The sequence below is a fragment of the Rhodoluna sp. genome, assembly GCF_024641065.1.
GTDB lineage: Bacteria > Actinomycetota > Actinomycetes > Actinomycetales > Microbacteriaceae > Rhodoluna.
The window spans coordinates 229,414-344,756 of record NZ_JAHEDV010000001.1; the positions used below are offsets into that span (position 1 = coordinate 229,414).

At 51.2% G+C, this 115,343-nt stretch carries 105 protein-coding genes, 6 tRNA genes, 1 other RNA gene and 1 pseudogene (2 of these 113 only partly in view); 32 read left to right on the forward strand and 81 right to left on the reverse strand.

Annotated features, from left to right (window positions below):
* Both Q0L26_RS01105 and Q0L26_RS01110 read right to left on the reverse strand, forming a co-directional pair.
* On the reverse strand, nucleotides 1-1,085 hold the 5' portion of the coding sequence (locus Q0L26_RS01105) for an RNA polymerase sigma factor (RefSeq protein ID WP_296646252.1). It extends 484 nt beyond the left edge of the window; 1,085 of the gene's 1,569 nt are visible here — the first part of the coding sequence; its start codon is at nucleotides 1,083-1,085; the stop codon falls past the left edge of the window.
* Nucleotides 1,086-1,267: 182 nt separating this feature from the next.
* Complete coding sequence (locus tag Q0L26_RS01110; RefSeq protein ID WP_296646256.1) at nucleotides 1,268-2,539, reverse strand: MFS transporter; 1,272 nt, start codon at nucleotides 2,537-2,539, stop codon at nucleotides 1,268-1,270.
* A gap of 40 nt (nucleotides 2,540-2,579) precedes the next feature.
* On the opposite strand from Q0L26_RS01110, the gene Q0L26_RS01115 reads away from it, so the two are divergent.
* Nucleotides 2,580-3,398: an SDR family NAD(P)-dependent oxidoreductase gene (locus tag Q0L26_RS01115; RefSeq protein WP_296646259.1), complete on the forward strand. Its 819-nt coding sequence runs from the start codon at nucleotides 2,580-2,582 to the stop codon at nucleotides 3,396-3,398.
* On the opposite strand, the gene Q0L26_RS01120 is transcribed toward Q0L26_RS01115, so the two are convergent.
* Nucleotides 3,395-4,315, reverse strand: a complete 921-nt coding sequence (locus tag Q0L26_RS01120) for a PAC2 family protein (protein WP_296646262.1) — start codon at nucleotides 4,313-4,315, stop codon at nucleotides 3,395-3,397. The two genes, Q0L26_RS01115 and Q0L26_RS01120, sit on opposite strands and share 4 nt — an antisense overlap.
* 37 nt (nucleotides 4,316-4,352) lie before the next feature.
* Between Q0L26_RS01120 and Q0L26_RS01125 the strand changes: the two genes are divergently transcribed.
* From Q0L26_RS01125 to sucB, 3 genes are read left to right on the forward strand one after another with little or no spacing between them, the layout of a single operon-like run.
* Nucleotides 4,353-5,843: a leucyl aminopeptidase gene (locus tag Q0L26_RS01125; RefSeq protein WP_296646264.1), complete on the forward strand. Its 1,491-nt coding sequence runs from the start codon at nucleotides 4,353-4,355 to the stop codon at nucleotides 5,841-5,843.
* Nucleotides 5,844-5,893: 50 nt separating this feature from the next.
* Nucleotides 5,894-7,270, forward strand: coding sequence for a dihydrolipoyl dehydrogenase (lpdA, locus tag Q0L26_RS01130; protein ID WP_296646265.1), 1,377 nt, complete (start codon nucleotides 5,894-5,896; stop codon nucleotides 7,268-7,270).
* A gap of 23 nt (nucleotides 7,271-7,293) precedes the next feature.
* Entirely contained in the window at nucleotides 7,294-8,664 is a 1,371-nt protein-coding gene (gene sucB / locus Q0L26_RS01135; RefSeq protein ID WP_296646268.1) for a 2-oxoglutarate dehydrogenase, E2 component, dihydrolipoamide succinyltransferase, read from the forward strand.
* A 3-nt stretch (nucleotides 8,665-8,667) separates the two neighbouring features.
* Here sucB and Q0L26_RS01140 read toward each other — a convergent pair whose 3' ends face one another.
* Nucleotides 8,668-8,994 (reverse strand): hypothetical protein, encoded by a 327-nt coding sequence (locus Q0L26_RS01140; protein ID WP_296646269.1) that lies wholly within the window; start codon nucleotides 8,992-8,994, stop codon nucleotides 8,668-8,670.
* A 389-nt stretch (nucleotides 8,995-9,383) separates the two neighbouring features.
* Between Q0L26_RS01140 and lipB the strand changes: the two genes are divergently transcribed.
* From lipB to Q0L26_RS01155, 3 genes are read left to right on the forward strand one after another with little or no spacing between them, the layout of a single operon-like run.
* Nucleotides 9,384-10,019 carry a lipoyl(octanoyl) transferase LipB gene (gene lipB, locus Q0L26_RS01145; RefSeq protein WP_296646272.1) on the forward strand — a complete coding sequence of 212 codons (636 nt, stop codon included), beginning with the start codon at nucleotides 9,384-9,386 and terminating at the stop codon, nucleotides 10,017-10,019.
* The gene (gene lipA / locus Q0L26_RS01150) at nucleotides 10,016-11,011 is read left to right on the forward strand and encodes a lipoyl synthase (protein WP_296646273.1); all 996 of its coding nucleotides are present in this window, start codon (nucleotides 10,016-10,018) and stop codon (nucleotides 11,009-11,011) included. The genes lipB and lipA overlap by 4 nt, the downstream gene beginning before the upstream one ends.
* A gap of 22 nt (nucleotides 11,012-11,033) precedes the next feature.
* Nucleotides 11,034-11,729 (forward strand): DUF4191 domain-containing protein, encoded by a 696-nt coding sequence (locus tag Q0L26_RS01155; RefSeq protein WP_296646275.1) that lies wholly within the window; start codon nucleotides 11,034-11,036, stop codon nucleotides 11,727-11,729.
* A gap of 38 nt (nucleotides 11,730-11,767) precedes the next feature.
* Here the strand turns inward: Q0L26_RS01155 and Q0L26_RS01160 are convergent, their stop codons facing one another.
* Entirely contained in the window at nucleotides 11,768-12,160 is a 393-nt protein-coding gene (locus Q0L26_RS01160; protein WP_296646276.1) for an RDD family protein, read from the reverse strand.
* 136 nt (nucleotides 12,161-12,296) lie between these two features.
* Between Q0L26_RS01160 and glnA (Q0L26_RS01165) the strand changes: the two genes are divergently transcribed.
* Nucleotides 12,297-13,721 (forward strand): type I glutamate--ammonia ligase, encoded by a 1,425-nt coding sequence (gene glnA, locus Q0L26_RS01165; RefSeq protein WP_296646278.1) that lies wholly within the window; start codon nucleotides 12,297-12,299, stop codon nucleotides 13,719-13,721.
* 60 nt (nucleotides 13,722-13,781) lie between these two features.
* Here glnA (Q0L26_RS01165) and Q0L26_RS01170 read toward each other — a convergent pair whose 3' ends face one another.
* Both Q0L26_RS01170 and glnA (Q0L26_RS01175) read right to left on the reverse strand, forming a co-directional pair.
* Nucleotides 13,782-16,799 carry a bifunctional [glutamine synthetase] adenylyltransferase/[glutamine synthetase]-adenylyl-L-tyrosine phosphorylase gene (locus Q0L26_RS01170; RefSeq protein ID WP_296646280.1) on the reverse strand — a complete coding sequence of 1,006 codons (3,018 nt, stop codon included), beginning with the start codon at nucleotides 16,797-16,799 and terminating at the stop codon, nucleotides 13,782-13,784.
* Nucleotides 16,800-16,810: 11 nt separating this feature from the next.
* Nucleotides 16,811-18,151 (reverse strand): type I glutamate--ammonia ligase, encoded by a 1,341-nt coding sequence (gene glnA, locus Q0L26_RS01175; protein WP_296646282.1) that lies wholly within the window; start codon nucleotides 18,149-18,151, stop codon nucleotides 16,811-16,813.
* A 39-nt stretch (nucleotides 18,152-18,190) separates the two neighbouring features.
* On the opposite strand from glnA (Q0L26_RS01175), the gene Q0L26_RS01180 reads away from it, so the two are divergent.
* From Q0L26_RS01180 to panB, 3 genes are read left to right on the forward strand one after another with little or no spacing between them, the layout of a single operon-like run.
* Entirely contained in the window at nucleotides 18,191-19,855 is a 1,665-nt protein-coding gene (locus Q0L26_RS01180) for an NAD+ synthase (protein ID WP_296646284.1), read from the forward strand.
* Nucleotides 19,855-20,244, forward strand: a complete 390-nt coding sequence (locus tag Q0L26_RS01185) for a RidA family protein (protein WP_296646286.1) — start codon at nucleotides 19,855-19,857, stop codon at nucleotides 20,242-20,244. The genes Q0L26_RS01180 and Q0L26_RS01185 overlap by 1 nt, the downstream gene beginning before the upstream one ends.
* The gene (panB, locus tag Q0L26_RS01190) at nucleotides 20,244-21,056 is read left to right on the forward strand and encodes a 3-methyl-2-oxobutanoate hydroxymethyltransferase (RefSeq protein ID WP_296646287.1); all 813 of its coding nucleotides are present in this window, start codon (nucleotides 20,244-20,246) and stop codon (nucleotides 21,054-21,056) included. The genes Q0L26_RS01185 and panB overlap by 1 nt, the downstream gene beginning before the upstream one ends.
* Here panB and Q0L26_RS01195 read toward each other — a convergent pair.
* Nucleotides 21,053-21,253 (reverse strand): SPOR domain-containing protein, encoded by a 201-nt coding sequence (locus Q0L26_RS01195; RefSeq protein WP_296646289.1) that lies wholly within the window; start codon nucleotides 21,251-21,253, stop codon nucleotides 21,053-21,055. The two genes, panB and Q0L26_RS01195, sit on opposite strands and share 4 nt — an antisense overlap.
* A gap of 48 nt (nucleotides 21,254-21,301) precedes the next feature.
* Here Q0L26_RS01195 and map point away from each other — a divergent pair, with 48 nt between their 5' ends.
* On the forward strand, nucleotides 21,302-22,171 hold the full coding sequence (map, locus tag Q0L26_RS01200; RefSeq protein WP_296646291.1) for a type I methionyl aminopeptidase: 870 nt from the start codon (nucleotides 21,302-21,304) through the stop codon (nucleotides 22,169-22,171).
* A gap of 12 nt (nucleotides 22,172-22,183) precedes the next feature.
* Nucleotides 22,184-22,942 (forward strand): polyphosphate--glucose phosphotransferase, encoded by a 759-nt coding sequence (ppgK, locus tag Q0L26_RS01205; protein ID WP_296646292.1) that lies wholly within the window; start codon nucleotides 22,184-22,186, stop codon nucleotides 22,940-22,942.
* On the opposite strand, the gene rnpB is transcribed toward ppgK, so the two are convergent.
* The 7 genes from rnpB to Q0L26_RS01240 form a co-directional block, all read right to left on the reverse strand.
* An RNA gene (rnpB, locus tag Q0L26_RS01210) (RNase P RNA component class A) lies at nucleotides 22,943-23,286 on the reverse strand. It abuts the gene before it with no gap.
* Between the two features lie 50 nt (nucleotides 23,287-23,336).
* Nucleotides 23,337-24,494: a bifunctional RNase H/acid phosphatase gene (locus Q0L26_RS01215; RefSeq protein ID WP_296646293.1), complete on the reverse strand. Its 1,158-nt coding sequence runs from the start codon at nucleotides 24,492-24,494 to the stop codon at nucleotides 23,337-23,339.
* Nucleotides 24,491-25,204, reverse strand: a complete 714-nt coding sequence (locus Q0L26_RS01220) for a C4-type zinc ribbon domain-containing protein (RefSeq protein WP_296646295.1) — start codon at nucleotides 25,202-25,204, stop codon at nucleotides 24,491-24,493. Before Q0L26_RS01220 ends, Q0L26_RS01215 begins: the two co-directional genes overlap by 4 nt.
* Nucleotides 25,205-25,228: 24 nt before the next feature.
* Nucleotides 25,229-26,047 (reverse strand): Nif3-like dinuclear metal center hexameric protein, encoded by an 819-nt coding sequence (locus Q0L26_RS01225; RefSeq protein ID WP_296646298.1) that lies wholly within the window; start codon nucleotides 26,045-26,047, stop codon nucleotides 25,229-25,231.
* The gene (locus tag Q0L26_RS01230) at nucleotides 26,047-28,122 is read right to left on the reverse strand and encodes a cytosine permease (RefSeq protein ID WP_296646302.1); all 2,076 of its coding nucleotides are present in this window, start codon (nucleotides 28,120-28,122) and stop codon (nucleotides 26,047-26,049) included. Before Q0L26_RS01230 ends, Q0L26_RS01225 begins: the two co-directional genes overlap by 1 nt.
* A gap of 95 nt (nucleotides 28,123-28,217) precedes the next feature.
* Nucleotides 28,218-28,290 (reverse strand) — tRNA-Val (locus tag Q0L26_RS01235).
* A gap of 67 nt (nucleotides 28,291-28,357) precedes the next feature.
* A complete protein-coding gene (locus Q0L26_RS01240) occupies nucleotides 28,358-28,816 on the reverse strand; it encodes a peroxiredoxin (RefSeq protein ID WP_296646304.1) in 459 nt (152 codons plus the stop codon).
* A gap of 147 nt (nucleotides 28,817-28,963) precedes the next feature.
* Between Q0L26_RS01240 and aceE the strand changes: the two genes are divergently transcribed.
* The 6 genes from aceE to fabF are packed head-to-tail and all read left to right on the forward strand — an operon-like array spanning nucleotide 28,964 to nucleotide 36,378.
* Nucleotides 28,964-31,690 carry a pyruvate dehydrogenase (acetyl-transferring), homodimeric type gene (gene aceE / locus Q0L26_RS01245; protein WP_296646307.1) on the forward strand — a complete coding sequence of 909 codons (2,727 nt, stop codon included), beginning with the start codon at nucleotides 28,964-28,966 and terminating at the stop codon, nucleotides 31,688-31,690.
* Nucleotides 31,677-32,846, forward strand: a complete 1,170-nt coding sequence (locus Q0L26_RS01250) for a helix-turn-helix domain-containing protein (RefSeq protein WP_296646310.1) — start codon at nucleotides 31,677-31,679, stop codon at nucleotides 32,844-32,846. Before aceE ends, Q0L26_RS01250 begins: the two co-directional genes overlap by 14 nt.
* 8 nt (nucleotides 32,847-32,854) lie before the next feature.
* A complete protein-coding gene (locus Q0L26_RS01255; protein ID WP_296646312.1) occupies nucleotides 32,855-33,781 on the forward strand; it encodes an ACP S-malonyltransferase in 927 nt (308 codons plus the stop codon).
* Between the two features lie 47 nt (nucleotides 33,782-33,828).
* Nucleotides 33,829-34,833 carry a beta-ketoacyl-ACP synthase III gene (locus tag Q0L26_RS01260; RefSeq protein WP_296646315.1) on the forward strand — a complete coding sequence of 335 codons (1,005 nt, stop codon included), beginning with the start codon at nucleotides 33,829-33,831 and terminating at the stop codon, nucleotides 34,831-34,833.
* Between the two features lie 37 nt (nucleotides 34,834-34,870).
* Nucleotides 34,871-35,116: an acyl carrier protein gene (locus Q0L26_RS01265; protein ID WP_296646317.1), complete on the forward strand. Its 246-nt coding sequence runs from the start codon at nucleotides 34,871-34,873 to the stop codon at nucleotides 35,114-35,116.
* Between the two features lie 20 nt (nucleotides 35,117-35,136).
* Nucleotides 35,137-36,378: a beta-ketoacyl-ACP synthase II gene (gene fabF / locus Q0L26_RS01270; protein WP_296646320.1), complete on the forward strand. Its 1,242-nt coding sequence runs from the start codon at nucleotides 35,137-35,139 to the stop codon at nucleotides 36,376-36,378.
* 59 nt (nucleotides 36,379-36,437) lie between these two features.
* On the opposite strand, the gene menC is transcribed toward fabF, so the two are convergent.
* The 8 genes from menC to Q0L26_RS01310 all read right to left on the reverse strand — a co-directional run bounded on the left by menC (nucleotide 36,438) and on the right by Q0L26_RS01310 (nucleotide 43,655).
* Nucleotides 36,438-37,547: an o-succinylbenzoate synthase gene (gene menC / locus Q0L26_RS01275; protein ID WP_296646322.1), complete on the reverse strand. Its 1,110-nt coding sequence runs from the start codon at nucleotides 37,545-37,547 to the stop codon at nucleotides 36,438-36,440.
* 3 nt (nucleotides 37,548-37,550) lie between these two features.
* A complete protein-coding gene (locus Q0L26_RS01280; protein ID WP_296646325.1) occupies nucleotides 37,551-38,252 on the reverse strand; it encodes a GNAT family N-acetyltransferase in 702 nt (233 codons plus the stop codon).
* A 70-nt stretch (nucleotides 38,253-38,322) separates the two neighbouring features.
* Complete coding sequence (locus Q0L26_RS01285; protein ID WP_296646328.1) at nucleotides 38,323-39,219, reverse strand: ABC transporter substrate-binding protein; 897 nt, start codon at nucleotides 39,217-39,219, stop codon at nucleotides 38,323-38,325.
* A 125-nt stretch (nucleotides 39,220-39,344) separates the two neighbouring features.
* Nucleotides 39,345-40,112: an amino acid ABC transporter ATP-binding protein gene (locus tag Q0L26_RS01290; RefSeq protein ID WP_296646330.1), complete on the reverse strand. Its 768-nt coding sequence runs from the start codon at nucleotides 40,110-40,112 to the stop codon at nucleotides 39,345-39,347.
* Nucleotides 40,109-41,002, reverse strand: a complete 894-nt coding sequence (locus tag Q0L26_RS01295) for an amino acid ABC transporter permease (RefSeq protein ID WP_296646333.1) — start codon at nucleotides 41,000-41,002, stop codon at nucleotides 40,109-40,111. Before Q0L26_RS01295 ends, Q0L26_RS01290 begins: the two co-directional genes overlap by 4 nt.
* A 104-nt stretch (nucleotides 41,003-41,106) precedes the next feature.
* Nucleotides 41,107-41,180, reverse strand: a tRNA-Ile gene (locus Q0L26_RS01300).
* Nucleotides 41,181-41,195: 15 nt separating this feature from the next.
* Nucleotides 41,196-42,668: a glycosyltransferase gene (locus tag Q0L26_RS01305; RefSeq protein WP_296646335.1), complete on the reverse strand. Its 1,473-nt coding sequence runs from the start codon at nucleotides 42,666-42,668 to the stop codon at nucleotides 41,196-41,198.
* A gap of 90 nt (nucleotides 42,669-42,758) precedes the next feature.
* A complete protein-coding gene (locus tag Q0L26_RS01310) occupies nucleotides 42,759-43,655 on the reverse strand; it encodes a DMT family transporter (RefSeq protein WP_296646338.1) in 897 nt (298 codons plus the stop codon).
* A gap of 78 nt (nucleotides 43,656-43,733) precedes the next feature.
* Between Q0L26_RS01310 and def the strand changes: the two genes are divergently transcribed.
* The gene (gene def / locus Q0L26_RS01315; protein WP_296646341.1) at nucleotides 43,734-44,300 is read left to right on the forward strand and encodes a peptide deformylase; all 567 of its coding nucleotides are present in this window, start codon (nucleotides 43,734-43,736) and stop codon (nucleotides 44,298-44,300) included.
* On the opposite strand, the gene Q0L26_RS01320 is transcribed toward def, so the two are convergent.
* The 21 genes from Q0L26_RS01320 to lepA all read right to left on the reverse strand — a co-directional run bounded on the left by Q0L26_RS01320 (nucleotide 44,279) and on the right by lepA (nucleotide 66,378).
* A complete protein-coding gene (locus Q0L26_RS01320; RefSeq protein ID WP_296646344.1) occupies nucleotides 44,279-44,947 on the reverse strand; it encodes a response regulator in 669 nt (222 codons plus the stop codon). The genes def and Q0L26_RS01320 overlap by 22 nt on opposite strands.
* A 1-nt stretch (nucleotide 44,948) precedes the next feature.
* On the reverse strand, nucleotides 44,949-46,220 hold the full coding sequence (locus tag Q0L26_RS01325; protein ID WP_296646346.1) for a histidine kinase: 1,272 nt from the start codon (nucleotides 46,218-46,220) through the stop codon (nucleotides 44,949-44,951).
* A gap of 27 nt (nucleotides 46,221-46,247) precedes the next feature.
* Nucleotides 46,248-46,323: transfer RNA gene (locus Q0L26_RS01330), tRNA-Asn, on the reverse strand.
* Between the two features lie 65 nt (nucleotides 46,324-46,388).
* A complete protein-coding gene (locus tag Q0L26_RS01335; RefSeq protein WP_296646348.1) occupies nucleotides 46,389-47,300 on the reverse strand; it encodes a D-isomer specific 2-hydroxyacid dehydrogenase family protein in 912 nt (303 codons plus the stop codon).
* 1 nt (nucleotide 47,301) lies between these two features.
* Entirely contained in the window at nucleotides 47,302-49,179 is a 1,878-nt protein-coding gene (dnaG, locus tag Q0L26_RS01340) for a DNA primase (RefSeq protein WP_296646350.1), read from the reverse strand.
* A gap of 17 nt (nucleotides 49,180-49,196) precedes the next feature.
* Nucleotides 49,197-50,468 (reverse strand): deoxyguanosinetriphosphate triphosphohydrolase, encoded by a 1,272-nt coding sequence (locus tag Q0L26_RS01345; RefSeq protein WP_296646353.1) that lies wholly within the window; start codon nucleotides 50,466-50,468, stop codon nucleotides 49,197-49,199.
* On the reverse strand, nucleotides 50,468-51,643 hold the full coding sequence (dusB, locus tag Q0L26_RS01350) for a tRNA dihydrouridine synthase DusB (RefSeq protein ID WP_296646356.1): 1,176 nt from the start codon (nucleotides 51,641-51,643) through the stop codon (nucleotides 50,468-50,470). The genes Q0L26_RS01345 and dusB overlap by 1 nt, the downstream gene beginning before the upstream one ends.
* A gap of 4 nt (nucleotides 51,644-51,647) precedes the next feature.
* Entirely contained in the window at nucleotides 51,648-53,027 is a 1,380-nt protein-coding gene (locus Q0L26_RS01355) for a glycine--tRNA ligase (protein WP_296646359.1), read from the reverse strand.
* Nucleotides 53,028-53,078: 51 nt separating this feature from the next.
* A complete protein-coding gene (locus Q0L26_RS01360; RefSeq protein ID WP_296646362.1) occupies nucleotides 53,079-53,864 on the reverse strand; it encodes an isoprenyl transferase in 786 nt (261 codons plus the stop codon).
* The gene (recO, locus tag Q0L26_RS01365; protein WP_296646365.1) at nucleotides 53,861-54,586 is read right to left on the reverse strand and encodes a DNA repair protein RecO; all 726 of its coding nucleotides are present in this window, start codon (nucleotides 54,584-54,586) and stop codon (nucleotides 53,861-53,863) included. The genes Q0L26_RS01360 and recO overlap by 4 nt, the downstream gene beginning before the upstream one ends.
* A gap of 28 nt (nucleotides 54,587-54,614) precedes the next feature.
* On the reverse strand, nucleotides 54,615-56,351 hold the full coding sequence (gene leuA, locus Q0L26_RS01370; protein WP_296646367.1) for a 2-isopropylmalate synthase: 1,737 nt from the start codon (nucleotides 56,349-56,351) through the stop codon (nucleotides 54,615-54,617).
* 157 nt (nucleotides 56,352-56,508) lie between these two features.
* Entirely contained in the window at nucleotides 56,509-57,399 is an 891-nt protein-coding gene (era, locus tag Q0L26_RS01375; protein ID WP_296646371.1) for a GTPase Era, read from the reverse strand.
* Between the two features lie 2 nt (nucleotides 57,400-57,401).
* A complete protein-coding gene (locus Q0L26_RS01380) occupies nucleotides 57,402-58,529 on the reverse strand; it encodes a hemolysin family protein (protein ID WP_296646374.1) in 1,128 nt (375 codons plus the stop codon).
* Nucleotides 58,530-58,991: an rRNA maturation RNase YbeY gene (gene ybeY / locus Q0L26_RS01385; RefSeq protein ID WP_296646377.1), complete on the reverse strand. Its 462-nt coding sequence runs from the start codon at nucleotides 58,989-58,991 to the stop codon at nucleotides 58,530-58,532.
* On the reverse strand, nucleotides 58,991-59,920 hold the full coding sequence (locus Q0L26_RS01390) for a PhoH family protein (RefSeq protein WP_296646721.1): 930 nt from the start codon (nucleotides 59,918-59,920) through the stop codon (nucleotides 58,991-58,993). Before Q0L26_RS01390 ends, ybeY begins: the two co-directional genes overlap by 1 nt.
* A 52-nt stretch (nucleotides 59,921-59,972) precedes the next feature.
* Nucleotides 59,973-60,308 carry an HIT domain-containing protein gene (locus Q0L26_RS01395; protein WP_296646379.1) on the reverse strand — a complete coding sequence of 112 codons (336 nt, stop codon included), beginning with the start codon at nucleotides 60,306-60,308 and terminating at the stop codon, nucleotides 59,973-59,975.
* Between the two features lie 31 nt (nucleotides 60,309-60,339).
* On the reverse strand, nucleotides 60,340-61,074 hold the full coding sequence (locus tag Q0L26_RS01400) for a 16S rRNA (uracil(1498)-N(3))-methyltransferase (RefSeq protein ID WP_296646381.1): 735 nt from the start codon (nucleotides 61,072-61,074) through the stop codon (nucleotides 60,340-60,342).
* 2 nt (nucleotides 61,075-61,076) lie between these two features.
* The gene (gene dnaJ / locus Q0L26_RS01405) at nucleotides 61,077-62,156 is read right to left on the reverse strand and encodes a molecular chaperone DnaJ (RefSeq protein WP_296646384.1); all 1,080 of its coding nucleotides are present in this window, start codon (nucleotides 62,154-62,156) and stop codon (nucleotides 61,077-61,079) included.
* A 7-nt stretch (nucleotides 62,157-62,163) separates the two neighbouring features.
* Nucleotides 62,164-63,183, reverse strand: a complete 1,020-nt coding sequence (hrcA, locus tag Q0L26_RS01410; RefSeq protein WP_296646386.1) for a heat-inducible transcriptional repressor HrcA — start codon at nucleotides 63,181-63,183, stop codon at nucleotides 62,164-62,166.
* Nucleotides 63,184-63,268: 85 nt separating this feature from the next.
* Nucleotides 63,269-64,519: a radical SAM family heme chaperone HemW gene (hemW, locus tag Q0L26_RS01415; protein WP_296646389.1), complete on the reverse strand. Its 1,251-nt coding sequence runs from the start codon at nucleotides 64,517-64,519 to the stop codon at nucleotides 63,269-63,271.
* Nucleotides 64,519-66,378: a translation elongation factor 4 gene (lepA, locus tag Q0L26_RS01420; RefSeq protein WP_296646393.1), complete on the reverse strand. Its 1,860-nt coding sequence runs from the start codon at nucleotides 66,376-66,378 to the stop codon at nucleotides 64,519-64,521. The genes hemW and lepA overlap by 1 nt, the downstream gene beginning before the upstream one ends.
* Nucleotides 66,379-66,594: 216 nt before the next feature.
* On the opposite strand from lepA, the gene rpsT reads away from it, so the two are divergent.
* Nucleotides 66,595-66,855, forward strand: coding sequence for a 30S ribosomal protein S20 (gene rpsT / locus Q0L26_RS01425; protein ID WP_296646396.1), 261 nt, complete (start codon nucleotides 66,595-66,597; stop codon nucleotides 66,853-66,855).
* A gap of 92 nt (nucleotides 66,856-66,947) precedes the next feature.
* Here rpsT and Q0L26_RS01430 read toward each other — a convergent pair whose 3' ends face one another.
* The 6 genes from Q0L26_RS01430 to pabB form a co-directional block, all read right to left on the reverse strand.
* Nucleotides 66,948-68,132, reverse strand: coding sequence for an MFS transporter (locus tag Q0L26_RS01430; RefSeq protein ID WP_296646398.1), 1,185 nt, complete (start codon nucleotides 68,130-68,132; stop codon nucleotides 66,948-66,950).
* Entirely contained in the window at nucleotides 68,129-69,115 is a 987-nt protein-coding gene (gene holA / locus Q0L26_RS01435) for a DNA polymerase III subunit delta (RefSeq protein ID WP_296646401.1), read from the reverse strand. Before holA ends, Q0L26_RS01430 begins: the two co-directional genes overlap by 4 nt.
* Complete coding sequence (locus Q0L26_RS01440) at nucleotides 69,115-71,301, reverse strand: ComEC/Rec2 family competence protein (RefSeq protein ID WP_296646403.1); 2,187 nt, start codon at nucleotides 71,299-71,301, stop codon at nucleotides 69,115-69,117. Before Q0L26_RS01440 ends, holA begins: the two co-directional genes overlap by 1 nt.
* A gap of 72 nt (nucleotides 71,302-71,373) precedes the next feature.
* Nucleotides 71,374-71,934 (reverse strand): ComEA family DNA-binding protein, encoded by a 561-nt coding sequence (locus tag Q0L26_RS01445; RefSeq protein WP_296646408.1) that lies wholly within the window; start codon nucleotides 71,932-71,934, stop codon nucleotides 71,374-71,376.
* 138 nt (nucleotides 71,935-72,072) lie between these two features.
* Complete coding sequence (leuS, locus tag Q0L26_RS01450) at nucleotides 72,073-74,559, reverse strand: leucine--tRNA ligase (RefSeq protein WP_296646414.1); 2,487 nt, start codon at nucleotides 74,557-74,559, stop codon at nucleotides 72,073-72,075.
* A 70-nt stretch (nucleotides 74,560-74,629) separates the two neighbouring features.
* On the reverse strand, nucleotides 74,630-75,964 hold the full coding sequence (gene pabB, locus Q0L26_RS01455; RefSeq protein ID WP_296646417.1) for an aminodeoxychorismate synthase component I: 1,335 nt from the start codon (nucleotides 75,962-75,964) through the stop codon (nucleotides 74,630-74,632).
* An 85-nt stretch (nucleotides 75,965-76,049) separates the two neighbouring features.
* Between pabB and Q0L26_RS01460 the strand changes: the two genes are divergently transcribed.
* Nucleotides 76,050-76,841 carry an aminotransferase class IV gene (locus Q0L26_RS01460; protein ID WP_296646419.1) on the forward strand — a complete coding sequence of 264 codons (792 nt, stop codon included), beginning with the start codon at nucleotides 76,050-76,052 and terminating at the stop codon, nucleotides 76,839-76,841.
* Between the two features lie 14 nt (nucleotides 76,842-76,855).
* Here the strand turns inward: Q0L26_RS01460 and cydC are convergent, their stop codons facing one another.
* The 4 genes from cydC to Q0L26_RS01480 all read right to left on the reverse strand — a co-directional run bounded on the left by cydC (nucleotide 76,856) and on the right by Q0L26_RS01480 (nucleotide 82,476).
* A complete protein-coding gene (gene cydC, locus Q0L26_RS01465; protein ID WP_296646423.1) occupies nucleotides 76,856-78,484 on the reverse strand; it encodes a thiol reductant ABC exporter subunit CydC in 1,629 nt (542 codons plus the stop codon).
* A complete protein-coding gene (locus Q0L26_RS01470) occupies nucleotides 78,477-79,934 on the reverse strand; it encodes an ABC transporter transmembrane domain-containing protein (RefSeq protein WP_296646426.1) in 1,458 nt (485 codons plus the stop codon). Before Q0L26_RS01470 ends, cydC begins: the two co-directional genes overlap by 8 nt.
* 82 nt (nucleotides 79,935-80,016) lie before the next feature.
* Entirely contained in the window at nucleotides 80,017-81,036 is a 1,020-nt protein-coding gene (cydB, locus tag Q0L26_RS01475; RefSeq protein WP_296646429.1) for a cytochrome d ubiquinol oxidase subunit II, read from the reverse strand.
* Between the two features lie 21 nt (nucleotides 81,037-81,057).
* Entirely contained in the window at nucleotides 81,058-82,476 is a 1,419-nt protein-coding gene (locus Q0L26_RS01480; RefSeq protein ID WP_296646430.1) for a cytochrome ubiquinol oxidase subunit I, read from the reverse strand.
* 146 nt (nucleotides 82,477-82,622) lie between these two features.
* Between Q0L26_RS01480 and Q0L26_RS01485 the strand changes: the two genes are divergently transcribed.
* The 5 genes from Q0L26_RS01485 (at nucleotide 82,623) to dnaE (ending at nucleotide 87,962) form a co-directional block, all read left to right on the forward strand.
* On the forward strand, nucleotides 82,623-83,267 hold the full coding sequence (locus Q0L26_RS01485; RefSeq protein ID WP_296646432.1) for a DedA family protein: 645 nt from the start codon (nucleotides 82,623-82,625) through the stop codon (nucleotides 83,265-83,267).
* A 2-nt stretch (nucleotides 83,268-83,269) separates the two neighbouring features.
* A complete protein-coding gene (locus Q0L26_RS01490) occupies nucleotides 83,270-84,007 on the forward strand; it encodes an SOS response-associated peptidase (RefSeq protein ID WP_296646434.1) in 738 nt (245 codons plus the stop codon).
* 11 nt (nucleotides 84,008-84,018) lie between these two features.
* A complete protein-coding gene (locus Q0L26_RS01495) occupies nucleotides 84,019-84,315 on the forward strand; it encodes a YdeI/OmpD-associated family protein (protein ID WP_296646435.1) in 297 nt (98 codons plus the stop codon).
* 89 nt (nucleotides 84,316-84,404) lie between these two features.
* On the forward strand, nucleotides 84,405-84,704 hold the full coding sequence (locus Q0L26_RS01500; RefSeq protein WP_296646438.1) for a DUF6504 family protein: 300 nt from the start codon (nucleotides 84,405-84,407) through the stop codon (nucleotides 84,702-84,704).
* Nucleotides 84,705-84,719: 15 nt separating this feature from the next.
* A complete protein-coding gene (dnaE, locus tag Q0L26_RS01505; protein ID WP_296646441.1) occupies nucleotides 84,720-87,962 on the forward strand; it encodes a DNA polymerase III subunit alpha in 3,243 nt (1,080 codons plus the stop codon).
* A 40-nt stretch (nucleotides 87,963-88,002) separates the two neighbouring features.
* Here dnaE and Q0L26_RS01510 read toward each other — a convergent pair whose 3' ends face one another.
* The 4 genes from Q0L26_RS01510 to deoC are packed head-to-tail and all read right to left on the reverse strand — an operon-like array spanning nucleotide 88,003 to nucleotide 90,951.
* Entirely contained in the window at nucleotides 88,003-88,761 is a 759-nt protein-coding gene (locus Q0L26_RS01510; RefSeq protein ID WP_296646443.1) for a Bax inhibitor-1/YccA family protein, read from the reverse strand.
* Between the two features lie 40 nt (nucleotides 88,762-88,801).
* A complete protein-coding gene (locus tag Q0L26_RS01515) occupies nucleotides 88,802-89,434 on the reverse strand; it encodes an alpha/beta hydrolase (protein ID WP_296646445.1) in 633 nt (210 codons plus the stop codon).
* Between the two features lie 4 nt (nucleotides 89,435-89,438).
* Nucleotides 89,439-90,221, reverse strand: a complete 783-nt coding sequence (locus tag Q0L26_RS01520) for a class III extradiol ring-cleavage dioxygenase (RefSeq protein ID WP_296646447.1) — start codon at nucleotides 90,219-90,221, stop codon at nucleotides 89,439-89,441.
* 28 nt (nucleotides 90,222-90,249) lie between these two features.
* Nucleotides 90,250-90,951 carry a deoxyribose-phosphate aldolase gene (gene deoC, locus Q0L26_RS01525; protein ID WP_296646449.1) on the reverse strand — a complete coding sequence of 234 codons (702 nt, stop codon included), beginning with the start codon at nucleotides 90,949-90,951 and terminating at the stop codon, nucleotides 90,250-90,252.
* A 22-nt stretch (nucleotides 90,952-90,973) separates the two neighbouring features.
* Here deoC and Q0L26_RS01530 point away from each other — a divergent pair, with 22 nt between their 5' ends.
* Both Q0L26_RS01530 and Q0L26_RS01535 read left to right on the forward strand, forming a co-directional pair.
* Entirely contained in the window at nucleotides 90,974-91,198 is a 225-nt protein-coding gene (locus Q0L26_RS01530) for a DUF167 domain-containing protein (RefSeq protein ID WP_296646451.1), read from the forward strand.
* Nucleotides 91,199-91,224: 26 nt separating this feature from the next.
* Nucleotides 91,225-91,692, forward strand: a complete 468-nt coding sequence (locus Q0L26_RS01535) for an RpiB/LacA/LacB family sugar-phosphate isomerase (RefSeq protein WP_296646454.1) — start codon at nucleotides 91,225-91,227, stop codon at nucleotides 91,690-91,692.
* A gap of 46 nt (nucleotides 91,693-91,738) precedes the next feature.
* Here the strand turns inward: Q0L26_RS01535 and Q0L26_RS01540 are convergent.
* The 11 genes from Q0L26_RS01540 to Q0L26_RS01590 form a co-directional block, all read right to left on the reverse strand.
* Nucleotides 91,739-91,811, reverse strand: a tRNA-Ala gene (locus Q0L26_RS01540).
* Between the two features lie 39 nt (nucleotides 91,812-91,850).
* Nucleotides 91,851-92,219 carry a ribosome silencing factor gene (rsfS, locus tag Q0L26_RS01545; protein WP_296646457.1) on the reverse strand — a complete coding sequence of 123 codons (369 nt, stop codon included), beginning with the start codon at nucleotides 92,217-92,219 and terminating at the stop codon, nucleotides 91,851-91,853.
* 13 nt (nucleotides 92,220-92,232) lie between these two features.
* Nucleotides 92,233-92,913, reverse strand: coding sequence for a hypothetical protein (locus Q0L26_RS01550; RefSeq protein WP_296646459.1), 681 nt, complete (start codon nucleotides 92,911-92,913; stop codon nucleotides 92,233-92,235).
* Nucleotides 92,910-93,497, reverse strand: coding sequence for a nicotinate-nucleotide adenylyltransferase (gene nadD, locus Q0L26_RS01555; protein WP_296646461.1), 588 nt, complete (start codon nucleotides 93,495-93,497; stop codon nucleotides 92,910-92,912). The genes Q0L26_RS01550 and nadD overlap by 4 nt, the downstream gene beginning before the upstream one ends.
* A 33-nt stretch (nucleotides 93,498-93,530) precedes the next feature.
* Nucleotides 93,531-93,728 (reverse strand): hypothetical protein, encoded by a 198-nt coding sequence (locus tag Q0L26_RS01560; protein WP_296646464.1) that lies wholly within the window; start codon nucleotides 93,726-93,728, stop codon nucleotides 93,531-93,533.
* A gap of 47 nt (nucleotides 93,729-93,775) precedes the next feature.
* On the reverse strand, nucleotides 93,776-95,023 hold the full coding sequence (locus tag Q0L26_RS01565; RefSeq protein WP_296646466.1) for a glutamate-5-semialdehyde dehydrogenase: 1,248 nt from the start codon (nucleotides 95,021-95,023) through the stop codon (nucleotides 93,776-93,778).
* 19 nt (nucleotides 95,024-95,042) lie between these two features.
* Nucleotides 95,043-95,834: a glutamate 5-kinase gene (proB, locus tag Q0L26_RS01570; protein WP_296646468.1), complete on the reverse strand. Its 792-nt coding sequence runs from the start codon at nucleotides 95,832-95,834 to the stop codon at nucleotides 95,043-95,045.
* Nucleotides 95,835-97,355 carry a GTPase ObgE gene (obgE, locus tag Q0L26_RS01575; protein WP_296646470.1) on the reverse strand — a complete coding sequence of 507 codons (1,521 nt, stop codon included), beginning with the start codon at nucleotides 97,353-97,355 and terminating at the stop codon, nucleotides 95,835-95,837.
* Between the two features lie 90 nt (nucleotides 97,356-97,445).
* On the reverse strand, nucleotides 97,446-97,700 hold the full coding sequence (rpmA, locus tag Q0L26_RS01580) for a 50S ribosomal protein L27 (protein WP_296646471.1): 255 nt from the start codon (nucleotides 97,698-97,700) through the stop codon (nucleotides 97,446-97,448).
* Between the two features lie 14 nt (nucleotides 97,701-97,714).
* Complete coding sequence (gene rplU / locus Q0L26_RS01585; RefSeq protein WP_138275496.1) at nucleotides 97,715-98,023, reverse strand: 50S ribosomal protein L21; 309 nt, start codon at nucleotides 98,021-98,023, stop codon at nucleotides 97,715-97,717.
* A 103-nt stretch (nucleotides 98,024-98,126) separates the two neighbouring features.
* Nucleotides 98,127-100,379: an Rne/Rng family ribonuclease gene (locus Q0L26_RS01590; RefSeq protein WP_296646477.1), complete on the reverse strand. Its 2,253-nt coding sequence runs from the start codon at nucleotides 100,377-100,379 to the stop codon at nucleotides 98,127-98,129.
* Between the two features lie 245 nt (nucleotides 100,380-100,624).
* On the opposite strand from Q0L26_RS01590, the gene Q0L26_RS01595 reads away from it, so the two are divergent.
* Nucleotides 100,625-101,269 (forward strand): vitamin K epoxide reductase family protein, encoded by a 645-nt coding sequence (locus Q0L26_RS01595; protein ID WP_296646480.1) that lies wholly within the window; start codon nucleotides 100,625-100,627, stop codon nucleotides 101,267-101,269.
* 66 nt (nucleotides 101,270-101,335) lie between these two features.
* On the opposite strand, the gene ndk is transcribed toward Q0L26_RS01595, so the two are convergent.
* From ndk to ileS, 4 genes are read right to left on the reverse strand one after another with little or no spacing between them, the layout of a single operon-like run.
* Complete coding sequence (ndk, locus tag Q0L26_RS01600) at nucleotides 101,336-101,746, reverse strand: nucleoside-diphosphate kinase (protein ID WP_296646481.1); 411 nt, start codon at nucleotides 101,744-101,746, stop codon at nucleotides 101,336-101,338.
* Nucleotides 101,747-102,127, reverse strand: coding sequence for a DUF4233 domain-containing protein (locus Q0L26_RS01605; protein WP_296646484.1), 381 nt, complete (start codon nucleotides 102,125-102,127; stop codon nucleotides 101,747-101,749).
* Nucleotides 102,120-103,502, reverse strand: coding sequence for a folylpolyglutamate synthase/dihydrofolate synthase family protein (locus tag Q0L26_RS01610; RefSeq protein WP_296646485.1), 1,383 nt, complete (start codon nucleotides 103,500-103,502; stop codon nucleotides 102,120-102,122). The genes Q0L26_RS01605 and Q0L26_RS01610 overlap by 8 nt, the downstream gene beginning before the upstream one ends.
* Entirely contained in the window at nucleotides 103,499-106,729 is a 3,231-nt protein-coding gene (gene ileS, locus Q0L26_RS01615) for an isoleucine--tRNA ligase (RefSeq protein ID WP_296646488.1), read from the reverse strand. The genes Q0L26_RS01610 and ileS overlap by 4 nt, the downstream gene beginning before the upstream one ends.
* Nucleotides 106,730-106,812: 83 nt before the next feature.
* On the opposite strand from ileS, the gene valS reads away from it, so the two are divergent.
* A complete protein-coding gene (gene valS, locus Q0L26_RS01620) occupies nucleotides 106,813-109,440 on the forward strand; it encodes a valine--tRNA ligase (RefSeq protein WP_296646489.1) in 2,628 nt (875 codons plus the stop codon).
* Between the two features lie 58 nt (nucleotides 109,441-109,498).
* Here valS and clpX read toward each other — a convergent pair whose 3' ends face one another.
* From clpX to Q0L26_RS01645, 5 genes and pseudogenes are all read right to left on the reverse strand, one after another.
* A complete protein-coding gene (gene clpX / locus Q0L26_RS01625; RefSeq protein ID WP_296646492.1) occupies nucleotides 109,499-110,776 on the reverse strand; it encodes an ATP-dependent Clp protease ATP-binding subunit ClpX in 1,278 nt (425 codons plus the stop codon).
* Nucleotides 110,777-110,843: 67 nt separating this feature from the next.
* Nucleotides 110,844-111,476 carry an ATP-dependent Clp protease proteolytic subunit gene (locus Q0L26_RS01630; protein ID WP_296646494.1) on the reverse strand — a complete coding sequence of 211 codons (633 nt, stop codon included), beginning with the start codon at nucleotides 111,474-111,476 and terminating at the stop codon, nucleotides 110,844-110,846.
* A 15-nt stretch (nucleotides 111,477-111,491) separates the two neighbouring features.
* Nucleotides 111,492-112,073, reverse strand: a complete 582-nt coding sequence (locus Q0L26_RS01635) for an ATP-dependent Clp protease proteolytic subunit (protein WP_296646497.1) — start codon at nucleotides 112,071-112,073, stop codon at nucleotides 111,492-111,494.
* Between the two features lie 173 nt (nucleotides 112,074-112,246).
* Nucleotides 112,247-113,530: pseudogene (gene tig / locus Q0L26_RS01640) on the reverse strand (trigger factor); the annotation flags it as partial.
* Between the two features lie 91 nt (nucleotides 113,531-113,621).
* Nucleotides 113,622-113,697: transfer RNA gene (locus tag Q0L26_RS01645), tRNA-Pro, on the reverse strand.
* A 99-nt stretch (nucleotides 113,698-113,796) separates the two neighbouring features.
* Here Q0L26_RS01645 and Q0L26_RS01650 point away from each other — a divergent pair.
* A tRNA-Gly gene (locus Q0L26_RS01650) sits at nucleotides 113,797-113,870 on the forward strand.
* Nucleotides 113,871-113,930: 60 nt separating this feature from the next.
* On the opposite strand, the gene Q0L26_RS01655 is transcribed toward Q0L26_RS01650, so the two are convergent.
* The 3 genes in view from Q0L26_RS01655 to Q0L26_RS01665 are tightly spaced (at most 36 nt apart) and all read right to left on the reverse strand, a layout consistent with a single transcriptional unit that may run on beyond the window.
* Nucleotides 113,931-114,731 (reverse strand): DNA-formamidopyrimidine glycosylase family protein, encoded by an 801-nt coding sequence (locus Q0L26_RS01655; RefSeq protein WP_296646502.1) that lies wholly within the window; start codon nucleotides 114,729-114,731, stop codon nucleotides 113,931-113,933.
* Nucleotides 114,732-114,734: 3 nt separating this feature from the next.
* Complete coding sequence (locus tag Q0L26_RS01660; protein ID WP_296646504.1) at nucleotides 114,735-115,205, reverse strand: ribose-5-phosphate isomerase; 471 nt, start codon at nucleotides 115,203-115,205, stop codon at nucleotides 114,735-114,737.
* A gap of 36 nt (nucleotides 115,206-115,241) precedes the next feature.
* Nucleotides 115,242-115,343, reverse strand: partial view of a cation:proton antiporter gene (locus tag Q0L26_RS01665; protein ID WP_296646507.1) — the final stretch only. The gene runs 1,074 nt beyond the window's last position; the window shows 102 of its 1,176 coding nt (coding positions 1,075-1,176); its start codon lies beyond the right edge, outside the window — the gene reads right to left on this strand; the stop codon is at nucleotides 115,242-115,244.

The window sequence follows — 115,343 nt, forward strand, 5'->3', positions numbered from 1 at the left end:
GGAATACGAATGGTGCGAGCCTGGTCAGCCATTGCTCGAGTGATTGCCTGTCGAATCCACCAGGTTGCATAGGTAGAGAACTTGTAACCCTTGGTGTAGTCAAACTTCTCAACGGCACGAATCAGACCTAGGTTGCCCTCCTGAATGAGGTCAAGAAACTGCATGCCGCGGCCGGTGTAACGCTTTGCCAGTGAAACCACCAAACGCAAGTTAGCCTCTAGAAGGTGGCTCTTAGCACGCTGGCCGTCTTTGATTACCCACTTGTAATCGCGCTCTTGTTCACGAGTAAGTTTCTTAGCGTTGGCTAGCTTCTCTTCAGCAAAAAGGCCGGCTTCAATGCGCTTCGCCAACTCAACCTCGAGCTCGGCATTTAGAAGCGCAACCTTTCCAATCTGCTTTAGGTAGTCCTTCACAGGGTCAGCAGTTGCACCGGTGATTGTTGTTGTCTGAACAGGAATGTCGTCGTCTTCACGGTGTGAGAGAACCAAAGCACCCTCTGGAACAACCAAAGTTTCGACTTCTTCTTGCTCGTCATCGTGGTGGTCATCTTCTAGAGCAACTATGTCAACGGCAATTGCGGCATCGGCAACAATCGCTTCGACTGAGATGTCGTCTAGATCTTCTTCATCTTCATCATCAGACTTAGGCAATTTAGCGGCCTTTGCTGGTTTCGCTTTCGCGCCAGCAGGTTTGGCGGCGGCCTTGGTGGCTGGCTTTGCCTTTACAGTCTTGGTTGCGGTTTGTTCAGCGTCTAGTGGTAACTCAGCTTCAGCCTTCTTGGCTGCAGCCTTGGCCGGCGCCTTGGTAGAAACTTTCTCGGAACTCTTAGCAGGCTTGGCTTCTGTAGCCTTTGCCGGGGCTTTCGCCGCAGTCTTAGCAACTGGCTTCTCGGTCGGAGCTTGAGTTTTTTTGGTTACGGGCTTACTCGCTGCTGTTTTGGTCACTGGAGCACTTTTCTTTGGTTCAACGCTAATGTTCTCGGGTTCCTTAATGTTTGCTACTTCGTCCCCCTGAGATTTTTCATTGCGCTGAAAACGACTAAACCATGACGTTTTGTCAGGCGCACTTTCGTTCTTTTTAGCCAATTTGAACCTCTCCACTCCCCCACCCCAAGACAATCTCGAAGGCGTTTCGGGCATTACGAAGACCCATGTCAAATCGAAATGAATCTTCGACGACTGGGTCCTATAGATAAGTATGCCACGCTAAAGCTAAAACTGAGTGCATTTAGTTGAAGTGCGACCCAGCTGGAAACAGGCAACGGTTACTATTTATTCCCTTGATGGCTTTTCAGAGCTCTGGTCTTGGCCAATTCAATGGCAAGCATCAAGACCCCGAGAGCGAGTGCAAAGAACTCAACAGACATCGCCCAACGGAATCCTTCGAGAGTAAATCTAGAAATGACACCAGTATCATCGCTATTCGCAAGCGCAACCTGATCAAGAATGACGCCTGCGATAAACATCATCGAGAAGGTGGCGACAAACCCACCCACATTGACAAAGCCATTCACAGCACCCAACTGACTTTTATCTACGTGATTTCGAACGAAGTCAAAGGCAACCATCGACATAGGCCCGCTGACACCCAAGACAAAGATGAGCAGAAGAATCATCCAAGTAGGTGCAGACTCCGTTTGAAGCAAAACGAGAATCCATGAACCGCCAATCGACAACGCCGTGCCGATAACCATGAATATTCGAGCGCCTGGATAACGACCACACAACCAACCAATTACCGGTCCAGAAAACAGACCAGTGACCGCGAAAGTCGAGAGTGCGAATGATGCCGCAGATGGTGAAAAGTTTTCAGCCGAAACCAAGAACGGATACCCCCAAAGCAATAGGAACACCGATGGCGCTGATTGCAAGGTGAAGTGAATCCAGAACGAGGCACGCACGCCAGGTTTAGCAACGTTCGAAGCAAGCTGGCGAAATGACGATTTAAGAGACTCAGCCCTGATGATTCCATCACTCGGATTTCGATCTTCTTGAACCACTGCAAGGAGCACAAAAACTAGAGCAACAGTGACGAAAGCAAGGGAAGCAAAAGCCACGGTCCAGCCGTTTAGGTGCAAAACAAGCGCAAACGGTAATGCCGATATCGCTTGGCCAACTTGACCAACATTGGTAAGAAGTTGTTGAATTCTCGTCGCCATTGCCCCGTCGAACCAGCCGTACACCAAGCGAATCATTGAGATGAAAACAAAGGCGTCACCCAAACCAACAAGCATTCGGCCAGCAACTGCGAAACCGAATACCGGGATGAAAGCAACCAGAAGTTGCCCGACTGCCATTGAGCATGCGCCAAAAACCAGAAGGCGTTTTGCACCGAAACGATCAAGCAGGATTCCTACCGGAATTTGCATAGCCGCATAGACAGCCAACTGCGACACTGCAAGAGTCGAGAGCATGGTTGCGGCAACATCAAAACGCTCGGTCGCAGCAAGTGCAGCGACACCCAGACTGCTTCGATTGATTACCGCGACAAGGTATGCCAGCGCACCGGCTGTCATCACGAGTGCGGCTTTGTTTTTCACATTCCCATCTTGCCAATCAAATGGGGCGTATTCTGCCGATATGACTAAAAGGGCAATCGTGACAGGTGGAACCGCAGGAATTGGGTTTGAAAATGTTAAAACGTTGCTGCATCGCGGCTATTCAGTAACCGCACTTGGGCGAAATCCAAGCAAATTAAGCGAAGTAATCGAGGCTCTGCCCAATAAAGAGAAACAATTGGCGTTCTTGAGTTGCGATTTCTCAGACTTGAACCAAGTATCTGAGGCTGCAAACTATTTGAGGCAGCACCAATGGGATGTGCTGATCAATAACGCCGGAGCCAAGGTCGAGTCACCCAAAAAACAAACAGTTCAGGGCTTTGAGTGGCATACCGGGGTAAATCACCTTGCTCACTTCTATCTGACGTCCCAAATCTGGGATGCTGCGGCAGACAGCGCAAGAATGCTGACCGTTTCTTCGATTGTCGCTCGCACTCACGTGATGACCACCTCGAACGAAGCTGCAATGTCGACGGCAGATCACTATGCAAAGTCCAAACGCGAGAACCTGCTATTCGGTCTCACCGTTGCCAGAAAGCTTAAAAACACTAATCAGAGCTCAACGGTTGCACACCCAGGTTTCACTCGAGCAAGTCGTTACGGAGCAAGCTGGGTTAGACCAGTTGAGTATCTTCTAGCGCAACCGGCTCGGCGCGGCTCTGAGACGGTGCTCAGAGGTCTCGACGAATCAAACGGAAGTTACATTGGCCCGGCAGTTCTGGAGCTTTGGGGAAAACCTAAGCCTGCCAAACTGCCGAGCGAGCTCTTGGACGAAACTGAACAGAATAAGTTTTGGAAAGAAACCGAGGAGAAACTCGGAATACGATTCCGCTTGAACTAAATCTCGTCCTCAGCACCATTTTTGTGACGGTTAGCTAGATAACCCTCAAGCTCATCGGCAATTTCTTCTGCCGAAGGCATGTGAGGGGTCGGTCTGACAATCTGGTTTCTGATACCAAGGTTGATTTCACTTGAATAACCGGCCTCAAGAGAGGCAACCATCTTGGCTAGGTCCTCATTTTTAGAGAGCTGCTCATCAATCTTTTTCGAAACTTCAACGGCCTCGGCTCGAAGAGAGTCGGTCGGAAAAACCAAACCTGTCGCGGCACTAACTTGTTCAAGTGCGGTAATTGTTCCCTGGGGAAACTCAGTGTCGCTCAGGTAGTGAGGAATGAGCATTACGAACCCTGCCACCGGAATTTCTATCTGAGTCAGCTTGTACTCGATTAAGTGAAGGATGTTGCCGGGGACTTGAGTTTGAGGTTTCCACTCAGAAACGAGCTCGATGACATCCGAGCGGTTGCCTGAGACGGTTATGCCCACTGGTCGACTGTGCGGTGTTGGAAAAGGAATCGAGTGTACCCAGGTGAAGTCGGCAACCTGCAGCTCCTCAACGATTTCAAGAATCGCATCAGAAAAGGCCTCCCATTTGAAGTCAGGCTCGTAACCATGCAGGAACAGAAAAGGCTCATTGGATTCATCGTGAACCAGATAGATTCCGAGGATCGCGGGTTCATAACTTGCGATATGGTCGCGCTCGAAATACATCACTGGTCGTCTTGATCTGTAATCAAGTAGTTCATCGTTGGCGAATTGAAGAATCAACTCATGCTTGAGGCTGCTGAATATGTGCTGAGCGAATTGCGCGAACACATGGCCCGAGTCGGTGAAGCCTGATAAACCAGCTACGAAATTCAACCCCATAGGCACTGACTGCACACCAGTGCGATACTCGTACAACTCGCTGAAGTGGTTCATAGCCCCATCCTAACTTTTAGCCGTTTAGCATTGGCGTATGTCTTTAATAAAGGTTTCTACTGCCACATCAATTCCCACTCTGAACGCCAACACGCTTCTTGTAATTGGCATTGCCGATAACGAAGGCAAGTTGTCTCTAACTTCAGGCGATCCAAGCGCGCTAGGTATCGATCTCAAGGCCCTTGAAAACGTAGGCGTCAACGCAAAGAAAGAGTCTGTCACGCTGGTTCCCGGATCAGCTGGGTCAACTAGGGCTTTTATAGGGCTTGGCAATGGCGAATTGAACGATCAAATCTTGCGCGAGGTCGGCGGAACTATTGCAAGAAAAGCCCAAAAATTCGAGCGCGTAGTTTTCGATCTAGACACCAAGTCTGAAGCTCAAATGGAGGCCCTGCACCTTGGCTTTTCACTGGGAAGCTACAGCTTCGATGAATACCGTGCCCAGAAGTCGACGAATCGAAACAAATCTCTCGTATTCGTGTCAAAACTGAAATTGGGTCGAGAATCCGTTCAAAAAAACGAAGTTATCTCAACGGCAGTCAAGCACTCGCGAGACCTAGTCAATCGAGCACCTAATGAACTATTCCCTGCTTCGTTTGCAACCGAAGCTGCGGCCGTTGCAAAGTCCGCCGGCCTCAAGATCAAAGTTTGGGATGAAAAGGCCCTGGTCAAAGATGGCCTTGGTGGAATCTCTGCCGTGGGTGCAGGTTCAAGTCGTCCGCCACGACTCGTAAAAATCTCGTACTCCCCCGCTGGAGCAAAGAAACATATTGCATTGGTTGGCAAGGGAATAACTTTTGACTCAGGCGGTCTTAGCCTGAAGCCGGCGGAATCCATGGTTGGCATGAAATACGACATGACTGGCGCCGCAACTGTTCTGAATGCAGTTAGAACCATTGCAGCTCTCAAAATAAACACCAAAGTCACCGCATGGATGTGCCTAGCTGAAAACATGCCTTCTGGTACGGCGGTTCGACCTAATGACGTAATTCGCGCTAGAAATGGAAAGACCATTGAGGTGCTCAACACCGACGCCGAAGGTCGCCTAGTGCTCGCCGACGGCCTCTCGATGGCAAGTGAAGAGTTTCCAGACCTGATTGTCGATGTTGCGACTCTTACTGGAGCCGCGACTATTGCTCTTGGCAACCGTTACGCCGGATTAATGGGCGATCAGATAGCAGTTGAGCTGGTAGAAAAGGCAGCTGCTTCTACGGGTGAGCTGGTCTGGCACATGCCACTAGCTGACGAGCTAAGACCTCTACTCGACTCAGATATCGCCGATATTGCTAACGTCAAAATTGGCAACCGTGCCGGAGGAATGCTGGTAGGTGGACACTTCTTGCAAGAGTTCATTGGCCCACAGAAAACCGACAAATCTAAGAAAATCGCTTGGGCGCACCTAGATATTGCTGGACCTTCGGATAATTCAGGTGCGGCTTATGGCTACACACCAAAGGGAGCAACCGGCACGATGGTGCGCACTTTGGTTCGCCTTGCCGAGAATCAATCAAGTTCGAGTAAACGCTAAAACATAGTAAAGTTTGAAGGTATTGGCGAACCTTTAGAGGGAGTAATTAAGTGGCTGACCACAACTTTGACGTTGTAATCCTTGGTGGAGGAAGCGGTGGCTATGCAGCTGCACTTCGTTCGGCTCAATTGGGCAAAAGCGTTGCGCTAATCGAGAAAGACAAACTTGGTGGCACCTGCCTTCACCGCGGATGTATCCCCACCAAAGCACTTCTTCACTCAGCAGAGGTTGCAGACACTGTAAAGGAGTCAGCAACCTACGGTGTGCAGTCAACTTTCGGTGCAATCGACATGCCAGCGGTCAACGCTTACCGCAACACCATTGTTGATCGTCTATTCAAGGGCCTCACCGGACTAGTCAACTCGAAGAGCATCACCGTTGTATCTGGCGAAGGGCGCCTGGTTGGGCCAAAGACCATTCAGGTAAACGGCGACAACTACACAGGCGAGAACATCGTTTTGGCCTCTGGCTCATACAGCCGCAGCTTGCCTGGTCTAGAAATCGGTGGCCGAGTAATCACCTCAGAGCACGCTTTGCAATTGAATTTTGTTCCGAACAAGGTCATCGTCTTGGGTGGCGGCGTTATCGGCGTTGAGTTCGCTTCTATCTGGAAGTCATTCGGTGCCGAGGTGACCATCGTCGAGGGTCTACCAAGCTTGGTTCCAAATGAAGACGCTGCTGTAAGCAAGGCTCTCGAACGTGCATTCCGCAAGCGCGGCATTGACTTCAAGACCGGTGTGCGTTTCTCTGGCGTCGAGCAGCACGAACACGGTGTCGTAGTAAGCCTTGAAAGCGGCGAAAAGCTAGAGGCCGAGGTGCTTTTGGTTGCCGTCGGTCGCGGCCCAAACACTGCAGGCCTCGGTTACGAAGAGCAGGGTATCCAAATGGACCGTGGCTATGTACTAACCAATGATCGCCTGCAGACCAACATCCCGGGCGTCTACGCTGCTGGCGACATTGTTCCTGGTTTGCAGCTGGCACACCGAGGCTTCCAACAGGGTATTTTCATCGCCGAGGAAATTGCTGGCTTGAAGCCAGCCGTTATTGATGAAAACGGAATTCCGAAGGTTACCTACTGTGAGCCTGAGATTGCCTCAGTTGGTCTAACTGAGGCTAAGGCTGCTGAGACTTTCGGTGCAGAAAACATCTCAACCTACGAGTACAACCTTGGCGGAAACGGCAAGAGCCAGATTCTTGGAACTGCGGGATTCATCAAACTGATTCGCAAGAACGATGGCCCGATCATCGGAGTACACATGATTGGTTCACGTGTTGGCGAGCAGATCGGCGAAGCACAATTGATCGTTAACTGGGAGGCGTACCCAGAGGATGTTGCATCTTTGATTCACGCACACCCAACCATGAACGAAGCCATCGGCGAAGCTCACCTAGCTATCGCCGGCAAACCTCTACACGCACACGCGTAAAAGATTTCACAAGGAGCATCAGAATGAGCGAATCAGTAGTACTGCCGGCACTTGGCGAGAGCGTTACCGAGGGCACTGTAACCCGTTGGCTAAAGAAGGTAGGCGACTCTGTAGCTGTCGACGAACCACTGGTTGAGGTTTCTACCGACAAAGTCGATACCGAAATTCCTTCGCCTGTTGCAGGCGTAATTGAACAAATCTTGGTTCAAGAAGACGAGACCGTTCAGGTCGGCGCTGTCTTGGTCATTATTGGTGATGGTTCAGGTGCAGGTTCAAGTGCTCCAACCCCGACTGTTGAAGCCAACCCGGCTCCTGTTGTTGAGGCTCCTGTTGCTCCGGCGCCAGTGGTAGCTCCTGCTCCCGTTGCCGCACCTGCGGCTCCGGCATACATTCCGCCTGCGGCGGCAGCACCAGCTGTTGCACCCGTTACTCCAGCAGCGGCTACCCCAGTTGCCACCCCCGTTGCAACCACCGGCTCTGTTGATGCTGGCTATGTGACTCCCCTAGTTCGCAAATTGGCTCAAGAGACCGGCATTGATCTGTCACAGATCGCTGGCACCGGCGTTGGTGGCCGAATCCGCAAGGATGACGTAATCGCAGCTTCAAACACTCCTGTAGCAGCGCCTGTTGCAAGCGCACCGGCTCAATCAACCTTCGTTCCGGGAGCCGCATCACCTCTGCGAGGCACCACCGAGCCGATGTCTCGTCTCCGTAAGGTGCTTGCTGAGCGTGCAGTTGCATCGATGGTGTCTACAGCACAACTAACCACTGTTGTTGAAGTAGACGTTACCAAGATCGCTCAGTTGCGCCAGCGCGTGCAGACTCAGTTCGTAGCAAAATCTGGCGGCAAGTTGAACTTCATGCCGTTCTTTGCACTTGCTGCTGCAGAGGCACTGCGTGTTCACCCGAAACTAAACGCAACAATCGATGGCGAGAACATCGTCTACCACGGTACTGAAAACATTTCTTTTGCGGTTGACACTGAAAAGGGTCTGCTCACTCCAGTAATCCGTGACGCTTCAACACTTAACATCATGCAGATTGCTCAGCAGATTGCTGATCTGGCTGGACGCACCCGCGCTAACCAGTTGAAGCCAGATGAGCTTGGTGGCGGCACCTTTACACTGACCAACACTGGTTCACGAGGTGCTTTGTTTGACACCCCAGTTGTATTCCTGCCTCAGGTAGCAATTTTGGGAACCGGTGTTGTAACCAAGCGCGCTGCTGTAGTGACCGACGCAAATGGCCAAGACGCTATATCAATTCGAAGCATGGTTTATTTGGCGCTTTCATACGACCACCGTCTGGTCGATGGCGCCGATGCAAGCCGATTCTTGGTTGACGTAAAGGCTCGACTAGAAGAAGCTAACTTCGATTCAGTACTAGGTCTATAAAAGCTACTTACCAAGGTCCTCCAGTTGTTTATTCGACTGGAGGACCTTTGTTATCTTCCAGGCACCTTCGCGTGACACTCTATAAACCTCGAGGTTCAAGTTCGCCTCGCCGACACATTTGATTTTGAGTAAAACGTGCTGCAAACCACCTATCTCGGCCAGAACCCTGGTTTCAACTTGCTCACCGGCTGCAATTTCAGAGATGCGATCTAGAGAAGCCGATTTTGCCTCATCACAGGGTGAAACCTGATTCACTATTTCACGGGAAGAATGTTCAGTTGACTCGGCTAATTCAGATTGGGACAAAAAGGCTGACAGGATAACTGCCACTAGACCCGCTGCTAGAGCAGAACAAACCAACAGTGCCACTCGCGAACGGACATTGCGACTAGGCCTGGCCTCCGCAATTTTTTGCAATAGGAAGACCCTCCCATCTGTGCTTTGAATCGGACAAATCTCGGGCGCAAAGGCCGACTGAACTTGAAACACCCAATTCGAGCGAATTCGTTTGGGAGTTTGGGCAAACATATCGTCACCCAAGCGCCAACCACCAGGGCGATGACGGACGCATAGTCGCCTTAGGTCTGCTCGTCGAAAACGCGGTTTCTTGATTTTCACTTGTTTATCAAACGCCTATTGCTAGACACTCATCACGGCTTGAACACTTTTGTGTAAAGAACGGGAATTTGTGACATCTGTGGATTGCTTAGACTTGAGTCATGCCAGAATTCCTTATCGCCGGTCTCGATCCAAAATTCATTGGATACGAAGATGCGTGGGAATTCCAAAGGAATATCCACGCAAAAGTGGCTAGCGGCGAGCTTCCTGACACAGTGATTTTGCTTGAACACTCAAGTGTGTTCACCGCGGGTAAGCGCACCGAAGACTCTGAACGCCCAACTGACGGCACACCGGTAATCGATGTTGACCGAGGTGGAAAGATTACCTGGCATGGCCCTGGGCAACTGGTTGGCTACCCCATCATGCAACTACCTCGCCCCATCGACGTAGTCGGTTATGTGAGGTGGCTGGAGCAGGTTCTGATTGACAGCATCCGTGAATTTGGCCTTGAAACCGTGCGTGTTGAAGGGCGAAGCGGCGTCTGGGCGCCGGTTGGCGACACCTTTGTAAAGGTTGCTGCAATTGGAATTAGAGTTGCCGAGCACACCACGATGCACGGCTTTGCCCTAAATTGCAATAACTCGCTTGAACCTTATGACGCCATTGTTGCCTGCGGCATCCGTGACGCTAAAACCAGCACTCTGACCGAGTTGCTTGGCAAAGAGATCACCACCGCAATGGCGGCCGAAGTTATCCAAAAGAACCTAAAAGAGATTGGCAAGGTCGCAAAATGACCGAACTGAAACCAGAGCGCAAGCTCCTTCGCATCGAAGCTAGAAACGCTTCTGTACCTATCGAGAAAAAACCAGAGTGGATCAAAACCACGGCAAACATGGGGCCTGAATACCAGGCTTTGCAAAAATTGGTGAAGGGCGAAAATCTTCACACCGTTTGCCAGGAGGCTGGCTGCCCGAACATCTTCGAGTGCTGGGAAGATCGCGAGGCAACATTCCTAATTGGTGGTTCACAGTGCACCCGCCGCTGCGACTTCTGCCAGATCGACACCGGAAAACCTGATAACTTCGATCCGGACGAACCTCGACGTGTTGGTGATTCTGTGAAGCAAATGGAATTGCGCTACGCAACTGTCACAGGTGTAGCTCGAGATGACCTGCCAGACGAAGGCGCCTGGCTCTATGCCGAAACCATCAGACAAATTCACAAGGCATCGCCGGGCACCGGAGTCGAGATTCTCGTGCCAGATTTCTCTGGCAACCCAGATTTGCTTGGCAAAGTGTTTGACGCCCGGCCAGAAGTTTTTGCTCACAACGTTGAAACAGTGCCACGCATTTTTAAAGAAATTCGCCCAGCCTTTAGATACGACAGATCCTTGGATGTGATCACTCAGGCTAGAAATTATGGTTTGGTCACCAAGTCGAATTTGATTCTTGGAATGGGCGAAACTCGCGAAGAGATTTCTCAGGCTATGCAAGACCTTCACGATGCCGGCACGGATATTCTGACCATCACTCAATATCTGCGCCCTACGCCTAAACACCATCCAGTTTCAAGATGGGTAAAGCCGGTGGAGTTTGCCGAGATGGCTGAAGAGGCGGAAGAAATTGGCTTTTTGGGAGTGCTTTCGGGCCCATTGGTAAGAAGCTCTTACCGCGCCGGGCGCCTCTGGGCACAAACCATGAGCAAAAAGGGCCGAGAAGTACCAGACCACCTGAAACATCTAGCCGAAGCTGCTGCACAAAGTGGATTCGGTCAGGCATCTCACTAGTACCGATTGATAGGCTTTCATAATGGCTAAAAAAGACAAATCAACAAAACAACCGGGTCAATTCGCGCAGATGATGCGTGTTTACAAAATGACTGCGAAGTCTGACAAAACCTCGACCCTTTGGGCAGCATTGGCTTTTGTCGGTGTTGTTGCAGCCTCACTCCTACTTTCAGTTTTGACTGCTCCAGGCAACGTCACAAACTTTGTGCTCTCAAGCATTGCAGCTTTGGTGCTGGGTGTAATGCTCGCAATGGTTGTAATGTCACGCAAGGCAGAACGCATGGCCTACCGCCAAATCGAAGACCAGCAAGGCGCTGTTGGCGCTGTGCTGAGCAATGGCTTGCGTCGCAATTGGCGAGGTGCAGCCATGCCGGTTGCTTTCAACGCTAAGTCTGGTGACGCTGTTTACCGAGCAGTTGGCCCAGGTGGAATTGTTCTCATCGGTGAGGGTTCGCGTCACCGTGCCCAGGCATTGCTTGAGGACGAACGCAAAAAGATCTCTCGAATCGCAACAGGCGCCCCGATTACCGCAGTCTTCGTAGGCAAGGATGAAGGCTCGATTCGCATCTATGAAGTCACTAAGACCCTCTACAAGATGAAGAAAGCCTTGAGCCGCGCTGAAGTCGCTGCGGTAGATAAGCGACTAGCTTCGCTCGGAATGAACATCCCAATTCCAAAGGGAATTGACCCTCGCAAGGTTCGCCAACAACGAGGTTAATTTTTTGAAAGCCCCGGCCACTTGGTCGGGGTTTTTACCTATGCCCGAATGAGAACGGTGCCGGCAGCCTTGTCATGTAGGCCACGGTTGTCGTTATCCCAGATAACGGCCGGCAAAACCAGAAGGATCAAGCCGACTCGGAACGCCGAGGATACAAGCCCAACTCTCGACCCATCAACTTTGCGAACTTTCATCCCAGTGATTCGATGGCCAAAAGATGCGCCCAGAGTCAACACCAAGATGAATTGCATGCCAGCAAAAATCAATAGTGTCGCTGAATTGTCGCTCGCAAAAAACGCCGTTGAGATAAGCAACGCAACCCCCCAGTCAATAACCAGAGCTAACAATCTTCGCGGGAATTTGGCTAGTGACCCGGAGCCATTTTGAGGAAGACCGAGCGCCTTGCCGGCCCAGTTCTGTGCATTAGACATGCCTCGAGCCTAGTCAAAGTTTTACATGGCTGAAACATTGTTTGAGTCAGTATCAAGGGCGCTCTCGGTTAGACTTTTCGGGATGGCTTAATGACGTGCCAGTAACCACCATCCACCTTCTGAAGGGATACCCCCTATGTTCAAGACCGCCTCTGAGGTAGTCAAGTTCATCAAGGATAACGACGTAAAGTTCCTTGACGTACGATTCACCGACCTACCAGGTGTGCAGCAGCACTTCAACCTTCCAGCAGCGATGATCGATGAGCAGTTCTTCATCGACGGTCAGCTGTTCGATGGTTCATCTATCCGTGGCTTTGCATCAATCAACGAATCAGACATGCAGTTGATTCCAGATGTCACCACCGCTTACCTGGACGCATTCCGCGCTCAGAAGACTCTTGTAATGATCTTCGACGTTTACAACCCACGTAACGGCGAGATCTACGGTCGCGACCCACGTCAGACCGCCAAGAAGGCACAGGCTTACCTAGCCACCACTGGCATTGCAGACACCGCATTCTTCGCTCCAGAAGCAGAGTTCTTCATCTTTGATGACGTTCGCTACGAGTACAAGCAGAACGGCTCAATGCACTTCATCGATTCAGATGAGGCTGCTTGGAACTCAGGTCGCGAAGAGGCTGGCGGAAACCTAGCAAACAAGACCCCTTACAAGGGCGGTTACTTCCCTGTAACTCCAACTGACAAGCACGCAGACATGCGCGATGACATCGTGTCAGAGCTACTTGCTGTTGGCCTAGAGGTTGAGCGCAGCCACCACGAAGTTGGTACTGCAGGTCAGGGCGAGATCAACTACAAGTTTGACACCCTACTTTCATCAGCTGACGACATCTTGAAGTTCAAGTACATCGTCAAGAACGTTGCTGAGCGTTGGGGAAAGACCGCTACCTTCATGCCGAAGCCACTATTTGGTGACAACGGTTCAGGTATGCACGTTCACATGTCATTGTGGAAGGAAGGCAAGCCTTTGTTCTACGACGAGTCAGGTTACGGCGGTCTTTCAGACCTAGCACGTTGGTACATCGGTGGTATCTTGAAGCACGCTCCATCGCTTCTTGCTTTCACCAACCCAACTGTGAACAGCTACCACCGTCTAGTTCCAGGCTTCGAGGCTCCAGTAAACCTTGTTTACTCAGCAGGTAACCGTTCGGCTGCCATCCGCATCCCGATGACCGGTACCAACCCGAAGGCAAAGCGCATCGAGTTCCGTGCTCCTGACGCCTCATCGAACCCATACCTAGCGTTCGCAGCAATGCTTATGGCAGGTATCGATGGCATCAAGAACCGCATCGAGCCACACGAGCCAGTTGACAAAGACCTTTACGAATTGCCTGCTGACGAAGCAGCGCTAATCCCACAGGTTCCAGGCAACCTTGAGGATGTTCTAAAGGCCCTAGAGGCCGACCACGACTACCTTCTAGAGGGTGGCGTGTTCACTAAGGACCTAATCGAGAACTGGATCAACTACAAGCGCGAGCACGAGATCAAGCCACTTGCTCTTCGTCCTCACCCTTACGAGTTCGAGCTTTACTTCGGTTGCTAATTTCCGAATTGAAAAGACCCCGTCGAAAGGCGGGGTCTTTTTTTATTTTAAAGAATCTAGTTAGTCGGCATCAGAAATGAACCCGTAGAAGATGCGCTCGAATACTGCACGAGCCCGGCGGGTGTGCGAAAGGTAATCCTGCTCAAGTTGAGCAGCAGAGCCTCTTGGATACTCGAGAATCCGAGCAATGCCATCGAGTTGCTTTCGATCAACTGGCAGTACATCCGTGCGCTTATTGGCCCACAGAACGCTGGCCGAACGCACTCTAGAAGCCAGAATCCAGGCCTCTTCAAGAACTCGGGCGTCGTGATCAGCAATAACTCCAACGCTTACGCAGGCCTTTAGTGCGGCGAGAGTCTGCGGGGTTCGAATAATCGGATGCTCGTTGCCATGTTGCATCTGTAGCAGCTGAACCAACCACTCAACATCACTTAGCGAACCGCGGCCAAGTTTGAGGTGACGCTTAGGGTCGGCACCCTGCGGCAGACGCTCGGTCTCGACTCTGGCCTTGATTCGGCGAATCTCGATGACGGCCTGGTTTGGCAATTCTTTTGGATAACGGTACTCGTTGATGAGAGCAACGAACTCGTCACGAAGCTCATCGCTACCAGCAATCACTCGGGCGCGAAGGAGAGCCTGGGCCTCCCAGGTGTTGGCCCAACGTTTGTAGTAAGCAGCGTACGACTCCAATGAGCGCACCGATGGACCATTCTTACCCTCGGGGCGAAGATCTAGGTCTAATTCAAATTCAAGAAGCGAGTCTTTAACCAAGAGCTTTAGTTCGTTGATTGCGCGGGCAGCAACTCTTTGGGCTGTGTCGACGGCAACGCCATCCTTGGCTTTGTAGACAAACATGACATCGGCGTCAGAGCCGAAACCAAGTTCTTCTCCCCCAAAACGACCCATAGCTATGATTCCCAGATCAAGAACCGCATTGAGGTCATCGGTAGAAATATCTAGCCCCTCAAGCTGGAGCGCCGCATCCAACATTGCCTTCAGGTAAGCGTCGGTCAAATCACTCAGCCCTGTAGAGACCTGATCGATAGTCAAATCGCCCAAGACAGCCCCCATGGCGAGTCGAAGCGTCTCACGGCGTCTAATTCCACGGATAGCCTTGGCGGCCGGCTCTAACAGGCTCTGACGCGAGACAATGGCTTCGAACTCAACGGTTAGTGCGTTCTTGGTAATTGGCAGCAAGTCTTCAGACTTCTCAAACCAAGCCGCAGCCTCGGGTATGCGCTCGAACAAGTTGGTGGCAAGGCGACTGTTAGAAAGCACCTGGGTCATGCGCTCTGCAGCGCCCGTGCTGTCGCGCAACATCTTTAGGTACCAGGGCGAATCACCGAGGTCTTCACTCAAACGCCTAAAAGCCAGAAGTGCGGCATCAGGGTCTGAGCCTTCGGAGAACCACTGGATCAACACAGGCAATAGCTGCTTCTGAATCGCAGCACGACGCGACAAACCTGCTGTCAGAGCTGCGATTTGCTCCAGGGCACCCTTGGGGTCTGAGAATCCAATCGCGTGAAGGCGATCCTGAACCTGAGCATCTGAAAGCGAAAGACTGTCGTTGTCAAGCTTTGAAACAGCCGAAAGCAAAGGCCGGTAGAAAATGCTTTGGTGAAGCGCTCTAACCTCAAGCTTCACCGACTCCCACTTTTGAATGAGATCTTCGGCATGAAACTTTAGATTCAAGGCACGCGCCAAGGCACGTCGCTTAGATTCAGAAGTAGGCATCAAGTGGGTTCGACGCATTTCAGAGAGTTGAATGCGATGCTCAATTAACCTTAGGAATTTATAGTGCTTGGCAAATTGTTGGGCATCTGAGCGACTCACGTAGCCGCCGTTGGCCAATGCATTGATTGCCGAAATTGTGTCTCGCTGACGCACTGATTCATCGGTACGGCCGTGAACCAATTGCAATAACTGAACAGTGAACTCGATGTCGCGAAGACCGCCGGGACCAAGTTTGATTTGCAAATCAATTTCATTCGCAGGAATGTAGTCAGTGACGCGCTCACGCATTTTTTGAACTGATTCGACGAAATTCTCACGCATGGCAGAAGCCCAAACCTTTGGGCTCAAGGCATCGACGTATGCGTGACCTAAATCGAGGTCACCGGCAAGAGGTCTGGCCTTGAGCAAGGCTTGAAACTCCCAAGACTGCGCCCAACGATCGTAATAAGCCACGTGAGATTCAAGTGTGCGCACGAGTGCGCCTGATTTGCCCTCTGGGCGCAGATTTGGGTCAACTTGCCAAAGCATCGGCTCAGTAGCGGTTCCATCCATTGCTCGCATCATGCGAGTTGCCAGTTTGGTCGCTACCTCTACAGCTCGGTGAGATTCCAAATCATCAGATTTAGTGTTGGCAACGTAAATTACGTCTACATCGCTGATGTAGTTGAGTTCGCGCGCTCCGCATTTACCCATCGCAATTACAGCGAAAGCAGTGTTGTCGACCTCGAACTCGCTAAATACGCCAAAGTCGGTGGACGATTTCAATTCGTGTCTAGCAACAACGATTCCGGCTTCAATCGCGGCGGCTGCTACGTCAGCAAGAGCGGCGGCAACAGTCGGTAATCCAGCTTCAACGTCAGATTGGCAAAGGTCAAAAATCGCAATTTTCAACAATTCACGACGATAGGCAATTCGAAGCGCATTCCAAATGGACTGCGTGTCGGCGCCGCTAGAAATTGATGTCGTGACCGAGGTGCAAATCGAATCAAGCATTTGCGCTGCAGTTGTCAGCGAAGGTGCCGGCTTTTCAAATACATCGAGCTGACTTGGGTGCCGCATCAGAAAATCGGTGAATGCCGAGGATGCACCTAAGAGAAGGCAAAGTCTTCTGGCTGAATCATCTTTCTTCAACAAAGCTTTTATCTTTGCTGTGTTCGACTCCGCCAGAAAAAGCAGCGCGTTCAATGCTTGATCTGGGTCGGCGGTTGCTCCAAGCGCAGCCAAGGCGGAACGACCCGGGTCACCAACCAATTTAACCAATTGGTCTAACTTGGCCATAGTAGAACCAAGATCGACAAAGCCGAATCTGGCTAACTCAGATAGCCCCAGGTCGCGATTCGCCACGATGGCTTATCCTAGAGTGTTTCTAGGTTCTGCTTCAGTTCGTATGGAGTGACCTGAGCGCGGTAAGCACTCCACTCACGACGCTTGTTGGCAAGAACGTAGCTAAACACTTCTTCACCCAAAGTCTCGGCAACGAGTTCTGACTCTTCGAGTTTGCGAATGGCGTGATCGAGTGACTGAGGAAGTGGCTGGATACCCATCGCCCTGCGCTCAGCGTCGTTCAGACCCCAAACGTTGTCTTCGGTCTCAGACGGAAGTGCGTATTCTTCTTCGATACCCTTCAGGCCTGCGTTTAGCAGTAGCGCGTAAGCCAAGTACGGGTTCGCCGCTGAATCAATGGCACGATATTCGATTCTTGAGCTGTTGCCTTTGTTTGGCTTATACAGTGGCACGCGAATCAGTGCTGAACGGTTATTGTGACCCCAGCAAACGAAGCTAGGAGCCTCACCGCCGCCCCACAGGCGCTTGTATGAGTTGACGTACTGGTTAGTAACCGCAGTGATCTCAGGCGCATGACGCAACAGACCGGCGATGAAGTGCTTTGCGGTCTTCGAGAGGTGATATTGAGCGCTCGGGTCGAAGAAAGCGTTTGTATCCCCTTCGAAGAGGGACATGTGAGTGTGCATGCCTGAGCCTGGGTGTTGAGTGAAAGGCTTTGGCATAAAGGTCGCGTAGACACCCTGCTCGATTGCCACCTCTTTAATCACTGTTCTAAAGGTCATGATGTTATCGGCCATGGTTAGGGCATCGGCATAGCGAAGATCAATTTCATTTTGGCCAGGCCCGCCTTCGTGGTGGCTGAATTCAACAGAGATACCCAGTTGCTCAAGCATTGAAACAGCACGACGACGGAAATCATGCGCTGTACCGCCTGGAACGTTGTCGAAGTAGCCTGCGTTATCAACCGGAACCGGCTCGCCATTGGCATCAAGTTGAGTTGACTTTAGTAGGTAGAACTCAATCTCCGGGTGAATGTAGAACGAAAATCCGAGGTCTGAGGCTTTAGCCAGTGCTCGTCTCAGAACGTTTCGCGGGTCAGCTGCGGCAGGTTTACCATCCGGGGTTTGAATGTCGCAGAACATGCGAGCAGTCGGATCAATCTCGCCACGCCAAGGGAGAATCTGGAAAGTGCTCGGGTCGGGCTGAGCCAACATGTCAGCCTCATAAGTACGAGCAAGGCCCTCAATAGCAGAGCCATCGAAGCCAAGACCTTCGGCAAAAGCGCCCTCGACCTCAGCAGGTGCGATTGCAACCGACTTCAACGTTCCGGCTACATCGGTAAACCATAGTCGAATGAATTTGACTCCACGCTCTTCAATCGTGCGGAGGACAAAATCGCGTTGCTTATCCATCGGGTTTTCCTATCTCTACCTGCTACTAGGCTAATGGTTATGCCCAAAGTTCGCTTAGCTATGGCGCAGACAAATCCAACTGTCGGCGACATTCACAACAACATCGCCAACTGCCTGCAGGTCGTGAAAGCTGCAGCTGCCAATGGCGCTCAGCTAGTGGTTTTTCCTGAAATGAGCGCAACCGGTTATCCGATCGAAGACTTAGCTAGCCGACGCTCCTTCATTGAGTCTTCTGAAGCTGCTATCGAAACCTTTGCGAGCCAGCTTTCTATCGATGGCTACGGCGAAATTGCAGTCGTAATCGGCCACCCTCGACTAGCCAGGAATTCACGCTGGGCTATCGCTCACAACAGCGCCTCGGTCATCCGCGATGGCAAAATCATCGGAACCTACGACAAACACCACCTTCCAAATTATTCAGTTTTTGACGAATACCGAGTTTTTGTTCCCGGCGACAGCCTGCTCACCTTTGAGCATGCAGGACTTCGATTCTCAACGTTGATCTGCGAAGACATTTGGCAGTCTGGTGGGCCAGTTGCACAACTTTCAACTAACGCAACCGATGTGACGCTCGTTTTGAACGGTTCACCCTTCGAGGTGCACAAGGATGACCGACGCCTTGAACTGGTTCAGAACCTAGCTGGCAGCAGCAAAAGCGCAGTTGCCTATGTCAATCTGGTTGGAGGCCAAGACGACCTAGTCTTCGATGGCGACAGCCTATTCGTCACCAGCGCAGGAAACCTCATTACACGTGCGGCCAAATTCGAAGAATCACTTACTTTCATTGATGTTGATTCGAGCGAGCGGGCCAACGAGGTAAATGCTGCGCCTATTAATTCTGAACTTGAATCCTCAGATGAAGGACAGGTTTGGACCGCTCTAGTGCTTGGGCTTCGCGATTATGTGAGAAAAAATGGATTCAAGTCTGTGGTGTTGGGTCTAAGTGGCGGAATCGACTCAGCGGTTTGCGCGGTAATTGCTGCAGATGCAATTGGTGCCGACAACGTGTTTGGTGTCTCAATGCCATCGATGTATTCGTCTGACCATTCAAAATCAGACGCCGAAGATCTAGCCGAGCGACTCGGGTGCCACTATCGCACCGAAACGATTGAAACCATGGTCGAAGCTTTTGAGGGTCAACTGAACCTTGAAGGTCTGGCTAGCGAAAACCTGCAGGCGCGCATGCGTGGTGTCATTCTGATGGCGCTTTCAAATGCTGAGGGCCACCTAACTCTCACCACTGGTAACAAGACAGAACTTGCCGTTGGCTACTCAACTATTTACGGAGATTCAGTCGGTGGTTTTGCACCGATCAAGGATGTTGAAAAAACTAGAGTATGGCGACTAGCTGAATGGCGAAACAGTTTCGCCGCGGCAAACGGTCAAACTCCCCCGATTCCATCAAATTCGATCTCAAAGCCTCCGTCGGCTGAGCTTCGCCCTGGTCAAGTTGATCAAGACAGTCTGCCTGACTATGCAATCTTGGATGGTCTGCTCGAACTTTATGTTGAACAAGGCGACGGACGCGACGAAATTATCCGCGCTGGCTTCGACGAAGATACCGTTGACCGCATTATTGGCTTGGTTGACAGGGCAGAATGGAAGCGTCGCCAAGGAGCCATCGGACCTAAGATTTCACCAATGGCATTTGGTCGCGACCGAAGACTTCCGATTACAAACCGATTCAAAGAAGGAACCAAATAATGGCAGCAGACAAGTTGATTTCAAGTGGCGGTCCGTGGGAAGCAGTTTTGGGTTACTCACGCGCAGTAGTTGCCGGTGACTACGTTCACGTTTCTGGCACCACAGCCACTGTTGACGGTGAATTGCAGCACGAAGGCGATGCCTACGGTCAAACAAAGGTAGCCCTAGAGGTAATTGCAAAAGCACTGGCTCAGGTCGGTTATGGCGTTGAAGACGTAGTTCGCTCACGTGTTTATTTGGCCAACGGTACCGACATGGATGCAGCAGGTAAAGCTCACGGTGAAGTTTTTGGCCAGATCAAGCCAGCACTGACCATGCTTGCCGGAATTCAGTTCATCAACCCAAACATGTTGGTTGAAATCGAAGTGGACGCCTGGAAGCGTAGTTAATGGAATTCACTCCAAAGAAAATTCGCACCTCGCACCTTAAAGAATTCAAGGATGCCGGGCGAAAATTTTCTTGCCTGACAAGTTACGACCACCTGACCGCGGCTATCTTCGACCAGTCAGGAATAGACGTACTACTTGTTGGAGACTCAGCTGCCGACAATTCACTTGGCTACGCATCCACCTTGCCAATCACCGTTGAAGAGATGGCAACTTTCGGACGAGCTGTAGCGCACGCTGCTAAACGAAGCCTCGTCGTTATTGATCTGCCGTTCGGAAGCTATGAAACTGGCCCAGATGATGCTCTGCGCAACGCCATCAAGCTCATGAAGCCAACCGGTGCTGCGGCCGTGAAATTAGAGGGTGGCGAACGCAGCGCCACACAGATTCAAGCCATTGTGTCAGCAGGAATTCCTGTTATGGGACACATCGGTTTCACCCCGCAGAGCGTAAATTCACTCGGCGGTTTTAAGGTTCAGGGTCGCGGTGACGCCTCCGAGCAACTCATGCGCGATGCACTTGCAGTTGAAGCAGCTGGTGCCTTCGCAGTAGTGCTCGAGATGGTTCCAGCCCCTTTGGCCAAAGAAGTTTCGGCCAAGCTGTCAATTCCAACAATTGGCATAGGCGCGGGCTCTGGAACTGACGGGCAGATTCTGGTTTGGACTGACTTTGCTGGCTTGTCAGATCGCAAGCCAAGCAAATTTGTAAAGCAGTATGCGAACCTGAATCAGATTCTTAGTAGCGCCGCTCAGCAGTACCGAGCAGAAGTCGAATCAGGCGCTTTTCCGGCCGACTCAAATTCATTCACTGACTAATCCTTATCTTCGGAATTCCATTTTTCTGTTCGTGCGCGGATTGTCTGCAGAGCTTGCTCAGCCTTTTCTCTAGAACTAAACGGGCCTAAACGATTAGGCGCAGGAGATTTTTTACCGACTTCAACGGTGAGCGACTTCAGATTGAACCAGAATTCTGGGGTCTCATCTTTTTCTGAGTAAACAGTTTCTCTTGCCAACTTGGCCTCCTCTCGATGAGCATAGCTCGCGTGAAATAGACTTGACCCATGCCACGCGACCCAATGACCGGTTACTTACTGCCTGGAGAACTTTCTCCAGCCAGAGCTGTTCCTAGCAATATTTCAAGACCAAGCTACGTGGGTAAGTCGGCTCCAGCGAAGTGGACTGGCGGCGATGTGCGAACCCCGGATGAAATCGAAAAAATTCGAACGGCCGGAAGAATCGCTGCCCAAGCAATTGAACTCGTCGGCGAACACGCAAAACCCGGTGTCACAACCGATGAACTTGATCGAATCGGGCACGAATTTTTGGTTAAAAACGGGGCGTACCCTTCGACACTCGGTTATCGCGGCTACCCAAAGTCACTCTGCTCTTCGGTAAACGAAGTTATTTGCCACGGAATTCCGGACAACACCGTTTTGCAGGATGGTGACATAGTTAACATCGACATCACCGCATTCAAAAATGGTTTTCACGGTGACAGCAACAAGACTTTCTTGGTTGGCAATGTCGCTGACGAAGTCAAACTTTTAGTCGAGCGCACCCAAGAAGCCATGATGCGCGGTGCGGCTGCTGCACTACCAGGCCGTGAGATCAACATCATCGGCCGAGCCATTGAAACTTATGCAAAGCGGTTCGGATACGGAGTTGTGCGTGACTTTACCGGCCACGGAATCGGCGAAGCTTTTCACTCAGGCTTAATCATCCCCCACTACGATTCAGCACCGCTTTACAACGATGAGATCAAGGTCGGTATGGTCTTCACTATCGAGCCAATGCTCACACTTGGCACTCACCAGTGGGACATGTGGCCCGACAATTGGACAGTCACCACCAAAGACAAGAGCATTACAGCTCAATTCGAGCACACCTTTGCCGTAACCGAAAACGGCCTAGATATTCTCACCCTCCCCTAGTTAGGTTCATCCATGAGTAAAAAAGCAATCGGCATCGACATCGGTGGCACCGGCATCAAAGGGGCCGTGGTTAACGTAAAAACCGGCGAACTAGTCGGCGACCGCGTTAGGTATGAGACCCCAGAGGGTGGAAGACCGCAGGACATCGCTGAGGTGGTTCAAAAGCTCATCGGCGAGCTCAAAAATGCCAAACCGCATCACACTGTCGGAATCTGTTTTCCTGCTGTGGTTCAGCACGGGCGCACAATGTCGGCAGCCAATGTATCCAAGGAATGGATTGGTCTTGATGCCGATGCACTTTTCACACAGGAACTTGGCCGCTCGGTTCACGTTGTAAACGATGCTGATGCTGCTGGATACGCCGAAATCAAATTCGGAGCTGGTAGAAGCAAGCCGGGGCTAGTGATTATGACTACTTTGGGCACTGGCATTGGCACAGCTTTATTCATGGATGGAAAGCTCGTTCCAAACGCTGAACTGGGTCACCTTGAGATTGATGGTGTCGACTACGAAACCAAGGCTTCATTCGCTGCCAAAGAGCGCGAGAATCTAGACTGGCCGGCCTGGATTGAGCGTTTGCACAAGTACTATTCGACCCTCGAAAGACTGTTTAGCCCCGACCTAATCATCATCGGTGGAGGCGTTTCAAAGGAACACGAGAATTTCTTGCCACACTTGGGTTTGAAGGCTACTGTTTTGCCAGCCCTAAAGCGCAACAACGCTGGAATCCTAGGTGCCGCCGCGCTAGCTAAAAAGGAATACAAGGCTTAGTGGATGGGCCGGCTGATACGCCGGGTTCTGTGCCTATTTCTAGGTGACGATCATCTATCTAGTGACACCGTTGCCGATGTCCTCAAGCGGTCTACCCGAAATCCAGAGCGAGCAGCTCTAAAGATTTCTATCTGACCTTGCTCCAGACGAGGTTTACATAGCCGCAAGACTCACATCCTGCGCTGGTAGTCTCTTACACCACCGTTTCACCCTTACCGCAAAGCGGCGGTTTACTTTCTGTTGCACTATCTCGCGGGTTGCCCCGGGTGGCCGTTAGCCACCGTCATGCTCTTTGGAGCCCGGACGTTCCTCGACATTGCTGTCGCGATCGTCTTGCCGACCCATCCAAGATAAGAGCCTAGTTGCAAATCACCTCAGGCGAAAGCGCAGCGGATTAAAGGTGCGAAGTCGAGTTGACCGTAGTTATTTCAGCAGCCTGTCTACCCCAAAAGCGCAGAATAGTTACCGAACAAGGCGAAATCTGAGGACGCCAATAGGCCGAAACGCCAGCATCCATGGCTGCACGAACTAAGCCTCGGATGGGCATCACATGGCTCACAACTGCTACCGTCTTGCCAGCATGCATCGAGAGTATTTCATCAAGACCATCCTGAACGCGTGCATCAAAGTCAGCGAGTGACTCGCCATTCGGCGGAGAATCAGACCAGGAGCCCCTCCATCGGGCGAATTCTGCTGGCCATTTAGCCTCAGCTTCTTCGTTGGTGTGGCCGTCCCAGTCGCCAAAAGAAATTTCAGCTATGTGGTCAACTATGTCAACTCCGAGACCAAGTTCATTAGCCAAGATGTTTGCAGTGTCACGAGTACGCTGAATTGGTGAGGCAACAATTGCCGAAACAGGCGAGATGTGTGCCCATTGGCCAGTTGATCCGATTGAAGCTACGGCTTTAGCAGCTGCGTGTGCGTCACTGCGACCCAGCTCAGAAAGCCCAGGATTCTCACCCCCACTACCCGAAATGCGCTTAGATTCAGTCAGGTGGGTGCGGCCGTGGCGGATAAGCACAAGTGTCGTAAGGGGTTCTGTCACTTCACCTGGAGCTCGAACAGAGCTAGGAAGCTCCTGGTTGAACTCTGCAACGCCGGATCGTGGAGCATTTTGTTCAGACTTCGAAACCGAATCTGCTCGATCATCCATGGCTTTATTGGCAAGCGCATCAGCCCGTGAATTTTCTTCTCTCGGAATCCACATCCAGCGAATGTCTAGGTTCGCAACTAATTTCTGAATTTGGCTTCCAATTTGAATCATGTCTGGGTGCTTAATCTTCCAGCGTCCAGCCATCTGTTCGATTACGAGCTTGGAGTCCATGCGCACCAAGATTTGAGCCTCGCTGTTTAGAGCAAGTGCACCTTCAAGGCCAGCTTTCAATGCGAGGTACTCGGCCACATTATTTGTGGCTATGCCAATGTACTTGGCAATTTCTAGGATTACCTCGCCGGATTCTGCGTCGATAACAACCGCGCCAGAACCAGCCGAACCAGGGTTACCACGCGAACCGCCGTCAGCCTCAATGATTAGCTTGGATGGTTTGGTCATCGTACGAGTAATGCTTGGCACTCAGGGCAGGTTACAAACTCGTCGGCTGGCTTGGCGTGAATCTCTGCTAACGCGGTTGCGCCGAGGCCAATTCGACAGGCTCCACACTCGTTTATGTTGAGTTTGGCCACAGCGGTGCCGCGAGCCAACTTCTTTTCATAGAGAGCCAAAAGCTCGACGTCAGTTTTAGAGGCCTGCTGGGCTCGTTTGGTGACAAGTAGGTCTAGGCCAGAACGAAGTTTGAGTACAGCTGCCTCGTTACTTGATTCAAGCTCAGAAAGTTCGGCATCGTGCGTGTTCTTGGTAGCGAGAACATCATCAAAATTAGCCTGAGCAAGCTCTTTCTTTTCAAGAATTGCTAGTTCGGCATCCTCAAGATCTGATTTACGACGCTGCAAAGACTCCAACTCGCTTTGGATTCCCTGGGCATCCTTGGCTGAATTTGTCGAGTTGAGTCGGACTAAGTCTTTGGCAATGCGCTGTTCAACCAACTCAAGGTCAGCCTCGGCACGAGTTAGCTCAAGGGCAACCGAATCGAGAGCATTACGTGCAGCGATTAAATCGGCCGCCATATCACGCTGGCGCGAACGCAATTCAACGAAAGCGGCCCCATTCGTCGAGGCTCCAAGAGCCGACTTTGAACGACTGATCTCAAGATCAATATCGCCTAGACCCAAAAGGTCCTGCTGTTGTTGCACTGATGCTTTCATTAGTTTGCTCTCTTTAGTTTGAAACTACTGTGTGACTACGAAGTCCCAAGGATCCGTGCGAATCTGGCTGACTACGAATTGAATGCTCGGATGACGCGAAGCCAGTTGTTGCGCTGCAACATCAAGCCACAACCATTCACTTGCCCAATGCGAAACATCAATGAATGCAAGAGGTTTTTGATTAAGACCGGTCTCGCGCGCTTCTTGAACTGGGTGGTGACGCAGATCTGAGGTTACGTAAACATCAGCATTTGAACTCATCGCGACCGGAATGAATGAGTCACCAGCTCCACCGCACAACGCAACTTTAGAAATTTCTGAGTCGTATTCACCCGAAACTCGAATGCCGCTCGCGGTCGACGGCAAAATTCTCGAAATTGCTCGGGCAAAGTCGCCTAGTTTAATCGATGACGGTAGGCGCCCCAAGCGACCGTGACCAACCGAGCCAGACTCGCCTGCAACCAACGGCACTAGATCAACTAAACCGAAAGCGCGTGCAAGCGTGTCAGAAACTCCATTTTCAACAATGTCGGCGTTTGTGTGAGCAGCGTAAATCGCGATGTTGGAACGAATTGCAGACGCCAAGAGAGCGCCCTTTGAGGTTGCTTCATCGAGGCTGGTGACACCCTTCAAAATCAACGGGTGATGCGCCAAAATTAGGTCAAATCCGCCGTCTCGAGCTTCATCGACAATTTCTTTAGTCACATCAACGGTAAGAAGAACGCGAGACACCAACTGCGAGGTTGAACCTGCTACTAAACCTGGTGTGTCCCAAGACTCTGCGCCAGCCAGTGGCCATAGTTGTTCAAAATCTGAGGTGAGAAGTGAAAGTTGGGTTGACATTAATCCATCGCCTCAAACATGTTCTTGAGCTCATCGCGTCTGGCTTCGATTGCCAATACTTCAGCTTCCTGTCGCTTAATTCGCGGAATCCCTAGAGCAACTGGCAAAAGGAGACCCAAGGCTAGAGCGATGATGATTCCAAAGTTGGTTGCAGACCAAAAACCTGCGCTCGGTAGTTGAGCCGTCAGGTAGCCGAGCCAAGTTAGGCCAGGTTGGCTCGAAGAAATAAGCCCCCAACCGACTGCAACTGCCAAAGCCCACCCGAGTAAGGTCGATAGGTTCACGGCTTTGTAGAAACCATAGCCGCGAGTCAGTGAAATCTCGTGATAAGCGATACGGCGAATCAAAACATCCGAGGTATAAATGCCAATCCAGGCAGAAACAGGAATTGCCAACGCAAGCGCGTAGTCAATAAGAATTTTCAGTGCGCTCTCGGCCTCGATAAAAATGCCGATAGAAACAGCGCCACCGACGACCAAGACTGCGATAACAATCTGCCCCAACAGTGGCTTCATTTTGATGCTCAGCGAGTGCAGAACAAGATTCAAAGAATAGTTAGACATCGCCAACATAACCACGCTAGAAATCACCGCGCTTGCAAGCAAGAAGATTGCAACGAACACGTTCGAATTAGTTGCGAGAGCTGAAACAAAGTTGGCTGCGAACTGCTCATCGAAGGTTGGCCCGAAGCCACGCATGCCTCGGATGAGCGCAAATCCATAAATTCCAATTGCTGCCGGAACAATTGCCAAACTCAGAAGCGCCCAACCAACCACTTTGAAGCCAAGTGAGCTCGACGAGAGTTTGCGAGCGAAATCTGCGCCAGAACCTGACCAGGCAACACCAAAAACGCTGAATACGACCCCCATCGCTGCAAAAGTCGATACCCAACTTCCAGAAACTTCGAGCAGCAGATCATTCCAGGCAATACCCGAGGCAGTGAATCCAACGATTGTTGCACCGGCAATCAAACCGATGAGCCCTGAGATTTGCTGAATCTTGAAAAGGACTTTTCCGCCAAGGAAGGCCAGAGTTGCCGCCAAAATGCTGATGGCAATTGGGGCTATGAATGCGATTGGCTCAATAGCTTTTTGATCGGTTGAAACTACTCGAGTAGAAACCTGAAGCACAAACCAAACAATTGCCACTGACCAGAAAACCCTGGTCAGCAACAAGAATGCTGCCGGGGCAATGTTTCCGAAGACACCGAAAGGAGCTCTTGAAAGGAACGCCGTTGCAAGCCCACTTCTCTTTCCCGAAAGCGCGGCGATTGCAATAGCTAATGCCGAAGCAGTTGATCCAGCGGCGATGGCGAACGCGCCCTGAAGGAACGAGATGTCAAACTGGCTAATGGCAACTGCAAGGCCAAGTGGAAGAATTGAGCCGCCAAGGCCCAACCAAGCCCAAAATTGCGAAATCGGCAAGCTTCTGCGGCTGGCTCGTGGTTGAGAATGTAGTGAAACCGGCTCTGCAAGTTCAATCGGCTGGGCAACTTGATCAAGGTCGACACTCTCGTCGCTTGCTTCACTATCTAGAAAAGACTCGACTTCCAACGCCGTTGGTGCTGTCTCTACCTGAGCGACCTCAGCCGCTCCGGCGAGCAAGGATTCAAAATCTTGTGATTGAAGTTGAGCGCGAAGATTTTCGTCAAAAGCCGGTAGTTCTGAATATTCGACCAACGGCTCAGGCTCAGGCTCAGGCTCAACCTCGAGTTGTGGTTCCGATTCAACTTCTGCTTCTGCGACCGGCTTGGCATAAAGTGCGTTCAAGCTGGCAACCACGTCATCAACTGCGGGAGTCGCCGGAATTAGGTAGTCAACTGGCTCGAGCCCCTGTTGAGCTCGCGTAGCGTTCTGAACCGCCAACAAAGCCTCAGGAGACCCGTTAGTTTCAAGATCCATTACCCAGGCAGCGAATTCCATTTTCTCGATGTCTCGCAGCTGGGCCTGAGTTTCGAGGAGCTCCATTGCAGCCATGATTCCGGCTTCGTCTGACTGAGCGGCACCGAGAGCCTCATGCAATTGCGCATCAGTCATTGAACGGCGTTCCGGTGGGGTTAGAGAAAACGGCTGCATAAGCAAATTCTACCTTGCGACTAAAAATGGGCTCCAAAAACCCCATGGATTGAAAAACAGAAAATCCCAAGCCATTGGCTTGGGATTTTGTTCTGTGGGCCCTACCGGGATCGAACCGATGACATCCACGGTGTAAGCGTGGCGCTCTACCAGCTGAGCTAAAGGCCCCTCTTGCGAGGGTTGCAGTCTCCTGCAACTCGTTTGAGCCTACTAACTTTTCGCAGAGAATGCCAAATCAGAGGCTTGCAAGTGCGCGCTTGTATTCATCTAGGCTGCGTGCCTGGCCAGGTGCTGTGACGAACTTAGCAACCAGAACACCGTCTTTGTTGATCACGAAGGTTGCGCGATTTGAAATGCCTGAGTCTTCAAGAAATACTCCGTAGGCCGAAGCAACGGCACCGTGAGGCCAGAAATCAGCTAGCACAGAGAAGTCATAGCCTTCTTGCTCGGCGAACTTCTTTTGCACGAACTTTGAATCGACAGAGATTGCGAGAAGTTCAACATTTGCGTCAGCAAACTGTGCAAAGTTGTCGCGAAGCTCACAGAGTTCACCGGTACAAATTCCCGAGAACGACAGTGGATAAAAGACTAAAACTACTGGCTTGACGCCTCTAAACTCGCTCAGCTTGACGGTTTCTCCGTGTTGATTTACGAGTTCAAAGTCTGGTGCAGCGTCGCCGATGATTAGTGACATGGTTTTCTCCTAAATAAAAATTCTTTTTCTTTCATCCCTGAACTAGCAAAACATACAAAGGATTCCCTTTGTCGTCATAAACTCTTTTAGAGGCTTTACCAAAGCTATTCGAAATTCTTTGTTCATCCCCCACGAAAGGGAACATCAATGTCTATCAACAACAACGATGCGTATGCGGTCAACACCCCTGACCAAGACCCACAAGAGACAGCTGAATGGCTTGAATCCCTCGATGCAGTCGCGCGAGTGCACGGTCGTGGTCGTGCACGCGAAATCATGCTGAACCTGCTCCGCCGCTCTGGCGAGCTCCAGTTGAACGTTCCTATCGTTCCAACCACCGACTACTTGAACACCATCGCACCTGAAAACGAAGCTGAATTTCCTGGTGACGAAAAAATTGAACGCACCTATCGTGCCTGGATGCGCTGGAACGCGGCCATGTTGGTGCACCGCGCTCAGCGCCCGGGTGTTGGCGTTGGCGGACACATCTCAACTTTTGCCTCTTCGGCATCACTTTACGAAGTTGGTTTCAACCACTTCTTCAAAGGCGCTGACCACCCATCGGGCGGCGACCAGATTTTCATCCAAGGGCACGCCTCACCTGGCCCGTATGCCCGCGCATTTCTTGAAGGTCGCCTGAGCGCGAATCAACTAGATGGCTTCCGCCAAGAGAAGTCTCACCAGGGCGGTTCGCTTTCTTCATACCCTCACCCCCGACTGATGCCAGATTTCTGGCAGTTCCCAACCGTTTCGATGGGTCTAGGACCAATCAACGCTATTTACCAGGCACAGTTCAACCGCTACCTCTCGGGACGCGGTTTCAAAGACACATCAGATCAGCACGTTTGGGCATTTTTGGGCGATGGCGAGCTAGACGAGGTTGAGTCACGCGGTGCACTGCAGCTTGCTGCCAATGACAACCTTGACAACCTAACTTTCGTTGTCAACGCCAACCTTCAGCGCCTAGATGGCCCGGTTCGCGGCAACGGAAAGATCATCCAAGAGCTTGAAAGCTTCTTCAGAGGAGCGGGTTGGAATGTAATCAAGGTTGTCTGGGGTCGCGAGTGGGACAGCCTTCTTGCAAACGACCACGAAGGCGCGTTGGTTGATCTCATGAACCGCACACCTGACGGTGACTACCAAACCTACAAAACTGAAGATGGTGCTTTCGTGCGCGAAAACTTCTTCGGTCGCGACCCGCGTGCCCTCAAGCTAGTCGAGCACCTTTCTGACGATGAAATTTGGGGACTCAAGCGTGGTGGCCACGACTACCGCAAGGTTTATGCAGCTTACAAGGCCGCTAAAGAGCACAAGGGGCAGCCAACTGTCATCATCGCGAAGACCATTAAGGGCTTCACCCTGGGCAAGTCTTTCGAGGGCCGCAACGCGACCCACCAGATGAAGAAGCTCACCCTTGATAACCTCAAGAGCTTCCGCGACGAGTTGCACATTCCAATTAGCGATTCTCAGCTCGAAGAGAACCCGTACCAGCCGCCATACTTCCACCCTGGGCAAGACGCCCCAGAAATTCAATACATGCATGAGCGTCGCCGCGAACTTGGAGGCTACCTTCCTGAGCGTCGCAGCAAATACGTTGACTTCAAACTGCCTGACGACAGCGCGTATGCGATTTCAAAGAAGGGCTCTGGCACCCAAGAGGTTGCCACCACCATGGCCTTTGTTCGACTGTTCAAAGACCTTCTTCGTTCACCAGAATTCGGTGAGCGCATCGTGCCAATCATCCCTGATGAAGCACGCACCTTTGGCATGGATGCGTTCTTCCCGAATGCCAAAATCTACAACCCGAATGGTCAGCACTACATCTCGGTAGACCGTGAATTGCTTCTCGCCTACAAAGAGAGCACCTCAGGCCAAATTTTGCACACCGGAATCAACGAAGCCGGATCAGTGGCTGGCTTCACTGCTGTTGCATCAAGCTATGCAACCCATGGCCAGCCGATGATCCCGTTCTACGTCTTCTACTCAATGTTCGGATTCCAGCGCACTGCTGACGCATTCTGGGCTGCAGCAGACCAGATGTCACGCGGATTCATCATTGGTGCAACCGCCGGACGCACGACACTAACCGGTGAGGGTCTGCAGCACGCAGACGGTCACTCACCATTGATCGCAGCTACCAACACCGCAGTCATTACTTATGACGCGGCATACGGTTACGAGATTGGTCACATCATTCGTTCGGGTATCGAGCGCATGTATGGCGGTCAGCACGAAGACCCTAACGTCATGTATTACCTAACCGTCTACAACGAGCCTTATGTTCAGCCAGCTGAACCTGAGGATGCCGACGTAAATGGAATCATCCGTGGTATTCACAAGATCAGCACTAACCACAGCGAAGGCCGCAAGGCTCAGATTCTTGCTTCTGGTGTTGCTGTGCCATGGGCCTACGAGGCGCAACAGTTGCTACAGAACGACTGGGGAGTTTCAGCTGACATTTGGTCGGTAACCTCTTGGACTGAGCTGCGTCGTGACGGCCTAGCTTGTGACGCCGAGAAGTTCTTGAACCCGAACCACGAAGCTCGCAAGCCATTCGTGACTTCACAGCTTGAGTCGGCTTCTGGCCCATTCATCGGTGTCAGCGACTTCATGCACGCAGTTCAAGACCAGATTCGCCCTTGGGTTCCTGGTGACTATGCAACTTTGGGCGCTGAGGGCTTCGGCTTCTCAGACACCCGTGCAGCTGCTCGACGTTTCTTCAAGATTGATGGTCCGTCAATTGTCGTTCGTGTACTTGAGCAACTAGTTGCGCGCGGTGAGATGGATCCAAGCGTTCCACAGATGGCAATCGACCGTTACCGTCTGCACGACGTGAACGCTGGAACCTCGGGTTCAACCGGTGGCGAAAACTAAGCAAGAGACCCTCGACTGGCTTAAGTCGATTTCGGGTGATTTAGCGACTACAACGCTGAAGCGCCTCGATGACCTCTTGCCCTGGTATCGCGTCATGCCTGCGGCTAGAAGATCTTCTATCGGTTTAGTCGCTCAGGCTGGTATCACCTCATTTGTGGCCTGGTACAAAAACCCAAAGTCACAACCGTGGGTTGCGGCTGACGTTTTTGGAACTGCACCACGAGAACTGCTCAGATCAATTTCGCTTCAAGAAACTCTTCAGCTAATTCGAGTAGTTGTGCAGGTGGTTGAAGATCGAGTGGTTCAAGAAGATGAATCGCTTCGCGAGGCGGTGCTGCTCTATTCGCGCGAAATAGCTTTCTCGGCAGCCGATGTCTATGCCAAGGCGGCAGAAGCGCGCGGCCTCTGGGATGCCCGCCTTGAAGCCCTTGTCGTTGACTCGATTTTGAGCGGCGAACACGAAGAAGAGCTCGCTTCGCGTATCGCAGCACTTGGCTGGCGAGCACGCGGGCCGGTCGCAGCCATCATTGGAACAGCAAAAGAGCCCTTCGACCAAGACGGACTTCGCCGAATTGCCCGTAAAAACAACGCTGATGTCTTGGTGGGTGTGCATGGCAACCGTCTGATCGTTGTGATCGGCCGCATTTCAGTCGAGGCCAATGAGAAGCCCGAGTCGTTCAAAAAACTTGCCGGCAATCTCGACGCCTTCTTCGGCAATGGGGCCATCGTCATTGGGCCAGAAGTATCAAGCATCAGCGAAGCCACCACATCAGCGAAAGCCGCGTTGGCTGGCTTTGCCGTAGTTAAGTCTTGGCCAAAGCCGCCACGACTTATCTCAGCTGACGAACTTCTCGCAGAACGTGCGCTTGCCGGTGACATGCTTGCGAAGGCCACCCTGGTGAGTCGCATTTATCGCCCCCTTGAGAGCAACTCCCCCGAGTTGCTAGAAACCCTTTCGAGATATCTTGAAACCGGAAGGTCTCTTGAAACGACTGCGCGTGAACTTTTTGTTCACCCAAATACTGTTCGTTATCGACTCAAGCGCATTTCAGAAATCATTGGCTGGGATGCAACAGGCTCGCGCGAGGCGTTTGTGCTTCAGGTGGCCATGGTTTTAGGTTCAATGAGCGAAAAAGAAGCGCGCAAGCGCAGTTAGGTCAAGAAATGATTGTTGTTGTTTGCCCGGGTCAGGGTTCTCAGACGCCAGGTTTCCTATCGCCGTGGCTTGAGCTTCCGGCTTTCAAAGCATCCATGGATGAAATGCAGGCCGCCTCGGGCATTGACCTCATCGGATACGGAACCACTGCAGATGCTGACACCATTCGCGACACAGCGGTCGCGCAGCCATTGATCGTATCTGCAGGTGCCGCAGCATTCGCAGCCATGCTCTCTGGCCAATCTGCAAGTGAAGCCGGAATCGCCGGAGTTGCAGGACATTCCGTCGGTGAAATCACCGCTGCTGTTGTTAGCGGTGTGATGTCGGCCGATCAGGGCATCAAATTTGTAAAGACCCGCGGTGACGCGATGGCTGCGGCCGCGGCACTAGAGGTTACCAGCATGGCTGCGGTTCTAGGTGGAGACCAAGCTGCAGTAGAGGCTCGACTGGCTGAACTGGGTCTTGAGCCGGCAAACTACAACGGAGGTGGACAAATTGTCGCCGCAGGATCTGCTGACGGAATTGCTGCTTTGCAGGCCGAGCCGGTTGCAGGAACCCGCGTCATTCCACTTCAGGTTGCTGGCGCCTTCCACACTCGATACATGGCGCCGGCCGTGACTGAGCTACGGACCTACTCTGAAACCTTGACGGTTCAAGACCCTGCCGTCTCACTTTGGAGTAACAACGGTGGACTCAAAGTTTCCAGCGGTTCTGAATTTCTTAGCCTCATGGTCAATCAGGTGTCGAGCCCGGTTCGTTGGGACTTGTGCATGGCTTCAATGATTGAAGCAGGTGTAACCGCAATGATTGAACTAGCACCGGCTGGCACCTTGGTTGGTTTGGCAAAGCGATCAATGCCCGGCATCGAAACCCTTGCTGTGAAGACCCCCGATAATATCGACGCGGCTTTGTCGCTTATCAACAACCACCGCTAAAGATTCGCCAACTAAATTGGTATTTGTCGCTAAGAAATAGAGGATTCATGTCACAGCCAACCCTGAACCAGTATGAAACCGTGAAGTACTCACGAATCTATTCGCTTGGCGCAGCCCGCGGAGATTTGACCGTTACCAACGACGACATCGCTGGCCCAATTGACTCAAGCGACGAATGGATTCGTCAGCGCACCGGCATCATCACCAGACGCCGCGCGAGCAAAGACCTAAGCCTCATGGACATGGCAGTATCGGCCTCAAATGAGGCAATCGCCAAAGCAGGCATTGACCCATCTGAAATCGGCGCTGTAATTTTTAGCACCATCACTCACCCGCATCAAACACCATCGGCAGCTGCCTTGCTAGCTGACAAGATTGGCGCAAACCCGGCCCCAGCCTTCGACATCTCGGCAGCTTGTGCTGGCTACTGTTATGGAATCGCTCAAGCTGATGCACTAGTTCGCTCTGGTGTAGCTAAGTATGTTTTGGTAGTTGGCGGCGAGAAGCTATCTGACTTCATTGACCCAACCGATCGCACAATTTCGTTCCTGCTGGGCGATGGCGCTGGCGCTGCAATCGTTGGACCATCTGAGACCCCCGGAATCAGCCCGACTGTGTGGGGTTCAGACGGTTCACACTGGGATGCCGTTGGCATGTCTGCATCACTTCTAGAACTTCGCGATGGAACCGCCCAATGGCCAACCTTGCGCCAGGAAGGCCTAACCGTCTTCAAATGGGCGGTCTGGGAGATGGTTAAGGTTGCTCGTCAGGCTCTTGAAGTAGCCGGTGTAACAGCTGATGACCTTTCTGCCATCGTGACCCACCAGGCCAACATCCGCATCATCGATGAACTAGCTAAGCAACTTGCTGTTCCAGAGCACGTAGTGGTCGCACGTGACATCGTCTACACCGGAAACACCTCGGCAGCATCCGTGCCATTGGCAATGCACGCGCTACTTGAGTCTGGTGAGGTCAAATCAGGTGGCCTAGCCCTGCAAATTGGCTTCGGCGCAGGCCTTGCCTTCGGGGCTCAAGTAGTAGTCCTGCCCTAAACTTAAACTCGGTCAAATAACCAATAAGGAGAAACAAATGGCACTTTCACAGAACGAAGTACTTGCAGGTCTTGCAGAGATCGTTAACGAAGAGACCGGTATCGCTACCGAAGCTGTTCAGCTAGAGAAGTCATTCACCGACGACCTAGACATCGACTCAATCTCAATGATGACCATCGTTGTCAACGCTGAAGACAAGTTCGGCGTAAAGATCCCTGACGAAGAAGTAAAGAACCTAATCACCGTTGGTGACGCAGTTAACTTCATCGTTGCTGCTCAGTAATTAGGCGAAGGCTGAAAAAATTGTCTACAAAAATCGTTATCACCGGAATTGGCGCTACTACGCCTCTCGGTGGTGACGCGCGTTCAACCTGGCAGGCATTGCTTGCCGGAGAGTCGGGTATTTCGACTCTCGAACAGGAATGGATTGCGCGGTATGAGATTCCCGTTACCTTCGCCGGCCAGGCAAAGGTCAAAGCCACGGATGTTTTAACCCCGCAGGAGGCCAAGCGCCTTGATCCATCAAGCCAGTTTGCGTTGATCGCGGCACGCGAGGCTTGGGCTGACGCTGGTTCACCAGACGTCGAGCCTGAGCGTCTCGCGGTTGAATTCGCCACCGGTATTGGTGGCGTCTGGACCTTGCTTGACGCGTATGACACTCTGAAAGAAAAGGGTCCTCGCCGAGTAATGCCAATGACCGTGCCAATGCTGATGCCAAATGGCCCGGCTGCAGCAATCGGCATGGAGATTTCAGCACGCGGTGGCGTGCGCACTGCCGTTTCAGCATGTGCCTCGAGCACCGAGGCAATTGCCAACGCTCTGAACCGCCTGCTCACTGGTGAAGTCGACATTGTCGTTGCAGGTGGTTCTGAGGCAGCAATTCACCCAATGCCAATTGCGGCATTCGCGTCTATGCACGCACTATCAAAGCGAAACGATGACCCTACTAAGGCATCACGTCCTTATGACGTAGATCGCGATGGCTTTGTTATGGGTGAAGGTGGTGGCGCATTGGTCATTGAGACTGAGGCACACGCAAAAGCTCGTGGCGCAAAGATTTATGCCGAACTAGTTGGTGGCGCAGTTACCTCAGATGCGTATCACATCACTGCACCAGACCCTGAGGGCAGCGGCGCAGCACGTGCGGTTTTAGCTGCGCTAAAGCAGGCTGACGCAAAACTTGAAGACGTGATTCACATCAATGCCCATGCAACTAGCACCCCGGTTGGTGACATTGCAGAATACAACGCGCTTCGCCGAGTATTTGGCGACCACCTAGACAAGGTTGCGATCTCTGCAACGAAGTCTTCTACCGGTCACCTGTTGGGTGGCGCTGGCGCTATTGAGGCTATCTTCACGATTCTGGCTTTGAACGAGCGCACTGCTCCCCCGACAATCAACTTGGATAGTCAGGATCCTGAGATTCCTCTTGACGTAGTTACCTCACCAAGAAAGCTTCCAGATGGGCCACTTCTTGCAATGAGCAACTCGTTTGGTTTCGGTGGCCACAACGCCGTAATCGTATTTAGAAGCTACGAAGGCTAATTCGCTTATTGAAAATCCCCCTGGCAAAAGCTAGGGGGATTTTCTTTTGAACTGAGACACTATGCTTTGATCCACTCGCGTGAGACTGCGTATCGATCAACAATTTCTGGAATCGGATCTACGCCGATGCCAGGACCTGTAGGAACAGTAATGTGGCCATCGACCAGAACGAACGGCTCGGTGGTGTCGGTTTCAAAGTAACGAGAAGATGCCGAGGTGTCACCCGGAAGGGTGAAGCCAGGCATTGCAGCAAGCGCGAGGTTTGCGGCACGTCCGATTCCGGTCTCGAGCATGCCGCCGCACCAAACTGGAATTCCTGCAGCAACGGAGACGTCGTGAATCTTCTTCGACTCTAGGTAACCACCCACGCGGGATGGCTTAATGTTGATGATTTCGGCTGCGCCCAGTTCGATTGCATCGCGAGCAATGTCAGCCGAGATGATGGTTTCATCCAAGCAGACCGGAGTTTCAATGTAATCAGCCAGTTTGGCGTGACCCAACATGTCTTCTTCGTTGATTGGCTGCTCGATTAGCAGCAGGTTGAATTCATCCAAGCGCTTCAATAAATCGAAGTCGTTGCGAGTGTAGGCGGTATTTGCGTCAACCTGAAGCAGCAAATCAGGCCCAAACGTCTCTCGAACCAACTTGACCGGATCGTAGTCCCACCCTGGCTCGATCTTCAGTTTGATGCGCATGTAACCCTGATCGAGGTAACTGTGAACGTATTCCATTAGTTCGTCAAGTGAGTCCATAATTCCCACTGAAACACCTGCAGGAACGCGATCTTTGGTCGCACCAAGGTATGAAGCAAAAGAAGTATTGGTCGAGCGCAACTGAGCATCTAGCAATGACGTCTCGATGGCAGCTTTCGCCATGCGGTGACCTTTGATCCATTCGAGAGTTGGAGCCACAGATTCGGCTGTGAGGTCGTTATTTAGCTTGAACAGGTCAGGAAGCATAAATTCGCGCAAAACCGCCATAGCACCGGTGTGGTACTCGCTGGAGTAGTCTGGGCGATCATTCGCGCCACATTCAGCCCAACCTTCACCTACATCAGTGACGGCGTGAGCCCAAACCACCTCGTGCATGTTGACCGAGCTGAAAGAAGTGCGGAACGCTGACTTGAGCGGAACGTTCAGTCTGATTAGTTCTACGGCCTCTAATTTCAAGGTTTACTCCTGCTCTTTCGGTGGGGTGAGAATCAAATTAGTTCGATCATCTGACATTCCGGTGATCGTCCAGCCAGCGTCAAGTTTCGGGCGAAGTTCTTCACGGATGCGCACGCGCCACTCGGCTGCTGACTCAGGCTGGGTCTTGCGAAGAGTTTCAATGTCCTCAGGCAGCGCAATCTGAATCGATTGAGCTTCAACCGCTCTAACAATCGGCGCCGAGGTGAGTGACCAAAATGCAAATAGACGGTCTGAAACATCCCCTTTGTTGATCGAGTCGGTCATTGCACCATAGAAATTTGGCAAATATTCAATAGCCGTAGCGCCAAGTTTCACAAAGTTGAAATAGCAATTGCGTCGCACCAGTGGGTCGAAGGTCCAGGTGATTGCTGAAATGGCTCGAGAGGTGGCCCAGCCGTGCTGATGCATCTTGATCGCATAACCAACGCCTGGCTGTGTTGATGCGGTTACGTGAGAATGCATAATGCTAGCGCCTTTATGCGTCCCTAAAAAACCAAATGATGCGCCAACTACGACATCCTCCCGCTTCGCGAGAACACAATAAGCACCAACGTGAATCGCGGCCAGAATCAGATCAAACGGTACAACTTCGTCGCCGTCAGCCCAAACGCTGTTGAAAAAAGACGAAACCGCCTCTGCATCTGCAACAGATGTGACTTCAGTAATAGTTAGCGGTTGGTTCACAGCACAATTCTTTCAGATAAAAAGAAAGCGGGAACACGCCGAAGCATGTTCCCGCAAATCCTTTTGAAAATTATTTGGTGCCGTTGATGGTTGCTTCAGTTACAGCAAATGGTGAAAGGTTCCACTTTGCCAAAAGCTCAGCATAGGTACCGTCATCGATTAGAGACTGAATAGCTGCCTGAATAGCTGAGGTTAGGCCAGTGTTTGCCTTAAGAACGCCAACGCCGGTTAGAGCTGATGTATAGCCCTCAGGTGAGTCAGTTGGAGCAACTAGGTCGAAGTACTTGCCCTCGCCAGCGGTCTGAGCGGTGTAAGCCGCAACCTGACCGTCGTTTACGCCAGCAACTGCCTTGCCCGCACGAATCGCGTTCTGAGCTGCGTTGTCGTCTGGGAACTCAAGTACAGCGATTGCGTCTGAACAAACATCTGCGTTAACAGCGTTGATTAGGTCAATCTGAGCGGTTGCTGTCTGAATCGCAACAGTCTTGCCACAAAGGTCAGCGAAGTTTGCGATACCTTCTGGGTTACCCTCGGCAACAACAACTGCGAAACCTGCTGAGAAGTAGTCAACGAAGTCAAGAACCTGCTGACGCTCAAGGGTGTCGTTCATGCCAGACATGATGATGTCGTGCGCGCCAGACTGCAGTGAAGGAATGATTCCATCCCAGTCTTGGTCTTCAAAAGACAACTCGACGCCAAGCTTCTGGCCAATTGCAACTGAAAGGTCGTAGTCAAAGCCGGTTACATTGTCGTTGTCATCAAAAAGCTCCATTGGAGCGTAAGGAATGTCGCTGGCAACCGAGATGCCATCTTTGAATTCGTCTGGCAGCAATGCTGCTGCAGCCTCATCGATTGCGATGGTGTTGGTCGATGCTGATGGAGCCGGAGCCGCAGCTGCGCAACCGGTAAGTGCGAAAATACCTAGACCAGCAACAACTGCCAATCCGGTGATTTTTGAAATAGACATAGGTCTCCTTAGTAAAAACTGGGATGTGACTTAAGCCTAAAGGAGACACGAATTTAGCGAGGCTAATCCGGGCAATGTTTACCAGACCGAAACAGTAGCGTTTCGATTGGAATTATCGGTGATTACTAGATGACGCTTCGAAGAAATGCCTGGGTTCGTGCATTCTTTGGGTTGTCTAGAACTTCGCTTGGGGCACCAGCCTCGACTACGACACCTTGATCCATGAAAACTACCTGGTCGGCTACTTCGCGAGCGAAGCCCATTTCGTGAGTAACCACAATCATGGTCATTCCGCTCTGAGCCAACTTGCGCATGACATCAAGAACGTCGCCAACCAATTCAGGGTCTAGTGCTGAGGTCGGCTCATCAAACAACATAAGCTTTGGCTCCATGGCAAGCGCTCTTGCGATTGCAACTCGCTGCTGCTGACCACCTGAGAGCTGCGACGGGTAAGCATCTGCTTTTTCAGCCAACCCCACCGATGCAAGCACCTCGCGTGCTTTTGAAACTGCCTGCTCTTTAGACAGACCTTTAACACCCATTGGCGCCTCGATTACGTTTTCGAGAGCCGTTAGGTGCGGAAACAGGTTGAATCGCTGAAAGACCATGCCGATTTCGCGACGCTGTTGAGCGATGTCAGTCGGCTTCATCTCATACAAGACGCCGTCGCGTTCATGAAAACCGATCAACTCACCGTCAACAAACAATCGCCCACCACTAATGGTTTCGAGGTGATTGATGCAACGCAAGAAAGTTGATTTTCCTGAACCCGATGGGCCAAGAAGACAAAGAACTTCGCCGCGATTTACGGTGAGATCGATGCCCTTTAGAACCTCATTCGAGCCAAAAGACTTGTGGATGCCACGTGCATCGACCATCGGCAACTGGTTCATGCGTTCACCTTTGCAGAGAATTTGAGCCAACGAGATTTCTGTTCTGCTGGGTTGAAACCGCGGCCAAACTTCTTCTCAAGGTAGCTCTGTGGAATCGAGAGAATGCCAGTCATCACCAAGTACCAGAAGCCAGCTACAACCAAGAGCTCAACCTGGGCTAGGTTCTGCGACGAAATCTGCGAGGTGCGGGCATAAAGCTCCATGACGGCTACTACCTGAAGCAACGAGGTGCTCTTGAGCATCGAGATGAACTCGTTGCCCATTGGTGGAATGATGACGCGCATGGCCTGTGGCAGAACGATTCTGCGGAGGGTGTAGCCGGAACTCATGCCGAGTGACTTAGCAGCTTCTGCCTGGCCTGAATCGACAGACAAAATGCCAGCTCGCACGATCTCAGCGGCATAAGCACCTTCATTTAGAGAAAGTGCAATCAAACCGGCCACAATCGCGGTGAATACATTGCTAGTTGCCTCTGAGAAGAGAACGATGTCGGTAAATGGAACAATGACCTCGATGCGAGGGTAGATGATGCCTAGGTAACCCCAGAACACAATCTGAAGCAAAAGTGGCGTGCCTCTAAAGAAACCCACGTAACCCTTAGCAACCCAGCGAAGAACTGGATTTTTCGAAAGGTTCATCACGGCAAAAATGATTGCCAGAACTGTTCCAAAGAACATAGCCACGATAGTCAGCACAACGGTCAAAACCGCAGCCATCATTACCTTTGGGCTAAATAGGTACTGATCAATAATGCTGTGATTGATGTTTGGTGAAGCCCACAATGAGTAAACAAAAGCACCCAGAACCAACACCAACAAACCTGCTGAAACCCAACGCCACGGATGACGCAGCGGAACGACGACTATCTCGTCGTTGGTCTTCTTACTCATTCAGCCACCTTGATAAATTTCCTACTCAGTAAAGAGTAATACTCACCTGCAAGCAATTGACTCTTCAGGCGGTTTTCTAAGTCCCGTTCCATTTGATGCCTTAGTAGGGAGTACGGGACTTGAACCCGTGACCGACGGATTATGAGTCCGCTGCTCTAACCGGCTGAGCTAACTCCCCTTGCCGGAATGCTTTTTAGTCTTCGTTACGAAGACGCTCGGTAGCATTCTTGACTGCCGATTTAGCCTTTCGGGCTGTCTTCTTTGCAGTCTTTTTAACCTTGCTATTTACAGCCTTGGTGAGTTCAACGACCTCATCACGGATGTCTTCAAGCTTTTCACGAACCTCTTCACGAACTTCACCAGCTGATTCTCTCAGCGCTTGAGAACGCTCGCGCAGAGCCACAACTCGATTGTGCAGTGCTTCTGGAAGCAAACCAATCGGCTTTAGGTACTCTTCATCGTTGTCGTCAGAGGTGTTCTTCTCGTCTTGGTCGCCTCGATAAAGCGCCTCGAAAATTGTGAGTGTGCGCTCTATGTCGTGCGCCTGAATCAAGTGAAGTGAGTTTTCAGACAAACGGTCGAGTTCTGCTTGATCCGCAGTCAAAATTGCTGACAGTTTCTCACTGAATTGAACCACGTTATCTGGCTCAAACAGGTAACCATTGTCACCGTCGTGAACCAGGTGCGGCAGCGCCATTGCATCTGCAGCAACTACTGGGCGACCTGAGGCCATAGCCTCCATGGTTGCGATGCTCTGCAGCTCAGCAATAGAAGGCATGGCAAACAGGGTCGCGCGCTCGTAGGCCTTTGGCAGTTCAGCCTCAGACACGTGACCCAAGAACTTCACGTTTTTAGCAATGCCAAGTTCGAGAGCAAGATTTTCAAGGTACTTGCGCTCACCACCGTCACCAACAATCTCAACCTGGGTGTTCAGTTTCTTAGGCAACATCGCAACTGCCTTGAGCAAGTTGTGAATGTGCTTTTCGAAGTCGAGTCGACCCAAGAACAAAACGCGCGGGATTTCATTTGAGGTTGGTGAAGTGTTGGCGAATTTAGAGGCGTCGATGCCACACGAAATAGCCAAGACACCAGAAACTCCAGCAGCTTCTTCAAGCAAATTCGCTGCACGACGAGTTGGGGTCGTGATTGCGTCAACCTGTGAAAGCACGCGACCAGCATCGGCCCAGGCCATCTTCATCGCGGTTTTCTGGAACCAACCTGGGATGAATGAGTACTTGATGAGGTTCTCAGGCATGATGTGGTTGGTCGCCAGCAAGCGAATGCCCTGCTGCTTAGCGCTCTTAACTAGATATCGGCCGACAATCAAGTGCGACTGAATGTGCACTGCGTCAGGCTTAACATCCTTGAGAATTTGATCTGTCTTGCGCTTGAGCGTGAAAGGCCAGATGTAGCGCAAAGTTTTGTGCTGAGGAATGCGGAAACTCTTGATGCGGTGAACGGTCATCGTTGAACCATCGTGTTCTTCGATGAAAGATCCGTGCTTATCGCTGAAGGCCGGTGCAACAATGTGCACGTCGTGACCGCGTCGCGCTAACCCGCCGGCAAGACGCTCGGCAAAGCGAGCAGCACCATTGATGTCAGGCGGAAAAGTGTCGCAGCCGATGACGATGGTTAGCTTTTTGGAAGAGCCGGGGGCAGATGCCAAGGTTTACCTCTTATAAGAAAAATGAATCTCGGGACTAACGCCCACCCCTCAATTTTAGCCAGTCGTGGTCTAAAACATCCGAGTTTGTTGCTAATTGTGCTTTTTACCGACTACCTCGGGATGAACCTTTGAGATGAGATACACGCCAACCACCGCGACTACCCCGCTTAGGGCAAACCCAAACATAGTCAAAGCAGAGGCCTGCTGCGCTTCACCCAAGATCACGATGGCGATAGTCACTGCTACGAGTGGGTCAATCACGGTAAGGCCGGCAATTACTAGATCTGGTGGACCAGACGAATAGGCGTTCTGAACAAACCAGCCACCGAGTGCAACTGCACCAAGTAAGGCAATGAGACAAAAGACTGTGAGCCATTCGAACTGGTTCTGCAGCACGCGTTGAATGACCACCTTGGCCAGAGTTGCAACAAAGCCATAGAGCACTCCGGCACCGATGACGTATGAGAGCGCCTTCATGCGTTTACCCAGAGTGAAGAACAGCGCGCTGAAAATCGCAAGGATGGCGCCAAGAACGCCGAGCACTTCGCGCAATCGGTCATCAGTGAGCTCGTTCTCAGCTGCCGTGCCCGAAGCCATAGCCACAAAAGCAGCGATACCCGTGGTGCAGAGCACAACGGCAAAGATGGTTGCTCGATTCAGCTTGGTTTTGGTCACCTTGGCGTTGAGAACTGAGGTTATAACCAGTGCAATAGCCCCAATGGGCTGAACCACAATCAGAGGCGCAAGTGAGAGTGAGGCCAGCTGAAGCAAGATTGCCACACCCATAACCACGGTGCCCGACCACCATTTTGGATGCGCAAGGAGAGCGATGAGCTGCTTGAAACTGAGCGATCCGCGACCTTGAACCTTTGGTTTATTTCTCGAAACCACAGCATCGTTTTGAAACTGAGTTCCAAAAGATAGGGCTACCGCACCAAGAACTGCCAATGCAATCGCGATAATTCGCAAATCGAAGCCGGTGGTCATTAATCCCCTTAGGTAAGCAATTCGAGCCTATCTCGCAAGGCTGCAAATCAGAGGGAACCAGAAAGGTAAATTTGTTTCATGACCATTCGAAGAATCTGCATCACTGGCGAACCAGTGCTTCACACCCGAGCAAAAGAAGTCACTAATTTTGACGACGAATTGCGCGAACTCGTTCAAGACATGTTTGAAACCATGGATGAAGCTCCTGGTGTTGGACTAGCAGCCCCTCAGGTAGGCGTTGGCCTTCGCCTTTTCACCTATGACTATGCCGACGACGAAGGAAATGAACGACGTGGTGTGATCATCAACCCCGTTCTAGAACTTGGCGAAATCATGGACGAGCCAGCTGATGAAGACACTGAAATAGAGGGTTGCCTTTCGGTTCCAGGCGAGAGATTCCCCCTAAAACGTGCCGAGCAAGTCACTATTTCGGGCGTCGACCTTGACCAAAAGCCTGTGAAAATTGAGGCCGAAGGCTGGTTTGCCAGAATCTTTCAGCACGAATTCGATCACTTGGATGGATTGCTATACGTTGATCGACTTGCCGAGCCGTGGGCTGAGATTTCTAAAGACATTATTGAAGACAACGGCTGGGGCAAACCAGGCCTAAGTTGGCTACCTGGTTACGACAAGCTCGAAGGATAAACTGCCGCAAATAGCTGAGATCTGGTTGCTAAACCAAGTTCGCTAAGCATCTGTTCGATGGTTTTTCTAACTCGATACTGAGCCATCGAAAGCTCTATAGAGATTTCTTTGTCAGATTTGCCGCACGCGAAAAGCTCGAGCACGGCCTTTTGCTTATCGTCTAAATCTGCCAATTTGTAATGAAACCCTATTGGAGCAGGCGGCAATTCAGGGAGAGTATCCAAGAAAGCTTTAAGCTGACTGAAATCCGGAACATTATCTTTTGCCTGTGAAGATCGAATCGCCTTCAAAAGTTGCTCAGGCCCAGAATCTTGGGTTACTAAGTCTGTTGCTCCTGCCAAAATGCTGGCTAGCTGAAGTTCACCACTGAAGTATGGGCCAGTGAGAATGATCGGCGGAATGGAACCATTGACCTCGATGTATTTCGGAATCAATTGACCAAGAAGAGTGATGCCGTCAATGCTCTTCAACCGGTGATCAATCACAAGAACGTCAATGAGCGCCTCGGTAGCGCGCTCCAGTACTGAAAGTGCATCTTCGTCTTCGAATACCACAGCCATATCGACTTGAGAATCAATAACCAAACGGCGACCGAAACGAATGTCGGCATCGCCATCTATTAAACCAACGCGGATAACCTCGGTCATGCTAGTTTTCGGCCGAACCCGCGAGTGTTCTTAGCTGCGGAAAAATAGCAGAAAGTGTGAACCCGACACCAGGAACCACTGTGGCTTCAACACTTCCGCCATACAGATCAGCACGCTCACGCATTGCGGTAATGCTTGCACCGCGAATTGGCTCAACCAAAGCCTTGAGGTCTTCATCAATCGTGTAGCCACTGTCTTCAATCGGCACTGAAAGATCTAGTCTTCGGTTGACCTCGATGCCATTGTCTTTCACCAGCACCTGAAGACCCTCTTCAACCCATGAGAACGAGACAGAAACATCCGTGCCAACTGGGCAATGCTGTTTCACGTTTTCAAGAGCGTCAAAAACGATGCGATAAATAGCCAACTGGCCACCTTCGCTGAGGCTAAAAGGCACTCCCTCGGATGTAATCGAAACCGTGTAACCGAACTCTCGGTACGCGATGGTTAGCGCATTCAAGTCAGAAATGCGAGGAGGGGCAGCAGAGACGGTGTGCTGTTTGTTGAGCATGTCGTAGAGACGTCGAAGTTCGGTGTGTGCTCCGCGTGCACTTTGTGCGATCTTGTCGAGTGAACGAGTTGCAGAATTCAAATCGGCTTTGGCAGCATAAACCGCACCCTCAGCCTGTGAAATAACGGCCGACACCTTTTGAATGATGAGTTCGCTGATGTCGCGGGCTATCTCAAAGCGCTCATTCTGTTCGGCCACCTCAAGTGATAACAGCGAGTGGGTGCTGCTGGTGATGGCCTGGTCGAACCGAGTTCCAACGTGCAAGTAGTTGGTAATCGTTAGGCGCCCCATAAGCCAAAAAAGAATGTTCAGAGCGGCGACTGCAATGATAAAAACAGCAATTGCTGTGTTGCGTGAATCTTCATTCACGAGGATGAAACCAAACTTGACCTGGCCGATGGTAGCGCCGGCTACCTCCCAGCCAACAAGAGTGAAACCCGAAAGTAGGTTTGACAACAATAGAGCAATGCCCATTTTCTGCGAGGCTAGCGCGCCTGCAATGAAGACTGCGACTGCGGCAATAGCTCCTGAATAGAGCGGCTCTAAACCAAAGTAAACGTATCCCGCGGTCGCAATGGCAAGACTCAAAATCGAGAGTGATGGTCTGTTTGCCGCGAAAAGAGTGGTTAGCCCATAAATCGAAGCGATCAAAACCGCTACTGGACCTTGAAGGATTAAATCAATTCCGCCGAAAACTAAAAATAAAGTAAGTGCGATTAGTGAGGAAGAGAGCCATCTGCGACCTTGGATCCAACGTATCAACGTGAACTCCTGATCTGCGAAAAAGAGTGGCTCCCCGGCTTGGACTCGAACCAAGAACCTATCGGTTAACAGCCGATTGCTCTGCCAATTGAGCTACCGAGGAATGTTGTTTTTGCAACTTGAAAAGATTACCAAAGATTTGGGCGACAAGTCGGCGATTTACAGAAATTAGTAGCCGAGCTCAGCCGAAACCTGACCGACAAGGGCCTCTCCCCCAAAAAACGCGTGAACATTTTCGCGAATTCGATCTGAAAAAAGTCGAACAACCATTTCTCGGGTGTCAGCGGTGTGAGGGGTGATGAGAATATTTTTAGCCTGCCAAAGCGGATGCCCCTCAGGTAATGGCTCAGGGTCGGTTACATCCACGGCGGCACCGGCTAGCTCACCGGATGAGAGCGCATCGATTAGATCACCAGTGTGGACCAAAGGGCCTCGGGCGATGTTGACCAGATAGGCCGACGGTTTCATAGCCTCGAAAGCTTGGCGGTTGAAAACACGACTAGTTTCACTGGTTAAAGCCGCGGTTACAACAACCAGATCAGCCTTTGGGAGTTCACTGAGTAATTCAGTTGAAGCTAGAACTGAATTAACGCCAACCATATGCTGTGGCCGCTTGCGTAGGACTGTGATTTTTGCTCGGAACGGTGCCAGCAGGTTGACCAATTCTTCGGTGATACCGCCACCGCCATAAATCAAGACGCTTGCATCAAACAGGCTGACGGCAAATGATTTGCCCCAACTGGTTGCTCGCACGCGTTCTGGAATGGCACGCATCAGGGCAAGCGAGAGCGCGAGTGCATGCTCGGCCACCGGCTCGCGGTAAGAACCCTTGGCTGATGTGAATCGAACATCTCGGTTGATTACAGCTGAAAACGCATCAACGCCCGCAAAAGGAAGTTGAACCCATTCAATCTGCGGGTTCGAGTCAAGAAGCTCGGCAAGGGCTTTGGGCTGGCTATAGTCAGTCCATATAAGTGCCCGCACATCTTTCGACACCTTTGACAGCGAGCCGCCGGCGTCACTAACTGCAGCTTCATATTCAGGAAAGCTTCGTGGTTCAATGGCGACTAGATTGAGCACTCTAGACCTGAAGCTTTCGGCGCTCGGCTTCTAGTTCAACAAGCTGCCTTTGAATAGCCGCGCTCTCATCTGGGTTAGCAACCGAGTCAACGCGGCGGAGCGCTGCTAAAAGATCGGCTTTGGTGTGAGCTAGCGCATTGATCAACGCACGATTTATTACACCCTGACCATATCGATTCAAACCGTCAAGGTCGTGAGCCGGAAGCGCCTGAGCGGCAATCTCTCGCAACAGCGGGTGCAATGCCTCGGGAGTTGATTCGGCAATCACTCGCAACCAATCGGAGGAATTCTGCGAGCTAAGGCTGGTACCAATTGCTTCAAGAATTGCATTGTGAGCCGCGGAACTGAAGCCATCTCTAACGATTCGAACCAATTGTTCAGGGGTAAAGCCCGATGGGACCTGAACTAATACTTCTAGCACCTGGCGTTCGAAGCGAGTGATCGGATCGGCAAGATTCGGTCGAGAAAACTCGTTTGGAGTTGCGTGTAAATCGCCTTCAGAATCAGGCGCCGGGGGAGAAACATCGACACGGATGGCTGCGACTGCTTCTTTGCGAACGGTTTTGCCGGCAGAATCAACGAGGGATGCTACTTCGTTGGTGTCAAGATTCACCCAACCTGCCAACTCGCGTGTGTAGGCGGGGCGCATTGCTGAATCGCGAATTGCTGCAACTACTGGCGCCGCCGCACGAGCCGCCCCAACGCGGCCTTCAATAGTGCCTAAATCGAATTTTGAAATCTTCTGTTTAATAGCAAATTCAAAGAGTGGTTTCTTGTTCTCGATCATTAGAAGAACAGCTTCATCACCCTTTTCGGTTCGCAAATCGCACGGGTCTAAACCATCTGGCCCAACCGCTACAAAAGTTTGTGCTGAGAATTTTTCTGAATCGGCAAAAGCTCGCATCGCTGCCTTTTGACCGGCAGCATCAGGATCGAAGGTGAAAATTACCTGGGCTGGTGAATCTTTTTCGGCAGAGAGCATTCGGTTGATGATTCGAATGTGATCGTCACCAAATGCTGTTCCGCAAGTTGCAACAGCCGTTGTGACACCGGCTAGGTAACAGGCCATGACATCTGTGTAACCCTCAACCACAACCACCTGCTGAGTTTTTGAGATGTCTTTTTTGGCCAAATCGATTCCGTAGAGAACCTGCGACTTGTGGTACACGAGCGTATCGCTGGTGTTTAGATATTTTGGACCTTGATCATCTTCATAGAGTTTTCTTGCACCAAAGCCAATTACTTGCGAAGTCGAATCACGAATTGGCCAGATTAGTCTGCCGCGAAATTTGTCGTAGGCGCCTTTTTCACTCTTGGTAGCCAAACCGGCAGTCACAAGTTCGTCTAGGGTGAAACCCTTAGCAACGAGGTGATCAACGAGGTTGTTCCACCCCTGTGGTGCGTAACCAATACCAAAAAGCTCGGAGGCAGCCTTGTCGAAGCCTCTTCCTTTCAAAAATTCACGCCCGGGAATTGCACCGTCGGTCATCAATTGAGATTGAAAATAGGCAGCTGCTGCGGAGTTGGCCTCTAAAACGCGTGAACGTTGGCCTTGGTCAATGCTTGGACCACCCTCTTCGTAGGTGAGGGCGAATCCGACTCGAGCGGCTAGTTTTTCAACTGCTTCGTAGAACGATAGCGAGTCCATTTGCTGAAGAAACTTATAGACGTCACCGCCTTCACCGCAACCGAAGCAGTGATAAAACCCCTGCATTGGCTTTACGTTAAACGACGGAGACTTTTCATCGTGAAAAGGGCAAAGACCCTTTAGCGAACCAACGCTAGCCGGTCGCAAGGCGACGTACTCGCCAATTACATCGGCGATATTGACGCGTGACTTAACCTCTTCGATGTCACGAGCACGGATTTTGCCAGCCATCTGGTTGACCCCCGCCCTTAGCTCTTCGAACCGATGAGTTTGTGATGCAAATTAATTGCACTCTGGTCAGTCAATGATGCCACCTGGTCGACAATTACGCGTCGTTGCGAAGCCTCATCAAGCACCTTTGACCATGCCGAGGCACAGTAGGCATCCAAGTGATTGCCATTTTGCGCCAAAAGCGCATCTGAAAGTTCAACCAAAATTGCGCGCTGCCACTCATAAAAGGGCCGTCTTGATTCGTGTGACATTAGAAAAGCAGAAACGATTCCCTTGAGAACCGCGATCTCTTGTTTCACTGATGTTGGCACGACGATGTTGATGCCGTATCGAACCATTGACTCTTCGCCAGCAGCGCTAATGATTGCATCGGTTGTCTGACTAACGAAACGCCCGATCAGTGCACTGCTTAGGTTCTTGAGTGTTCCCTGCTCTTGAGCTGTGCTCGAGTAATTTTTTAGCCAATGAGGCATTAGTTTGAGTCGTTCAAGCGCTGCGTCTAGTTCTTGCTCGTTGAATGCACCAAAACTCCAAGCTGAAATCTTGGCAAGTAATTCTGATTCGGCTGATGAATCATTTAGAACTGAGAGGTCTACGAAACCGGCTACAACGGCATCTTCAAAGTCATGAACTGAATAGGCGACATCGTCTGCGAAATCCATGACCTGAGCTTCAGCGCTCTTGGTTCGCGAAGGAGCGCCTTGGCGCAGCCATTCGAAAACCGGCAGATCGTCTTCATAAACGCCAAATTTAATCGCGTGATCAGCAGCACCCGATGACTCAGCAAGAGTCCATGGATACTTCACCGTCGCATCCAGGCTGGCACGAGTCAGATTCAAGCCAAAAGAGGCTCCATTGGAATCGAAAACCTTGGGCTCAATTCGAGTTATAAGCCGAAGAGTTTGAGCATTGCCTTCAAAGCCGCCAATTTCACTCGCCCATTCATTTAAGGCGCGTTCACCATTGTGACCAAAGGGTGGATGCCCGAGATCGTGTGCCAAGCAGGCCATGTCAACGATGTCGGAATTGAGGCCTAGGTCGGTAGCCATCTCGCTTCCGATCTGGGCAACCTCAAGTGAATGGGTCAATCGGGTGCGTGCAAAATCGCCACCAGATGGAGACAAAACCTGGGTTTTTGCGCCTAGCCGACGAAGAGCCGAAGAGTGCACAACTCTTGCCCTGTCTCTAGCAAATTCTCCGCGACGGGCAATTGAGGTTCGTTCTTCGGGCAGAAAGCGCTCACGATCGAAATCTGTGTAACCAGTTTCAAACTCAACTCGATGTTTCATTAGCCTCCGGACACCCCGATTTCAGCATCTTGAAGGACCGAGCGTTGATTACCAACCAATTCGCGTGACTGAAGCCAATTCTCGGGAAGAGCACACACCTTTGCACCTCCGAGACGACCACGAGGCCCCTCAGCTTCTTCGCCCGGATAAGGCTCGGTTCGATCCAACGTTCCAAGGATTTCATCCATGTGAGACAAAGATTCAACCTGTGCGAGTGCAGCTCGGAACTCACCCCCAACCGGATAGCCCTTGAAATACCAAGCGACGTGCTTCCGGATGTCGCGACAGGCGTGCTCTTCAGACTCGAAAAACTCAATAAGCAATTCAGCATGACGTTTGAAAGCATCTGCCACTTGACCTAGGTTTGGCTGAATTGGTGAAATAGCGGCATTTGAATTCGGATCACGCAGGTACTCGTCAAAGGCTGCTTGCAAGTCACCGAATAGCCAAGGGCGACCTAGGCAACCGCGACCGACCACCACGCCGTCTACGCCGGTTTCTCTCATCATTCGAATGGCGTCTCCGGCTGACCAGATGTCACCGTTTCCTAGAACCTGCACATCCGGGAGCGCCTCACGCAGAGCGGCAATACTCCCCCAGTCGGCGTTCCCCGAGTAGTACTCAGAAGCTGTGCGACCGTGAAGCGCAATTGCAGTTACGCCGGCATCTCTCGCAGCTTTACCAGCATCAAGGTAGGTGAGGTGTTCGGCATCGATGCCTTTTCGCATTTTGACGGTGAGTGGAATATCTCCAGCCGCCTTTACAGCAGCGGTGACAATTGAAGAGAAGAGATCTTGCTTCCAAGGAAGAGCTGCGCCGCCACCCTTGCGAGTCACTTTAGGAACTGGGCAACCAAAGTTCAAGTCAATGTGATCAGCGCGATCTTCAGCTACCAACATGGTGACAGCTTCGGCGATTGTCTTTGGATCTACGCCATAGAGCTGTACAGATCTGATGTCTTCAGATTCGTGGTGGCCGACCAATCTGAGTGATTCCTCGGTGCGTTCGACAAGTGCCCTTGAGGTCACCATCTCAGATACGAATAGCCCACCGCCAAATTCACGACATAAACGACGAAAGGCAGTGTTGGTGATTCCGGCCATAGGTGCCAAAACCACGGGGGTCTTGATGCCTATCGAGCCGTATTGCAACGCTGGCTTTGTGCCGTTATCCATGAATTTAAGAAACCAACTTAGAAGCTAGGTAACCACGAAGTTTGTCTAGCGAAACACGCTCTTGCTGCATGGTGTCACGCTCACGAACCGTTACAGCCTGGTCATCTAGAGTGTCGAAGTCGACAGTGATGCAGAACGGAGTGCCAATTTCATCCTGGCGGCGGTAACGACGACCGATAGCTCCTGAATCATCGAAATCGATGTTCCAGTGGCCACGAAGGTCAGCTGCCAAATTGCGAGCAATCGGCGAAAGGTCTTCGTTGCGAGAGAGCGGAAGCACAGCTGCCTTGACTGGCGCTAGACGGTAGTCGAGTCGCAATACAGTGCGAACATCAACACCGCCCTTGGTGTTTGGCGCTTCATCTTCTGAATAGGCATCAACCAAGAACGCCATCAATGAACGGGTTAGACCAGCAGCCGGTTCGATTACGTATGGGAACCAACGCTCGCCCTTGACCTGGTCAAAGTAGCTGAGGTCTGAACCAGATTCGCGAGAGTGAGTACTCAAATCAAAATCGGTGCGGTTAGCAATGCCTTCAAGCTCACCAAACTCGCTGCCAGGAAAACCAAACTTGTATTCGATGTCTACTGTGCGCTTCGAATAGTGAGAAAGCTTCTCTTTGGCGTGCTCGTATAGACGGAGGTTATCTGGGTTGATTCCTAGATCGGTGTACCAGTTCATGCGCTGTTCGATCCAGTAGTCATGCCACTGCTCATCTGTGCCCGGCTCAACAAAGAATTCCATCTCCATTTGTTCGAACTCGCGAGTTCTAAAAATGAAGTTTCCAGGGGTGATTTCGTTGCGGAAAGACTTGCCGATTTGACCAATACCAAACGGTGGCTTCATGCGAGCTGCGCCAAGAACGTTGGCAAAGTTCACGAAAATACCCTGAGCGGTCTCTGGTCGAAGGTAGTGCAGGCCTTCTTCGGCGGCAACTGGGCCAAGAAAAGTCTGAAGCAAGCCGTTGAAAGCCTTTGGTTCAGTCCAAATGTCTTTGCCGCCACAGTTCGGGCAGTTGATGTCTGCCATGCTCTCTGGAGCGCGACCCTTTTTCTCTTCAAAAGCCTCTTCTAGGTGGTCCTGACGAAAACGCTTGTGGCAACTGGTGCACTCGATCAGCGGGTCTGAGAACTCTTTGACGTGCCCAGACGCCTCCCATACCTTGCGAGGCAAAATAACTGATGAATCAAGACCGACGATGTCATCGCGGCTCTGAACCATGGTGCGCCACCACTGCTTTTTGATGTTTTCTTTGAGTTCCACGCCGAGGGGTCCGTAGTCCCACGCTGAACGGCTACCGCCATAAATCTCGCCGGCCTGGAAAACAAATCCGCGACGCTTTGCGAGTGAAATTACTGAATCTAGACGATTTGGGGTAGCCACTTAAACTCCTTGCCCAAGCTGGATGCCTGGCACTTGTTCGAAGTTATAAGTCTACTTTGATGAAGCAGTGTTTGGCTTGTCGACAGCGCCACCAAATCGTCGATCACGGCCTGAATAGGCGTCAATTGCCTGCCACAGGGTTGTGCGATTGAAGTCGGGCCAGAGGGTGTCGAGAAAGACGAACTCGGCATATGCCGACTGCCATAGCAAGAAATTCGATGCCCGCTGCTCGCCCGAGCTTCTCAAAAAAAGGTCGACGTCGGGCAAATAGTTGGTGTTCAAGTATTTTTGAACGGTTTTTTCAGTCACCGAACCTGGTTTGAGCTTGCCACTGGCAACGTCTTCGGTAATTGCGTTTATGGCATCGGTGATCTCGATTCGCGAACCATAGTTCACGCACATAGTCAAAGTTAGGGTGTCATTATTGCGAGTCAGTTTCTCGGCAGCTTTAAGCTCGCTAATCACCGAAAGCCAAAGCTTTGGGCGTCTGCCGGCCCAACGAATTCGAACACCCCATGCGTTCAACTGATCGCGTCGCTTGCGAAGAACCTCTCGATTGAAGCCCATCAAGAATCGAACTTCATCAGGTGAACGCTTCCAATTCTCGGTAGAGAACGCATAAACGGTTAGGTTTTTGACCCCTGCTTGAATGGCCCCTGCAACGACGTCTAGGAGTGCAGCCTCACCTGCCTTGTGCCCTTCTACACGAGTCAAACCGCGCGCATTCGCCCAGCGACCATTTCCATCCATGACAATCGCGATGTGCTTCGGAACTGCGTTTGGCTCAAAATCAGGCACTTCGAATTCCGGCTTAGCTACCGGTGAAAACTCACTCATTTTCGCTCCACATGTTGAAGAGATTTTAGCCCGCGTTCAATGTGCCACTGGCTGTAGGCCGAAACAATTCCTGAAGCTGCCGCTCGAATCGACTCTGGCGAGGCGTCAGCCACCGGCCAGTCACCCGAAAGGAGCGCACCAAGCAATTCACCGGTGCGCTCATCAATCACAGCGGCACCAGCGGGGCGACATTCACGACAAACCACGCCACCGAGCTGCATCACAAAGGCCTGATGAGGGCCTGGTTCGCCACAGTGGGCACAATCAACAAAGTTTGGCGCCCAACCAGCAATCGATAATGCCCTGAGCAAATAAGAATCAAGTATGAGCGACGCATCATGGTCAGCATTGGCCAAAGACCTGAGTGCGCCAACCAATAGCAGGTATTGCTGAGGCGAACTGTCTTCGCCGGTCAACTTCTCGGCGGTTTCAACCATTGCCGTCGCAGCGGTGTAACTGCGGTAGTCGGCAATGATTTCTCGACCATAGGCGCCAATAGATTCAACTTGGTTGACAACATCCAAGGAACGACCCTCGTAAAACTGAGCTTCAACAACCATGAACGGTTCTAGTCGCGCACCAAATTTGGAACCGGTGCGCCTAACTCCCTTGGCAACAGCACGGATTTGCCCGTTGTATCTAGACAACATTGTGACGATGCGATCTGCTTCACCCAATTTATGGGTGCGCAAAATTACCGCTTCATCTTTGTACGTAGGCACAGTGCAAGTATCCGCCTAAAGCAGAGCTTTAGACGCGAAGGGCTCGGTTTACCGCAGAAATTACGGCCTTGAGCGACGCGGTCGAAATGTCGCCGTCGATTCCAACACCCCAAAGAACCTGACCACTCACTTCTAGTTCGATGTAGGCAGCGGCCATAGCGTCGCCACCCTCACTCAGCGTGTGCTCAACATAGTCGAGAAGGCGAACCTTCACGTCTTGCTGCTCTAGAACGCTTAGGAACGCTGAAATTGGTCCATTGCCGGTTCCATGAGCTTCAAGTTCACCGGTACCGTCACGCAAAATAATGTTTAGATCTACAACACCATTCATGTCGCTCTCGGTGCGCATTTTCTTGAGTTCGAATCGGCCCCACTTTAGGTCAATTCGATCTGCCGGAGCCGGAAGGTACTCATCGGTAAAGATATCCCAAAGCATCGCTGATGAAACTTCTCCGCCAGACTGATCAGTCTTGTTCTGAACAACTCTTGAGAACTCAATCTGCAGTTTTCGCGGTAGATCAAGTGAGTGGTCAGTTTTCAAAAGATAAGCAACGCCACCCTTGCCCGACTGTGAATTAACACGGATGACCGCCTCATATGAACGACCAACGTCTTTAGGGTCAATCGGCAGATAAGGAACTGCCCAAACTAGGTCATCAACTGAAACGCCCTTCTCATCAGCCTCTTTGGCCATGAGTTCGAAGCCCTTCTTGATGGCATCTTGGTGCGAACCTGAGAATGCGGTGTAAACCAAATCGCCACCATACGGTGCGCGCTCAGGAACGGCAAGTTGGTTGCAATATTCCACGGTGCGCTTGATTTCATCCAGGTTACTGAAGTCAATGTGTGGGTCGACGCCCTGGCTAAACAGGTTCATTCCAAGCGTGATCAGGTCAACGTTGCCGGTGCGCTCACCGTTGCCGAACAAGCAACCTTCGATTCGGTCTGCACCAGCCAAATAGCCCAACTCGGCAGCAGCAACAGCGGTGCCACGGTCGTTGTGCGGGTGCAATGAGATCAAAACGCTGTCGCGTCGATCAATGTTGCGGCTCATCCACTCAATCGAGTCTGCATAGACATTTGGGGTTGCCATTTCAACGGTTGCCGGCAGGTTGATAACCATTTTGTGGTCTGGGGTTGGGTCAAGTTCAGCAATCACCGCGTTGCAAACCTCTACAGCGTACTCAAGTTCGGTGCCGGTATAAGACTCAGGTGAGTACTCATAGAAGATGTCGGTTCCCGGAACACTGGCTTCCATCGAACGACACTTGCGGGCTCCTGCGAGGGCGATATCCATAATGCCCTGTTTGTCTTGGTTGAATACAACCCGACGCTGCAGAACAGAGGTTGAGTTGTAGAAGTGCACAATGGCCTGCTTGGCGCCCTTGAGAGACTCGTAGGTGCGTTCAATCAGAGCATCGCGTGCCTGGGTCAAAACCTGAATGGTCACATCTGAAGGAATGTGACCCTCTTCGATGAGCAGACGCACAAAGTCAAAGTCAGTCTGGCTAGCCGAAGGAAAACCAACTTCAATCTCTTTGTAGCCCATCGTTACCAGCAACTTGAACATCTTCAACTTGCGCTCAGGGCTCATTGGGTCGATCAGTGCCTGGTTGCCATCACGCAAGTCAACAGCACACCAGCGAGGTGCTTCGGTGATGATCTGGTCTGGCCAGGTGCGATCAGGCAATGAAACGGTGATCTGCTCGTGAAAAGGCAAATACTTGTGAACAGGCATTCCTGATGGCTGTTGGGTGTTTTTCATGGTGCTCTCCTAGTGCCCTGTCTGGGCGAAAGTTTTAGTGCCGATTAGGGCGAATGTGCGACCAGCAAAAAGCTCCGCAACGAGGAAGGCCGGATTAGGCCTCGTTGCGGCCGCTAAGCAGGAGCGAGAACACACTTTTAGAGTAAACCCAGAATGATTAGAAACCAAGTTTGCCGAGCTGTTTCGGGTCGCGCTGCCACTCTGATGCAACCTTCACTCTTAGGCTCAAGAACACTTTGTGACCAATCAATTTCTCGATTTCAAGCCTTGAGCGCTTTCCTACATCAATTAGGCGGCTACCTTTGTGGCCGATGATGATGCCCTTCTGACTGTCACGCTCGACAAAAATATTTGCATGGATGTCGGTTAGGTTCTGGCCCTTGCGCTTCGACATCTCATCAATGGTTACTGCAATCGAGTGCGGCAACTCGTCACGAACACCCTCAAGAGATGCCTCGCGAATCAACTCGCAGATGCGGTTCTCTAGGGTTTCATCCGTGATTGATTCTGGCGGATAAAGCGCTGGAGATTCAGGCATTAGGTCGATTAGGACCTTGGTGAGAACCTCGAGCTGATCTTCAGCGACGGCTGAGACCGGAACAATTGCTCGCCAATCGCGCAGTTCAGAAACGGCCAATAACTGATTAGCAAGCGCCTCGGGCGAGACCAACTCGCTCTTGGTGACGATGGCAACTAACTTTGCACGACGAAACTCATTTAGCTGTTCGTTGATGAATTGGTCACCCGGGCCAATTTTCTCGTTTGCCGGGATGCAAAAACCAATGACATCGACATCGCCTAAGGTTTGCTCGACTAAATCATTTAGTCGCTGCCCGAGCAGAGTTCGGGGCCTGTGCAGACCTGGTGTGTCTACCAAAACCAGCTGGCCGAAGTCTCGATGGACAATTCCACGGATGGCTCGCCTCGTGGTCTGTGGTTTTGCACTGGTGATGGCGATTTTCTCGCCAACTAATGCGTTGGTGAGGGTCGACTTGCCTACGTTAGGTCGACCTACAAACGAGGCAAAACCCGCGCGGTGTTCAGTCATTCTTACTCCTGCTCCAGTTGCTCAAAGGCAGACTGGGCGTCGGCCAAATTTTGTTCGCGTTGAACAATTACGGTGATCAGGCGCTTGCGGCGCCCTTCAATTCGATCCGCGGTGATTCGAAGACCCGAGGTGACTACCTCGTCGCCAATCTTCGGAAGCTTTCCGAGCGACTTGGCAAGAAGGCCACCAACACTATCCACGTCTTCATCTTCGAGTTCAATCTCAAGCTGTTCACCCAAATCATCGAGCGAATAGCGAGCATTGACTCGGAATGTTCCATCAGCCAAACTCTCGAAATCAGGAACTTCACGATCGTATTCATCTGAGATTTCGCCAACAATCTCTTCAATCACGTCTTCCATGGTTGCTAGGCCAGCCACACCGCCATACTCGTCGATAATGATTGCGATATGAGTCGAACTCAATTGCATTTCGCGAAGAAGGTCGTCGACCGGCTTTGACTCAGGCACAAAAATAACTTTGCGAGCTACATCAGATGCAGATTTAGTTGCAGCTGTCTTTGGGTCTTCGTGAAGCAGTCGGGCTACATCTTTGAGATAAAGAATGCCGCTGATGTCGTCAATATTTTTGCCGACAACCGGCAGACGCGAATAACCGCGAGCCAGAAAAATACTCATAGCCTCAATAAGTTTCAGGTCTGCCGAAACCGTTGCCATGTCGATTCTCGGAACCATGATTTCTCGAACGATAGTTTCACCGAATTCTTCAACGGAATCTAGCAACTCTTGTTCGAACTCTTCGGGTTGCTCCAGTTTCGGAAGCGAAATCGGGGTGAAAATCAAATAAATCGAGTTCACGATTTTGGCTGATGCTTTTGCTAAAAAAGTTCCAAATTTTGTTGATCCCAGATGCTTTGCCGACCACTGCGAGCCGAATAGCAAAATGAGCATTAGAACGGTTGCAATAAGTGCAGACCACCACCACTTGAGACCAAGTGGTACTACTCCCTGACCGACTACCACGCCAAAGATTCCGGTGAACAGAAGTCGCACAAAACCAAGAGACTCTGCCTTGGCTGATTCAACGGCTTCTAGGGCTGCCTTAGTAATAGCCGTCAGCGTTGTTAGCACTGCTAAAACAACTGCCAACCAGATTGCGAGGGCTATCAACTAGGCAGCGCTTTCAGCTGCGTAAAAGGATTCAAGAATGGCTTTTTGCAGGCCAAACATTTCTTTTTCTTCTTCTGGTTCTGCGTGGTCGAAGCCAAGCAAGTGCAGAATTCCGTGAGTGGTGAGCAGCAAAATTTCGTTGATAGTTTCGTGCCCGGCAGCCTCAGCTTGCTTCGCAGCAACCTGCGGGCAAACAACGATGTCGCCAAGCAAACCAGCTGGAGTAAGTTCGCCTTCGGTTCCTGGTCGAAGCTCATCCATCGGAAAACTCAAAACGTCGGTTGGGCCTGGTTCGTCCATCCACTCGATGTGCAAAACCTCCATGGCAGGTTCATCGACGAAAACAATTGCCAAATCAGCCTGTGGGTGAATGTGAAGTTCATTTAGAGCAAAGGTTGCCAAGCGAAGCACTCGAGCCTCGTCAACCGAAATCTCGGTTTCGTTGTTAATTTCGATGCTCATTATTTCTTGGCTCCAGGCTTCAATTTAGATTCATCGTACTTCGAATACGCATCAACAATCTTTGATACCAATGTGTGCCTCACCACATCTTCTGATGTGAGAGTTGCGAAGTGCATGTCTTCGACATCGCTCAAAACTTCGACGGCTGTTCTCAGACCTGACGAGCCAGTCGGAAGGTCAATCTGAGTGATATCGCCGGTAATAACCATTTTTGAGTTGAAACCGAGTCGAGTCAGGAACATCTTCATTTGTTCAGGAGTCGTGTTTTGGGCTTCATCCAAGATGATGAATGAGTCGTTCAGAGTTCTGCCTCGCATGTACGCCAATGGAGCGACCTCGATTGTGCCGGCAGCCATCAACTTAGGCACAGCCTCGGCGTCGAGCATTTCGTGAAGTGCATCGAATAGTGGTCTCAGGTATGGGTCGATCTTGTCGTTTAGGGTTCCTGGCAGAAACCCGAGACGCTCTCCGGCCTCAACCGCAGGGCGGGTAAGAATAATGCGGCTTACCTCTTTGCGTTGCAATGCTTGAACCGCTTTGGCCATTGCCAGGTAGGTCTTACCCGTGCCGGCGGGGCCGATCCCGAAAACAATTGTCGCTTCGTCAATGGCATCAACGTAGTTTTTTTGACCGAGGGTCTTAGGGCGAATGCTTTTGCCGCGGCTTGAAAGAATGCTCTGACTCAGGACATCGGCAGGTTTAATGTCTGAGCTGAGCATTTTTGCTGAACGGGAAAGATCTTGAGGCACCAGATCTTTACCGGCGGCAATGAGGGCCACCATCTCTTCAACCAATCGCTTAGCTTTAGAAACCTCGGATGCCTGGCCAGTTAGAACAACTTCATTGCCACGGGCGTGTACTTCTACAGCCGGATAAGTCAGTTCCAGGGTCTTCAGTAGCCTGTCTTCAGAACCAAAGAGCGCAACCATAGGAACTCCTTGAACTTCAAGGTGCTCAACGACTTTGCGGTCTGGAGACGAGTTAGACAAGTTGCTCCTTGGGTGTTTCGCTGGTTATGTGACCGTGGGCGTGAAAGACAGTCTGACCTGCCTCGGCTCCTGTGTTGAAAGTAAATCTGTATGAGCCGGTTGACAGCTGCGAGGCAACTTTGTCGCCAAGCTGAATGAGGTCAACCAGTGCGGCCTGGTTGGCAAATGCGAGTTCACCTACATTTGAGTGGTGTTCTTTAGGAACCACTAGCACATGCACAGGTTTCTGCGGAGCGATGTCCCAGAAGGCAACTGAAAGTTCAGTTTCTGCGACGAAATTCGTGGCAATTTCACCATTGGCAATTTTGCAGAAAATACAGTCTGACAATCCGGTCTCCTTCGGGTTCGATTTAAGTTTGCTAGTTCCAGTAGCCGAGTTTGGCAAGAATCACCGAAATTGCAGCAACTCCGGCAGTTGAGGTACGCAAAATCGGTGCACCAAGATTGACTCGGCGTGCCCCAGCATCGGCTAGAAACTGAAGTTCGTGATCACTAATTCCACCTTCGGGCCCGACCACAATTGCAATGTTTTGTGCGGAAAAATCCTGCGAACCTAATCCGGCAGCCGCTGTTGGGTCTAGCACCAAGATCAGATCAAAATCCTTTACCAGCTCGCAAATCTGTTTGGTTGAAACAGGCAATTGCACATTTGGTTCAAAGACTCTCAGCGATTGTTTCGCCGCCTCGGCGACGATCACCTGCCATCGGTCAACGCCCTTGGAGATTTTCGGACCATCCCAGCGCGAAATTGAACGCTCAGCTTGCCAGGGAATGATTTGCCAGGCACCCAATTCGGTAGCCGCTTGAACAGCGAGTTCATCGCGATCACCCTTTGCAAGAGCCTGAATAAGAGTGAGTTTCGCTGAAGGTTCTGACTCATCGATGACATCGGTAACGCGAATCATCAAGGAATTTTGTTCAACCGCAGAAACGTTGCCGCGAACTCTTTTGCCGAGGCCATCGGTTAGCTGGATGCCTTCGCCAACTCGCATTCGACGCACAGCAACGGCATGCTTTCCTTCGGAGCCGGTAAGAGCAATCTCAGCTCCGGCCACCGCACCAGCGACATTGCCTTTGAAGAGTGGTTCAACCATGACTATCGACGCTTGCCGAATCGACTCGAAGAGTGCTCGACGAGTTTGATCGAATCAGCCTTTCGAAGTTTGGCCAACTGTCTGAAGATTTCTTTTTGCTTGGCATCAAGCTTGGTTGGAGTTTTAACCTGCACCTGAATGCGAAGGTTGCCTCGACCTGACTCGCGAAGGTGCTTCACACCTTTGCCTTTCAGTGTGATGACATCTCCCGTTTGCAAGCCCGGTTCGAGCTCGACTCTTTCTTCGCCATCGAACGAGTTGATGGTGGTTAGCGCACCGAGAACTGCATCGTGAAGTGGAACTTCTATGATGCAAGTTAGATCATCACCATCGCGGCCGAATGTCTCGTGTGGCGCAACTGCGACGTCAACGTAGAGGTCTCCGCTTGGTCCGCCTGCGAAACCAACCTCACCCTGCCCAGAAAGCTGCAGTCGCAAGCCATCTTCAACACCACCGGGGATGTTCAGGTCGATCTTGCGACGGGCTCGCACGCGACCCTGGCCGCGGCAATCCAAACAAGGCTCAGGAATCGTCTGACCAAAACCTCTACAGGTTCCGCATGGCGATGAAGTAACCACGTTGCCGAGAAGTGAACGAACCTGACGCTGAATCTGGCCAGCACCGCGACAAACGTCACAGGTGACCATTGAGGTTCCTGGTCTGCAGCAGTCACCATTGCAGGTGGTGCACAGCACAGCGGTGTCAACCTCAAGTTCTTTTTCAACGCCAAAAACAACTTCATCAAGTTTCAAATCAACTCGGATGAGTGCATCCTGACCGCGCTCCTGACGCGAACGAGGGCCTCTTTGGCCTCCCCCGCCAAAGAACGTGTCAAAGATGTCTCCGAAACCGCCGAAGCCTGCAGAACCGAAAGGGTTCTGGCCACCCTGGTCGTACTGGCGACGTGAATCACTATCACTCAGAACCTCGTAGGCGTGAGTAACTAGCTTGAATCGCTCTTGCGCCTCGGGTGCAGGATTGACATCCGGGTGAAGTTCACGAGCCAACTTGCGATAGGCCTTTTTGATCTGATCTTCACTTGCGTCGCGAGCGACACCTAGAACTTCATAGTGGTCTGCCACTGTTTCCTCAATTCCCTAAAGCTTTGGTCAGATATCTAGCAACTGCTCGTACCGACGCAATGTTTGATGAATAGTCCATTCGGGTTGGGCCAATGACGCCCAGCTTGGCAATTTCGCTGCCTTGGTTTTCATAGCCGCTGACAACCACTGAAGCGCTAGTCAAGCCTTCATAAGTGTTTTCACGGCCGATGCGAAGGCTAACCCCGTGCTGTTCGGCTTGCATTTCGGTGATTAGTTTGAGCAAAACCACCTGCTCTTCGATGGCCTCTAAAACCGGAGAGATACTGCCCGGAAAATCCTCTTCACGGCGAGCTAAATTCGCGGCTCCGGCAAGGATGATTTTGTCTTGACGATTGGCAGCAACAAGCTCAAGAACTCCCGAAACAATGGTCGCGGCAGATAGTTGATCTTGTGGTTGAAGCTCGAATTTAACCGTGGCAAGTGCCTCAGCAACGGCATTGAGGGGCTTAGCCACAAGAACCTCATTAAGACGACCCTTGATTGCATTAATCGTGGTGAGGTCGATGTGAACACCAAGTTCGATCACATGCTGCTGAATTCGACCGCTATCGGTGATCAAGATCAATAAAACTTTTGTGTCTCCGACAGTAACAAGTTCGATCTGTCGAATCGAACTTTTGCCAAGGGTCGGGTACTGAACCATAGCCACTTGGTTGGTTAGTTGAGAAAGCAAGCGAACGGTGCGACTCAGGGTTTCATCCAAGTCTGCTGAGCCAGCCATGAAGTGCTCGATGGCAAGTTTCTCTGAAGAGTTGAGCGGCTTTACCTCGCTCAAGCGATCAACGAAAAGACGGTAACCCTTGTCGGTAGGAACGCGGCCCGCTGAGGTGTGTGGCGCATGAATTAGCTCTTCGTCTTCGAGAAAGGCCATGTCATTGCGAATCGTGGCCGCTGAAACGCCAAAAGCATGGCGCTCAACGAGAGATTTGGAGCCAACCGGCTCTTTGCTGACGATGTAGTCCTGCACGATTGCACGAAGAACTTCGAGACTGCGCTCGGGAATCATTCTTGCCTCCGTATCTTTAGCACTCGAACCACCTGAGTGCCAATATTACCCGCAATTTCATCACATTCACTAGGAGACAAGCAGGTTAGCCGAGTAATTGCCTTACCAGTGAGTCAGCCAGTAATCGCCCCTTCAGCGTGAGTTTAATTTGACCCTGTATCGCGCTGGCAGCATCGATTAGACCGTCGGCAATGAAACCGGCGATGAGCTTAGCTGCATCTTGATGAACCTGCTTTGCCAATTCAATCGATACTCCAGTCGCAATTCGAATCTCGAGCAAAATTCGCTCTTCTAGTCGCACCCGGTCGTCGAGAGTTTCACGCCCAGCAGCTGACGAGATTCCATCCGTGATTTTTTGACCGTAGGCGCTCGGATGCTTCACGTTCCACCAGCGCACTCCCCCAACATGGCTATGCGCGCCTGGTCCGTAACCCCACCAGTCTTGCGAATTCCAGTAGCTCAGGTTATGAGCGGATTGGTGCGAATTGGTCGAGGCAACAGAATCAAGCTTGGCCCAGTTGCTAACTTCGTACCAACCGAAACCAGCCTTTTCGAGCATTGACTCGGCAAGTTCGTATTTGTCAGCCTGGAGGTCTTCGTCTGGCTCTGCTAATTGCCCACTCTTGATTTGCCGAGCTAGCTTGGTGCCGTCTTCAACAATTAGCGCATAGGCAGAAATGTGGTCAGGTTCAAGCGCCAGTGCGGTCTCGAGGCTCTCGCGCCATTCATCCAAGCTCTCGCCTGGCGCGCCATAGATCAAATCAACCGAGACCTCTAAACCCGCCTGCTTTGCCGCAGCGACTGCTTTTGAAACATTTGCCGGATTATGGGTTCGTTCTAGCGTTTTTAGCACCGAATCAACTGCTGATTGCATACCGAACGAGATTCTGTTGAAACCGCCGGTGGCGAGCTGCTGCAGGTATTCGAGGTCAACTGTGTCTGGATTAGCTTCAGTAGTAATTTCGGCACCTGGCAAGATACCGAAGGTCTCGCTCAGCGCTGCGAGAATTCTAGTGAGATCGGCTGCTGGCAATTGGGTTGGTGTACCTCCGCCAAAGAACACGGATGACAGCTTGCGCGCAGGAACGTTGGACTTAGCCATAACCTCAGCGCTGAAAGCTATTTCTTGAATCAGAATTTCTGCGTAGTCAGACTGATTCGCGCCCTCAAGTTCGGTGGCGGTGTAGGTGTTGAAGTCACAATAGCCGCAGCGAACGCGACAAAACGGAATGTGAACGTATCCGTGAAAAGTTCGACTTTCAGCACCAAGTCTGGCTTGGTTTGGCAACAAACCATCGGCTGGCGCCGGGTCTGCGATTGGTAGTGGCCCAGCCACTACTTGCCCTTCTTCTCGCCCTTTTTCTCACCATCGGTAGAAAGCGCGGCGATAAAGGCCTCTTGAGGTACCTCAACGCGACCAATAGTCTTCATGCGCTTCTTACCCTCTTTTTGCTTCTCGAGAAGCTTGCGCTTGCGGCTAATGTCGCCACCGTAGCACTTGGCGAGAACGTCTTTTCTCATAGCGCGGATTGACTCTCGAGCGATGATTCTGGCGCCAATTGCAGCCTGAATAGGTACCTCAAACTGTTGGCGCGGAATCAACTCACGAAGTTTTCCGGTGATCATCACGCCGTATGCGTAAGCCTTATCACGGTGAACGATGGCGCTAAATGCGTCAACCTGCTCTCCTTGAAGCAGCAGGTCAACCTTGACCAGGTCGCCCTCTTCTAAGCCAATTTCTTCATAGTCAAGCGAACCGTAACCTGCAGTTTTGCTCTTCAGCTGATCAAAGAAATCGAAGACGATCTCAGCCAGCGGCAGAGTGTAGCGAAGTTGAACACGATCTTCACCCAGGTATTGCATGTCGATCATGGTTCCGCGTCGACTCTGACAAAGCTCCATGATGGTGCCGACGTAGTCTTTAGGGCTCAAAATAGTCGCGCGAACAATCGGCTCAAGAATCTTCTTGATTTTTCCGCCAGGAAACTCGCTCGGGTTGGTCACGGTGATTTCATCGCCGTTTTCTAGAGTCACCTCGTAGACCACTGAAGGCGCGGTCGCAATTAGGTCTAGACCGAATTCGCGCTCTAGGCGCTCAGTGACAATCTCAAGGTGCAATAGGCCGAGAAAGCCGATACGGAAACCGAAACCAAGGGCAACTGAGGTCTCAGGTTCGTAAACCAGCGCGGCATCAGAAAGCTTTAGCTTGTCTAGTGCCTCACGCAAAACCGGGTAATCAGAACCATCAATTGGGTAAACGCCTGAGAAAACCATCGGCTTTGGGTCAGCGTAACCCTTTAGTGCCTCGGTTGCTGGGTTTAGCTTGGTGGTGACCGTGTCACCCACCTTGGATTGGCGCACGTCTTTCACACCTGTGATCAAGTAACCAACCTCACCGACACCAAGCCCCTTGGTTGGTTCAGGCTCTGGTGAAGAAACACCAATTTCAAGTGCCTCGTGCACAGCTTTGGTCGACATCATGGTGATCTGCTCGCGTGGCTTCAAGTGGCCGTCGATCATACGAACGTAGGTCACAACGCCGCGGTAGCTGTCATAAACAGAGTCAAAAATCATTGCGCGAGCTGGCGCGTTTGGGTCACCAACCGGAGCTGGAACTTCGCCAACAATAAGGTCAAGCAGCGAGTCAACACCCATGCCGGTCTTACCCGAAACGCGAAGGCAGTCTTCAGGGTTTCCGCCAATTAGATTTGCGAGCTCTTCAGCGTATTTTTCGGGCTGGGCAGCTGGCAAGTCAATCTTGTTCAGAACTGGGATGATTTTTAAGTCATTCTCCATAGCCAAATAAAGGTTTGCCAGGGTTTGGGCCTCAATGCCTTGGGCTGCATCTACTAGAAGCACAGCACCCTCACAAGCAGCCAATGAACGTGACACTTCATAGGTGAAGTCAACGTGACCTGGCGTGTCAATCATGTTCAGTGCATAAGTCTCGCCAGCAACCTCCCACGGCATACGAACCGCCTGTGACTTAATGGTGATACCACGCTCGCGCTCGATGTCCATTCGGTCTAGGTATTGAGCGCGCATTGAGCGGTCGTCAACTACACCGGTGAGCTGCAACATTCGGTCGGCAAGCGTTGACTTGCCGTGGTCAATGTGAGCGATGATGCAGAAATTGCGAATGAACGCCGGATCGGTCTTCGCCGGTTCAAGGCGGCGGGTTGCGCGTGGCGACAAAATCTACCTCTGGGTTTAATTTGAAAGAGACCGATGTTTCGGTTTCTCTATTCTCTCACATTGACTGCGCCACACTGCGGAATTCACTTGCCCAATCATTGATATCACTGGTAGCATTAGACCTCGATACAGGTGAGTGTCTCCACCTAAAATCCACAAGTTTTGAATTGTTCAGCGTGCCTGCAGCAGCAGGTATGCAATCCAAGAAAGTGAAACATGGCAAACATCAAGTCACAGATCAAGCGCATTGGCACCAACCTAAAGGCTGCAGAGCGCAACAAGGCTGTTCGCAGCGAGGTTAAGACTGCTATTCGCGCATCTCGCGAAGCAACTGCAAGCGGAGACAAGGCAGCTGCAGCAGCAGCACTAGCACTTGCTGGCAAGAAGCTAGACAAGGCAGTTTCAAAGGGTGTTCTACACAAGAACAACGCAGCTAACCGCAAGTCAGCTCTTGCTAAGAAGGTTGCGGCTCTATAAGCCACACAGTTTTCAAAGACCTCAAAGGTTTTCAAAAACCCCGAAGCTTAGGCTTCGGGGTTTTGCTTTAATCGTTTCGATTGTCAGACGGCCTAAGAGATTCGGCCTCGGCCGCCAGATGCGAAGCCAACCAAAACCTGCACAGCAGATATTGAAATAAGCACCACAATGCTGACTTGCCATCCATGGCAAATCGCCGCAAGGTAACCGAGAGCAAATGTGCCAGCAGCTGAAATTAGGTAACCCCACCCCTGGGACATTGCTGATAGCTGGGTGGTTAGAGCTTGAGTCCTCGCCTTTGTTCCGATCAACGACAGCGACATCGGAAAAGTTGACGACTGACCAACACCTAGCAGAACACAAGCCAAAACCAAGAGACTCGGCGCGCTGGTGGTCGCGATAAATAGCAAAACAAAACCGCTCGTAGATACAAGACTTGCTCCGGCGGCCAACCAAGCCAGCGACTTGAATCTACTCAAGATGAACGACAGCAGCAAACCAAAGGGAATTCCGATTGCAGTGGTGAAGCCCAGGTAGTTACTTGATTGCTCGGCACTGAAACCAGCTTCTAGCAATATCGCAGGCATCCATCCCAAAACGGCATAGAAACCGAGTGACTGAAAGCCGAAAAAGCCCACTATGGCCCAAGCTAGGGGCGAACGCATAACTGCCCTACGCTCGGCACTTGCAGTTTGCGGTTTCTCTTCGGTTACAACTTCGCGATTGAGTAATTTTGGAATCCACAGCAAGACTGCGAGAAGTGACGGCAAGGCCCAAATTCCCAGGGCAAAAACCCAACCCCCCAATGCGCTACTGCTTGCAACAGAAGCCCAGGCCGCAAAGCTGGCGGAAAGCGCGAGAAGAGTTGTGTAGACCCCGGTTATCAAGGGCACACGGTTGGGAAAATCTGAGCGAACGACCGTAGGCAAGAGCACATTCGCAACCGCGATTGATAAACCTGCGGCAAGAGTGCCAACCATGAGACCAATAAAACCGAAGCTGAGGCGAAGCACCAGTGCCAATAATAAAACTGCGAGAGATATCATCATCGCGACGTTGAGACCAACTTTTCTAGCCAGCCAAGGCGACAAAAATGCTCCCAAACCAAAGCAAAGAACTGGCGCAGCGTTCAGAGCCGAAGTTTGAGCCGCGTTTAGATCAAGCGAAAGACTGATTTCATTGAGCAATGGCCCAATTGCAGCCACTGGAGGTCGCAAAACAATTGAAATGGCGACTAAAGCAAAAAGGCTTAGCAGCGAAATTTTTGCTTTGGTCAAGAACGGTTCTCCCCTTTGTGGGCAATTAGATGAATCAATTTCTCAAGCGAATAGACCGGGTCTCGTTCTGCACCCTTTGCGGCAGCGTCTGCGTCGGCAAGCGCCATGATGGCAGCCGCCAGCCCGTCATCAGACCAACCAACCAACTCTTTTCGAGCTTTATCAAGTTGCCAAGGCGCCATTCCCAAACTTGCGGCTGACGCTGAACGATTACCAAAAACCCTGGCCAGTTGTCGAACTTTCATCGAAATAGCTGCAACTAGTGGAACCGGATCAGCTCCGGTGGCAAGAGCGTGACGCAATAAAGAAAGCGCTTCGCCAGCACGCCCAGCAAGTGCAGCATCAGCTACCTTGAATGCATTCGTTTCGATACGGCCACTGTAATAGCGCTCAACGATTGCTTCGGTAATTGTGTCAGCGCTGTCCATCAGCAGTTGGCTGCAGGCAGCGGCAAGCTCAGCCGTATCGTCGGCAAAGGCATCTAGCAGTGCCCTAACCGCGGCCGGCTGGATTTTGCGTTCGGCACCGGCAAACTCTGATTGAACAAAAGCTTGACGGTCGGCATCTTTTTTCAATTCAGCGCAGGCAATTTCAATCACCATGTGGTTTTCACGCAGGGAGTCAACCAGCTTTTTGCCCCGCACGCTCGAACTGTTGTGCCTAATGATGACTGTGGTGTCTTCGGTGGGTGAATCCAGGTATCGAATACCGTCAGTTATGAAGTCGTCGCTACAACGCTCGACACCCCTAACGATTACCAAACGAGGCTCAGCAAAAAGCGACGGGCTGGTTAGATTCAGCAATGTGCCAGCGGTGTAGTCAGCGGCGTCGAGTTCGTGAATCTCTAAGGCGGCATCCACAGTCTTGAGCTCTTCGCGCACAGCACGAATGGCACGCGAGGCAAAGAACTCTTCAGAGCCTGAGACAAATACGACCGGCGATGCATGCGCCTTGCGCCAATCAACTTGCCTTGCCTTACTCACTAGTCCAGCCTACCTGCGAGCGAATAGGCGAGGCCCGCTTTGGTTGCCCAAATCGCAATTGAACCACTTTCATCTGTTCGCAAAATTTGGGCGCCTGAAAGCTCTAATAAATCCATCGTGCGCTTTGTTGGGTGACCGTAGGAATTACCCTTACCCACTGAAACTAAAGCCAGGTCAGGCCTTAGTGCCTCGATGAATTCAGGAAATTGGTCAGCAGATCCGTGATGAGCTACCTTGAGGATCAATGGCCGGTCATCAAGACCTCGCCCTAGCCAGGTATCGGCTTCTTGAGCCAGCCTCATTTGACCTTTTTCGCCCAAATCGGCCAGTGTCACTAGGTAAAAATTCGCCGAAGAAAACAGCATCGCAATACTTGCATCGTTTGAATCTTCAGAACCGATGGCATTGTGGTGTGGGCTCAATACCTTCCAAGAAATTTCTCCGATTGCCCCCGTCATGCCAACCTCGCCATCAATGACCTGGACACCATGTTGGTCAAGGTTCTCTAAAACCTGAGACGCAGCCCACCTTTGATCTTCAAAAGGAGACAGCATTGCAGTGCGAACCTGCCGAGAACTGAGCGCCCCTTTGATGCCGCCAACATGATCTAAATCAAAATGCGTGAGGACCAGAAGGTCAATGTTTGAAATACCCAAACTGTCTAGGCATGAGTTAATCAAAGCATCGGTCTTGCCGACGTCTAAAACCGCTGTAAAACCGGCGGAACGAATAACCAACGCATCACCCTGCCCAACGTCGCATGCAACAATCTGCCATGGTTGACCAGACCATTTATGTTGTGACTGAAGCTTGTGACCAAAACCGCCGAAAACACTTGCCACCAAAATCATTGTGAGCGCAGCGCCAAGAAGTTTTAGCCGGTGATTTTCGAATCGAAAAAACAGAACGAAACTGATCACCAGCCCTAGTGCCATAGCCATGCCTAAAAAACCAACCGGCCAGGAGATTGACTGCATTGGGGCTGCGGCTAATTCATGAGCCATGAAAACGATGATTTGGGCGAGAGCCGAAGCTATCCAGGTCAATGCTGAAGCGAGCCAAGGCCACAACCAGGCAATCGAACACGCGGCCATAGCCAGAACGGTAATGGGAGCAACTAGCGGCTCAGCGATTACATTTGCCGGAATTGCATAACTGGCGATTCCGGATTGCAAGTGGAGTAAAACGGGCAAGCAGAAAACCTGAGCCGCAAGCGCAACGGAAATTGAAATTGCTAACCATTTCGGCATGCGACGACTAAGGCGTTCTGTGAGTCCGGTTGCGAGCAGGAGGATGCCGAGAGTTGCTGCCACAGACAACGCGAAACCAAAATTTGTGGCCAACCATGGATCTGCGATTAAAAGAACGCAAATGCTCAATGCTAAGGCGACCTCTGCTGCGGCTTTCCGGCCAAGGGAAACACCGAAAATTACCGCCAGTGCCATCACTGCCGCCCTTAGAACACTCGGTTCAGGGCCGACTATGAGCACATAAAGAAAAAGACCAAAAGCAGATAACAGGCACACTAACGAACGATTTGCGATTCTTCGCTTGAGCAGAAAGAAGATTACTCCAACCACGATTGCGCAGTTGGCCCCAGAAACAGCGGTCAAGTGCGTCAGAGAGACGCTCTTCATATCATTTGCTAATTGCTCGGGAATCCTGCTGGTTTCACCGATAGCCAGACCCGCAACCAGACCGGCTGACTCCTCCGATAGTCCACTTAGATTTGCCATGAAGCTCGAGCGAATATTCTCGATCAATTGCGCTTGAGTAGGCGCCTTCTTCAAAAGTTGGGGATTCTTGCAACTTGCATAAAGAAAGAATCGTGTGCCCTGAGGCGCTGGTTTTGAAGTTAAATTGCATCGAGCAACCGCACCTCGCATTTGCCAGCTCTCAACCTCGGTCATAGATAATTGGCCGAACGCACTAGCGGGAATCCAAGATTCAGTTGAACCGGAATCTTTCTTGTAGCGCAGAATTTTGAAAGCCGCACGATAACCCCTGAACTTCGTCGATGCTATCTGCGGTGTATCTAGAAATTCAAAGTCAGCTTCGATTTCAGCGAAATTTGTCGCGACCACCTGTAAATCAGTTGTTCGTGGCTGGAGCTGAAGAATAAATGAGGTCAAACCAAGCGCGAGCGAAACTATCGCCGGAACTAGGAATCTAAATAGTTTGCGCAAACTAATGCAATCCCTGGATATTTTGCACAATTGCTAAGACTGCCCAAAGGAGTGCAGCAGCAAACCAAGTTTTCATAACGAAATCAAATCTTTGATTCCGGAGTAAAGCTTGTCTCCAATTCCACTCACCTCGAGCAGGTCTTCTTTCTTTTTGAAGCCACCGTTGGCCTCCCGCCAATCAACCAGTCGGCCGGCTAATGCTGGCCCAACTCCCGGTAATCCCTCAAGTTCAGCGACAGAAGCCCGATTCAAATTGATGAGATTGTTTTGGTCACTATGTGCAACACCTGCATTCGCCGTCTGCCCAACAACACCGATAAAGATTTGCTCACCGTCAGTTAATGCGCGCGCCAAATTGACACTGGACTGGTCTGCCAATGAGGTAAGCCCTCCGGCGGCAAATACGGAGTCAACAACTCTTGACCCTGCGTCGAGTTCATAAATGCCTGGGGATTTAACCGCACCAATGATGTGAATGAAAATTTTTGCTTGATTCACCACTTGTGCAGCTACCTGACCGTCAGCACTGACCATTTCACCGGATGGATCGGTATTTGGAATCGTTTGTTGGCCAGCTGAAGGAGTACTCAAATTACTAATCACGAAAACTACGCTCGCTACTAATAAACCCAACGCGATTAAGAGCTTGCGGGATACAGGTCGAGAGCCTGCCAAAGCCTCAGATATTGCGGTTCTCAACCAGTTCATTGCTTAAAAGTAGAGCGCCCTGCCAATAGGCAGGGCACTCAAATGCTAACTGTGGAAAACGAGCTATTTAGTAGCTATGTTGACAAGCTTTGGAGCTCGAACAATGGTATTTACCACCGTTTTTTCTCCAATTGCACGAAGCACCGCATCAGATGACATTGCCTTGGCACGCAACTCATCCTCAGTAATGTCGACAGCAACCTCAAACTTGTCTCGAAGTTTTCCGTCTACCTGAACAATTGCAACAACGCTACTTTCAACCAAAAGCGATAGATCAGCGTCGGGTAAACCAGCGAGTGCAACACCAGGCTCATAGCCCAACTTTTGCCACATGTCTTCAGCTGTGTAGGGAGCGAACAACGATAGAGACTTAGCCACGATTTCGGCCGCCTCACGAACCGCCGGGTCTGCAGACCCAGCTTCACCGTCAATTGCTTTTCGAAGTGCGTTTACCAATTCCATGATTTTAGCTACACCAACATTGAATTTGAAACCTTCAATGAGTGGCCCAAAATCACGCAAGAAAGTGTGCGTTGCCTTGCGAAGTTCACGGTTTCCGGTGGCAACTGCTACCCCAGGCTCGCTGGTAACGTCATTTGCTGCTCTCCAGGCTCGAGCCAAGAACTTGGCTGCGCCAGCTGGTGACACATCAGCCCAGTCGATGTCGTCTTCTGGTGGGCCAGCAAACGACATGGTGAGACGAACTGCATCCACACCGTGCTCATCTAGCTGTTCGCTCAGCGCAACGATGTTTCCGCGCGATTTTGACATCGCCGAACCATTCATCAAAACCATGCCTTGGTTCAACAAGCGAGTGAACGGCTCTTCGAAGTCAATCTGACCAAGGTCATGAAGAACTTTGGTAATGAATCGGGCATAAAGAAGATGCAAAATCGCATGAGTTACTCCGCCGACGTATTGGTCGACCGGCGCCCAAGCAGCAGCTTCATCTTTAGGAAAAGCTACTTCGGTTGAATTTGGTGACAAGAATCTCAAGAAATACCACGACGAATCCACGAAGGTATCCATGGTGTCAGTGTCACGCTGAGCCGCTCCGCCACACTTAGGGCAGGCAACATTCAACCACTCGGTAGCTCCACCGAGCGGTGAGGTTCCCTTTGGCTTAAGGTCAAGCCCTTCGGCCGATGGAAGTTCAACTGGAAGTTGATCTTGCGGCACCGGCACTTCTCCACAATTTGCGCAGTGGATGATCGGGATTGGAGTTCCCCAGTAGCGTTGACGAGAAATCAACCAGTCGCGAAGTCTAAAGTTTTTAGCTTTCTTGCCTTTGCCATCAGCCTCTAGAATCTCTGCGATTTTGTTGATTGCATCGGTTTTCGAAAGACCGTTTAGAGCACCAGAGTTGACCAAAACGCCCTCGCCAGTGGTTGCAACACCGGTTACAGCTGGGTCTTCTTCATCGGTGTCGACAACAACCTGAACAGGTAGCCCCATTGCCTTAGCAAAATCTAGGTCGCGCTGATCGTGCGCTGGCACGGCCATGATTGCGCCATGGCCATAGTCGGCCAAAACATAGTCAGAGGCAAAAATTGGCAGCTTCTCGCCATTGACCGGGTTGATAGCGAATCGGCCTAGATTCACGCCAGTCTTTGGTCGGTCAGTTGCCAGACGCTCAATGTCGTTCGACTGTTTGACCATTTCAAGATATGCCGCAAACTCGGCACGGATGCTTTCGTCAGCACCAGCTACCAATTCGGTGGCAAGAGCACTGTCGGCAGCGACCACCATGAAAGTGGCACCAAACAAGGTGTCAGGACGAGTGGTAAACACGGTTACCGGCTCGGTTCGACCCTCGATCACGAAGTCGACATCGGCACCGTATGAACGGCCGATCCAGTTGCGCTGCATTGAAAGAACCTTTGACGGCCAGTTGCCCTCGAGGGTATCCAGGTCATCGAGTAGTCGGTCGGCATACTCAGTTACTTTGAAGTACCACTGGGTCAGCGCCTTCTTGGTGACGACACTGTCGCATCGCTCACAAAGGCCCTGCACAACCTGCTCGTTGGCAAGCACAGTTTGGCAACTAGGGCACCAGTTCACATTTGAGTTTTTGCGATATGCAAGACCCTTGTTGTAGAACTCTAGGAACAACCACTGGTTCCAGCGGTAATAGATAGGGTCTGAAGTAACCAGCACGCGATCCCAGTCAAATGAACAGGCGTAGCGACGCATTGAAGATCGTTGCTGAGCAATGTTGTCGTAGGTCCAACCCTTTGGGTCTAGGCCACGCTTAATGGCAGCGTTTTCTGCTGGTAGACCGAATGAGTCCCAACCGATTGGGTGCATGACGTTGAAGCCTTTTTGTACCCAGTAGCGCGAGATTACATCGCCAAGGGCATAAGCCTCTGCGTGACCCATGTGAAGGTCGCCAGACGGGTAAGGAAACATGTCGAGCACATACTTCTTAGGGCGGGCATCGCCAGCGTTACCTGATGCAAAAGGTCGCAGTTCATCCCAGATTGGAAGCCATTTATCTTGGATGGCGGATACGTCGTATTCGCTCTCTGCAGGCGCGTTTTGCTCAGTCATTTACTCACTCTTCGAAGTCTTGAACTCAAAAACAGTTCTAAGGTTCAAGATTACCAAGTAGCCAAGCAAATTAGGCCCAGGGGTCAACCGCATTCAACACCCGCAACAAGACCTGAGCCTTAAGTTGGGTTTCAGCAAGTTCGGCCTGGGGAACCGAGTCGCTAGTGATGCCGCCACCGACACCCAGCTTGGCAAACCCAGCCTTGAACACGAGCGTACGAATAACCATGCCAAATTCGGCGCTGCCATCGACACCAACATAGCCAATTGCCCCCGAATACACTCCCCTAGGGCCAAGTTCTAATTCACGGATGATTTGCATCGCACGAATCTTCGGAGCACCGGTCATTGAACCACCCGGAAATGCCGCCTGAAGCACATCGCTGACGTCGAGATTTGGCTTCAGCTGCGCTTGCACGGTTGACACCAATTGGTGAACCGTTGCGTAGCTCTCGACCTCGAAGAGTTTGGTCACACTCACTGATTCGGCGAGCGCAACCCTCGATAGGTCATTGCGCATCAGATCTACGATCATTAGGTTTTCAGCGCGCTCTTTTAGGTTTTCGCGCAATTCATCGGCAATAGCCTGATCTTCTACCTCTGCCGCTCCCCTGCCGCGTGTGCCTTTGATCGGCTTGGTGCTGATTAGACCATCTACACCAACCTGCAAAAACTGTTCTGGTGAGCTGCTGACCACCACGGTGTTAGCTAAACGAAGGTAGGCAGAATAAGGCGCTGCGTTTATTTCTCTCAGTTTTAGAAAGGTATAAAGCGGGTCAGCCTGGGTTTCAATGGTCAACTCGTTTGTCAAGCAAATTTGATAAACGTCACCTGCCGCAATGTACTCTTGGGCCTTCTCAATCATGCGCAAGTAGTTATCGGGGCTGTGACGAAGTGCTACGCGGGCTGAAGACTGCCTTGACGCGTGTTTGACGCGATAAATCGACTGTTGCCCACCAACCAGAGTGAGCCTGAGCAGTGCTGCGTGGTGCCAATGGACAAAATCACTCTGGTTTGCAAAGAGACCGAGAAAATACATGCTCTTGGTCGAGTGATCAAAGACTATGGCTCTATCCACACGGATAAACCCAGTCTCGCCATTACCTTCGCTGTTGCCTTCGTAGTGAAGTGCACCAACAAGACCTGGTCTCCAACTGAACGGTAACTCGAGTGATTCAATCTCACTGGCTATACCTGCATACCCGTGCAGTGCCGCAGCCTCACCCAATAGCTTCATGGGTTCATCGCCAAGTTGTTCAGCGGTTCCGGCCCCGATTACGCTGTAGGGCTCAGTGGGGTGAGTCTCACGATCTAACCAAAAGGCATAAGCCTCATCTGCATAGAACTGAACGAATACATCTGCAGGGCTGGCCCATCCGGCTAGGTGTGCAGAATAAAGATGCATTTCACTCCTAGTTCACTTTGTTCTCGGATGGGTTCGTAATCTAGATTAGACGCACTGCAGTTGATGACAGCTAGGAGGTGAGCAGATGACCGATTTTGGCCAGTTCTTTTGTTTTCGCGATAACCACCTCGAATTAGTAACCTCTGCCCCCGAATCTGAAGTTGAACTGCAGGTGGCCGACTCTTGGTTGGTTGAAGACGGTCGCGCTCGCCACATTCAAAGACACTTTGATCGTTTCGGCCTTTGGGTGCAACAGGTGACACCTAACTGCTCTGACCAACTTGAAGCCTTTTACGCCGCTGTTCGCGAGGCTATTCCTAAAACTGGGCGATGGTTTCCGCGCATCGAATTTCACGGCGAGGGCCAAAGCCCGCATCACTTGTATTTGCGGCTTCGCGAAGCCCCTGATCAGCTTGGCCCGATTTCACTTTGGACCAACCCCGAAGCCGACCCACGCAAGCAGCCAACCGTTAAGGGGCCTGACCTGAGCCTTTGCCTGCAACTACGCCGTGCCGCCAAAATGCATGGCGCCGATGAAGCGGTTTTGCTTTCAGGCGACGGATACATCTCCGAAGGCGCCCTGAGTGCATTGGTCTGGTGGCGCGGAGATGTTCTCTGCGCGCCAGATTCTCAAACCGATTGGCTAGCCAGCATTACCCGGGATGAAATATTCGCAATTGCGGCTGAGATGGGCCTAGGCACCAGACTCGAGAAGGCAAAACCAGCTGATCTTGTCGGTTTAGAAATCTGGGCGCTTAGTTCGTTGCAGGGCATCAGAGTGGTTGAAAACTGGGTGAACCTAGGAGCTCCGGTTGGGCAAGCCAAACATTTTGACTCTTTTCAAAAGCGCCTCAGACTTCAAAGCACACTCATTTAGGGCTCTAGCGCAAATTAGAGATGCAAACTGCGGTTAGTAAGTGAACCGAGTTCGCTATCGTGCGTGATGAGCAGTATGGTCTTTCCGCTACCCGCCTCAAGAAGTTCTTTCACCAATGGGGCAGCGGTTGCTCTATCTACGTTTGCCGTTGGTTCGTCCATGATCAAAACCTCAAAATTTGCCAAGAGGGCACGCGCAACTGCCAGTCGTTGAGCCTCTCCACCAGAGATGAATACCCCGCGTTCACCAAGTTGGGTGTCTAATCCCTCACGTTGAACGAACATTTGCCAGAGACCAACTTTGACCAGCACTTTGACTAGTTCAGAATCTTGGGCTTCATTATTGGCCAAAACCAGGTTGTCTCTCACTGAGCCAATGAAAATAACTGGATTCTGTTCAATCAGACCAATAAGTTTTCGAACGGAGTCACTCGAAAAAATACTTGCTGGTTTGCCATTGATTAGATATTCACCCGCTGATGGAGCAAGAAATTTCACCAAAATATTTGCAATTGTGCTTTTGCCTGTTCCGCTGTTGCCATGCAACAAAAGCTTCTCGCCGCGGGCCAGCTTTATGTTGAAACCCCTCAGCACGCTTGGGCCACCTGGATAATTCGCGGTAACACCGCGCAATTCAATCGATTGAATCTTGTCTAATGTGAGCTCACCTTCGGGAACATCTAATTCGACAGGAATTTGGTGATCGATGAATCTTGAAAGACTTTTTGCTGCGGCTCGATAACGATTGAATGCCGATATCGCAGGCTGGGCAGCTTGCACAATTTCATAGACCGCCAATGGCAATAGCGCGAAAACGGCCAAAGTTACTCCTGGATTATGCCCCGAATCCACAGACTTGGCGCCAAAATAGGCCATTCCAAATACTGAGATTCCAGAAAGTGCGCTAACTAATGATTGGCCGATACCGGCAGCCACGGCCGTGCGGTTCGCCTGAGCCGCAAGCCTGTGATCGGTACTTTTGATTTCTTCCAGCCTTTGCGGCAACCAACCATATGTTTGCAGGACTTCGAGTCGCTCAAGCGTGTCAATGCTTAGACTCACAAGTTCAGATTTTGTCTTGGCTGATGTTGAGTCAGCCCGAGCACTTGCCCACGCCGAGAGTGGAAAAGCGAGAAAAAAAGATGCAAGCAGCGTTGACAACAAAACCAGAGCCGCCGACGGAAGCAAAAGCATGACCCCAAATACGGCCAATATCGAGACAACCATCGACTGAACCACTGGGGCGATGACGCGAATTGGCAAATTTTGCAACTCATCTACGTCGTTGACCAATCGTGAGATGGTCGCTCCTCGATCAGGCATTCCCGCCGGCGCAAATGGAATGAGTTTTTCTAAGATTCGGGGACGTTCAAGTTTCAACATCTTGAAAGCCGAATCGTGAAGAAGAATTCGCTCGGCATATCGACCGGCTGAACGGCCAACGGCAAAACCCCGAACTCCAACCACAGCAATTGAGAGATACATGATTGGTGGTTGTTCAGCTGCACGTGAAATTAACCAGGCAGATGTGGCAAGTAAGGCAACTGAAAAAATCGCCTGCAGAACTGCAACAAAAAGTCCGATTTTGAATTGCGAAGTCTTCGGCAACCCCATTAAGTATCTGGCGGTGACAACTTTAGACATTGGCCACCTCAATTTTTTGATCTGCAGCATCAATCAAAAGTTGTTGATGAGAGATTGCAACAACCGTGCAGCCGTTTTTTGCAAACTTTTTCAAGGATTGAACCACGATTTTGGCGCGAGTTTCATCCAAGGCTGAAATCGGCTCATCTACAAATAACTGATGGGCTGAAGTTGTCAAGATTCTGTAAAAAGCTCTGGCAAGGCAAATTCGCTGCGCTTGACCTCCAGAGACTTGAGAACCAGCGACACCTACTTGGTCTTCGGCTTCTAAATCATCGATTGCAGCCATTTCGATGGCCTTTGACAAAGCTGTGCGATCAATTGGTGCCGGTCCAGTGATGTTGAGTGTGACAGTTGTGTCAAAGAGCACCGGCTGCTGAGCCACCCAGGCAAAATCATCTGCTTTGCCATCAAAAAACGCTGTGTCTAATCCCAAAAAATCGCGAATCATTGAGGTTTTTCCCGCCCCAGATGGCCCCGTAATAACCGTTAACCTTGCTGGAGCGAAATCGAATTGTGTGAGCCCAGGATTATTCTGACTTTGCGAGGTGAGGAGATTTGCCTCATCTATTATGTTCAGGATTGAATCAGCGGCGGCAACACCCTCGGCGGAAGCATGAAAGTTTGCTCCGACCTGCCTAATCGGCAAAAAGGCTTCTGGTGCCAAAATCAGAACATAAAGTCCAATCAAAAGCGAGAGTTCACCGTTTACCAAACGAAGCCCAATCGCTACGGCGATCATCGCAACCGACAAACTACTTAGTAGTTCAAGAGCGAACCCCGAAAGAAACGAAACTCGAAGTACCTTCATTGTTCGAATCCGATAGTTGTCGCTCACAGATGACATGGTTTCAATCTGAGCATTCGCCCGTCCAAAAATTCGCAATGTGCTTAGCCCTCGCATCACCTCCAAGAAGTGGCCGGATAGACGGTTTAACGCTTCAAGCTGCTTTAGCTGAGCCGCCTTCGTTGCCCAACCGATGAGAACCATAAAAACAGGAATCAAAGGAAGCGTTATCAACAGCGTTATTCCACTAATGAAATCAGCTGACCAGATCAAAACTATGAAAACTGGAGTGATCAGGGCGGTATAGATAAGTTGTGGGAGGTATTTCGAGAAATAGGCATTGAGAGCGTCAATTCCTGTTGTGGCCAGGCTATTTAGCTCAGCTATTTTGCGATTGGCAAGCCAACCTGGACCGAGCTTCGAAACTGCATCATAAAATTTTGACCGCAACTCGAGCTTGACATTATTGGCCGCTCGTTGCGCCATAAATTCTTGAAGCCAAATAATTCCGGCACGGATAAGCGCTGAGCCAAGCACCCACCACAGGGCTCCAATTGAACTTTCAATTGTTGCCTGTTCGATAAAAATCGAACTGATGAAACAAGACAATTGCCATGCGAAAACTACAGTCGAAGAGCTTGAAAGTATGGCAAGGGCGACCACGCCGGCTATAAACCGACGGGCCGCCCCTGCTTCCCGAATTAATCGGGGGTCTAAAGGTTTGATAGTGAACTATCCCCTGCTTTTAGTGTGAATGAGCCGGAATGGACTTTCGGCTTACTCGTTTCTTGAAAACCCAGTAAGTCCATCCTTGGTAGAGAAGAACTAGAGGAATCATAAACACGGCAACCCAAGTCATCACTGTAAGTGTGTACTGACTCGATGAAGCATTCTCAATGGTTAGGCTGTACGCCGCATTGGTGCTTGAAGGAAACACATTCGGGAATAGCGAGGCAAATAGGCTGCCCACAGCGGTCACGATGGTAAGTACCAGCAGGCTGAAAGCAATTCCTTCGCGATTCATAAAGTTTGCAAATAAACCAGCAATCAGGCTAACTGCAGCCAGTGCAGCAAGAATGAATCCAAGCACACTGAAATGGGCGACTAAAGTCCACACCAAGAATCCCGCTGCCAACAATGTCGTAACTACACCAACCTTGGTGGCCAAAGCTCTAGCACGCACTTTGATTTCACCCTCAGTTTTCAAGGTTATGAAGATAAGCCCGTGAGTCCAAAAGAGAGTCAAGGTTACGAACCCACCAAGCAATCCGTATGGGTTTAGCAGCGTAAATAGAGTCCCCGTGTATACATGATCAATGTTTAGCGGCACACCCTGAACGATGTTGGCAAATGCAACGCCCCATAGCAAAGCTGGCAGCGCCGAACCAACCACAATCATCCAATCAAAAGTCGCCTTCCAACGAACCTCGTTTGCCCCGATTGTGTGGCCTTTTCCGCGGTATTCAAACGCCACACCGCGTGCAATAAGTGCAGCCAGAATCAACAGAAGAGGCAGGTAGAAACCGCTAAATAGCGAGGCATACCACTCAGGGAAAGCCGCAAACAAGCTCGCACCTGCAACGATTACCCAGGTTTCATTTAGGTCCCAAACCGGACCAATGGTGTTGATAAGGACTCGACGATCGGTGTCATCTTTGCCGAGGAACGGTAACGACATACCAACGCCGAAATCAAAGCCATCGAGCACAAAGTATCCGATGAACAAGAAACCGACGATTAGGAACCAAATTTCATTGAGTTGCATTTTGTTATCTCCTATCGATTTCTAGTACGCAACGGTTAGTTGGTCAGCATCAGCAGCATCTTCAGATTTCTCTTCTTCGATGCCCTTTTGCGCGGCGGCCAAAAGCAGCTTCATCTCGACCACGGCAAGCACACCGTAAATCAAGGTGAAAACTATTAGCGAGATAAGTACATCTACTCCATTGATGCCGGGCGAAACTCCGTCCGCTGTTTTCATCAATTTGAACACCAGCCAAGGCTGACGCCCCATCTCGGTGAACAACCAACCGATTGAGATTCCAAGCACCGGTAACGGCGCGGCCCAGATGGCAACGTTCCAAACCCACTTAGGTAGCTCAAGCTTGCCTTTTCGAGTAAGCCATAAACCGACAACGGCAATTAGGAAAGAAAGTGCACCAAGTGCAATCATCCAGCGGAAGGCCCAGTAGGTTACCCAGATGATTGGCATGTAGTCTCCGGGGCCAAAGGCGCTTACGTATTGCGCTTGAAGATCATTAAGTCCTTCGACCTCACCATCCAATGTATGGGTCGATAGATACGAAAGCAGGTTAGGAATTCGAATAGAGAACAATTCGCTCTTACCGTCTGGTGTACCGAGGGTGAAGATTGAAAATGAGGCAGGTGCCGAGGTGTTGTATAGGGCCTCCGCAGCAGCCATTTTCATAGGCTGCGTCTGAACCATAGCTAGACCAAGTCCGTCGCCGCTGATTGCTGTTCCGATTCCACCCACGATTACCGACCAAAGACCGAATCGAAGTGAGGTTCGCATAGTTGACACCTGCTGGTTGCGCTTTAGGTGGTAGGCAGAAACAGATGCAATCACCGCACCGGCAAACATTAGTGAAGCTGTAATGGTGTGCGGAAATTGGTTTAGAGCCACAATGTTCGTCAGAACGGCGCCAATGTCTACCAACTCTGCACGATTCTTGGCTTCATTGATTTCGAAACCAACAGGGTTTTGCATAAAAGCGTTAGCGGCAAGGATGAAATAGGCAGAAAGCAGGACACCAAATGCAGTCATCCAGATTGTTGCCAAGTGAACTTTCTTTGAGAGGCGACCCCAACCGAAAATCCAAAGCCCAATAAAGGTTGCTTCAAAGAAGAAAGCGAGAAGCCCTTCCATAGCCAAGGGCGCACCGAATACATCTCCAACGAATCTCGAATAATCAGACCAGTTCATACCGAATTGGAATTCCTGAACGATTCCGGTGACAACACCCATCGCAAAGTTGATCAAAAAGATTTTTCCGAAAAGCTTCGTCATGTGAAGGTACTTCACGTTATCGGTGCGAACCCAAGCGGTTTGCATAATTGCCACCAAAAGCACCATGCCAATAGTTAGCGGCACGAACAAGAAGTGATAAACGGTGGTTAGACCAAACTGCCAGCGTGAAAGATCTAACGCGCTTAGCTCAGTCAGCACTGCGGGAATCGCGTGCATTATTGTCTCGCTTTCTGAGAAGTAACTGACTTCCCAATTACGGTTTACTCCCATTTATAACGTTTGTGCAACGAAGGTTAGGCAACCCTAATTTATTAGAAAGGATTTCCAATCCCTCATTCTGACCCGCATGGGATGATTAATGCGTGAACGACATTCTCGACTGGATACTCAATGCGGTTCAAAGCGTTGACCCAATAACCCGCAATCTTTTAGCCGGGCTGGCAATCCTTCTCGAAACTTCTTTGTTTGCGGGCTTGATCATCCCAGGCGACACAGTGGTTCTGGTTGCCTCTGCCGGTGTTTTGGACATCGGAGACTTCTTCTGGTTGCTTGGCTCTGTTTTACTCGGTTCACTAATTGGCGAATCTCTCGGCTTCTTCATCGGCCGGTTCTTTGGCGAAAAAATTCGAAATAGCAAACTGGGTCAAAAACTAGGTGAGCGAAATTGGCGAATGGCTGACCATTTTGTTGAGCATCGAGGCGGCATTGCTGTTGCTATATCTAGATTCTTGCCAATGCTTCACTCGCTCGTGCCAGTGGTTTCTGGCATGACGCGCATGCCCTACAAAAAATTCATCACCTGGACATTTGGGGCCTGCGCAGTTTGGGCATCAGCCTATGTAGGAGTTGGTTACCTCGCTCGCGCCAGCTATGACCAGCTTGCCGGTCATCTAAAATTTGGCAGCCTCATATTTGTTGGCGTAATTATTGTTTTTGTTCTGTTGGTGCATTTTGGCAAGAAACGTCTCGAAAAGAAGTTCGTCGAGCCAGAAGCTGAAGAGGTCTAACCATGTGCGGAAGATTTGTCGTTGCTCGTTCAGTTGGTCAGCTGCAGACGATTTTTGAGGCAGACGATGTAATTGGCGAGGTGCCAGGGGTTAGCTACAACATTGCGCCAACCCAACCGATTGCAATTCTGGTTGATCGCGCTTTCGAAAAAGCCGAAGACGGCTCGCCACTGGGTGAACTTAGCCGCGAAATTCACGCAGCTCGCTGGGGTCTGGTTCCTCGTTGGGCTAAAGCGGTTGACGAGCATGGTCCGCTGATCAACGGGCGCATCGAAACCATCCTTGAAAAGCCGTCGTTCAAAGATTCAGTGGTTCGTCGTCGCTGCGTTATTCCGGCTTCTGGTTATTACGAATGGCAGATTGCCGCCGATGGCACCAAGCAGCCGTTTTATATCAGCGCTGGCACCGACGGTATGTTTGCGCTCGCCGGGCTTTACGAATGGTGGGCAGACCCGAGCAAAGACGCTAAAGACCCGGCTCGCTGGCTGCTCTCGGCTACAACTTTGACCAAAGACTCTGCTCCCGAGCTGGCGCACATCCATGATCGAAACCCGGTCTTGCTTTCACCAGACACTTATGAAGCCTGGCTTGACCCTCACATCGAGGGCGATGCCGAACTTCTCGAGGCTGTTTCAGCTGATTCTGATCGAGTTGCCGCCGAGGCTGAGTTTTTCAAAGTTGGCGCTGAAGTTGGCCAGGTTAGAAACAATTCAGCCGACCTGATTCGCCCAATCTACTAGGTTGGTGCGTTTTGGCTAATCGGGAACATGACCGTCGAGATTCAGGCAGCCGTTCGCCGCGCGATAAAAGCGGTCACCTAAAACGCAAGCTGAATGAAATGCCCGAGGATGTAAAACGGGCTCTAGAAGACCGGGGTCTTCGCGCAGATTACAACGCTAGACCGGCCTATCAACGCAACGATTACCTGTCTTGGATTATCCGCGCCAAAATGCCACTGACTCGAACCAAGCGCTTGAATCAAATGCTAGAAGAACTTGAAACCGGTGGCGTCTACATGCGCATGGACCACCCAGCTTCTAAAAAATAACCCCCAAATATGAATTGTCAGCGTCACCCCATACACTCTTAACGTTCGAACAAGTGTTCGAATAATCTTTTGATTGAGAGGGGTCGGCAATGCTGCGGGTTGATGAGAGAGTTTTGGTTTCAACCAACCAGGGAGGTGAGCCAATCGGATTCCGCTGGCGAGGCGGCAGCTATCTGGTGAACGCCAAGCCTGTTCGATGGTTCGCTCGCAAAGAGTGGTGGGTTGAAGCGGCACGAGCACAACGCGGAATCGGTGCCGGAGTGCTCGAGGTAGAAATGTGGCGAATCTGCGCATCAAGAGAAAACAGCTCGCTAGCCCAATACGAATTGGTGCACACCCTTGAAACCAGCAATCAAAATGCTTGGCGCCTAGTGCGCGTCTATTCATAAAGGCTCAGCAAAGTCATGAGCGGGTTTGTTCACCTCAATGTGGCATCTGCCTACTCGGGGCACTACGGAGTCACCAGACCCGAAGCAATGGCCGAGGCGGCGGCAGCCATGGGGTTCAGTGCACTGGCGATAGTTGATCGAGATGGCCTGTATGGAGCGGTAAAACACATCGGAGCCTGCCTGCAACTAGGTATTGCCCCGATAGTCGGAGTTAACCTTGCCGTTTTTGATGATGATCAAGCTGAATTGGCAAGGTGCACGATTTTGGCACACGGTCAAAATCAAGGTCACGGGTGGTCAACCCTGTGCTCCATCATTTCGGCAGCGCACTCGGGCAGAACCTTTGGCAGCAGCAAAAAACTAATTGGCATCAAAAGATCTCAACTGGCAGCAATACTGAAAGACTCCGGAGGCTGCACAGTCTTGATTGGCTCGAACAGCGATGTAGGTCGATTAGCTCTCGAGGCTAATAAAAACGCGGCTAGCGTGGCGCTGGAGCATTGGAAAAACCTGTTCAGGTCTGCGGGAACCTTGGGAGTAGAAATTTCTTGCCACCTCACTGAGCCGGGAACAGAGCAATCAGTGATCCATGCCAGAAGAATGATTGAACTGGCAGATTCACTATCGGTGCCCACCGTTCTAACCAATGCGGTTCGCTATCTCACCCCTGACGACGCACTAACCGCAGACATTCTTGATTCGGCACGACACCTTGAACCACTTGGTGTATTCAAGCTGCAACCCAATGCTCAGGCCTGGCTAAAACCTGACCAAGCAATGCAATCTCTTGCTAAAGAGATAACCGAAGATCAACCGAGAGCTATTGCATTACTCGAAAGCACCTCGAAGTTGGCTGAGCGTTGCCGATTAGAGCCGATCAGTGATTGCGGCTGGGGAAAACCCAAAACCCCTGAAAAATCGACACTAGGAATTGAAGGCAACCCATTCGAAGTTTTGTGGCAGAAGGCACATGAGGGCATTAATCGCTATTACCCACACGCAAGTGGCGAGACCCTTAGGCAGGTGCAACACCGCCTTGGCCAAGAACTAATCACCATAAACAAGCTCGGTTTTGCAACCTATTTTCTGACCGTTGCCGACGTAGCCCAGATGATTCGCGACATGCGCATTCGAAGCCAGGCTCGAGGATCAGGCGCTGGTTCACTAACCAACTATCTCTTGGGTATCAGCGGCGTAGACCCGATCGAGCACGACCTGCTGTTCGAGAGGTTCTTGAGCGTTGAGCGCTCGAGCCTGCCCGATATCGATATTGACGTTGAATCAGCCCGTCGCCACGACATCTATCGCGCAATTTTCAAACGATACGGAAGCCAGCGAGTTACTTTGCTTTCGATGCAGAGCACATACCGCGGCCGAGGTGCCATGCGCGATTCAGGGATGGCCCTCGGTTTAGACGAAGATCAAATTGACGAGTTGGCTAAAAACATGTGGCGCTTCAGCGCCCGCAGCTTCAGAGGCGCCTTACAAACCAAACCTGAATTGGCAAAATTTGCCCAAGAGGTAGAAACCGATCGACAAATGAATCTATTGGTCGACATCACCGAGAGATTAGATCGACTCCCCCGACATATATCCATGCATCCGTGCGGTGTGATTCTTGGCGACATGAGCTTGCTCAATCTAACGCCGGTTGAACCTAGCGGCATGGGGTTGCCGATGAGCCAATTCGATAAAGACGACATGGACCCAATGGGTTTCTTGAAGCTCGATGTTCTCGGTGTTCGCATGCAAAGCACAATGGCTTATGCGGTTCGCGAGATCGAAAGAGTGCAGGGCAAAATTGTTGACTTAGACGCTGTGCCCAGAGATGACGCTGAAACTTTTAAGGCAATTCGCACCACCAATACACTTGGCATTTTTCAAATTGAAAGCCCGGGCCAGAGAGAGCTGACTGGCAAACATCAGCCAACCGAATTCAACGATCTAACAATTCAAATCTCGCTGTTTCGTCCAGGCCCGATGAAGGGCAACATGATTGCCCCTTACCTTGATGGTCGCCACGGATTCGCAAAAGCCGACTTTATCCATGCAGATTTAGAACCAATTCTTCGTGAGACCTGGGGTGTGGTTATTTTTCACGAGCATGTGATCCGCATATTCAACAAGATGACCGGCTGCGGCTTAGCCAAAGGCGATGAAATGCGCCGGTCTCTAGAGAACCCGAGGCTAAAACCAAAAATCGAACAGCTCTTTAGGTCTGAGTCCAAGGCGCGCGGTTATCCGCCAGCGGTCATCGAACGAGTGTGGTCTGTGATTGAAGGCTTCAGCAGTTTTGGTTTCTGCAAAGCACACGGTGCGGCTTTCGCCCTGCCGACTTATCAAAGCGCGTGGCTAAAAACCCACTACCCCGTTGAATTCATGGCAGGCCTATTTACCCACGACCCCGGCATGTATCCACGTCGGCTTCTAATATCAGAAGCTCGCCGCCTTGGCGTAAAGCTTTTGCCGGTAGATGTGAATAAATCCACGGATGAATATCGCGTAGAGGGTGACGGAGTTCGAATGGCGATTCACGAACTATCGGGGATAAGCACTGCTGAGGTCGAGCGAATACTCAAGAATCAACCGTTCAAAGACATCGGTGATTTTTATCTGCGAGCTAAACCGGCAAGACGCACCCTAGAAAACTTGGCACTGATTGGCGCGCTAGATTCGCTAACCGGTGAAGGGTTCGCAACAACCCGAGGAGACATTCTGGCTCGAGTCAGACAACTAAATGCCATAAAAAACCGACCACTCGGTGATTCCATGCAACCCACGTTAGATTTCACCCTGCTCGAGCACCTACCAAGCGGTAACCCCGAAATGACAACTGCCGAAAAAGTTGGCCATGAGATGAGCATCATGAAAATGGATGTCAGCGAACATGTGCTTGAACTGTATCGACCGATGCTCGATGAAATGGGAGTCTTGAGAGCTGACGAGCTGGTCGGCCTTAGAAGCAAAACCGAGGTATTGGTTGCCGGTGTGCGAGTGGCCACTCAAACCCCACCAATGCGATCTGGCAAGCGTGTGGTCTTTGTCACCTTGGATGATGGAACCGGTTGTAGCGACAGCACCTTCTTTGACGAAGCTCAATCGCGGTGCAGCCACATTTTGTTCAACACCCGATTGGTGCTAATCGCCGGAAAAACCAGACGCACCGGTGTGCGCGGAGTTTCAATCATGGCTGAAAACGCTTGGGACATTCGTGAACTATGGCAACAATGGCAACAAAAAACCCAGGCGGCCGGTTAGACCACCTGGGTTTTCTTTGGGCGACAAGACCCGAAGAAAATTAGTCGCGGTTAAAGATTGCTGCCAGTCGCAGAATCTCCATGTACAACCAAATCATGGTTGCGGTTAGACCAAAAGCTGCACGCCACTCGTTCTCAACCGGAAGACCCTCGCGTGCGCCAACAACGATTGCCTCGAAGTCAAGGTTCAAGGTGAAGGCTGCAAGAACAACACCGACCAAACCTGCCAACCAAGCCATACCTGACGAATAGACGCCGCCGTTGCCAGCAATCATTCCAACAACAAGGTTGATGATTGCAAAGCCCATGTAACCAAATAGGGCAAAAGTCATCACACGGGTGAAACGAGCATTTACCTTGATCCAGCCAAAGCGATAAGCCGCAAACATCGCACCAGCGGTGGCGAAGGTTCCAAGAACCGCGTTCTGCACGATGCCCGGGTACTGTGCCTCAAAAATCGATGACAAACCACCGATAACGACGCCCTCAACCGCTGCATAGGCAACGATTACGCCTGGGCGAACCTTCTTGCTAAACGTTGCCCAGAGAGCCAAACCAAGACCAACAAAAACGGCAGGCATAAACAGTGCACCAACGGCTGGAATCAACCATGATGCAGTTGCGCTAGCAACCAGGATCAGCAACAAACCGAAAACCTTGCCAGCTGTGCCTTCAATGGTCATCTTGGCGATCGAAGTAATTTTTGCAAATTCAGCGTCAACTGCGCGCTGGTCGATCTTGGCAACCTCTGCGCCAGTCTTCATTGCACTGTTGAAAATCGGGTTATGCGAAATAGCCACGTTGAATTACCTTTCCGAGAAACTACTGGACAAGGCGAGTTTATGGGAGATTTCTGGCAATTTGCTGAATGTGGTCTTTGGCAATCAGGTGGCCACCCGGGTGCACCATCAACTCGACTTCGGCGCCAAGCTGGGTGAATTCCTCAATCATGGCCTCAGTGCGGCTCGATGGAGAATAATCATCGGTAGCGCCATTTGCTATCCACACGCGCTTGCCGATCAAGTTTGGCCTAGCTCCACGAAATGGGGTTTTCAAAAAAGATTTCGTGGTTCCAAACGCGGCAATGCCGCAGACCGTGTCAGGGTGTAGCAAAAGCAGGGCCCCAGACGCGTTTGCACCGTTCGAGAACCCAACTGCCCACACTCGGTCAGGATCAAAGCCATACTCCCCCGAAGCAGCCCAGACAAAGTCAGCCAATTCGCTAACTGCCTTGATGATTCCTGCCTCGTCGAAACGACCATCGTCATAGCGCATGAAGAACCGATCGGCACCATCCATGCGCACTAAACCTCTTGGTGAAAGCAAATTGGCGTTTGGGTCAAGGGCTTTTCCGAGTGGCAACAAATCGTGCTCGTTCGCACCCGAACCGTGCAGCAGCAAAAGCGTTCTAGCGCTTGCCGCATCATTAGCTGGGCGCCAAACATGAGGCCTTGAAGTATCGCGGGGGTTCACCAAACTAGGCTACTTCGAATGACCGCTTAGCTAAGCCCATAAAGTAACCATCGATTTTGGTTTCGGCAATGTTCTCAGGGTTGCTGGCAGCACCCAGCGAAATGAAAAGCGGAGTGAAGTGCTCAACGGTCGGGTGCGCATAAGGCATGCCCGGGGCACTGTTTCGGTAGTCGATCAAAGTGTCAACGTCTCCTCGGGCAAGCGCTTCTTGTGCCCAGTGGTCAAAATCTGCTGACCAACCAGGCGCCGCTGCTTCAGGTCGCCAGTCACGAATGTAAGGCAATCCGTGAGTCATAAAGCCCGATCCAATAACCAAAACTCCCTCTTCGCGAAGAGCACGAAGCCTTTTACCAAGGTCAAGCAACTTCACTGGATCACTAGTTGGCATAGATAGCTGCAAGACCGGAATATCTGCATCTGGGTACATCACTCTAAGAGGAACCCAGGCGCCGTGATCAAGCCCGCGCGTGGTGTGACGGTGCAGTGGCTCGTTGTCTGGCATCAACTTTGCAACCATGTCACCCAACCAACCTGAATCAGGTGTTGCGTATTGCATCTGGTAGAACTTGGGTGCAAAACCACCAAAGTCATAGATAAGCGGAGTATTTGCAGCAGTCGAGCTAATCGAGATTGGGGCGCTCTCCCAGTGTGCAGAAACAATCAAAATCGCTTTTGGCTTCGGTAGATTCGCCGACCAAGCGGCTAGCTGGGATGTCCAAAGTTCGTCATCCAGCAGCATGGGTGCGCCATGCGAAATGTAAAGCGAAGGAAGCACTAAATCGTTCATGTGTTAAGTAAACACCCTCTTGACAGATTTATTCCGATTTTTGGTCGAATTGCTTCAAAATTTCACCAGCGGCTGAGGTGCCGCAGCGTGATGCACCAGCAAGCATAAAATCAACCACCTGGTCAAGATTGCGAATACCCCCTGAGGCTTTAACCTTTAGACGATCACCAATACATGCCTTCATGAGGGCAACATGCTCGAGAGTCGCACCTGCTGCCGCGAACCCGGTGGAGGTCTTCACAAAATCGGCTCCTGCCCGCTCTGCCAATCGGCAACTGGTAATAATTTGCTCTTCAGACAACAAGGCGGTTTCAAAGATAACTTTCACGGGAATATCTAAACGTGACTCCCGCACAGCCGATACGACCGAGACGATATCTCGTTCTACATAATCCAGATCGCCTGAAATCAAAGCCGAGATATTCATAACCATGTCAATCTCTCTGGCACCGTGGATGATTGCCTGCTGAGTTTCAAAAACCTTGGTCTCAGTGGTGGTTGTTCCGTGCGGAAAACCAATCACGGTACAAACCGGAACACCAGAGTTGGTTAGCTCTAGCGAGGCGAAAGCGACATCCATTGGCCGAATGCAATACGAGGCAACCTGTTCAGTTTTGGCCAATTGAGCGCCAGCGAGGGCTTCATCCATGGTGGCATTTGGTTTCAAAACAGAATGGTCAAGGGTTTTAGCAATTTGTTCACGACTGAAGCCACGATAAGTCTTTGACATTTCTTCAGTCTAAGTTTTAACCATGAGAATCACGGTTCAAGTGAAACCCGGATCAAAAAAGGGTCCGTTGGTAGAAACGAACCCTGATGGTTCACTCACTGTGTTTTTGCTTCAACGTGCGGTTGATGGAGCAGCTAATGAGGGGCTCATCGCCCTGCTAGCAAAACATTTTGAGGTATCGAAATCACGGGTAGAAATAGAATCAGGATTCACGTCAAGAATCAAAAGAGTTTCTGTAGACCTTTAGCACCAACAACAAGTTAGGAACATTTCGTGAAAATTGCTATGGCAAGTGACCACGCAGGCAGATCACTCAAAGAAGAAATCAAGGCTTTGCTAGCAAAAGACGGCCACGAGGTTGTCGATTTTGGCACTGATAGCGATGACCCTGCCGATTTGCCCGACCATGTTTACCCAGCAGCGCTTGCAGTAGCTCGAGGTGAGGCCGACCGAGGAATCTTTGTTGATGGAGTCGGCTATGGCAGCGCCATGATTGCCAATAAGGTAAATGGCATCTACGCAGCAGTTTGCCAGGATTCGTTTTGTGCAGAACTGGCTAGGTCGCACTCTGACACGAATGTGCTTTGCCTAGGCGGAAAAATCATCGGCTCAGCTATTGCGCTTGAGATTGTTCGAGTTTGGATGAACACCGATTGGCTAGGCAACGACGAGCCTAAATACGCCAGAAGAGTGCAAAAAGTTGTTGAAATCAATAATCAAAACCTGAAACCAGTTGGTTAGAACTTAAACGAAAATCCCACCTACTTGAGGTGGGATTTTTCGTTTGTGGACCCGACGGGATTTGAACCCGTGACCCCCTGCATGCCATGCAGGTGCGCTACCAGCTGCGCCACGGGCCCGAATGTTGCCAAGGCAACTTAGACAGTTTACAACAAGTTTTACTCAGCTGCGACGATGTCTAGTTTCACAACTGGCTGGTCGCTGTAAAGACGCTCTAGCGAATAGAACATGCGATCTTCTTCGTGCATCACGTGGCAAACAACATCACCAAAATCTAGAAGAATCCAACGGCCCAGCTCTTTACCTTCACGGTGCAGCAACTTGTAGCCGCTCTCAAGCATCTTTTCTTCGACGTTGTCAGAGATCGCTGCGACCTGACGCTCAGTTCTACCCGAAGCCAAAACATAGATGTCGGTCAATGGCATCACGGCTGTGATGTCAAGGCCAATAATGTTTTCGGCTAGTTTGTCAGCTGCAGCGTTAGCTGCGATGTTGGCTTGGATGATGGCCTGAGGGGTTGCAGTCACGGTGTCCTTTAGATTACTTGAAGAATCCAAGCATAAACGCTGCGAGCACGAGCCCGCCCACTGTGACCATAATCACCGATAACGCAACCACAATGTAAACCTGGTTTTGACCCTTGGCAAGCTTTGCCGGCATGATTCCGATTTTGCCCGCTGTGTTGACAACACCACTGGCGCGAAGTGGCGCAATGGTCGAAACATAGCCACTGATGCTGTCTGCCTGAATCGCTTCGTCTGTCTCGGTGGCGTCAAGAACTGTGGCAATTTCGCCGGTGGCGGTGCTGATCGGTGGCAGCTCAATAGAGCCGGTTTTTAGCCACTCACCGTTTTCGTTGATAGCGCCTAAATCATCGACGCTGGCAACATTTTCAAGAATTATGGTTGAAGTCGACACTTCGGTCACCAAGTTTGGCGACACATCAAAGAGCGACTCTGATTCAGCCTCTAGTTCTTCTTCAACTTGCTCCAGACCAAAGAAGTCGGCAACACTCTGCTCGGGTTCTTCGGCCTTTGGATCTGCGCCTGGGTTCCACAACTCGCCATCAATGATTTGAGGCACAACCACAGCAGCAATTTCAACCGGAACCGGCTTTAGGTCAAAAAACTTTGGTGCACCTGATTCAGTTGAAGATTCGACGCTCGTGCCCAACTCAGCATCACGAAGTTGACGACGAGTTAGAAACTCTCCATCTGTCATTTCGACTCCTGATACAGCTCGTGTTTGGCAATGTATTGAACTACTCCATCTGGCAATAAGTACCAGATCGGCTTTGAAGAATTAACTCTTTCACGAATATCCGTTGAAGAGATAGCAAGTGCCGGAATTTCTAGGATAGTTACTTTGCCATGTGCGGTTTCAGGCACATTTAGTTCATGTCCTGGCCGAGTGACTCCAACGAAATCTGCCATTTCTAGAACATCGTCAACCGACTTCCAGCTCAATAACTGTGATATTGCATCTGCGCCGGTAATGAAAAAAAGTTCAGCATCTGGGTGAATTGCACGGATGTCCGTCAAAGTATCGACGGTGTAGGTTGGGCCGTCTCGATCGATATCAACGCGAGACACCTTGAAACGCGGATTCGATGCGGTTGCGATCACGGTCATGAGATAACGGTGTTCGCCAGAAGTGAAGTTATGTTTTTGCCACGGTTCACCAGTGGGAACAAAAATAACTTCATCAAGGCTAAGAGCGTGAGCAGCTTCATTTGCGGCCACGAGGTGACCGTAGTGAATTGGGTCGAAGGTTCCGCCCATCACCCCGATGCGAGCTGTACTCATGCCTGTTGACCTCAGGGCCGGTTATGCGCCTGTTTAGTGGTGCGAGTGAGAATTGCTTGATTTGTGGTCGTGACGGTTGGCTACGTCGCGGTATGACCAGGTGATGAAACCAAGAAGAATGAATACACCCATGGCAATAACACCGAACCAGAAGCTAGGAAAAGGTAGGGTCACGAATGGCTCGTGCTCAGACTCAGCTGCACTTTTGAATACTGAAAGAATGGCGTTCAATTTTTCTCCTAAGAACTAATTCCAGAATAGCCTAGCCAGCGGGCTTTTTAGGCTCTAACCTGCCCGTTACCGCGCACCAACCACTTGGTCGAGGTTAACTCCTGCAGTCCCATTGGCCCGCGGGCGTGAAGTTTTTGGGTTGAGATTCCGACCTCGGCACCGAATCCAAATTCGCCACCGTCGGTGAACCTGGTTGAGGCGTTTACCATCACGGTAGATGCGTCAACTTCATTCAAGAAACGTTCGGCGTTGATGTGGTCATCCGTGATGATCGATTCGGTGTGCTTGGTCGAATACTGCTTGATGTGAGCCAGCGCCTCATCAATGTCTTTGACTACTCGAACTGCTAGGTCGAGGTCGTGGTATTCGGCTCGCCAGTCATCTTCAGTTGCCGGAACCGCAGCAAAATAGGCCTTTTGAGTAGCCTCGTCGCCGTGAATGGTGACACTTGATTCAGCAAGGCGATCTAGAACTAGCGGGAGCACACGCTCAACCGCTTTTTCATGCACCAATAGTGTTTCTACGGTGTTGCAAACACTCGGGCGCTGCACCTTGGCATTGTGAACGATGTCGGCAGCCCAATCGACCCTGGCAGTCTCATCGACAAAGATGTGAACCACGCCATCGCCAGTTTGAATAACCGGCACCTTGGCCTCTTCTACGACCTGGCGAATCAGGCCTGCACCACCGCGAGGAATGAGAACGTCAATCAACCCAACTGCACGCATCATCTCAACGCCGCCATCGCGACCAAATTCATCCACGGTTTGTACCGCAGCAGAATCGAGGCCAGCAAGCGCTAGTGCGTCTTGCAACAGTCGAACCAACACAGCATTGGTATTTTCGGCTGCTCTGCCGCCGCGCAGCACCGTTGCGTTACCACTCTTGATGGCAAGTGCAGCAATGTCGATGGTCACATTTGGGCGAGCTTCGTAAATAACACCAATTACGCCTAGCGGCACTCTGACCTGGGTTAGCTTCAGAGCGTTAGGCAAAGACATTCCACGGATAACATCGCCAATTGGGTCTGGCAACCCGATGATCAGGCGAACCGCATCAGCGATGGCCTGAATTCTCGTGTGATCTAGACGCAAGCGATCTTGCAAGGCAACTGTCATGTCTTCAGCAATGCCACGGTCTAAATCTTTTTGGTTTGCAGCAATGATTTCGTCAGCACGTGCGGGCAACAGATCGGCAATTTGTCGCAGGGCTTCGTTTTTGTCGTTGGTAGAAGCTTGGGCTAGCGATGGGGCTGCGCCTGCTGCCAAACGGATTTTTTCGATTGCGGTAACCATGCTCTAAGCCTATTCGGGTCTAGTTGTTGATCGAAGGGTCTGATTCAAACCAGGTGCCAACCTCAGCGCCCTCAAGCGCTTGGGCAACTAGGTCGGTGCTGGTTAGCAATACTGAAACACCAGAGTCGGTAGCCACTCTCGCCGCAGAAACTTTGGTGACTGCACCACCAGTGCCAACTGCTGAGCTGCTGCCACCGATTTCTACACCTGAAAGATCTTCATCAAAGCCAACGTAGTCAATGCGCTTTGCACCTGGGTTTGAAGGTGGCACGTCATAAAGCGCGTCTACGTCGCTAAGCAAAATTAGGGCGTCTGCCTTGACCAAGATTGCAACCATCGCAGCCAACTTGTCGTTGTCGCCGAATCGAATTTCTTGGGTTGCAACGGTGTCGTTTTCATTTACGATCGGCAAAACGCGAAGCGATACCAGTCTGTCCATCGCGCGTTTAGCATTTTCGCGAGTTTCGATTGCCTCTAGGTCACCTGCGGTGAGAAGTACCTGACCGGCCACGATTCCAAAGCGTTCGAGCGACTGCTGGTAGCGAGAAATCAGTCGACTTTGCCCAACCGAAGCCAAGGCCTGTGAGGTTGCAAGATCTTCAGGCTTTGAGTCCATACCTAAAAGTGGCATACCGGTAGCAATAGCGCCAGAAGAGACCAGAATTACTTCGACACCGGCAGCGTGTGATTTTGCCAGTGCGTCGACCAAAAGCTCAAGCTTGCCTTCGTTGGCTCCCGTAATTGAAGATGAACCAACTTTGACAACAACTCGCTTGGCCGTTGCCAACTCGCTTCTGTCTTGAAGTCCCACTTAGTCTTCCTTTTCGAAGTCCTCAGGAGATGACCAAATGCCAGCCTCTCCTTCTTTTCTCAGTTCTTCACGGGCGGCAGCCTTGCCATCCATGCGCTCTTTATAGGTCTGGCGACGTTCTTTAGTGGTTCGTCGTTCGCGCATGTCGAATCGCGCGTCTGTGCCTCGAGGGCCAGCAATCAGCTCGGCGTTAGAAGCAATTGCCGGCTCCCAGTCGAAGACGATGCCCTTGTCTGGGCCGATAACCACGGTCGAGCCAGCTACAGCACCAGCTTTATAAAGCTCTTGCTCGAGACCGATTTTGCCCAAACGGTCTGCCAAGTAGCCAATAGCTTCTTCGTTTGCAAAGTTAGTCTGGTGAACCCAACGCTCTGGCTTAGGGCCGAGAACACGGAAGATCTCTTCGTCGCCAACCATCTCACGACGAATCTCAAACTTGTTTTCGCTGCGCTTTTCTTGCATCAACTGAATGCGAGGCTTGACCGGCGCTGACTCTTTGTCTCGTCTTGCTTCTTCAACCAACTTGGCCAGCGCAAAGTTAAGTTCGCGCAAACCCATTTTGCTGATCGCAGAAATGATGAACACTTTGTAACCGCGAGCCTCTAGGTCTGGCTTTACAAACTCAGCTAGTTCTAGTGCGTCTGGAACATCGGCCTTATTCAAAGCAATCAACTGTGGGCGCTTCGTCAAAGGCAATTCACCCTCAGGCACCTCATAGGCGTCAAGTTCTTTGAGAATCTTGTCTAAGTCGGTTAGTGGATCGCGGTTTGGCTCTAGGGTTGCACAGTCAATTACATGCAACAAAGCTGAACAACGCTCAACGTGACGCAAGAACTGCAGCCCTAGGCCTTTGCCCTCGCTAGCACCCTCGATCAAACCAGGAACATCGGCAATGGTAAAGCGAGTTTCGCCTGCCTGAACCACACCAAGGTTTGGGTGCAAAGTCGTGAATGGGTAGTCGGCAATTTTTGGTCGCGCGGCACTCAACGCTGCAATAAGTGAAGATTTTCCGGCGCTTGGGTAACCCACAAGTGCTACGTCGGCAACAGTCTTCAATTCAAGGATGATGTCGCCGCGCCAGCCTGGTACACCAAATAGTGCGAATCCAGGAGCTTTGCGCTTTGAGCTTGAAAGAGCTGCGTTTCCGAGGCCACCGAGACCACCCTCGGCAATGATGAGCTCCATGCCCTCTTCATCGAGGTCGGCAATAACCACACCACGCTGAGTCTTTACAACGGTACCTACCGGAACAGAAAGCTGAAGGCTTTCGCCGTGGTGACCGTTTCTAAAGTCACCCGCGCCATCGCCACCATCGCCAGCGGCACGGTGAGGGTGAAAGTGAAAATCAAGCAAGGTAGTGACGTTGGGGTCTGAAATCAGACTGATGCTGCCACCCTTGCCGCCGTCGGCGCCGTCAGGGCCGGCAAGAGGCTTGAACTTCTCGCGCTTAACTGAAACACAACCATCGCCGCCATCCCCAGCGCGAACGTGAAGAGTCACTTGGTCGACAAATGAAACCAAGATGTCCTCCTTTTTTTAGAACCTAATGAATTGTTGCAAGAAACAGGAAAGGCGAGCCAAAGGCCCGCCTCCTGGAAAAGCTAGTTTTTACTAAGCAGCGTCAATCACGTTGACAACGCGGCGGCCACCCTTGGTGCCGAACTCTACTGAGCCAGCTGACAGAGCGAACAGAGTGTCGTCTTTACCCTTGCCCACGTTTGCACCTGGGTGGAAGTGGGTTCCGCGCTGGCGAACTAGAATCTCGCCTGCGTTTACTTCTTGACCTGCGTAACGCTTAACGCCTAGACGCTGTGCGTTTGAGTCGCGACCGTTTCGGGTCGAGCTAACACCTTTTTTGGAAGCCATTTTGTGTCAGTCCTTTACTTGATCTCAGTGACCTGAACGCGGGTAAGGTCTGCACGGAAACCCTGGCGCTTCTTGTAACCGGTCTTGTTCTTGTACTTCTGGATGATGATCTTTGGACCACGTAGGTCGTTTAGAACCTCAGCGGTAACCTTCACCTTGGCAAGTGCCTTGGCATCGGTGGTGACCTTGTCACCGTCAACTAGAAGAAGAGCTGAAAGCTCAATCTTGCCGTTGGCATCAGCCTTAATACGGTCGAGAGTCACGATGGTGCCTACTGACACCTTCTCTTGACGGCCGCCTGCGCGGACTACTGCGTAAACCACAGATCTACCCTTTGTTCGAAAGTCTTATTGTGTTGCAATTGCGAATACTCAACAGGCAACGAGAATTCAGTCTACATTGCCATTGGGCTATGGTCAAACCTATTTAGCCCTCATTTTGAGTATTGCTTGAATCAATTGGTGCTGGGGCGCTGCCACCGCTGGTTGCACGGCGTGGCTTGCGGCGACCCTGACCAGGTGCCTTTGGCTCTGGAAGAGCTTCTAGCACTGCTTCAAGCATTTTTTCGGCCTCTACCGAGGTGTCAGCGACAACCTTGGCCTGAGGAAGAGAAATCGGCGATTCTTCACCGGCAGCTTCGTGGGCGGCGACGGTGGATGCGGCAATCTTGGCGACAACGCTGTTGATTTCAACTGCGCGTTCAGGAGTAACCACCTTTGCAGGCTCAGGCTTTTGGTTGCGGTCATTGCGACCACGCTTGCCCTGTTTCTGCTGCTGTTGAGGTTTGGCGTCATCCGAGTGATTGCGGTTCGAACGCATGATTGGCTCGTGGTGAACGATCACACCACGGCTAGCACAAGCCTCACAAGGCTCTGAGAAGGCCTCTAGTAGGCCGATGCCCAACTTCTTACGAGTCATTTGAACCAGTCCCAAAGAGGTAACCTCAGCCACCTGGTGCTTGGTGCGGTCGCGGCTTAGACATTCCATAAGGCGACGCTGAACTAGGTCGCGGTTTGATTCCAAGACCATGTCGATGAAGTCAACCACGATGATTCCACCGATGTCACGGAGGCGAAGCTGGCGAACGATTTCTTCAGCCGCTTCAAGGTTGTTCTTGGTGACGGTCTCTTCGAGGTTTCCGCCCGAACCAACAAACTTTCCGGTGTTAACATCGACCACAGTCATAGCTTCGGTGCGGTCTATAACCAATGAACCACCTGAAGGCAGGTAAACCTTGCGGTCGAGCGCCTTGGCGATTTGCTCGCCTACTCGGTATTCGTCGAAGACATCCCTGCTGCCCTCGTATTTTTCAACACGCTCTAGCAAGTCTGGGGCTACCGATTTTAGGTACTCTTCGATGGTTTCGCGAGCGTCATCGCCGGCAATAACCATCTTTTGGAAGTCTTCGTTGAAGACATCACGCACGATTTTGACCAAAAGGTCTGGTTCGCTGTGAAGCAGAACCGGGGCCTGGCCCTTTTCAACCTTCTTGCTGATTTCTTCCCATTGCTGTTGCAAACGTTGAACGTCAAGAGTCAATTGCTCTTCGGTTGCGCCTTCGGCTGCAGTGCGCACAATCACGCCAGCATCTTCAGGAAGAATCTCTTTCAAAATTTTCTTTAGTCGGGCACGCTCTGAGTCAGGTAGCTTGCGCGAAATTCCGTTCATTGAGCCATTTGGCACATAAACCAGGTATCGACCAGGTAGCGAAACCTGACTGGTCAGACGAGCACCCTTTTGACCAACCGGGTCTTTGGTTACCTGAACCAAAACAGTGTCGCCAGACTTTAGAGCAAGCTCAATTCGACGAGGTTGATTGCCGGTCTCGGCAAGTTCCCAGTCAACTTCGCCAGAGTAAAGCACTGCGTTGCGGCCACGGCCGATGTCAACGAACGCTGCCTCCATGGATGGAAGAACGTTCTGGATCTTGCCGAGGTAGACGTTGCCGATCAGGGAAGCTTCAGAAGCCTTAGCTACGTAATGCTCAACGAGGATGCCGTCTTCAAGCACTCCAATTTGAATCTTGCCGTCTTTAGAGCGAACCACCATGGTGCGGTCGACTGCTTCACGACGAGCCAAGAATTCAGACTCGGTGATGATTGTGCGGCGGCGGCCAGCATCGCGACCATCTCGGCGACGTTGCTTTTTAGCCTCGAGACGAGTTGAGCCCTTAACTCGGGTCGGCTCGTTGCTTGGCGCCTTTGGCTCTCGTGGAGTGCGAACCTTCACGACGGTGTTCGGGTCTTCAGCTACCGGAGCTTCTTCACCAGCGCGACGACGTGAACGACGACGAAGGTGGCTTTCGTCGCCTTCTGGTGCTAGGTCAACCGGGCGGCCACGCTTGGCATCGATTACCGGAGTTGGCAGATCAGGTGCCATGAACATAAGTGAAGTTGCAGAAACAGGTGCGGTTACCGGAGCCTCAACTGACGCGGCACCAGGCTCGTTTGACTCAGAAGCCTTTTCAGACGAACCAGAAGTTTTTGCTGGCGCCTTCTTTGTCGGTGCCTTTTTAGCAGGAGCGCGTTTAGCTGCAGGCTTCTTGGCCGGTGCTTCACTCTCTACAGTTGCGTCAACAATCGTTTCGATTGATTCGGCTTCGATTTTTCCCACTGGCTTTTTAGCGCGGGTAGCACGAACGGTTTTTTCTGCGGGTGCGTTTGTTTCTTTATTCACCATTTCTGGTGTACTCCAAGCTGCCTATTTTCTGGGCCACACTCACCAGCCAATAAGGCGTAAATCCTTGTTGCTTACTTTTGCAAACAACCAAAACTATGTACGAGCAACTCTTTTATTTGCGATTGCCGCTGCCCGATGGGTCTTAAGCGAATACAACTCGCAGGTTCTCGTGAAATCTTCGTCGAACCAGGTGTGGCCTGCTTCAACTTCTCTAAGTATGACACTTTGCCCGAGGATTGTCACCCATGGCGCGTGGCATACTTGAAAACATGAGCAACGCTGAAGCTAAAAACGGCATCCAACTGCAGCCAACCAGGGGCTTTGCATGGCACCTAATCATCACCGGCCTCATCGGTTGGATTGCAGCATTTAGCCTGACACTTGAGCGAATTCACGTGGCAACTAACCCGGATGCAACCCTCAGCTGCGACATCAGCATATTTATTTCATGCAAATCGGTAATGCTTACACCGCAGGCGTCGCTATTCGGCTTTCCTAACCCGTTGATTGGCCTGGCGGCATTTATCGCTCCCATAGTTGTGGGCGCCGCGATTCTTGCCGGCGCAAAATTTGCAGCCTGGTTTTGGCGCCTCTTCGCCGTTGGCGTGAGCTTTGGTTTTCTCTTCGTGCTGTGGCTCTTTAGCCAAAGCGTTTTTGTCATCAACGTGCTTTGCCCTTATTGCATGTTGGCATGGGCCGCGATGGTTCCAATGTTCTGGAAGGTCATATTGTTCGGAGCTAAGGATGGCTTCATTGACACTCCCCTGCGTTTCGTCGATTTCTTCGACCGCGCGTATTCAAAATCTTGGGCATTCACTCTGGTTACCGAACTAGTCGTAATCCTGGTAATCGTGATTCACTTCTGGACTTGGTGGCCAACCCTTTTCTAAGCCTGATTTGCAAGCCTTCTCGAATAGAAAAAGCCCTCCAATTGATGGAGGGCTTTTCTATTAAACCTAGAACCAGAGGGCCAATTCACGTTCGGCGGACTCGACCGAATCTGAGCCGTGAACCAGATTCTGCTGCACTTTCAAACCCCAGTCTCGACCAAGGTCTCCACGAATTGTTCCCGGAGCAGCAACTGTTGGGTCGGTAGCGCCAGCAAGCGATCTAAAACCTTCGATGACACGGTTACCTTCAAGGCGAATGGCAACCACATCTCCTGAGTTCATGAACTCTACGAGTGGTTGAAAAAATGGCTTTCCCTCGTGCTCGGCATAGTGCTCAGTTAGAAGCGCAATTGAAGGCGTGAACTTTTTCAAGTCGGCAACGACATAGCCCTTTGCCTCGCAGCGAGCGATGATCTCGCCAATCAAGTTGCGCTTGGTGCCGTCTGGCTTGATGAGTACGAGTGTTGCCTGAGACATTTACTGCTCCTCTTCTAGAGTCTGACCAGCAGCCAGATTTTTTTCGAATACTGCACGAGCTTTATCGATGGTTGATCCGGCAATCATCGCCCAAGCCCAAAGGCAAACGAAGATAGCGCCAACCACATACATGAGCGGCACCCAGATTCCCAAAGCTACGACTACGAGCTGAAGAAACCAGCCAAAAACATATGAGAACTTGCGACCCAAAATGGCAGGCGTGGCGATCAGAATAAACGCGAGCGAGAGGCCAATTGCCCAGACCACCGGGCCGTCTGCAACTTTCAAACCAAATGCAACCAGGGTTGCAAAAAACACGACAAATGATTCAAATGCCAGAAGCATTGACCCCAGTGTTCGTTGAGTTGATTTTTTACGCATCTTGTTCAGCCTCAATTTGTTTTAGTTTAAGAACATCGCCAACCAGCGTGATTGACCCAGTGACCACAACCGCAGCCGCTTGCCCCTTTGGCAAAAGAAGTTGCGCCTCAGCCAATGCCCATTGCACATTTGGCTGCACCTTCACACGGTCAGCACCTAGAACTTCTCGTGCTAACTCGGCAAGCTCTTCAGCAGGAATAACGCGATCAGACGATGACTGAGTAACAATTACTTCAATCAGCGAATCATCTAGTTCAGAAAGAAGCGCACGGGCATTTTTCTCAGCCAAAATCGAGATGACTCCGACCACATAAGGAGAGCCGAAATTATCTTTCAAGGCTTTCGCGAGCGACTGAGCCCCCTGTGGGTTATGCGCTGCGTCAAGAATTACTAGAGGCTCTCGTGAGACGACCTGAAGTCGACCCGGTGATGAGAAATCAGCGAAAGCAGCTCGAACAACGTCATCCATGATTCTTTGCTCGCCGCCGCCAAGAAAAGCCTCAACGGCAGCAACAGCGAGAGCTGCGTTCTCAGCCTGATAAAAACCGTGAACCGGAAGGTTCAAGTCGTGATATTCGCCGGCCAATGTGCGCAGCGAGACAGTCTGACCAAGGATGTTTGGTTCACTAGACAGAACCTCGAAGCCAACGCCGTAGGCAGTCATCTTCTCGGCTAATTGGGCCGACTTAGCCTCTAGCTGTTCGAATGCCTCTGGTTCTTGGCTCGCGCTTAGAACGATGGCATCCTGCTTGATGATTCCAGCTTTGGTCTTGGCAATCTCAGTCAAAGTAGAACCTAGGCGATCTGCGTGATCGATTGAAATCGGTGTGAAGACAGCCACATCACCATCGGCGACATTGGTTGAATCCCATTCGCCACCCATTCCCACTTCGAGAACCAGCACGTCAACCGGCGCATCGGCAAAGATAGAGAAACCGAGCACGGCGAGGGCCTCAAAGAAAGTAAGTGGCTCATCACCCTGTGTGGCAAGTTCAGCATCAACCATTTCAATAATTGGCTCAATTTCAGACCAAATGTTGAATAGACGCTCATCTGAAACCGGTTCGCCGTCGAGTGACATGCGCTCGTTCAACTTCACCAGATGAGGGCTAGTGAAACGACCGGTTCTCAAACCGTGTTCACGAAGCAATCGCTCAATGAAACGCGCTGTGCTGGTTTTGCCGTTGGTTCCGGTTACGTGAATAACTCGATAGGCCTTTTGCGGGTCGCCAAGCAGAGCGGTTGCTCGCAGAGTGGGTTCAAGCCGAGGGCGAATCTGGTTTTCAGGAACTCGCTTCAGCAGAGCTGCCTCTACCTCGCGACCTTTGGCAGCCCAGTATTGTTCGTCGTCGAACTTGTCGAACTCGTCGCTCAAATCTTCTCCACCACAACTGCTACTTGCTGGCCTTCGCCAACTGCCACGGCGTTGACTGAAGCCACACCGTTGATTGAAATAAGTTCAAGAGTCAGAGTTTCTGACATAACTAACTCTTGGTGTGTAGAAATCGCTGCCAAAACCGATTCGTCAGCTGTGACTGAAAGTTTGATTCGGTCGCTGACATCGAAGTCAGCTTCTTTTCGAGCATTTTGAACCGCACGGATAACGTCGCGTGCCAGACCTTCAGCCGCCAACTCTGGTGACACTTGGCCATCGAGAATCAGGAATCCGGTTGGCAAAATACCGATGTGGTCAGTTGACTCTTCGGCACCGTCTGTAGTTCCGGCAACTAGATCGATGATGAACTCTCCATCGACAAGCTCGATTCCACCCACGATCACTGCTCCGTTGGCATCTGACCAGTCGCCTGCCTTTGCTGCCGCGATAACGGCCTGAACTGACTTTCCGATGCGAGGGCCAGCCGCGCGTGAGTTGACGGTTAGTCGCTTGACCACACCGAACTCTGATGTTGAGCCAAGTGACATCTCGACCAAGGCGACAGATTTCACGTTGAGCTCTTCAGCAATGATGGCCGAGAACTGATCGAGCGATGCTGCATTCTTGGTAACCACGGTGAGTTTAGCCAAAGGCAGACGAACACGTAGCCCTGAGCCTTTTCTCAAGCTGTTCGCAACCGAGCTGACTGTTCGAACCTGGTCCATAGCTTCGACCAGAGCTGAATCATTTGGAATGCTGGCGGCATCAGGCCACGACTCAAGGTGCACGCTTCGGCCTGCGGTTAGACCGCGCCAAATCTCTTCGGTGACCATTGGAAGCAGCGGCGCAGCAACTCGACAAACGATTTCGAGAACTGTGTAAAGCGTGTCAAACGCTTCAGCAGAGGCATCCCAGAATCGATCGCGCGAGCGACGAACATACCAGTTGGTCAATACGTCGGCGAATTCGCGAAGACTGTTAGTCGCTGAATAAGAATCAAATTTATTCAGGTGCGCTTCAACTTCGTTCACCAAATCGTGAGTCTTCGAGAGCAAGTAACGGTCGAGAACATCCTGGCTTGAAACCGACCACTTAGCTTCATAGTTCGATGCATTCGCATACAAAGAGAAGAAGTAGTAGGTGTTCCAGAGTGGCAATAGAACCTGTCGCACTCCCTCGCGAATACCCTGCTCGGTAACAATCAAGTTGCCGCCGCGAAGAATTGGGCTCGACAGCAAGAACCAACGCATAGCGTCAGCGCCATCACGATCGAAAACTTCATTCACATCTGGATAGTTACGCAATGACTTTGACATTTTTTGTCCGTCATTACCCAGGATGATTCCGTGCGAAACCGCTGATTTGAAAGCTGGGCGATCAAATAACGCAGTAGACAAAACGTGCAGCGTGTAGAACCAGCCGCGGGTCTGACCAACGTATTCAACTATGTAGTCGCCAGGGTTGTGGGTTTCAAACCACTCGCGGTTTTCAAATGGATAGTGGGCCTGGGCAAATGGCATTGAGCCAGATTCAAACCAGCAGTCAAGAACTTCTGGAACGCGACGCATGGTCGATTTTCCGGTTGGGTCATCAGGGTTAGGTCGAGTCAACTCATCGATAACCGGGCGGTGAAAGTCTGCCGGGCGAACTCCAAAATCACGCTCAAGCTCGTCGAGCGAGCCATAAACATCAATTCTTGGATAGTTCGGGTCGTCTGATTTCCAGACTGGAATTGGTGCACCCCAGAAACGGTTGCGGCTAATTGCCCAGTCGCGAACGTTTTCAAGCCACTTGCCAAACGAACCATCTTTGGTGTGATCTGGTGTCCAGTCGATTTGCTGGTTGAGCTCAATCATGCGGTCACGAAGTTTGGTTGTCTCAACAAACCACGAAGAAACTGCCTTGTAGATCAGCGGGTTCTTGCAGCGGTAACAGTGCGGGTATGAGTGCTCGTAGCTTGCCTGGCGCAAGACTCTGCCGGCGTTTTTCAGGTGCTGCGAAATTGGCTTATTTGCTTCGAATACATGCTGGCCTTCGAAGTCGGTGACGATTGAATTGAACTCGCCGCGCTCGTTGATCGAAACGTAGGTCGGAATTCCAGCCTCGTTACATACGTTTTGGTCATCTTCACCATAGGCCGGTGCCTGGTGCACGATACCGGTTCCATCTGAGTCGGCAACGTAGTCGGCGACAACAACCTGCCAAGCGTTGGTAACCTCAAATTTTTCGGTGTCTGAGTAGTAATCAAAAAGGCGCTCGTAACGAATGCCGGCCAGGTCTGCACCCGGGTGAGTTTCAACTACTGCGGCAAGAGCCTCTTCAGCTGATTCGTAGCCCAAGTCTTTGGCGTAACCGCCGAGCAATGACTTTGCGATTACGTACTTGGTTCCGGCTGGGCCGCCATCACCTGCACCTTCAGGGCCAGCTGCAACAACCGCATATTCAATTTCAGGGCCAACCGCCAGTGCAAAGTTAGTCGGGAGAGTCCACGGAGTGGTGGTCCATGCCAGCAGACGCGCACCCTCTAGTTTTTGACCAGCTGAGATCGGGAAGGTAACGGTCAGGGTTTGGTCTTGACGGTTTTTGTAAACCTCGTCATCCATGCGAAGTTCGTGGTTAGACAGCGGAGTTTCGCAGCGCCAGCAATAAGCCAAAACTTTGAAGCCTTCATAAATCAGGCCCTTTTTGTAAAGCTCGCCGAATGCCCAAAGAACGCTCTCGGTGTAGTTGGTGTCTAGAGTTTTGTAGTCATTGTCAAAGTCAACCCAGCGCGCCTGGCGGGTTATGTATGAACGCCATTCCTCGGTGTACTTAAGCACGGATGACTTGCAATAAGCATTGAACTTATCGATTCCATACTTTTCAATTTCAGGGCGACCCGAAATGCCTAGTTGACGTTCAGCCTCAACTTCGGCTGGCAAACCGTGGGTGTCCCAGCCAAAGCGACGCTCAACGCGGAACCCCTGCATTGTTTTAAAACGCGGAACCATGTCTTTTGCATAACCGGTTAATAAGTGCCCGTAGTGCGGAAGGCCGTTTGCAAAAGGTGGGCCATCGTAGAAGACAAACTCTTCGGCGCCTTCTGCTGCACGCTGATCAATTGATGCTTGGAACGTCCCGTCTTTCTCCCAGTATTTAAGAATTTGCTCTTCAACACCCGGAAAACTAGGGCTTGGGTTTACACCCTCGCGCGCGGCGTTTGAGGAGTCATTGTTCTTGGGATACATGCAAGGCTTTCTTCGCTGTAATCAGGAGGATTTCTACTATCAATGTTAACCTGTAATAAACCCTTTTCTTGGAGACTTTCAGCGTGAATACTGCCCCAAACGGCTCATTAGCCAGCATCCTTGCCCCTGCGACCGCACCCGACAAGGTGGGAGTCGAAGGACTCGAGGACAAATGGGCACTTAAGTGGGAGCAAGACGGTGTCTACCGCTTTCGTCGCGAAGCAAGTCGAGGCGAGATTTATTCAATCGACACTCCCCCACCGACTGTCTCAGGTTCGCTTCACGTAGGCCACGTTTTTAGCTACACCCACACCGATGTTGTCGCTCGTTACAAGCGAATGATGGGCTTCGAGGTCTATTACCCAATGGGCTGGGATGACAACGGTTTGCCTACCGAACGACGAGTGCAGAACTTCTTCGGAGTTCGATGCGACCCATCTTTGCCTTACGTTGAAAACTTTGTCCCACCGTTTGAAGGTGGCGACAACAAGAGCGCGAAGGCCGCCGATCAAGTTCCGATTTCTCGTCGAAACTTCATCGAGCTTTGCGAAAAATTGACCACCGAGGACGAAAAGCAATTCGAGGCACTATGGCGTCGACTTGGCCTTTCAGTTGACTGGAACCAGACCTACCAGACCATCTCGCCGGCAGCGATTGCCGTTTCGCAAAAAGCATTCTTGAACAACCTTGCACGCGGCGAGGCCTATCAATCGATGGCACCAACTCTGTGGGACATCACCTTCAGAACTGCAGTGGCACAAGCCGAACTTGAAGACCGTGAGCAGCCTGGCGCCTATCACCGTCTTGGCTTTGACGGCCCAGACGGCAAGATTTTTATCGAGACCACCCGCCCTGAATTGCTTCCGGCTTGTGTTGCTCTGGTTGCCCACCCTGACGACGAGCGTTACCAAGGACTGTTTGGCAAGACTGTTAAAACTCCGCTGTTCGGTGTTGAAGTTCCGGTAGTTGCTCACCGCCTTGCACAGATTGACAAAGGCTCAGGCATCGCAATGATCTGTACCTTCGGCGATGTTACTGACGTAATTTGGTGGCGCGAGCTTGATCTACCAAACCGTGCAATTTTGGGCTGGGATGGCCGCATCATCGAAGAGATGCCAGAAGCAATCACATCTGACGCGGGTAAGGCTGCTTATTCAGAATTGGTTGGCAAGACTGTGTTCTCAGCCAAGCAGCGCGTGGTTGAACTGCTGAAAGAATCGGGTGACATGGTTGGCGAGCCAAAGCCAATTACGCACGATGTTAAGTTCTTTGAAAAAGGCGACAAGCCACTCGAGATCGTTTCAACCCGTCAGTGGTACATCCGCAACGGTGGGCGCGATGCAGCGCTTCGTGATCGACTAATCGCACTTGGCAAAGACCTCAACTTTGTTCCAGACTTCATGCGGGTTCGCTTCGAAAACTGGGTAAACGGTCTCACCGGTGACTGGTTGATCTCACGTCAGCGATTCTTTGGTGTACCAATTCCAGTTTGGTATTCACTAGATCAAAACGGCGAAGCCAACTTTGAAACTCCACTGGTGCCTTCGATTGAATCGCTACCGATTGACCCATCAACTGATGTGCCTGCAGGCTTCAGCGAAGCGCAACGCGGTGTACCAGGCGGCTTCGTCGGCGAGATGGACATCATGGACACCTGGGCTACTTCATCGCTAACCCCTCAACTTGCCGGCGGCTGGATCGAAGACCCAGAGAAGTTCGCAAAGGTTTACCCATATGACCTTCGCCCACAGGGCCAAGACATCATTCGAACCTGGTTGTTCTCAACCCTGTTGAGAGCAGAGCAAGAGCACGGCGAATTGCCATGGAAGAACGCGGCAATTTCGGGCTGGATTCTTGACCCAGACCGCAAGAAGATGTCTAAGTCAAAAGGCAATGTTGTCGTACCGGCTGAGCCAATTGACAATCACGGTGCCGATGCAGTTCGCTATTGGGCGGCTTCAGCCCGACTAGGCACCGATGCTGCGTTTGACGAAGGACAGATGAAGGTTGGTCGCCGTCTTGCTGTGAAGCTTCTAAACGCTGCCAAATTTGCCCTATCTTTCGAGGTTCCAGCTGGGGCAACCGAGGTTAGCGAACCGATTGACCAGGCAATGCTGCTGAGCCTTGCTGACGTGGTTAGGGGCGCTACCGAGGCTTTCGAAGCTTATGACCACACCAAGGCTCTAGAGCTTGCTGAAAAGTTCTTCTGGGGCTTTACCGACAATTACCTAGAGATAGTGAAAGATCGCGCCTATAACGCGAGTGGCGAATCAACCGCAGCTCAGCAAGCTTCTGCCGCGATTGCACTTCGCAAAGCACTTCACACGATGCTGCGACTCTTTGCTCCGTTCTTGCCCTTTGCCACGGATGAAGTCTGGGGCTGGTGGCAAACCGGTGCCGGCTCAATTCACCGAGCAGCCTGGCCAACCGCAGAAGAACTGACTGAAGGTTTGGATGCATCAAATCACGGCCTGTTGGAGCTTGCAGCAACCGCACTATTTGGTGTTCGCAAGGCTAAATCTGACGCCAAGGTTTCGATGAAAGCGGCAGTTGAATCTGCAGTGATTGAAGCACCGGCTGCCGTATTGACCAGCTTGCGTCTGATTGAAACTGACATCAAGGCTGTCGGCAGAATCGCCTCACTCGCCTACGCCGAAGGCGAAGAACTAGCGATGGTTGACGTCGTACTCGCTGAGGTAGTCGAAGGCTAATGAACCTAAAGAAGAAGCCGTCCGAAATCTATCGGACGGCTTCTTCTTTTAAGAATGATTAGGCTGATTTTGATTCGCGCGAACTTTTGAATGGTTCGATCTGCGGCTCAACGCCATCGACAACTACCCGCTTGGTAATGCGCACGATGCCTTGAACTTCGCTGCCAGGAATTTCAAACATAACCGGGCCAAGAATTTCTTCCATGATTGCACGCAGGCCGCGGGCTCCGGTTTCGCGAGCGACAGCTAGGTCGGCGATTGCTTCTAGTGAGTCTTTGTCAAAAGCCAACTCAAAACCATCAAGTTCAAACATGCGCTGGTACTGCTTGACCAGTGCGTTCTTTGGTTCGGTCAAAATCTGCATCAGTGCAACTTGATCAAGCGGGGTGACAGTCGCCAGAACCGGCAAACGCCCGATGAATTCTGGAATCAAGCCAAACTTGCGTAGATCTTCAGGCTGAACCTCGGTGAAAATCTCAACATTGTCAGACTTGCCCTGGATAGGCGAACCAAAGCCGATTCCTTTTTTGCCCGAGCGCGCCGAGATGATTTCTTCAAGCCCAGCGAAAGCACCCGCAACGATGAAAAGCACATTGGTGGTGTCTACCTGAATGAACTCTTGCTGAGGGTGCTTGCGGCCACCCTGAGGTGGAACCGAAGCGACAGTGCCTTCGAGAATCTTTAGTAGTGCCTGCTGAACGCCCTCGCCAGAAACATCACGGGTGATTGAAGGGTTCTCGGCTTTTCTCGAAATCTTGTCAATTTCGTCGATGTAGATGATGCCAGTTTCAGCACGCTTCACATCGAAATCAGCAGCCTGAAGCAACTTCAAAATGATGTTCTCAACATCTTCACCGACGTAACCGGCCTCGGTTAGAGCTGTGGCATCGGCCACAGCAAATGGAACGTTGAGACGCTTGGCCAAGGTCTGAGCCAAATAAGTCTTGCCACAACCGGTTGGGCCAATCATCAGAATGTTTGACTTGGCAATTTCGATTGCATCGTGCTCTTTGCCCGCCGCGGTTAAGGTACCGCGTGAACGAAGACGTTTGTAGTGGTTATAGACAGCCACCGCCAAGGCTTTTTTAGCCTGGTCTTGACCAATAACGTATTCGTCTAGAAAGCCCTTGATTTCTCGAGGCTTAGGCAGATCAATTTCTTCTACGCCTTCGGCAACTTCTGCACCGAGCTCTTCTTCAATGATTTCGTTGCATAGCTCGATGCACTCGTCGCAGATATAGACACCTGGACCAGCAATAAGCTTGCGAACCTGCTTTTGGCTCTTTCCGCAGAAAGAACACTTAAGTAGGTCACCCGATTCACTAAGCGAAGTCATGTAAAAACCTTATTCCCATTAACTGACAAAGCGGATGAGCCTCGCCCATCCGCTTTGAAAGAACTAATTACGCGTTTTTGCGTGAGGTTAGAACCTGGTCGATCAGACCAAACTCCAGCGCCTCAGGTGCAGTAAGAATCTTGTCGCGATCGATGTCTTTGCTAACTTCTGCAACAGTGCGCTTTGAGTGCTTGCTCAGAGTAGCCTCGAGCCATTCGCGAAGACGCATGATTTCACGGGCCTGAATCTCAATGTCTGAGGCCTGACCACGACCAGATTCGCCAGCAGACGGCTGGTGAATCAAAACACGCGCGTTAGGCAGTGCCAAGCGCTTGCCCGGGGCTCCCGCTGCCAACAGCACAGCAGCTGCAGAAGCAGCCTGGCCTAGGCACACGGTTTGAATCTGTGGGCGAATGTACTGCATGGTGTCGTAAATGGCTGTCATGGCAGTAAATGAACCACCAGGTGAGTTGATGTACATGGTGATGTCGCGGTCTGGGTCTTGAGATTCAAGAACTAGCAACTGCGCCATTATGTCATCAGCAGATGCGTCATCAACCTGAACACCTAGAAAGACAATGCGGTCTTCGAATAGCTTGTTGTATGGGTCTTGACGCTTGAAACCGTAAGAGGTTCGCTCTTCAAAAGTAGGCAGGATGTAGCGGGCATCCGGGCTCTGGAACAGGTTTGGGTTAGTCATAATTCTTCTCCGGCCTTAGTTCTTGCCAACGCCAGTTTGGCTGGCGGCGTACTTCTGGATGTGGTCAATGAAACCGTATTCGAGGGCCTCTTCAGCGCTAAACCAACGGTCGCGGTCACCATCGAGCATTACCTGCTCAACCGTTTTGCCAGTCTGCTCAGCGGTGATGGCTGCCAACTGGCGCTTCATTGACATGATCAATTGAGCCTGGGTCTGAATGTCTGAGGCTGTTCCGCCGAAACCGCCGTGCGGCTGGTGCAACAACACACGCGTGTTCGGGGTTGCGTAGCGCTTGCCCTTGGTGCCCGAAGACAACAAGAACTGCCCCATAGACGCACACATGCCGATACCGACGGTAACGATGTCATTAGGCACGTACTGCATGGTGTCATAAATTGCCATACCAGCGGTGATCGAACCACCAGGTGAGTTGATGTACAAGAAAATGTCTTTGGTTGAGTCTTCAGCAGCAAGCAAAAGAATTTTCGCGCAAATTTCGTTCGCCATGTCGTCGCGCACTTCGCTGCCAAGCCAAATGATGCGATCTTTTAGCAGGCGGTCGAAGGTACTGTTCGGGCCCTGTGGGTGCTCAGCCATTGAAGAACTCCTAAATCTTGTGGTTGCTTGTCAAAGATAACTGCCACGGATGCCAAAACACGGCGTTGTTCGCCAGTGGCTAAAGCGTGGCTAAAAAAGAAAGACCCGACCTGACGGTCGGGTCTTTCAGAAACTACTGATTAGTCGTGGTCGTGACCTGCGTGGTCGTCAGCTGCTTCAGCGTCTGACTTGGTGAATTCGCTTAGGTCTACAGCCTTGCCCTTTGAGTCGGTAACCTTTGCTGCCTCAAGCACAACTGAAAGTGCCTTGCGACGGCCAACCTCGGCTACGAACATTGGAACCTGGCCCTGCTCGCTAATTGCCTTGATGAAGTCGTTTGGAGCCATGCCGTACTGCTGTGAGCTCTGAACCAGGTACTGAATAAGCTCCTGCTCGCCAACCTTGATGTCTTCTTTCTCAGAAATAACGTCAAGAAGCATCTGAACCTTGAATGAGCGGATGCTCTGCTCTAGAACCTCGGCCCGGTGTGCGTCGTCTTCTAGACGGCCCTCACCCTCAAGGTGGCGGTTTACGTCACCCTGAACTAGCTCGTCAGAAACTGGAACGTCGATAAGCTCAAGCAGCTTGTCGGTAAGTAGGTCGCGAGCCTGGATTCCCTGACCGTAGCTCTTTGAGCGTTCGATCTGCTTCTCTAGGTCTGCCTTTAGCTCAGCGATGGTGTCGAACTCGCTAGCTAGCTGAGCAAATGCGTCGTCAGCCTTAGGTAGTTCGCGCTCTTTCACTGCAGTTAGCTTGACTGAAACCTCAGCCTCAACACCAGCCTTGTCGCCGCCAACAAGCTTTGACTTGAAGGTGGTCTCTTCGCCAGCAGTTAGGGTCTCTAGAGCCTCGTCGATGCCGTCAAGTAGGTTGCCTGAACCAATTTCGTAAGAAATGTTCTCAGCTGAGTCGATCTTGTTGCCGTCGATTTCTGCAGAAAGGTCGATGGTCACGAAGTCGCCAGACTTAGCGGCACGCTCAACGGTCTTTAGGCTTCCGAAGCGAGCACGAAGAGCATCTAGCTCCTTCTCGACTTCAGCCTTCTCTACCTTGATCTCGTCAACCTTTACTGAAAGACCCTTGTATTCCTTTAGGTCGATCTCTGGGCGAACCTCAACTTCGATCTCAACGATTAGGTTGCCTTCGAAAGTCTTCTCGTCTGGAGACTGCTTAACATCTGCAGAAGGCTGACCTAGAGGGCGAACGCCGGCCTCTTCAACTGCCTTGCGGTAGATGGTGTCTAGCCCATCGTTGATGGCATGTGCCAAAACTGCTGGGCGACCGATGCGCTGGTCAAGAATGGCTGCAGGGATCTTGCCCTTGCGGAAACCAGGGATGTTTACGGTCTCAGCGATGTGCTCGTAGGCGTGGTCGATGCTCGGGCGGAACTCCTCAGGAGTTACCTCAATGGTTAGCTTCGCGCGAGTTGGCTTGATGCGTTCTACTGCAGTTTTCAAGTGTTTCTCCTGATTTTGAAAATGGCCCGCCTCCGTTATGGAAGACGAGCCGGATTTATTTCAACGACCCAGAAGTGGCATCTGGACCTTTTGGTCGGGGTGACAGGACTCGAACCTGCGATATCCTGCTCCCAAAGCAGGCGCGCTAGCCACTACGCTACACCCCGGTGGTTTCAAGAAAAATTTCTTTCTCGTGAACAACCTCAGTAATACTAACCCATAGAATGGAGATGTTGCGCCGATTTCTCAAAATCGGTTCACAGCTTGCGGGCGTAGCTCAATGGTAGAGCCTCAGTCTTCCAAACTGATGGTGCGGGTTCGATTCCCGTCGCCCGCTCCAATTCGCAAGATACCAGCAAAACAAAGCCCTGCAGGGGCGTCATCCATGAATTTCACTTGGTTATTTTTGACAGCCTGCGCAAAAATAAAGTTTGCGACCAGCCATGATTTCAATCGAAATATTTGTGCCACAAACACGGCAAGGTAAGCCTTCGCGTTTATAGATGAAGTTTCGCTCTGACTTATTAGGTTTCTTGGTTCGCAGTTCATCTCGAGTAATCATGAAGCCTGTTTTTACGCCGATCTTGAGCAATTCGACGCTGTCACGCCAAATTTCAGTCAATTCATCTTTGGTCAGCTGATTGGCTGGTCGATGAGGGTCAATGCCAGCTCGAAAAAGAATTTCTGCCCGATAAACATTGCCGATGCCAGCAATCACGTCTTGATTCATGAGCAGCAAGCCGATAGCCGATTTGCTCGAGTTTGCCCTTTCGATAAATCGGTCACGTTCAACCCCGTGAGGGTCAGCGTTTAGTGGGTCTGGCCCAAGTTTTTGCTCGATTTTACGAGCCTCTTGCTTAGTAATTACTTCACAAACAGTTGGCCCGCGAAGATCGGCAAGCCAGGATAAATTGCTGAAACGCGCACGAACCTGACCAATAGGCTCGGGGTGAATCTCTGGAGCGACCTCGCGAAAGGCCCACTTTCCGTATATTCCCAAGTGAATTCTCAGGACCAAATCGTTTTCAAACCTCAGGAACAGCTGCTTGCCAACAGCTTTGGCCTTAACCAATTTGCGACCGGACACCAGTTTTGCTGATTCAGAAAACCTGCCCTGGGGTGAAGTTATGTCTAAAGGCGCGCCAGCGAAGTGGCGATTGAAATCATTCGCGTTCCGATGAACAATGTGCCCTTCAGGCATGATTTAGAGGATGTCGCCGGTCTGCTCGTAGGTAGCGATTTTTGCGATGCGGCGCTCGTGGCGGGCATCCTTGCTGAAAGGCTCGGCAATGAAAAGGTTGATCAAGTGAAGCACCTCATCTGGGCTGTGTTGTCTGGCACCAATTGCAATCACATTGGCATCGTTGTGTTCGCGAGCCAATTTTGCGGTTGATTCGTTCCAAGCCAAAGCCGCGCGAATGCCCTTGACCTTGTTCGCAGCGATTTGTTCACCGTTACCTGAGCCGCCAAGAACAATTCCAAGTGATTCAACCTGGGCTTGAGAGTCAGCAACCACCGCCAAGGCAGCATTGATGCAGAAAGAAGGGTAGTCATCAAGCGGGTCGTACGATGATGGCCCGTGATCAAAGACCTCGTGACCGAGCTTGGTCAATTCACGAATAAGAAAGTGGCTCAATTCAAGGCCGGCGTGGTCAGTGGCAATGTGAATTCGCATTGGTCTTCTCTCTAAAAACTATTGAGTCAATGATAACTAGCGCTCGAACTTGCTTCTAAAGAAGCGAAGGGCAATCGAGGCAGTAAGCGATGTGATGAGAACGTAGGTCCAGGTGAGTGCTTGAATCTGCCCACCAAA

Excerpts from the sequence above, each read along its gene's own strand:
- Q0L26_RS01115 (WP_296646259.1), top strand. The coding sequence starts at position 2,580 with ATGACTAAAAGGGCAATCGTGACAGGTGGAACCGCAGGAATTGGGTTT.
- Q0L26_RS01120 (WP_296646262.1), bottom strand. The coding sequence starts at position 4,315 with ATGAACCACTTCAGCGAGTTGTACGAGTATCGCACTGGTGTGCAGTCA.
- Q0L26_RS01125 (WP_296646264.1), top strand. The coding sequence starts at position 4,353 with ATGTCTTTAATAAAGGTTTCTACTGCCACATCAATTCCCACTCTGAAC.
- sucB (WP_296646268.1), top strand. The coding sequence starts at position 7,294 with ATGAGCGAATCAGTAGTACTGCCGGCACTTGGCGAGAGCGTTACCGAG.
- lipB (WP_296646272.1), top strand. The coding sequence starts at position 9,384 with ATGCCAGAATTCCTTATCGCCGGTCTCGATCCAAAATTCATTGGATAC.
- lipA (WP_296646273.1), top strand. The coding sequence starts at position 10,016 with ATGACCGAACTGAAACCAGAGCGCAAGCTCCTTCGCATCGAAGCTAGA.
- Q0L26_RS01155 (WP_296646275.1), top strand. The coding sequence starts at position 11,034 with ATGGCTAAAAAAGACAAATCAACAAAACAACCGGGTCAATTCGCGCAG.
- Q0L26_RS01160 (WP_296646276.1), bottom strand. The coding sequence starts at position 12,160 with ATGTCTAATGCACAGAACTGGGCCGGCAAGGCGCTCGGTCTTCCTCAA.
- glnA (WP_296646278.1), top strand. The coding sequence starts at position 12,297 with ATGTTCAAGACCGCCTCTGAGGTAGTCAAGTTCATCAAGGATAACGAC.
- glnA (WP_296646282.1), bottom strand. The coding sequence starts at position 18,151 with ATGGATAAGCAACGCGATTTTGTCCTCCGCACGATTGAAGAGCGTGGA.
- Q0L26_RS01180 (WP_296646284.1), top strand. The coding sequence starts at position 18,191 with ATGCCCAAAGTTCGCTTAGCTATGGCGCAGACAAATCCAACTGTCGGC.
- Q0L26_RS01185 (WP_296646286.1), top strand. The coding sequence starts at position 19,855 with ATGGCAGCAGACAAGTTGATTTCAAGTGGCGGTCCGTGGGAAGCAGTT.
- panB (WP_296646287.1), top strand. The coding sequence starts at position 20,244 with ATGGAATTCACTCCAAAGAAAATTCGCACCTCGCACCTTAAAGAATTC.
- map (WP_296646291.1), top strand. The coding sequence starts at position 21,302 with ATGCCACGCGACCCAATGACCGGTTACTTACTGCCTGGAGAACTTTCT.
- ppgK (WP_296646292.1), top strand. The coding sequence starts at position 22,184 with ATGAGTAAAAAAGCAATCGGCATCGACATCGGTGGCACCGGCATCAAA.
- Q0L26_RS01215 (WP_296646293.1), bottom strand. The coding sequence starts at position 24,494 with ATGACCAAACCATCCAAGCTAATCATTGAGGCTGACGGCGGTTCGCGT.
- Q0L26_RS01220 (WP_296646295.1), bottom strand. The coding sequence starts at position 25,204 with ATGAAAGCATCAGTGCAACAACAGCAGGACCTTTTGGGTCTAGGCGAT.
- Q0L26_RS01225 (WP_296646298.1), bottom strand. The coding sequence starts at position 26,047 with ATGTCAACCCAACTTTCACTTCTCACCTCAGATTTTGAACAACTATGG.
- Q0L26_RS01230 (WP_296646302.1), bottom strand. The coding sequence starts at position 28,122 with ATGCAGCCGTTTTCTCTAACCCCACCGGAACGCCGTTCAATGACTGAT.
- Q0L26_RS01240 (WP_296646304.1), bottom strand. The coding sequence starts at position 28,816 with ATGTCACTAATCATCGGCGACGCTGCACCAGACTTTGAACTCGTAAAT.
- aceE (WP_296646307.1), top strand. The coding sequence starts at position 28,964 with ATGTCTATCAACAACAACGATGCGTATGCGGTCAACACCCCTGACCAA.
- Q0L26_RS01255 (WP_296646312.1), top strand. The coding sequence starts at position 32,855 with ATGATTGTTGTTGTTTGCCCGGGTCAGGGTTCTCAGACGCCAGGTTTC.
- Q0L26_RS01260 (WP_296646315.1), top strand. The coding sequence starts at position 33,829 with ATGTCACAGCCAACCCTGAACCAGTATGAAACCGTGAAGTACTCACGA.
- Q0L26_RS01265 (WP_296646317.1), top strand. The coding sequence starts at position 34,871 with ATGGCACTTTCACAGAACGAAGTACTTGCAGGTCTTGCAGAGATCGTT.
- Q0L26_RS01285 (WP_296646328.1), bottom strand. The coding sequence starts at position 39,219 with ATGTCTATTTCAAAAATCACCGGATTGGCAGTTGTTGCTGGTCTAGGT.
- Q0L26_RS01290 (WP_296646330.1), bottom strand. The coding sequence starts at position 40,112 with ATGAACCAGTTGCCGATGGTCGATGCACGTGGCATCCACAAGTCTTTT.
- Q0L26_RS01295 (WP_296646333.1), bottom strand. The coding sequence starts at position 41,002 with ATGAGTAAGAAGACCAACGACGAGATAGTCGTCGTTCCGCTGCGTCAT.
- Q0L26_RS01310 (WP_296646338.1), bottom strand. The coding sequence starts at position 43,655 with ATGACCACCGGCTTCGATTTGCGAATTATCGCGATTGCATTGGCAGTT.
- def (WP_296646341.1), top strand. The coding sequence starts at position 43,734 with ATGACCATTCGAAGAATCTGCATCACTGGCGAACCAGTGCTTCACACC.
- Q0L26_RS01320 (WP_296646344.1), bottom strand. The coding sequence starts at position 44,947 with ATGACCGAGGTTATCCGCGTTGGTTTAATAGATGGCGATGCCGACATT.
- dnaG (WP_296646350.1), bottom strand. The coding sequence starts at position 49,179 with ATGGCTGGCAAAATCCGTGCTCGTGACATCGAAGAGGTTAAGTCACGC.
- Q0L26_RS01345 (WP_296646353.1), bottom strand. The coding sequence starts at position 50,468 with ATGAAACATCGAGTTGAGTTTGAAACTGGTTACACAGATTTCGATCGT.
- dusB (WP_296646356.1), bottom strand. The coding sequence starts at position 51,643 with ATGGATAACGGCACAAAGCCAGCGTTGCAATACGGCTCGATAGGCATC.
- Q0L26_RS01360 (WP_296646362.1), bottom strand. The coding sequence starts at position 53,864 with ATGAGTGAGTTTTCACCGGTAGCTAAGCCGGAATTCGAAGTGCCTGAT.
- leuA (WP_296646367.1), bottom strand. The coding sequence starts at position 56,351 with ATGAAAAACACCCAACAGCCATCAGGAATGCCTGTTCACAAGTATTTG.
- era (WP_296646371.1), bottom strand. The coding sequence starts at position 57,399 with ATGACTGAACACCGCGCGGGTTTTGCCTCGTTTGTAGGTCGACCTAAC.
- ybeY (WP_296646377.1), bottom strand. The coding sequence starts at position 58,991 with ATGAGCATCGAAATTAACAACGAAACCGAGATTTCGGTTGACGAGGCT.
- Q0L26_RS01390 (WP_296646721.1), bottom strand. The coding sequence starts at position 59,920 with ATGGTTGCGCTCTTTGGTTCTGAAGACAGGCTACTGAAGACCCTGGAA.
- Q0L26_RS01400 (WP_296646381.1), bottom strand. The coding sequence starts at position 61,074 with ATGGTTGAACCACTCTTCAAAGGCAATGTCGCTGGTGCGGTGGCCGGA.
- hrcA (WP_296646386.1), bottom strand. The coding sequence starts at position 63,183 with ATGATTCCCGAGCGCAGTCTCGAAGTTCTTCGTGCAATCGTGCAGGAC.
- rpsT (WP_296646396.1), top strand. The coding sequence starts at position 66,595 with ATGGCAAACATCAAGTCACAGATCAAGCGCATTGGCACCAACCTAAAG.
- leuS (WP_296646414.1), bottom strand. The coding sequence starts at position 74,559 with ATGACTGAGCAAAACGCGCCTGCAGAGAGCGAATACGACGTATCCGCC.
- pabB (WP_296646417.1), bottom strand. The coding sequence starts at position 75,964 with ATGCATCTTTATTCTGCACACCTAGCCGGATGGGCCAGCCCTGCAGAT.
- Q0L26_RS01460 (WP_296646419.1), top strand. The coding sequence starts at position 76,050 with ATGACCGATTTTGGCCAGTTCTTTTGTTTTCGCGATAACCACCTCGAA.
- cydC (WP_296646423.1), bottom strand. The coding sequence starts at position 78,484 with ATGTCTAAAGTTGTCACCGCCAGATACTTAATGGGGTTGCCGAAGACT.
- cydB (WP_296646429.1), bottom strand. The coding sequence starts at position 81,036 with ATGCAACTCAATGAAATTTGGTTCCTAATCGTCGGTTTCTTGTTCATC.
- Q0L26_RS01480 (WP_296646430.1), bottom strand. The coding sequence starts at position 82,476 with ATGCACGCGATTCCCGCAGTGCTGACTGAGCTAAGCGCGTTAGATCTT.
- Q0L26_RS01490 (WP_296646434.1), top strand. The coding sequence starts at position 83,270 with ATGTGCGGAAGATTTGTCGTTGCTCGTTCAGTTGGTCAGCTGCAGACG.
- Q0L26_RS01500 (WP_296646438.1), top strand. The coding sequence starts at position 84,405 with ATGCTGCGGGTTGATGAGAGAGTTTTGGTTTCAACCAACCAGGGAGGT.
- dnaE (WP_296646441.1), top strand. The coding sequence starts at position 84,720 with ATGAGCGGGTTTGTTCACCTCAATGTGGCATCTGCCTACTCGGGGCAC.
- Q0L26_RS01520 (WP_296646447.1), bottom strand. The coding sequence starts at position 90,221 with ATGAACGATTTAGTGCTTCCTTCGCTTTACATTTCGCATGGCGCACCC.
- deoC (WP_296646449.1), bottom strand. The coding sequence starts at position 90,951 with ATGTCAAAGACTTATCGTGGCTTCAGTCGTGAACAAATTGCTAAAACC.
- Q0L26_RS01530 (WP_296646451.1), top strand. The coding sequence starts at position 90,974 with ATGAGAATCACGGTTCAAGTGAAACCCGGATCAAAAAAGGGTCCGTTG.
- Q0L26_RS01550 (WP_296646459.1), bottom strand. The coding sequence starts at position 92,913 with ATGACAGATGGAGAGTTTCTAACTCGTCGTCAACTTCGTGATGCTGAG.
- nadD (WP_296646461.1), bottom strand. The coding sequence starts at position 93,497 with ATGAGTACAGCTCGCATCGGGGTGATGGGCGGAACCTTCGACCCAATT.
- Q0L26_RS01565 (WP_296646466.1), bottom strand. The coding sequence starts at position 95,023 with ATGGTTACCGCAATCGAAAAAATCCGTTTGGCAGCAGGCGCAGCCCCA.
- rpmA (WP_296646471.1), bottom strand. The coding sequence starts at position 97,700 with ATGGCTTCCAAAAAAGGTGTTAGCTCGACCCGAAACGGTCGCGACTCA.
- Q0L26_RS01590 (WP_296646477.1), bottom strand. The coding sequence starts at position 100,379 with ATGGTGAATAAAGAAACAAACGCACCCGCAGAAAAAACCGTTCGTGCT.
- Q0L26_RS01595 (WP_296646480.1), top strand. The coding sequence starts at position 100,625 with ATGGCGCGTGGCATACTTGAAAACATGAGCAACGCTGAAGCTAAAAAC.
- ndk (WP_296646481.1), bottom strand. The coding sequence starts at position 101,746 with ATGTCTCAGGCAACACTCGTACTCATCAAGCCAGACGGCACCAAGCGC.
- Q0L26_RS01605 (WP_296646484.1), bottom strand. The coding sequence starts at position 102,127 with ATGCGTAAAAAATCAACTCAACGAACACTGGGGTCAATGCTTCTGGCA.
- ileS (WP_296646488.1), bottom strand. The coding sequence starts at position 106,729 with ATGTATCCCAAGAACAATGACTCCTCAAACGCCGCGCGCGAGGGTGTA.
- clpX (WP_296646492.1), bottom strand. The coding sequence starts at position 110,776 with ATGACTTCGCTTAGTGAATCGGGTGACCTACTTAAGTGTTCTTTCTGC.
- Q0L26_RS01630 (WP_296646494.1), bottom strand. The coding sequence starts at position 111,476 with ATGACTAACCCAAACCTGTTCCAGAGCCCGGATGCCCGCTACATCCTG.
- Q0L26_RS01635 (WP_296646497.1), bottom strand. The coding sequence starts at position 112,073 with ATGGCTGAGCACCCACAGGGCCCGAACAGTACCTTCGACCGCCTGCTA.
- Q0L26_RS01655 (WP_296646502.1), bottom strand. The coding sequence starts at position 114,731 with ATGCCTGAAGGGCACATTGTTCATCGGAACGCGAATGATTTCAATCGC.
- Q0L26_RS01660 (WP_296646504.1), bottom strand. The coding sequence starts at position 115,205 with ATGCGAATTCACATTGCCACTGACCACGCCGGCCTTGAATTGAGCCAC.